This window comes from Paractinoplanes ferrugineus (genome assembly GCF_016862195.1).
Taxonomy (GTDB): Bacteria; Actinomycetota; Actinomycetes; order Mycobacteriales; family Micromonosporaceae; genus Actinoplanes; species Actinoplanes ferrugineus.
Genome location: NZ_BOMM01000050.1, coordinates 1 through 113,128, shown reverse-complemented (window position 1 = coordinate 113,128; position 113,128 = coordinate 1). Strand labels below are relative to the sequence as shown.

General features: G+C 72.1%; 99 protein-coding genes and 1 pseudogene (1 of these 100 cut by a window edge). 49 read left to right on the top strand and 51 right to left on the bottom strand.

Features of this window, described 5'->3' with window-relative positions; translation table 11 throughout:
• The 18 genes from Afe05nite_RS27730 to Afe05nite_RS27645 form a co-directional block, all read right to left on the bottom strand.
• Positions 1 to 219, bottom strand: partial view of an antibiotic biosynthesis monooxygenase family protein gene (locus tag Afe05nite_RS27730; protein ID WP_203820163.1) — the 5' portion only. It extends 90 nt beyond the left edge of the window; only the first 219 of its 309 coding nucleotides appear in the window; the start codon lies at positions 217 to 219; its stop codon lies off the left edge, out of view.
• Positions 216 to 554, bottom strand: a complete 339-nt coding sequence (locus tag Afe05nite_RS27725) for an antibiotic biosynthesis monooxygenase family protein (protein WP_203820162.1) — start codon at positions 552 to 554, stop codon at positions 216 to 218. The genes Afe05nite_RS27730 and Afe05nite_RS27725 overlap by 4 nt, the downstream gene beginning before the upstream one ends.
• 1 nt (position 555) lies before the next feature.
• Complete coding sequence (locus tag Afe05nite_RS27720; protein WP_203820161.1) at positions 556 to 1,287, bottom strand: SDR family NAD(P)-dependent oxidoreductase; 732 nt, start codon at positions 1,285 to 1,287, stop codon at positions 556 to 558.
• A 21-nt stretch (positions 1,288 to 1,308) separates the two neighbouring features.
• Positions 1,309 to 1,779 (bottom strand): anthrone oxygenase family protein, encoded by a 471-nt coding sequence (locus Afe05nite_RS27715; protein ID WP_203820160.1) that lies wholly within the window; start codon positions 1,777 to 1,779, stop codon positions 1,309 to 1,311.
• Positions 1,776 to 2,249, bottom strand: a complete 474-nt coding sequence (locus Afe05nite_RS27710) for an SRPBCC family protein (RefSeq protein ID WP_203820159.1) — start codon at positions 2,247 to 2,249, stop codon at positions 1,776 to 1,778. The genes Afe05nite_RS27715 and Afe05nite_RS27710 overlap by 4 nt, the downstream gene beginning before the upstream one ends.
• 9 nt (positions 2,250 to 2,258) lie before the next feature.
• Positions 2,259 to 2,516 carry an acyl carrier protein gene (locus Afe05nite_RS27705; protein ID WP_239118235.1) on the bottom strand — a complete coding sequence of 86 codons (258 nt, stop codon included), beginning with the start codon at positions 2,514 to 2,516 and terminating at the stop codon, positions 2,259 to 2,261.
• Between the two features lie 43 nt (positions 2,517 to 2,559).
• Positions 2,560 to 3,774 (bottom strand): ketosynthase chain-length factor, encoded by a 1,215-nt coding sequence (locus Afe05nite_RS27700; protein WP_203820158.1) that lies wholly within the window; start codon positions 3,772 to 3,774, stop codon positions 2,560 to 2,562.
• Positions 3,771 to 5,036: a beta-ketoacyl-[acyl-carrier-protein] synthase family protein gene (locus Afe05nite_RS27695; protein ID WP_203820157.1), complete on the bottom strand. Its 1,266-nt coding sequence runs from the start codon at positions 5,034 to 5,036 to the stop codon at positions 3,771 to 3,773. The genes Afe05nite_RS27700 and Afe05nite_RS27695 overlap by 4 nt, the downstream gene beginning before the upstream one ends.
• Positions 5,033 to 5,479, bottom strand: coding sequence for a cupin domain-containing protein (locus tag Afe05nite_RS27690; RefSeq protein WP_239118234.1), 447 nt, complete (start codon positions 5,477 to 5,479; stop codon positions 5,033 to 5,035). Before Afe05nite_RS27690 ends, Afe05nite_RS27695 begins: the two co-directional genes overlap by 4 nt.
• The gene (locus Afe05nite_RS27685; RefSeq protein ID WP_203820156.1) at positions 5,472 to 5,810 is read right to left on the bottom strand and encodes a TcmI family type II polyketide cyclase; all 339 of its coding nucleotides are present in this window, start codon (positions 5,808 to 5,810) and stop codon (positions 5,472 to 5,474) included. Before Afe05nite_RS27685 ends, Afe05nite_RS27690 begins: the two co-directional genes overlap by 8 nt.
• Positions 5,811 to 6,008: 198 nt before the next feature.
• Positions 6,009 to 7,538: a peptide MFS transporter gene (locus Afe05nite_RS27680; RefSeq protein ID WP_203820155.1), complete on the bottom strand. Its 1,530-nt coding sequence runs from the start codon at positions 7,536 to 7,538 to the stop codon at positions 6,009 to 6,011.
• Between the two features lie 32 nt (positions 7,539 to 7,570).
• Positions 7,571 to 9,406 (bottom strand): asparagine synthase (glutamine-hydrolyzing), encoded by a 1,836-nt coding sequence (gene asnB / locus Afe05nite_RS27675; protein WP_203820154.1) that lies wholly within the window; start codon positions 9,404 to 9,406, stop codon positions 7,571 to 7,573.
• 43 nt (positions 9,407 to 9,449) lie between these two features.
• Positions 9,450 to 9,935, bottom strand: a complete 486-nt coding sequence (locus Afe05nite_RS27670; protein WP_203820153.1) for a hypothetical protein — start codon at positions 9,933 to 9,935, stop codon at positions 9,450 to 9,452.
• A gap of 48 nt (positions 9,936 to 9,983) precedes the next feature.
• On the bottom strand, positions 9,984 to 10,220 hold the full coding sequence (locus tag Afe05nite_RS27665) for a ferredoxin (RefSeq protein WP_203820152.1): 237 nt from the start codon (positions 10,218 to 10,220) through the stop codon (positions 9,984 to 9,986).
• A gap of 7 nt (positions 10,221 to 10,227) precedes the next feature.
• Positions 10,228 to 11,430, bottom strand: coding sequence for a cytochrome P450 (locus Afe05nite_RS27660; RefSeq protein WP_203820151.1), 1,203 nt, complete (start codon positions 11,428 to 11,430; stop codon positions 10,228 to 10,230).
• Positions 11,420 to 12,469, bottom strand: coding sequence for an LLM class flavin-dependent oxidoreductase (locus Afe05nite_RS27655; RefSeq protein ID WP_203820150.1), 1,050 nt, complete (start codon positions 12,467 to 12,469; stop codon positions 11,420 to 11,422). Before Afe05nite_RS27655 ends, Afe05nite_RS27660 begins: the two co-directional genes overlap by 11 nt.
• A 36-nt stretch (positions 12,470 to 12,505) precedes the next feature.
• Positions 12,506 to 13,027 (bottom strand): anthrone oxygenase family protein, encoded by a 522-nt coding sequence (locus Afe05nite_RS27650; protein ID WP_239118233.1) that lies wholly within the window; start codon positions 13,025 to 13,027, stop codon positions 12,506 to 12,508.
• Between the two features lie 4 nt (positions 13,028 to 13,031).
• Entirely contained in the window at positions 13,032 to 14,063 is a 1,032-nt protein-coding gene (locus Afe05nite_RS27645; protein WP_203820149.1) for a methyltransferase, read from the bottom strand.
• Positions 14,064 to 14,282: 219 nt separating this feature from the next.
• Between Afe05nite_RS27645 and Afe05nite_RS27640 the strand changes: the two genes are divergently transcribed.
• Entirely contained in the window at positions 14,283 to 15,080 is a 798-nt protein-coding gene (locus tag Afe05nite_RS27640; protein ID WP_203820148.1) for an SDR family NAD(P)-dependent oxidoreductase, read from the top strand.
• A gap of 24 nt (positions 15,081 to 15,104) precedes the next feature.
• Here the strand turns inward: Afe05nite_RS27640 and Afe05nite_RS27635 are convergent, their stop codons facing one another.
• Entirely contained in the window at positions 15,105 to 15,785 is a 681-nt protein-coding gene (locus Afe05nite_RS27635) for an SDR family NAD(P)-dependent oxidoreductase (protein ID WP_239118232.1), read from the bottom strand.
• Between the two features lie 196 nt (positions 15,786 to 15,981).
• On the opposite strand from Afe05nite_RS27635, the gene Afe05nite_RS27630 reads away from it, so the two are divergent.
• Genes Afe05nite_RS27630 through Afe05nite_RS27620 form a run of 3 tightly spaced genes read left to right on the top strand, consistent with a single transcriptional unit; the run spans position 15,982 to position 19,291 of the window.
• A complete protein-coding gene (locus Afe05nite_RS27630; RefSeq protein WP_203820146.1) occupies positions 15,982 to 17,025 on the top strand; it encodes a methyltransferase in 1,044 nt (347 codons plus the stop codon).
• 16 nt (positions 17,026 to 17,041) lie between these two features.
• Positions 17,042 to 18,109 (top strand): methyltransferase, encoded by a 1,068-nt coding sequence (locus tag Afe05nite_RS27625; protein ID WP_203820145.1) that lies wholly within the window; start codon positions 17,042 to 17,044, stop codon positions 18,107 to 18,109.
• Between the two features lie 6 nt (positions 18,110 to 18,115).
• Positions 18,116 to 19,291 (top strand): nucleotide disphospho-sugar-binding domain-containing protein, encoded by a 1,176-nt coding sequence (locus tag Afe05nite_RS27620; protein ID WP_203820144.1) that lies wholly within the window; start codon positions 18,116 to 18,118, stop codon positions 19,289 to 19,291.
• 60 nt (positions 19,292 to 19,351) lie between these two features.
• Here Afe05nite_RS27620 and Afe05nite_RS27615 read toward each other — a convergent pair whose 3' ends face one another.
• Entirely contained in the window at positions 19,352 to 20,350 is a 999-nt protein-coding gene (locus Afe05nite_RS27615; RefSeq protein ID WP_203820143.1) for a carbohydrate kinase family protein, read from the bottom strand.
• Between the two features lie 294 nt (positions 20,351 to 20,644).
• On the opposite strand from Afe05nite_RS27615, the gene Afe05nite_RS27610 reads away from it, so the two are divergent.
• From Afe05nite_RS27610 to Afe05nite_RS27600, 3 genes are read left to right on the top strand one after another with little or no spacing between them, the layout of a single operon-like run.
• Positions 20,645 to 22,348, top strand: coding sequence for an acetyl-CoA carboxylase carboxyltransferase subunit alpha (locus Afe05nite_RS27610; protein WP_203820274.1), 1,704 nt, complete (start codon positions 20,645 to 20,647; stop codon positions 22,346 to 22,348).
• Positions 22,345 to 22,836 carry an acetyl-CoA carboxylase biotin carboxyl carrier protein gene (gene accB, locus Afe05nite_RS27605; protein ID WP_239118231.1) on the top strand — a complete coding sequence of 164 codons (492 nt, stop codon included), beginning with the start codon at positions 22,345 to 22,347 and terminating at the stop codon, positions 22,834 to 22,836. Before Afe05nite_RS27610 ends, accB begins: the two co-directional genes overlap by 4 nt.
• Positions 22,837 to 22,856: 20 nt before the next feature.
• Entirely contained in the window at positions 22,857 to 24,209 is a 1,353-nt protein-coding gene (locus Afe05nite_RS27600; protein WP_203820142.1) for an acetyl-CoA carboxylase biotin carboxylase subunit, read from the top strand.
• Here Afe05nite_RS27600 and Afe05nite_RS27595 read toward each other — a convergent pair.
• Positions 24,200 to 24,727 carry a MarR family winged helix-turn-helix transcriptional regulator gene (locus Afe05nite_RS27595; RefSeq protein ID WP_203820141.1) on the bottom strand — a complete coding sequence of 176 codons (528 nt, stop codon included), beginning with the start codon at positions 24,725 to 24,727 and terminating at the stop codon, positions 24,200 to 24,202. The genes Afe05nite_RS27600 and Afe05nite_RS27595 overlap by 10 nt on opposite strands.
• Positions 24,728 to 24,942: 215 nt before the next feature.
• On the opposite strand from Afe05nite_RS27595, the gene Afe05nite_RS27590 reads away from it, so the two are divergent.
• From Afe05nite_RS27590 to metH, 8 genes are all read left to right on the top strand, one after another.
• A complete protein-coding gene (locus Afe05nite_RS27590; RefSeq protein WP_203820140.1) occupies positions 24,943 to 26,649 on the top strand; it encodes an MFS transporter in 1,707 nt (568 codons plus the stop codon).
• A 50-nt stretch (positions 26,650 to 26,699) separates the two neighbouring features.
• Entirely contained in the window at positions 26,700 to 28,349 is a 1,650-nt protein-coding gene (locus Afe05nite_RS27585) for an FAD-dependent oxidoreductase (protein ID WP_203820139.1), read from the top strand.
• A gap of 16 nt (positions 28,350 to 28,365) precedes the next feature.
• Positions 28,366 to 28,986 carry a toast rack family protein gene (locus Afe05nite_RS27580; RefSeq protein WP_203820138.1) on the top strand — a complete coding sequence of 207 codons (621 nt, stop codon included), beginning with the start codon at positions 28,366 to 28,368 and terminating at the stop codon, positions 28,984 to 28,986.
• A gap of 100 nt (positions 28,987 to 29,086) precedes the next feature.
• Positions 29,087 to 31,156 carry a multicopper oxidase family protein gene (locus tag Afe05nite_RS27575; protein WP_203820137.1) on the top strand — a complete coding sequence of 690 codons (2,070 nt, stop codon included), beginning with the start codon at positions 29,087 to 29,089 and terminating at the stop codon, positions 31,154 to 31,156.
• A 145-nt stretch (positions 31,157 to 31,301) separates the two neighbouring features.
• A complete protein-coding gene (locus Afe05nite_RS27570; protein WP_203820136.1) occupies positions 31,302 to 31,487 on the top strand; it encodes a DUF6059 family protein in 186 nt (61 codons plus the stop codon).
• A 202-nt stretch (positions 31,488 to 31,689) separates the two neighbouring features.
• Positions 31,690 to 32,883, top strand: a complete 1,194-nt coding sequence (gene metK / locus Afe05nite_RS27565) for a methionine adenosyltransferase (RefSeq protein WP_203820135.1) — start codon at positions 31,690 to 31,692, stop codon at positions 32,881 to 32,883.
• A 30-nt stretch (positions 32,884 to 32,913) separates the two neighbouring features.
• Entirely contained in the window at positions 32,914 to 34,365 is a 1,452-nt protein-coding gene (ahcY, locus tag Afe05nite_RS27560) for an adenosylhomocysteinase (RefSeq protein WP_203820134.1), read from the top strand.
• A gap of 12 nt (positions 34,366 to 34,377) precedes the next feature.
• The gene (metH, locus tag Afe05nite_RS27555) at positions 34,378 to 37,995 is read left to right on the top strand and encodes a methionine synthase (protein WP_203820133.1); all 3,618 of its coding nucleotides are present in this window, start codon (positions 34,378 to 34,380) and stop codon (positions 37,993 to 37,995) included.
• A gap of 63 nt (positions 37,996 to 38,058) precedes the next feature.
• On the opposite strand, the gene Afe05nite_RS27550 is transcribed toward metH, so the two are convergent.
• Complete coding sequence (locus Afe05nite_RS27550; protein WP_203820132.1) at positions 38,059 to 40,962, bottom strand: M4 family metallopeptidase; 2,904 nt, start codon at positions 40,960 to 40,962, stop codon at positions 38,059 to 38,061.
• Positions 40,963 to 41,162: 200 nt separating this feature from the next.
• Here Afe05nite_RS27550 and Afe05nite_RS27545 point away from each other — a divergent pair, with 200 nt between their 5' ends.
• Complete coding sequence (locus tag Afe05nite_RS27545; RefSeq protein WP_203820131.1) at positions 41,163 to 42,221, top strand: helix-turn-helix domain-containing protein; 1,059 nt, start codon at positions 41,163 to 41,165, stop codon at positions 42,219 to 42,221.
• Here the strand turns inward: Afe05nite_RS27545 and Afe05nite_RS27540 are convergent.
• Positions 42,218 to 42,820 (bottom strand): TetR/AcrR family transcriptional regulator, encoded by a 603-nt coding sequence (locus Afe05nite_RS27540; RefSeq protein ID WP_203820130.1) that lies wholly within the window; start codon positions 42,818 to 42,820, stop codon positions 42,218 to 42,220. The two genes, Afe05nite_RS27545 and Afe05nite_RS27540, sit on opposite strands and share 4 nt — an antisense overlap.
• A 163-nt stretch (positions 42,821 to 42,983) precedes the next feature.
• Between Afe05nite_RS27540 and Afe05nite_RS27535 the strand changes: the two genes are divergently transcribed.
• From Afe05nite_RS27535 to atzF, 5 genes are read left to right on the top strand one after another with little or no spacing between them, the layout of a single operon-like run.
• Entirely contained in the window at positions 42,984 to 44,531 is a 1,548-nt protein-coding gene (locus Afe05nite_RS27535; RefSeq protein WP_203820129.1) for an amino acid permease, read from the top strand.
• Positions 44,528 to 45,331, top strand: a complete 804-nt coding sequence (locus tag Afe05nite_RS27530) for an urea amidolyase associated protein UAAP1 (RefSeq protein ID WP_239118230.1) — start codon at positions 44,528 to 44,530, stop codon at positions 45,329 to 45,331. Before Afe05nite_RS27535 ends, Afe05nite_RS27530 begins: the two co-directional genes overlap by 4 nt.
• Positions 45,328 to 45,927 (top strand): urea amidolyase associated protein UAAP2, encoded by a 600-nt coding sequence (locus tag Afe05nite_RS27525; protein ID WP_203820128.1) that lies wholly within the window; start codon positions 45,328 to 45,330, stop codon positions 45,925 to 45,927. Before Afe05nite_RS27530 ends, Afe05nite_RS27525 begins: the two co-directional genes overlap by 4 nt.
• A gap of 16 nt (positions 45,928 to 45,943) precedes the next feature.
• The gene (locus Afe05nite_RS27520; protein WP_203820127.1) at positions 45,944 to 49,435 is read left to right on the top strand and encodes a 5-oxoprolinase/urea amidolyase family protein; all 3,492 of its coding nucleotides are present in this window, start codon (positions 45,944 to 45,946) and stop codon (positions 49,433 to 49,435) included.
• The gene (gene atzF, locus Afe05nite_RS27515; protein ID WP_203820126.1) at positions 49,432 to 51,075 is read left to right on the top strand and encodes an allophanate hydrolase; all 1,644 of its coding nucleotides are present in this window, start codon (positions 49,432 to 49,434) and stop codon (positions 51,073 to 51,075) included. Before Afe05nite_RS27520 ends, atzF begins: the two co-directional genes overlap by 4 nt.
• Before the next feature lie 16 nt (positions 51,076 to 51,091).
• Here the strand turns inward: atzF and Afe05nite_RS27510 are convergent, their stop codons facing one another.
• A complete protein-coding gene (locus Afe05nite_RS27510; RefSeq protein WP_203820125.1) occupies positions 51,092 to 52,261 on the bottom strand; it encodes a TDT family transporter in 1,170 nt (389 codons plus the stop codon).
• A gap of 93 nt (positions 52,262 to 52,354) precedes the next feature.
• Between Afe05nite_RS27510 and Afe05nite_RS27505 the strand changes: the two genes are divergently transcribed.
• Both Afe05nite_RS27505 and Afe05nite_RS27500 read left to right on the top strand, forming a co-directional pair.
• Positions 52,355 to 53,299 carry a LysR family transcriptional regulator gene (locus Afe05nite_RS27505; protein WP_203820124.1) on the top strand — a complete coding sequence of 315 codons (945 nt, stop codon included), beginning with the start codon at positions 52,355 to 52,357 and terminating at the stop codon, positions 53,297 to 53,299.
• A 110-nt stretch (positions 53,300 to 53,409) separates the two neighbouring features.
• A complete protein-coding gene (locus tag Afe05nite_RS27500; protein WP_203820123.1) occupies positions 53,410 to 54,150 on the top strand; it encodes an SDR family oxidoreductase in 741 nt (246 codons plus the stop codon).
• A 57-nt stretch (positions 54,151 to 54,207) separates the two neighbouring features.
• Here the strand turns inward: Afe05nite_RS27500 and Afe05nite_RS27495 are convergent, their stop codons facing one another.
• The gene (locus tag Afe05nite_RS27495; protein WP_203820122.1) at positions 54,208 to 54,807 is read right to left on the bottom strand and encodes a hypothetical protein; all 600 of its coding nucleotides are present in this window, start codon (positions 54,805 to 54,807) and stop codon (positions 54,208 to 54,210) included.
• A 44-nt stretch (positions 54,808 to 54,851) separates the two neighbouring features.
• Positions 54,852 to 55,769, bottom strand: coding sequence for a discoidin domain-containing protein (locus tag Afe05nite_RS27490; RefSeq protein WP_203820121.1), 918 nt, complete (start codon positions 55,767 to 55,769; stop codon positions 54,852 to 54,854).
• A gap of 211 nt (positions 55,770 to 55,980) precedes the next feature.
• Here Afe05nite_RS27490 and Afe05nite_RS27485 point away from each other — a divergent pair, with 211 nt between their 5' ends.
• Positions 55,981 to 56,610, top strand: coding sequence for a TetR/AcrR family transcriptional regulator (locus Afe05nite_RS27485; protein ID WP_203820120.1), 630 nt, complete (start codon positions 55,981 to 55,983; stop codon positions 56,608 to 56,610).
• Positions 56,611 to 56,644: 34 nt separating this feature from the next.
• Here Afe05nite_RS27485 and Afe05nite_RS27480 read toward each other — a convergent pair whose 3' ends face one another.
• Positions 56,645 to 57,043, bottom strand: coding sequence for a hypothetical protein (locus Afe05nite_RS27480; RefSeq protein WP_203820119.1), 399 nt, complete (start codon positions 57,041 to 57,043; stop codon positions 56,645 to 56,647).
• Positions 56,929 to 57,558 (bottom strand): RNA polymerase sigma factor, encoded by a 630-nt coding sequence (locus Afe05nite_RS27475; RefSeq protein WP_203820118.1) that lies wholly within the window; start codon positions 57,556 to 57,558, stop codon positions 56,929 to 56,931. The genes Afe05nite_RS27480 and Afe05nite_RS27475 overlap by 115 nt, the downstream gene beginning before the upstream one ends.
• A 160-nt stretch (positions 57,559 to 57,718) precedes the next feature.
• Between Afe05nite_RS27475 and Afe05nite_RS27470 the strand changes: the two genes are divergently transcribed.
• Positions 57,719 to 58,204, top strand: a complete 486-nt coding sequence (locus Afe05nite_RS27470) for a nuclear transport factor 2 family protein (protein WP_203820117.1) — start codon at positions 57,719 to 57,721, stop codon at positions 58,202 to 58,204.
• 678 nt (positions 58,205 to 58,882) lie between these two features.
• Positions 58,883 to 59,758: an alpha/beta fold hydrolase gene (locus tag Afe05nite_RS27465; protein WP_203820116.1), complete on the top strand. Its 876-nt coding sequence runs from the start codon at positions 58,883 to 58,885 to the stop codon at positions 59,756 to 59,758.
• Between the two features lie 63 nt (positions 59,759 to 59,821).
• Here the strand turns inward: Afe05nite_RS27465 and Afe05nite_RS27460 are convergent, their stop codons facing one another.
• Positions 59,822 to 60,031: a hypothetical protein gene (locus Afe05nite_RS27460; protein ID WP_203820115.1), complete on the bottom strand. Its 210-nt coding sequence runs from the start codon at positions 60,029 to 60,031 to the stop codon at positions 59,822 to 59,824.
• A 74-nt stretch (positions 60,032 to 60,105) separates the two neighbouring features.
• Positions 60,106 to 60,474, bottom strand: a complete 369-nt coding sequence (locus Afe05nite_RS27455) for a DUF2255 family protein (protein ID WP_203820114.1) — start codon at positions 60,472 to 60,474, stop codon at positions 60,106 to 60,108.
• A gap of 154 nt (positions 60,475 to 60,628) precedes the next feature.
• On the opposite strand from Afe05nite_RS27455, the gene Afe05nite_RS27450 reads away from it, so the two are divergent.
• A complete protein-coding gene (locus Afe05nite_RS27450) occupies positions 60,629 to 61,105 on the top strand; it encodes a hypothetical protein (RefSeq protein WP_203820113.1) in 477 nt (158 codons plus the stop codon).
• Between the two features lie 59 nt (positions 61,106 to 61,164).
• On the opposite strand, the gene Afe05nite_RS27445 is transcribed toward Afe05nite_RS27450, so the two are convergent.
• From Afe05nite_RS27445 to Afe05nite_RS27435, 3 genes are read right to left on the bottom strand one after another with little or no spacing between them, the layout of a single operon-like run.
• Positions 61,165 to 62,421, bottom strand: a complete 1,257-nt coding sequence (locus Afe05nite_RS27445; protein WP_203820112.1) for a hypothetical protein — start codon at positions 62,419 to 62,421, stop codon at positions 61,165 to 61,167.
• 8 nt (positions 62,422 to 62,429) lie between these two features.
• Positions 62,430 to 65,336: a glycosyltransferase family 39 protein gene (locus Afe05nite_RS27440; RefSeq protein WP_203820111.1), complete on the bottom strand. Its 2,907-nt coding sequence runs from the start codon at positions 65,334 to 65,336 to the stop codon at positions 62,430 to 62,432.
• A complete protein-coding gene (locus Afe05nite_RS27435) occupies positions 65,333 to 66,814 on the bottom strand; it encodes an oligosaccharide flippase family protein (protein WP_203820110.1) in 1,482 nt (493 codons plus the stop codon). Before Afe05nite_RS27435 ends, Afe05nite_RS27440 begins: the two co-directional genes overlap by 4 nt.
• Positions 66,815 to 67,105: 291 nt before the next feature.
• Between Afe05nite_RS27435 and Afe05nite_RS27430 the strand changes: the two genes are divergently transcribed.
• The 5 genes from Afe05nite_RS27430 to Afe05nite_RS27410 all read left to right on the top strand — a co-directional run bounded on the left by Afe05nite_RS27430 (position 67,106) and on the right by Afe05nite_RS27410 (position 72,900).
• Entirely contained in the window at positions 67,106 to 68,248 is a 1,143-nt protein-coding gene (locus Afe05nite_RS27430) for a glycosyltransferase family 4 protein (RefSeq protein WP_203820109.1), read from the top strand.
• 512 nt (positions 68,249 to 68,760) lie between these two features.
• Entirely contained in the window at positions 68,761 to 70,674 is a 1,914-nt protein-coding gene (locus tag Afe05nite_RS27425; protein WP_203820108.1) for a glycosyltransferase, read from the top strand.
• Between the two features lie 8 nt (positions 70,675 to 70,682).
• Complete coding sequence (locus tag Afe05nite_RS27420) at positions 70,683 to 71,798, top strand: GHMP family kinase ATP-binding protein (protein WP_203820107.1); 1,116 nt, start codon at positions 70,683 to 70,685, stop codon at positions 71,796 to 71,798.
• Complete coding sequence (locus tag Afe05nite_RS27415) at positions 71,795 to 72,382, top strand: D-sedoheptulose-7-phosphate isomerase (protein WP_203820106.1); 588 nt, start codon at positions 71,795 to 71,797, stop codon at positions 72,380 to 72,382. Before Afe05nite_RS27420 ends, Afe05nite_RS27415 begins: the two co-directional genes overlap by 4 nt.
• A complete protein-coding gene (locus Afe05nite_RS27410) occupies positions 72,379 to 72,900 on the top strand; it encodes a D-glycero-alpha-D-manno-heptose-1,7-bisphosphate 7-phosphatase (protein WP_203820105.1) in 522 nt (173 codons plus the stop codon). Before Afe05nite_RS27415 ends, Afe05nite_RS27410 begins: the two co-directional genes overlap by 4 nt.
• A 14-nt stretch (positions 72,901 to 72,914) precedes the next feature.
• Here the strand turns inward: Afe05nite_RS27410 and manB are convergent, their stop codons facing one another.
• Entirely contained in the window at positions 72,915 to 73,937 is a 1,023-nt protein-coding gene (gene manB / locus Afe05nite_RS27405) for a mannose-1-phosphate guanylyltransferase (RefSeq protein ID WP_203820104.1), read from the bottom strand.
• 66 nt (positions 73,938 to 74,003) lie between these two features.
• Here manB and Afe05nite_RS27400 point away from each other — a divergent pair, with 66 nt between their 5' ends.
• The gene (locus tag Afe05nite_RS27400; RefSeq protein ID WP_203820103.1) at positions 74,004 to 74,798 is read left to right on the top strand and encodes a PIG-L deacetylase family protein; all 795 of its coding nucleotides are present in this window, start codon (positions 74,004 to 74,006) and stop codon (positions 74,796 to 74,798) included.
• On the opposite strand, the gene Afe05nite_RS27395 is transcribed toward Afe05nite_RS27400, so the two are convergent.
• Positions 74,768 to 75,862, bottom strand: coding sequence for a glycosyltransferase family 4 protein (locus Afe05nite_RS27395; protein WP_203820102.1), 1,095 nt, complete (start codon positions 75,860 to 75,862; stop codon positions 74,768 to 74,770). The genes Afe05nite_RS27400 and Afe05nite_RS27395 overlap by 31 nt on opposite strands.
• Positions 75,863 to 76,016: 154 nt before the next feature.
• Here Afe05nite_RS27395 and Afe05nite_RS27390 point away from each other — a divergent pair, with 154 nt between their 5' ends.
• Together Afe05nite_RS27390 and Afe05nite_RS27385 are read left to right on the top strand one after the other, a co-directional pair.
• A complete protein-coding gene (locus Afe05nite_RS27390) occupies positions 76,017 to 77,069 on the top strand; it encodes a cellulose binding domain-containing protein (RefSeq protein WP_203820101.1) in 1,053 nt (350 codons plus the stop codon).
• Positions 77,070 to 77,272: 203 nt separating this feature from the next.
• Positions 77,273 to 77,623: a hypothetical protein gene (locus tag Afe05nite_RS27385; RefSeq protein WP_203820271.1), complete on the top strand. Its 351-nt coding sequence runs from the start codon at positions 77,273 to 77,275 to the stop codon at positions 77,621 to 77,623.
• Between the two features lie 12 nt (positions 77,624 to 77,635).
• On the opposite strand, the gene Afe05nite_RS27380 is transcribed toward Afe05nite_RS27385, so the two are convergent.
• Positions 77,636 to 78,544 carry an ADP-ribosylglycohydrolase family protein gene (locus Afe05nite_RS27380; RefSeq protein ID WP_203820100.1) on the bottom strand — a complete coding sequence of 303 codons (909 nt, stop codon included), beginning with the start codon at positions 78,542 to 78,544 and terminating at the stop codon, positions 77,636 to 77,638.
• A 43-nt stretch (positions 78,545 to 78,587) separates the two neighbouring features.
• Here Afe05nite_RS27380 and Afe05nite_RS27375 point away from each other — a divergent pair, with 43 nt between their 5' ends.
• Positions 78,588 to 78,869, top strand: coding sequence for an SCO0607 family lipoprotein (locus tag Afe05nite_RS27375; protein WP_203820099.1), 282 nt, complete (start codon positions 78,588 to 78,590; stop codon positions 78,867 to 78,869).
• Between the two features lies 1 nt (position 78,870).
• Here Afe05nite_RS27375 and Afe05nite_RS27370 read toward each other — a convergent pair whose 3' ends face one another.
• The gene (locus tag Afe05nite_RS27370; RefSeq protein ID WP_203820098.1) at positions 78,871 to 79,398 is read right to left on the bottom strand and encodes a CGNR zinc finger domain-containing protein; all 528 of its coding nucleotides are present in this window, start codon (positions 79,396 to 79,398) and stop codon (positions 78,871 to 78,873) included.
• A gap of 86 nt (positions 79,399 to 79,484) precedes the next feature.
• Here Afe05nite_RS27370 and Afe05nite_RS27365 point away from each other — a divergent pair, with 86 nt between their 5' ends.
• Entirely contained in the window at positions 79,485 to 80,474 is a 990-nt protein-coding gene (locus Afe05nite_RS27365; protein WP_203820097.1) for a DMT family transporter, read from the top strand.
• Here Afe05nite_RS27365 and Afe05nite_RS27360 read toward each other — a convergent pair.
• The gene (locus tag Afe05nite_RS27360) at positions 80,396 to 81,238 is read right to left on the bottom strand and encodes a helix-turn-helix transcriptional regulator (RefSeq protein WP_203820096.1); all 843 of its coding nucleotides are present in this window, start codon (positions 81,236 to 81,238) and stop codon (positions 80,396 to 80,398) included. The two genes, Afe05nite_RS27365 and Afe05nite_RS27360, sit on opposite strands and share 79 nt — an antisense overlap.
• A 147-nt stretch (positions 81,239 to 81,385) precedes the next feature.
• Between Afe05nite_RS27360 and Afe05nite_RS27355 the strand changes: the two genes are divergently transcribed.
• A complete protein-coding gene (locus Afe05nite_RS27355) occupies positions 81,386 to 82,090 on the top strand; it encodes an SDR family oxidoreductase (protein ID WP_239118229.1) in 705 nt (234 codons plus the stop codon).
• A 26-nt stretch (positions 82,091 to 82,116) separates the two neighbouring features.
• On the opposite strand, the gene Afe05nite_RS27350 is transcribed toward Afe05nite_RS27355, so the two are convergent.
• Both Afe05nite_RS27350 and Afe05nite_RS27345 read right to left on the bottom strand, forming a co-directional pair.
• Positions 82,117 to 82,539 (bottom strand): VOC family protein, encoded by a 423-nt coding sequence (locus tag Afe05nite_RS27350; protein ID WP_203820094.1) that lies wholly within the window; start codon positions 82,537 to 82,539, stop codon positions 82,117 to 82,119.
• Positions 82,540 to 82,629: 90 nt separating this feature from the next.
• Positions 82,630 to 83,445, bottom strand: a complete 816-nt coding sequence (locus Afe05nite_RS27345) for an SAM-dependent methyltransferase (protein WP_203820093.1) — start codon at positions 83,443 to 83,445, stop codon at positions 82,630 to 82,632.
• 241 nt (positions 83,446 to 83,686) lie between these two features.
• Here Afe05nite_RS27345 and Afe05nite_RS27340 point away from each other — a divergent pair, with 241 nt between their 5' ends.
• Entirely contained in the window at positions 83,687 to 84,652 is a 966-nt protein-coding gene (locus tag Afe05nite_RS27340) for a zinc-binding dehydrogenase (protein WP_203820092.1), read from the top strand.
• A 261-nt stretch (positions 84,653 to 84,913) separates the two neighbouring features.
• Here Afe05nite_RS27340 and Afe05nite_RS27335 read toward each other — a convergent pair whose 3' ends face one another.
• The 8 genes from Afe05nite_RS27335 to Afe05nite_RS27300 all read right to left on the bottom strand — a co-directional run bounded on the left by Afe05nite_RS27335 (position 84,914) and on the right by Afe05nite_RS27300 (position 94,098).
• On the bottom strand, positions 84,914 to 86,521 hold the full coding sequence (locus Afe05nite_RS27335) for a dipeptide ABC transporter ATP-binding protein (RefSeq protein ID WP_203820091.1): 1,608 nt from the start codon (positions 86,519 to 86,521) through the stop codon (positions 84,914 to 84,916).
• The gene (locus Afe05nite_RS27330) at positions 86,518 to 87,408 is read right to left on the bottom strand and encodes an ABC transporter permease (protein ID WP_203820090.1); all 891 of its coding nucleotides are present in this window, start codon (positions 87,406 to 87,408) and stop codon (positions 86,518 to 86,520) included. The genes Afe05nite_RS27335 and Afe05nite_RS27330 overlap by 4 nt, the downstream gene beginning before the upstream one ends.
• A 28-nt stretch (positions 87,409 to 87,436) precedes the next feature.
• Positions 87,437 to 88,414 (bottom strand): ABC transporter permease, encoded by a 978-nt coding sequence (locus Afe05nite_RS27325; protein ID WP_203820089.1) that lies wholly within the window; start codon positions 88,412 to 88,414, stop codon positions 87,437 to 87,439.
• A 2-nt stretch (positions 88,415 to 88,416) separates the two neighbouring features.
• Positions 88,417 to 90,042 (bottom strand): ABC transporter substrate-binding protein, encoded by a 1,626-nt coding sequence (locus tag Afe05nite_RS27320; RefSeq protein ID WP_203820088.1) that lies wholly within the window; start codon positions 90,040 to 90,042, stop codon positions 88,417 to 88,419.
• Positions 90,043 to 91,191, bottom strand: a complete 1,149-nt coding sequence (locus Afe05nite_RS27315; RefSeq protein WP_203820087.1) for an acyl-CoA dehydrogenase family protein — start codon at positions 91,189 to 91,191, stop codon at positions 90,043 to 90,045.
• On the bottom strand, positions 91,188 to 92,387 hold the full coding sequence (locus Afe05nite_RS27310) for an LLM class flavin-dependent oxidoreductase (RefSeq protein ID WP_203820086.1): 1,200 nt from the start codon (positions 92,385 to 92,387) through the stop codon (positions 91,188 to 91,190). The genes Afe05nite_RS27315 and Afe05nite_RS27310 overlap by 4 nt, the downstream gene beginning before the upstream one ends.
• Positions 92,388 to 92,399: 12 nt before the next feature.
• The gene (locus Afe05nite_RS27305; RefSeq protein ID WP_203820085.1) at positions 92,400 to 93,137 is read right to left on the bottom strand and encodes an alpha/beta hydrolase; all 738 of its coding nucleotides are present in this window, start codon (positions 93,135 to 93,137) and stop codon (positions 92,400 to 92,402) included.
• Positions 93,138 to 93,258: 121 nt separating this feature from the next.
• Positions 93,259 to 94,098, bottom strand: coding sequence for a LysR family transcriptional regulator (locus Afe05nite_RS27300; RefSeq protein WP_203820084.1), 840 nt, complete (start codon positions 94,096 to 94,098; stop codon positions 93,259 to 93,261).
• A 122-nt stretch (positions 94,099 to 94,220) separates the two neighbouring features.
• Here Afe05nite_RS27300 and Afe05nite_RS44055 point away from each other — a divergent pair.
• From Afe05nite_RS44055 to Afe05nite_RS27285, 4 genes and pseudogenes are all read left to right on the top strand, one after another.
• Positions 94,221 to 95,192 (top strand): annotated as a pseudogene (locus Afe05nite_RS44055) (ketopantoate reductase family protein); the annotation flags it as partial.
• A 123-nt stretch (positions 95,193 to 95,315) separates the two neighbouring features.
• Entirely contained in the window at positions 95,316 to 96,146 is an 831-nt protein-coding gene (locus Afe05nite_RS44050; RefSeq protein WP_239118249.1) for a sulfurtransferase, read from the top strand.
• Positions 96,143 to 97,477, top strand: a complete 1,335-nt coding sequence (locus Afe05nite_RS27290) for an FAD-binding oxidoreductase (RefSeq protein WP_203820082.1) — start codon at positions 96,143 to 96,145, stop codon at positions 97,475 to 97,477. Before Afe05nite_RS44050 ends, Afe05nite_RS27290 begins: the two co-directional genes overlap by 4 nt.
• Positions 97,478 to 97,505: 28 nt before the next feature.
• Complete coding sequence (locus Afe05nite_RS27285) at positions 97,506 to 98,003, top strand: flavin reductase family protein (RefSeq protein WP_203820081.1); 498 nt, start codon at positions 97,506 to 97,508, stop codon at positions 98,001 to 98,003.
• A gap of 12 nt (positions 98,004 to 98,015) precedes the next feature.
• Here Afe05nite_RS27285 and Afe05nite_RS27280 read toward each other — a convergent pair whose 3' ends face one another.
• A complete protein-coding gene (locus Afe05nite_RS27280) occupies positions 98,016 to 99,308 on the bottom strand; it encodes an enoyl-CoA hydratase/isomerase family protein (protein WP_203820080.1) in 1,293 nt (430 codons plus the stop codon).
• A gap of 51 nt (positions 99,309 to 99,359) precedes the next feature.
• Here Afe05nite_RS27280 and Afe05nite_RS27275 point away from each other — a divergent pair, with 51 nt between their 5' ends.
• The 3 genes from Afe05nite_RS27275 (at position 99,360) to Afe05nite_RS27265 (ending at position 101,072) form a co-directional block, all read left to right on the top strand.
• The gene (locus tag Afe05nite_RS27275; RefSeq protein ID WP_203820079.1) at positions 99,360 to 99,686 is read left to right on the top strand and encodes an ArsR/SmtB family transcription factor; all 327 of its coding nucleotides are present in this window, start codon (positions 99,360 to 99,362) and stop codon (positions 99,684 to 99,686) included.
• A gap of 47 nt (positions 99,687 to 99,733) precedes the next feature.
• Positions 99,734 to 100,144 carry a hypothetical protein gene (locus tag Afe05nite_RS27270; protein WP_203820078.1) on the top strand — a complete coding sequence of 137 codons (411 nt, stop codon included), beginning with the start codon at positions 99,734 to 99,736 and terminating at the stop codon, positions 100,142 to 100,144.
• A 298-nt stretch (positions 100,145 to 100,442) separates the two neighbouring features.
• A complete protein-coding gene (locus Afe05nite_RS27265) occupies positions 100,443 to 101,072 on the top strand; it encodes a DedA family protein (RefSeq protein ID WP_203820077.1) in 630 nt (209 codons plus the stop codon).
• Positions 101,073 to 101,110: 38 nt separating this feature from the next.
• On the opposite strand, the gene Afe05nite_RS27260 is transcribed toward Afe05nite_RS27265, so the two are convergent.
• Together Afe05nite_RS27260 and Afe05nite_RS27255 are read right to left on the bottom strand one after the other, a co-directional pair.
• Complete coding sequence (locus Afe05nite_RS27260; protein ID WP_203820076.1) at positions 101,111 to 101,467, bottom strand: BlaI/MecI/CopY family transcriptional regulator; 357 nt, start codon at positions 101,465 to 101,467, stop codon at positions 101,111 to 101,113.
• An 83-nt stretch (positions 101,468 to 101,550) separates the two neighbouring features.
• On the bottom strand, positions 101,551 to 102,885 hold the full coding sequence (locus tag Afe05nite_RS27255) for a lysine N(6)-hydroxylase/L-ornithine N(5)-oxygenase family protein (protein ID WP_203820075.1): 1,335 nt from the start codon (positions 102,883 to 102,885) through the stop codon (positions 101,551 to 101,553).
• A 128-nt stretch (positions 102,886 to 103,013) separates the two neighbouring features.
• On the opposite strand from Afe05nite_RS27255, the gene Afe05nite_RS27250 reads away from it, so the two are divergent.
• The 3 genes from Afe05nite_RS27250 to Afe05nite_RS27240 form a co-directional block, all read left to right on the top strand.
• The gene (locus Afe05nite_RS27250; protein ID WP_203820074.1) at positions 103,014 to 103,958 is read left to right on the top strand and encodes a methionyl-tRNA formyltransferase; all 945 of its coding nucleotides are present in this window, start codon (positions 103,014 to 103,016) and stop codon (positions 103,956 to 103,958) included.
• Positions 103,959 to 104,045: 87 nt separating this feature from the next.
• A complete protein-coding gene (locus Afe05nite_RS27245) occupies positions 104,046 to 108,368 on the top strand; it encodes a non-ribosomal peptide synthetase (RefSeq protein WP_203820073.1) in 4,323 nt (1,440 codons plus the stop codon).
• Positions 108,365 to 113,128 (top strand): non-ribosomal peptide synthetase (locus Afe05nite_RS27240; RefSeq protein WP_203820072.1); only part of this gene is annotated, 4,764 nt, incomplete at its 3' end. The genes Afe05nite_RS27245 and Afe05nite_RS27240, both read left to right, overlap by 4 nt.

The window sequence follows — 113,128 nt, the reverse complement described above, 5'->3', positions numbered from 1 at the left end:
CGCGGAGCCCCGCTCCCAGACCTCGAAGGCCTCGACGCTCTCCCACTCGCTCATCACGATGAACCGCGCCTCGTCCGTGGTGGCCCGGAGCAGCTCGTTGCTGATCAGCCCCGGCGTGCCGCGCAGATCCCGGCTGATGCGGTGGTACGCCCGCACCACCGCATCGGGGTCGTCGCCGGGGGCGGCGGCGAAGATCAGTACTCGGAGGCGAGCGGTCATGACGAGACGACGGGTGCGCCGGCTCCGGTCATCTGGTGAACGACCGTCATGGTCGCCATCGTGCCGGCGGTCCGGTACGGGTGCAGTTTCGTCCGGTGCTCGACGTGTCCGGGGCTGTGCTCGAACTCCCGGAACCGCGGCTCGTCCACCCAGTCGCTGATGACGTAGTAGACCGACTGCTCGTCGGTGCTGCGGCACAGCCACTGGCCCAGGTTCGCCGGCTGGTCGGTGATCTCGTGGCCGACTTTGTACCAGGTCTCCTCGAACTCCCGCTCCAGACCCGGACGGATCTCCATCCGGAGCAGGACCCGGAAGACGACATCGGTGCCGCCCATGTCAGATGCCCCCGTCCACGTTGATGGTCTCGCCGCTGACGAACGTGGACAGATCGCTGACCAGGAACAACACCGCGTTCGCGACCTCCTCCGGCCGACCGAGCCGGCGCAGGGCGATGAGCTGCTGATAGCGCTGGCGCACCTGCGGGCTCACCTCCTCCTCGGTCTCGATCGGTCCCGGGGCCACCACGTTGACCCGGATGCCGCGGCCGCCCAGTTCCTTGGCCAGCGAACGGGTCAGGCCGATCAGCCCGGACTTGGCCGCGGTGTAGTGCGCCCGCAACGGGATGCCGATGGTCGCCACCCGCGATCCGATGGTGACCACCGAGGCGCCCTCGGGCAGCAACGGCAGGGCCCGCTGGGTCACCTCGAACGGAGCGGTGAGGTTGTTGTCCAGCACCCGGCGCCACTCGTCGAGCGACAGTTCGGCGAACGGGATGTGGCTGATCACGCCGGCGTTGTTGACCAGCGCGTCGAGCCGCCCGTACCGCTGCCGGGCCTCGTCGATCAGCCGGGCCAGGTCGGTCTGGTCGCTGACGTCCGCCCGGACCAGGTGGTGGTCGCCGGCGGTGCTCTTGAGCTCACGGGCCAGGCTGTCCACCGCCTCGCCCTCGCTGCGGTAGCACGTCATGACGTCGGCCCCCGCGCCGGCCAGGGCCAGCACGATGGCCCGGCCGATGCCCCGGCTGCCGCCGGTCACGAGCACCTTCTTGCCGTCGAGTACCACGCTCATGTCTTTCTCCTTCATGGTGGGTCAGGCCAGCGCCGCGGCCGCGGCCGCGTTCCCGGCCAGGGCCACGACTGCCAGCGTCGTGCGGAGCAGATTCCAGTTGCGCCAGCTCGGGCGCGGGTCGGTCCGGCTCCAGTCGGCCGGCTGCCGGTTCGGGTCGAGCGACATCACGTACCGGTTCATCGGCACGTTCTTGACCAGGGAGATCACCATGACCACGGTCAGCACCACCGCCGCGGCGCCGAACAGCAAGCGCGCCGCCGGCACGTCCACCACCACGAACAGCACGATGTCCAGCACCACGGTCACGGCATGGGTGATCGGCATGAACGGGTCGTACCGGGGCCACATGAACTGGATCGTGTTGACGTAGCGCTCGTACGGCAGAACCAGGACCAGCGGAACGATCCCGATGACGGTGGAGAGCATCACGCCGGCCGCGATCCCGTTGCCCGCCAGCGCAAGCGCCAGCAGGGTCGGAACGAGCCCGTTCATCGCACGGAGGAGCCGGCCGCGCTGGTGGCCGCCTGCTCGACGAGCTTCTTGATCCGCTGCATCTGGATGGCGGTGTTGCGATTCAGGTGCTCGGTCATCCCGTCGTCGTCGACCGGTGTCGACGGCTTCATGTGGAAGTCCTGCACCCAGCGCATCCGCACGCCGTCCGCCTCCTGGGTGTAGGACCAGGCGATGTTCATGTACTCGAAGGGGCCGGTCTCCACCCGGTGCGCGCGCACCGTACGGGTGGCCGGGTCGGCGGTGCGCTGTGACACCCAGGTCCAGATCCGGCCCTCCTCGTCCGGGTGCATGGTGAGCCGGAAGACGACCAGATCGCCGCGCTTCTCAAGAATCTCCGCGGCCGCGTACTCGCTGAACAGCCGGGGCCAGGACGCGACATCGTTGGTCATGTCCCAGACCAGGTCCAGCGGAGCGTCGATCACGACGGAGTTGTCGGTGTGCCCTGCCATCTCTGCTCCTCAGATTGTGGCGAACCGCTTGTTGACATAGGTGACGGCTTCGTTCGGGGTGGTCATCTCGGCGATCGACTCGTCCGACATGGGGATGCCGTACTCCCGCTGGATCCGGCTGGCGATCTCCAGCAGGGCCAGCGAGTCGTACCCCAGGTCTTCCAGCCCTCGGTCGCCGATCGGGCCGGACAGATCGACGTTCTCGTCCTCGCCCGCACACTCGCGCATGATGCGTCGCAGGTCGTCCAGGGTGAACTTGTCGGACACGGCGTTTCCTCCTCGTAGTCGCAGGTCGTGCTTCGGGTACGGCTCAGGAGCGGGTGGTGGTGACCACCGCCGCGGCGTTGAAGCCGCCGTACCCCCGGGCCAGGACCAGCGCCGCCGTGACCGGCGCCGGCCGAGCCCGGAGAACCAGATCCAGGTCGTAGCCCGGCGCCGGCTCGACGACGCCGACGGTGGGCGGCAGGACCTCGTCGCGGACGGCGAGCATCGCGGTGACCAGATCAAGGGCCGCGCCCCCGGCGTACAGGCGGCCGGTCATCGTCTTGGGGGCGGTGACCGGGACACCGCGGGCGCCGAACAGTGCGGTGATGGCCTCCGCCTCCTGGCGATCCAGTTCCGGCACCCCCACGGCATCGGCGAACACCACGCCGATGTCCGCCGGACCCAGACCGGCGTCCGCCAGGGCGAGTTCGGCGGCGCGCCGCAGCCCGGGTGGACGCCCGGAGCCGGGTGCGGGATCGAACGTCGAGGCGAACCCGCTGAGCCGCCCGTAGATCTGCGGGGCGCCCCGGGCGACCGCGGCCGACTCCTCCTCCATCACGAAGAGCGCACCGCCCTCGCCCGGCACGTAGCCGTCGGCTTGCCGGTCGAACGGGCGGTAGGCCACGGCCGGGTCGGTCTGGGTGCTGAGCCGGCCGGTCGTCAACTGCGCGGTCAGGCCGTACGGGCAGAGCGAGGCGTCGGTGCCCCCGGTGAGCACCATCCGGGCCCCGTTGGACAGCAGCCGCCGGCTGCGCGCGGCGGCGTCCAGGCCGCCGGCCTGCTCGGTGCAGACCACTCCGCAGGAGCCGCGCATGCCGTGCCGGATGGAGATCTGGCCGGTGGTGGCCGCGTAGAACCACGCGATGGACTGGTAGGCGCCCACGTGGTCCGGTCCTTTGGACCACAGCCGGTGGATCTCGCGCTGGCCGAACTCGGTGCCGCCGGACGAACTGGCCGTCACCACCGCCATCTCGTACTCGGGCTGGTCCGCCGGTTCGATGCCGGCGTCGGCCAGTGCCTGCGCCGCCGCGGTCAACCCGAGATGCGTCCAGCGGTCGGTCTGCACCGCGATCCGGCTGGGCACGTGCTCGGCGGTGTGGAAGTCACCGGCCTCACCGGCCAGCTTGACCGGGTACCGGCTGCTGTCGAACCGGGTGATCGGACCGATCGCCGATCGGCCCTCCAGCACCTGTTCCCAGTGTGCCGACAGGCTCAGCCCGGTGGCCGCGGCAACCCCGACACCGGTGACGACGGCGGTCATGCCCGGCCCGACCGGGTCAGCAGCATGGCCGACTGGAAGCCGCCGAACCCACTGCCCACCGACAGCACCGTGTCGACGTCGTGTTCCCGCGCCGTCAGCGGCACGTAGTCCAGGTCGCACTCCGGGTCCGGATGGTGCAGGTTCGCCGTGGGCGGCACCACCCGGTGCTCGATGGCCAGTGCACAGGCCGCTATCTCGATGGAGCCGATGGCGCCGAGCGAGTGACCGACCATCGACTTGATCGACGACACCGGCACCTGGTAGGCCCGCTCGCCCAGGCTGCGCTTGAAGGCCTCGGTCTCGTGCCGATCGTTCTGCCGGGTGCCGGAACCGTGGGCGTTGATGTAGTCCACCGCCTGCGGATCCAGCTTGGCCTGGCGCAGCGCCACCCGGATCGCCTCGGCCATCTCCCGGCCGTCGGGCTTGAGACCGGTCATGTGGAAGGCGTTGCTGCGGTTGGCGTAGCCGACGATCTCGGCGTAGATGTGCGCACCCCGGCGCATCGCCGCCGACTTCTCCTCGAGGATCAGCACGGCCGAACCCTCGCCCAGCACGAATCCGTCACGGTGCAGGTCGAACGGGCGCGAGGCGTGCTCCGGATCGGCGTTGTTCGGCGTGGTGGCCCGGATGGAGTCGAAACAGGCGACCGAGATCGGCGAGATCGGGGCATCGGTGGCGCCCGCCACCACCACGTCGGCCAGACCGTCGACGAGCATCTGCACGCCGGCGCCCACGGAGTCCAGTCCGGCCGTGCATCCCGTCGACGTCAGCGACACCGGCCCTTCCGCGCCGGACGCCCAGGCCACCTCCACCGCCAGGGTGCTCGGCACCATGTAGCCGTAGAGCTGCGGCACCCGGTACGTCGGGTCGACCTCCCAGAACCGGCCCGCGTCGCTGAGCACGACGTACTCGTCCTCCAGGCCCATCGTGCACCCGACCGCGCTGCCCAGGCTCACGCCGATGCGTTCCGGGCGCAGCCCGCCGCGGTCCAGGGCGCTGTCGGCCCAGGCCTCGCGGGCGGCCACGACGGCGAACTGCGCCGCCCGATCCATCCGGCGTTCCTCCTGCGGGGACAGCCCCTCCTGGCGGGGGTCGAAGTCGCATTCGGCGGCGACCCGCGAGCGGAAGTCGGCGGCGTCGAACAACGAGATCTCCCGGGTCGCCGTGCGGCCGGCGGTGAGCGTCTCCCAGAACGCCTTGGTGCCGGTGCCGCCGGGGGCCACCACGCCGATCCCGGTGATCACCGCGGTGCGCCCGGTCACCGCACACCCCCCACGTTGAGCTGCGGCTCGTCGGCGCTCGGCAACTCCTCGGTGTCGACATGGCCCAGCTCCGGGCGGGGGGCCAGCGGACTCAGGTGGAACACCAGCTCGGCGTCACCGTCGTGCGAGTTCTCCAGGCGGTGCCGCATGCCGATCGGCACCATCAGGCCCTGACCGGCGGTCAGCGACACCACGCTTCCGCCGGCCTCCGGACCGCCGTCCAGGCGCATCGTCAGCGATCCCTTGACGACGTGCAGGAATTCCTCGGAGTGGGGGTGGTAGTGCTCGGCGACGAACTCGCCGGGCCGCAGCGTGAGGACCCCCATGAAGCCGGAGGTGGATCCGACCGTCCGCGGGCTCAGCACCACTCGGATGTCGCCACCGCGGCGCCGGTTCGGCGCCACCTCGGTGACGGATACCGCTCGGGCGACGGGCTCAGGCACGGCTGCCTCCCCGCTGCGGCTCCCAGACGTAGAAGGGCACGGCCATCGCGTCCTTGGGCTCCTTCCAATTCGGGTCGTACGGGCGGATGTGCTCCGCCAGCCCCTTGTTGACGGTGTCGTAGAGCGGGTGCTTACGCGCCTCGTAGAGGTTCGGCGTGATGTCGTCGTCCGCCTCGACGAGGTGGAAGTACAGGTCGTGGAAGCGGAACAGCGTGCGGCGGGAGACGCCGATCATGTGCGGGAGGTCGGTGGCATCCGACTCGGCGAAGATCGATGCGACGGCGTCCGCCTCGGACGGTTGCATCCGAGCGACGATCAATGTGCGGTGCACCTGGCTCTCCTTGGGGTCGATCGGTCGATGGGCGGGTGTCAGCGCAACGTTCCGGCCCCGCATCGGAGCCAGCCCCATCGTCGGTAGCCGGCATCGCGGTCAGGTCGAAGGCCGCTGGAGCAGCGCTCGTCGGGTCGCGGACGAGCAGGTGGCCGGTCTCGTTGCGAGACCGGCCACCGTCGGGCGAGAGGCGAGACGTCACACCGGCCGTGGCGCCGCCACGTCCTGAGGCTCCGTCCGCGTCGGGTCGCCGGCCCGGTCGTTTGCCGGGTCGACGGCCAGGGCCCCGGCGATCCGCCGGCGGCGGACGAACAGCAGGCCCGCGTACCCGCACCCCAGGGCCCCGAGAGCGCCGTAGTAGACGCTGTCCGGCAGCACGTCGGCCAGCCGGACCACCTGGCTGCCGAGCCCGGCGCCCATGGCGCTGAACAGCCACCACACGCCGATCATCTGCCCGGCGTGGGTCCGCGGTGCCGCGTCTATCGCCGCGCTGATGCCCACCGAGGCGACCACCAGTTCGCCGCAGGCGTGCAGCAGATAGACCGACACCAGCCAGCCGGGGGAGACCGCCGCCACGGCGGCCCGGTCGGCGGCCACCGCCATGATGAGGAAACTGACCCCGGCGAACGACAGACCCACCGAGAACTTGACCGGTGCGCTGGACCGGGAGCCGCGGGTGGTCCACCAGCGGGCCAGCAGCGGGGCGAGGATCAGGATGAAGACCGGGGTCGCCGACTGGAGCCAACTGGCCGGGATGGCGAATCCGAACCAGGTCCGATCGGTCGACCGCTGGGCGAACAGATTCAGCAACGCGCCGTCCTGGCCGACGATCATCCAGAACAGCGCCGCGCCGAACAGCAGCCACAGGAACGAGCGCATCCGGGACCGGTCCCGCTCGGTCAGCTCCGGGCGGCGTACCAGCAGGAAGAAGCACAACGTCGGCAGGATCAGCGCGCTGAGGCCGACCACGATGATGGCGAGTTCCGCGCTGGCCGCCCCGGACAGCACCAGCACCACGACCGCCACCAGCACCGCACCGACGATCGCGGAGGTCCGGCGGACCACCACCGCGAGCGCCGCGGCCCCGATCGGCCGGGCCGGCGCCGCCCCCGTGTCACCGAACCGGCGGTAGCCGGCCAGGTAGTGCGCCGTCCCCAGCAGCATCGCCACCCCGGCCGCGGCGAAGCCGAGGTTCCAGTCGATGGTCTCGCCGAGGAAACCGGTGACCAGCGGGCCGAGCATCGCACTGAGCTGGATGCCCACGTAGAACAGTGAGATGCCGGCCTCCCGGCCGTGGCTGTCGCGCCCGTAGATGAGGCTGAGCATCGTGGTCAGGTTGGGCTTGAGCAGCGCCGTGCCCAGCGACACCAGCAGCAGTCCGAGCGGTGCTGTGCCGATCGTGGGCAGGGCCAGCACGAAGTAACCGGTCGCCACCGCGAGGGTGCCCCACAGCACGGCCCGGCGGGTGCCCAGGATCCGGTCGCCGATCCACCCGCCGGGCAGCGACAGCATGAAGGTCAGGCCGAGGTAGGCGCCGAACAGGGCGGCGGCGCTGGTGGGGGGCAGGCCCAGCCCACCCTCCGCCCGCGGATCGGCGGCGTACAGCACCAGGATGGCCTGCATCCCGTAGAAGCCGAACCGTTCCCAGAGGTCGGTCAGGAACAGCGCCCCGAAACCACGCGGACGTGCCTGCGGAGCCGGCGGAGCGGGTGGGGATTGGGTTGTCACGGCCGCGTCCTTTCTCGGCTGAGCGCCGTCGGTCAGAGGGCGAGCCTCAGCCCGTACGTCGTCAGCCACTCGTTGAGGTGCAGGGCGGTGTCCACCTCGATGCGGGTCAGCCGGCCCGCGGCCGCCGGATCCGACCGCAGGTCGCCGACGACCGCCGGGTTGAGCAGCGGCTCCACCGCGGCGTCCCCGGTGGCCAGCAGTTTGACCAGCTCGTCGCGGACGACCCGGTCGTAGGAGGGGTCGTTGGACACCGGGTAGCCGGTCTTGGGGCGGTTCAGCACGTCGGCCGGGAGCAGGTCACCGACCGCCCCGCGGAGCAGGCTCTTCCACTGCCCGTCGTAGGTCCGCATGCTCCACGGCGTGTTGAACACGTACTCCTGCAGGCGGTGGTCGCAGAACGGCACCCGGACCTCCAGGCCCAGGGCCATGCTCAGCCGGTCCTTGCGATCCAGCAGGGTGCGCATGAATCGGGTCAGGAAGAAGTACGTGGTGTCCCGGGCGACCTGGTCCCGGGGGCTCTCACCCGGCATCCGCGGCACCTCCGCGGCCGCCGCGCGGTACTGGTCGCGCTGGTATCCCGCCACGTCCAGCCGGGACCGCAGGGGTCCGAACAGCGCCGGGAACCCGAGGTTGTGCGCCAGGCTCCAGGGCAGCGTGCCGGGCTGGCCGTACTCCGGATGGTGGAACCACGGGTAGCCGCCGAACAACTCGTCCGCCGACTCGCCGGTGAGCGCCACCGTCGAGTGCTGGCGGATGGCCCGGAACAGCAGGTACAGCGAGATGTCCATGCTGCCCGGACCGGCGATCAGCACCGGCCAGTCCATCGCCTCGACGACCGCCTTGCGGATCTCCGGCAGCGTCATCTCCTCGTTGCCCAGCACCACGTGGCTGTGCTGGGCGCCGACGTGGTCGACCACCTCCTGCACGTACGGCGAGTCCACCGTGGGGTGGGTCAGATCCGGTTCGAAGTTGTCGGCGTAACCCACGAAGTCGACCGAGAAGGAGCGGACCCGCTCCCCGGTGCCGGCCATCGACCGGGACGCCAGGGCGGTGAGCGTGCTGGAGTCCAGGCCGCCGGAGAGCATCGTGCACAGTGGAACGTCGGCGACGACCTGCCGTTCGACGATGTCGGTCAGCAGCCCGCGGACCGTGTCGAGGGTCGTCGGCAGGTCGTCGGTGTGCTCGTGGGCGGTGAGCGACCAGTACCGGCGGATCCGGGTGCCGGACCGGCCGATCCGCAGCACGTGTCCCGGCGTGAGCTCCGGCATGCCCCTGAGCACGCCGCCACCGGGGGTCTTCACGCCGGCGAACAACTCCCGCAGGCCGTCGGCGTCGACGACCCGGTCCACGAGCGGGTGGGCCAGGATGGCCTTGGGCTCGGAGCCGAAGAGCAGGCCACCCGGCGTCGGGTAGTAGTAGAGCGGCTTGATGCCGACCCGGTCGCGCACCAGCAGCAGTTCCTCGCGACGCACGTCCCAGAGGGCGAACGCGAACATCCCGTTGAGTCGCTCGGCGAAGTACTCGCCCCACTGCAGGTAGGCCCGCAGCACCACCTCGGTGTCGCTGCGGGAGCGGAACCGGTGCCCGTAGGACTCCAGTTCACGGCGCAGCTCGGGGAAGTTGTAGACCTCGCCGGAGTAGCTGATCACGGCCAGCGGGCGGCCGTCCTCCTCGGCGATCATGGGCTGCCGGCCGCCCTCGATGTCGATGACCGCCAGCCGCCGGTGGCCCAGCCCGGCGTGCGGGGAGAGCCACACTCCCCCCGCGTCGGGTCCACGCAGCGCCATGGTGGCGGTCATGTCGGCCAGCACCACGCCCTCGGTGCGCAGATCCCGGTCGAAGTCCACCCATCCTGCGATGCCGCACATGGCTATTCCCTCCTCGCCGTCGGGCTGTCCGGTGCGGGCCGGCTCACGCGGGTCCGTACCAGGTCGCCTGGACGGTGGTCCGGGCGGTGAACAGCACGGAGCCGTCGGCGGCCACCGCTGTGCCGGTGCCGGTCGAGGTGAAGGTCTTGCCGGTGAGGGTGGCGGTCTGCAGGCCGCGCACGGTGAACTGGAACTCCTCGCCGTCGAAGGCCAGGTGCCGCCAGCCGTACTGGAAGCCGGTGCTGGTGGGCCGCCACCAGCCCAGACCGGTGGTCTGCGGGCCGGAGGTCTGCGCGAAGTTGCCGTCGTAGGCGAACGCGAACAGTGAGAGCTCGGAGACGCCGGGCTGGTCCGGGAAGGCGACGATGGCCTCCCAGTTGCCGACCGGCAGCGGTGCCTTGACGATCGAACCGGCCGCCGCCGCCGGCCCACCGGCGATCAGGGGCGCGGCTATCGCGCCGGCCGCGACGCCGGTGAGGCCGGTGACGCCGTTGCGCAGCAACCGGCGCCGGGGCATGGCAGTGGTCATGAGATCTCCTCAGGAGTGCGGTGCGAGGGATGGACGGTGCGGTGCCGATCACTCGGCCAGGTCGTGCGGCGCCACGACCCGGCTGGTGGCCGTGTCGAAGACGGTGATCGCCGCGAGGGGGCACGATTCGGTGGCGTCCAGGACGGCGTCGTCCGGATCCACCACGGGGTGCACGGGGGACGACCGCAACATGTCGTCCACCGCGAACCGGCCGGGGGCGACCGTGGCGCAGATGCCCGTACCGCGGCAGCGGCTGCGGTCTATCTCGATCCGCCAGGTGTTCATCGCCGGCTCACCAGTCGACCGGGAGGTTGGCCAGGGCCCGGGCGGTCAGCCCGGTCTTCCAGGTCAGCCACTGCTCGGGGACGGCCAGGTGCATCGTGGCCGGGACCCGCCGCACCAGGGTCTCGATGGCGATCTGCATCTCCATCCGGGCCAGCTGCGCCCCCAGGCAGTGGTGCACGCCGAAGCCGAAGGCCAGGTGGGGGTTGTCGAGTCGGCCGATGTCCAGGCGGTCGGCGTCGTCGAACACCGTCGCGTCGTGGTTGGCCGAGCCCAGCGCGCAGATCACCGCCTCGCCCCGCCGGATCGTGACTCCCGCGATCTCCAGATCCTCCAGCGCCACCCGCAGCTGGGTGCCGGTGAAGACGAACGGGTTGTACCGCAGCAGCTCCTCCACCGCCGGGCCGATGAGCTTCGGATCGGCGCGCAACCGGTCGAGCTGCTCGGGGTGGCGCAGCAGCAGGAAGAGTGCGGTGCCCAGCGAGTTCGCGGTGCTCTGGTGCCCCACCGTGAGCAGGATGAGGGCGAAGTTGAGCAGCTCCTCCTCGCTGAGCTTGTTGCCCTCGTCGCGGGCGTGCACCAGCAGTCCGAGCAGGTCGTCGCTGGGGGTGGCCCGGCGCTGGGCGATGAGGTCGGCCAGGTACGACTCGATCCGGCCCCGGGCCTCGCCCACCTCCTCCCGGCTCCGGTCGCCCAGCGCGAAGATGATCTCGCTCCAGGCGTGCAACCGGTCGCGGTCCTCGTACGGCACACCGAGCAGCTCGAAGATGACCTTGATGGGCAGGCTCAGCGCGTAGCAGCTCATCAGATCGACCGGCCGCGGTGCCACCAGCACCAGGTTGACCAGCTCGTCGGCCTTCTGCTGGATGTGCTTGCGCAGGCCGACCACCCGCCGCGCGGTGAACGCCTGCATCACCAGGCGGCGCAGCCGGGTGTGGTCGGGCGGGTCCATCCCGAGGATGGTCTTGCCGCCCGGGGTGGTGTTACCCATCCGGGGCGCGTCGGGCGCCTCGGCCGCCGCCCGGCTCAGCCGGGCGTCCGCCAGGGCCGCCCGCACGTCCGCGTAACGGGTCAGCAGCCAGGCGCGGTCGCCGGTGGGCAGCGTCACCGGCGCCACCGGCTCGTCGGTCCGGAGGGCGGCGAACTCCGGCGGCAGCTCCAGCGAGCCCGGAGCGACGAACGGAAATCGCAGGTGGACCTGATCAGTGGACATGGCGCTCCTTCGTGGTGAGCGGGGACAGCGCGGCCGACGCCGCGGCGGCGACCCGGAGGGCCTCGAGCCGCTGCTGCGGATCGGCGGCGAACGGCGACAGCGCGATCGTGGTGACGCCGGCGGCCGCGTACGCCGCGAGCCGGTCGGCGATGCGGTCCGGCGGACCGAGCAGCGCGGTGGCGTCGAGGAAGTCGAAGGGGACGGCGGCCGCCGCGCCGTCGAGGTCGCCGTCCCGAAAGCGCTGCCAGATCGTCGCCGCCGCGGCGCCGTGGCCGGACTTCTCCAGGAACGCGTAATAGAAGTTGTGGGCGCGGTCGCCGAGGCTGACGAAGCGGGCCACGTAGTTGCGGATCGCGTCGGCACAAACGGCCGGATCGGCACCGACGACGATCGGCACCGACGGGATCACCTCGAAGCCGGCCAGGCCGCGGCCGGAGCGGGCGGCGCCGGCCCGGATCCGGCCGAGCGCCTCGGTGATCCGGTCCGGCGAGCAGAAGACGCCGAACCACCCGTCGGCGATCTCGCCGGCGAGCTCCAGCGCCCGGGGTCCCACCGCGGCCAGGTAGATCGGGATGTCCGGGTTGATCAGCCGGCCCGGCAACCGGAACGGCTCACCCCGGCCGCCGGGCAGCGGGATCCGGAAGTGCTCGCCGAGGTGCACGACCGGCTTGCCGGCCAGCGCGGCCCGCAGGATGGCCACGTACTCCCGGGTCCGGCCCAGCGGCCGGTCGAACGGCGCGCCGTGCCATCCCTCCATGACATGCGCGTTGGCGCTGCCCAGGCCGATGCGGAAACGGCCGCCGGACAGCCCGTCCAGCATCGCGGTGGTCATCGCGGTCATCACCGGCGTGCGTCCGGGCATCTGGAAGACACCGGCGGCCAGGTGGATCCGGGTGGTACGGGCGGCGATGTAGCCCAGCAGGCTCGCCGCGTCCGAACGGTAGCCCTCGGGTACGAAGGCGATCTCGTAGCCGAGCCGTTCCGCCTCCTCCACCGCCTCGCCGGCGCCCTGCTGCGGCACGTTGACGGCCAGTCGCATGCGTTGCCTCCTGTCGGGTCGAGCCAGCACGGTGGATCAGGCGAGCACGGTGGCGGAGCCGAGCACCGCCAAGGCGGTGAACGCCAGGGCGGTGCGCAGCAGGTTCCAGTTGCGCCAGAGCCGGCGGGGGTCCTGCCAGTCGGCCGGGACGGCGCCCGGATCGAGCCCTTTGACCCGCCGGTTGATCGGCACGTTGCACAGGTGGGACACCCCGGAGACGCCGAGCAGTAGCACCGCCGCCACCGCGTACAGCACGCGCGTCGTCCGGTCCGGCGCCAGGAAGGCGAGCACCAGGGCCAGTGCCGTGCTGCCCAGCACGATGGCGGGCATGGTGGGGTCCCAGTGCCGGCCGATCAGCTTGTGGGTGTAGACGTAGCGGTCCGCCGGCATCGCCTGCAGCGCCGGCATGACGCTGAGCGCCACGGCGAACAGCACGCCCGCGGTCAGACCGCTTCCGAGCAGGACCAGCACACTCAGCGTCCGGGCCACGACTGCCTCCTCTCCCGGCCGGCCCGGACGCTCGGCGGCACTGTCGGCCGTCGCGTCCGGGCTCGGCACGCTCTCAGTCCTTGTAACCGGCCACGAGGATGTCGTTGGTCTCCAGCACCTTCGCCTCGGTCCGGGCGAAGCCGGCCGTCCGCATCCAGCCCTGGCAGTCCTCGACCGCGTACTCGCTGCCGCCGTGCGTGACGACGAGCATGGTGAGGCTGGTGAGAAGGTTGTTCAACGGGCTGAGCTCGTCGTCGAGCATGGGGTCGTAGACCAGCACCACCCCGCCCGGGCGCAGCGACTCGAACGCCTTGCTGATCAGCTGCTGGCGCCGCTCGGGCGACCAGTCCTCGAGCACGTGGCCGAAGACGATGACGTCCGCGGTGGGCAGCGTGTCGGCGAAGAAGTCACCCCCCTGGAAGGAGATCCGGTCGGCCAGTCCCAGCTCGTCGACGTGGTCGCGGAACGCCGCTTCCACCGGGGGCAGGTCGAAGACCGTGGCGGTCAGATGAGGGTGCGCCTTGACCAGCGCGGCGGCCAGGTTGCCGCGGGCACCACCGATGTCGACCACGGTCTTGCGGGCCGACCAGTCGAAGGACTCGGCGAGCACCGGCCCGACGGCGGAGTTGAGCGCGTCCATCATGGCGATGAAGTCGCGCATCTGCGCCTCGTCGCGGTACAGGTGCTTGAACATGTTGTCGTCGCCGTGCCCCTCGACCTGCGACTCGCCCGTGCGCAGCGACTCGGTGAACCCGCCCCAGGCCTGGTAGAGCACCCGGTTCGAGCGCTCCAGGAAGCGGCCGACGTAGGTCGGCTTCCCCTTGACCAGGTAGGTCTCCGCGGCCGCGGTGTTGCGGTACCGGCTGTCCTCGCGGTGCAGCAGGCCCAGCTTCACCAGGGCGTTGAGGAAGTCCCGGGTGCCGCGCGAGTGCAGGCCCAGCCGTTCCCGGATCTCCGGCTCGGTGCCTGGGCCGTCGGCGTCCAGGACGCTGAACAGGTCGATCTCGTTCGCGGTCAGCAGCACCTTGGCGCTGCCGAAGTCCATGCCCAGCTGAATGATGCCCGGCAGATCGAGCGTCGTGTTCTGAGGAGTGTTGCTCGCCATGAGCGAGGTCCTTTCCGTTGGCATTGACGCGTTGAAGCGCTTGGGAGCCACGCGGCGAAGCGATGCTCGGCGGGGCCGCGACCCATGCTGTGAGCACCCGCTGGACCGGTGCTGGAGGGGTGCTGGAGTCCAGCCGGGTTCGAGTGCGCGCCGCTACTGACGTAGCGAGGACGTACGGGCGGTCCTGCCGTGCGCCTGACGACACGAGGAGGAGTACCGATGGAATTGGGTCTCAAGGACCGGGTGGTCCTGATCACCGGCGGCAGCGGGGGGATCGGCCGGCCACTGGCTCAGCAGTTCGGTGCCGAAGGCGCGCACGTGGCTCTCACCTACCACCGGCGGGCGGAGACGGCCCGGGGGGTGGTGCGGGACATCGAGATGGCCGGCGGCTCGGCGATGGCGGTGCCGTACGACCTCACCGACCGGGCGTCGATGGATCAGGCGGTGGCGGCCGTGACCGACCGGTGGGGTGACATCGACGCCCTGGTGGTCAACGCCTCAGCGACCGGCGGCCCGAACCCGCGGCCGGAACCCTTCGACCAGATCTCGCCCAGCACCTGGGAGCCGCAGTTGCGGACCGAGGTGGAGGGCGCGTTCCACACCGTCCAGGCGGTGCTGCCGACGATGCGGCGCCGCAGCTGGGGCCGCATCGTGTTCATGTCGGCCAGCATCGTGTTCCGGGGCCGCGCGGGCGACGAGGCCTACACCGCGGGCAAGGCCGCGCTGCACGGCCTCAGCCGCAGCCTGGCCACGGAGCTGTTCGACGACGGGATCCTCAGCAACGTGGTCGCGCCGGGCCCGACGCTCACCGAGGGCCTGCTGGGCAAGCTGCCGCCGGCCCTGCGCGACAAGATCGCCGGACGGTCCCCCGAACAGGCCCGCAAGTTGCTGGATCAGGGCATGCCGCACCTGCGGTTCTCCACTGTGGAGGACGTGACGAATGTGGTCGTCTTCCTGGCCTCGGCGGCCAACGGCAACGTGACCGGCTCGGTGGTCAACGTCGCCGGCGGCCACTGAGCCGAGGCCCGGTTCGCCCGGGTCTCACCACGGCACGGTCCGGCCGGAGCGGAGCAGCACCCCGGTCGGACCGTCGTCCGGCAGCAGCACGGCCGCCAGCACGTCCTGGGCGGCGGCCTCGGGGCTGCGCTGCGCCTCGGGCCGCATGCGGGTTCGTACCAGCCCGGGGTTGACCGCGTTGACCAGCACACCGGTTTTCGAGGTGGCGCGGGCGAACAGGACGGTGGCGGCGTTGAGCGCCGCCTTGGACAGCGAATAGCCGGGGCTGCCGGGGAAGAGGCCGTTGGCGAACGTGCCGATGCCGCTGGACACCATCACCACCCGGCCCCATCCGCGTTCCGTCATCGCGGGCAGGAGCGCGGCCGTGACCCGCCAGGCGCCCAGCGTGTTGACCTCCAGCTGCCGGCGGACGGTGTCGATCGGCACCGTCAGCGGGTCCCGGCCCCAGTCGAGCTGGACACCGGCGTTGTTGATCAGAATGTCGATCGGGCCGGCCCGCTCGGCCAGCCCGGCGACGGCCGCGTCGTCGGTGACGTCCAGGCCCAGCCCGACGGCCTCGCCGGGCAGCTCCCGCGCGGTGGCCCCGGCCTCGCCGGGATCACGCGCGGTGACCACGACCCGGTGGCCCAGGGCGGCCAGCGCGTCCGCCACCGCCCGGCCCAGTCCGCGGTTGGCTCCGGTCACCAGTGCCGTACGCCTGTCCATCGACCGCTCCTTCTCGTCCGCGCCCGCCGTGGTCCACCCACGACACGGCATGGTGCGCCGCGGTCCTGGAGGCGTGATCGATCGCGGCGCGACGCCCGCCGGGAGCATCCACCGGCGCTCCAGCCGGGCGCGAGATCTGGTTGCGACGGTGAGGCCGGCCGCCGCCCGGCGGCCCCACGACTCGGGAGGACGATCGGTGTCGGAGACGGGTGACAGCGGCGGGTTCGCGCCCATCCAGGCGCTGGGGCGACTGGCCCCGTACCACTGGTCCGCGGGGCTGGTGATGCGCGGGCTGGCCGAGCTGCGCATCGCGGACCAGCTGGCCGGCGGGCCGCGGACCGCGGTGCAGGTGGCGGCGGCGATCGGCGCCCACGCGCCGAGCCTGCACCGCTTCCTGCGGGTGTGCGTGCTGCACGATCTGGTCACCGCCGAGGAGGGCGGCCGGTTCGCGTTGACCGACCGCGGAGCGCTGCTGCGTTCCGACGTCCCCTCGCTGCGTGGTTTCACCATCGCGGTGAACGCGCCGGGGATGACCCGGCCCTGGGAACAGATCGCCGACGTGGTGCGGACCGGCCGGCCGGCGTCCGAGCAGGTCCTCGGGACCAGCCACTGGGACCACTACGCGAAACATCCGGCCGAGGCGCGGGCGTACGTCGAGACCTCGGCGACCCTGTCGGCGGAGGCGGCGGACGCGCTCGTGCGAACCATCGACTGCACCGGGGTGCGGCGGGTCGTCGACGTCGGGGGCAGCCCGGGGACGGTGCTGGCCGCGGTGCTGGACGCCGCACCACAGGCCCATGGTGTCCTGCTCGACCTGGACTGGGCGGTGCCGTACGCCGAGGCGGAGCTGGCCCGGCGCGGGCTGGCCGGCCGGACCGAGACGGTCGGCGGCGACTTCCGGGTGGCCGTGCCGCCCGGCGGGGACCTGTACCTGCTCAAGAACATCCTGTGCGACCTCGACGACGACACGGCCGCCACGGTCCTTTCGGTCTGCGCGGCGGCCGCGCCGGCCGGTGGCCGGCTGGTGGTCGTCGACTGGGAGGACACCGGGGACACCTCGCACGTCCACGCCAACGACGTGGAGTTCATGGTGCTCACCGGAGGCCGGGTTCGCACCGGTGACGAGTACGAGGAGCTGCTGCGCGCCGCCGGATTCGAGCAGGTACGGCGGACCCGGCTGAGCGGCTTCGACCGAGCGCCGATCGTCGTCCTCGAGGGCCGGCGCGGCACGCATGACTGACCGGAGGGCAAACGCGATGACGGACCGCACGACAACTGTGGAGAAGGACGTGGCCCAGGCCTGCGAGGGAGCCCCGGTGATCGGGCCCCCGCCGGTGCAGGCGGTGGCCGAGCTGGGCTGGGGGATGTGGGCCAGTGCGGTGGTGCAGGCGGGCGCCCAGTTGCGGCTGGCCGACGCGATAGGGGAGGAGCCGGTGTCCATCGCCGAGCTCGCCGCCGCCGTCGACGCCGATCCGGACGCCCTGACCCGGCTGATGCGGGCGCTGGTGTCGTTCGGCATCTTCCAGCAGGTTCGTCCGGGCTGGTACGCGCACAGCACGCCCTCGCGGGCGCTGCGCAAGGATGCCCCGGTCCCGCTGACCGACATCATGCTGACCGGCTCGGACTGGGGCTGGGCGATGTGGGGCAAGCTCGCCGAGAGCGTGCGCAGCGGCAAGTGCGCCTTCGTGGAGCACTACGGCAAGGACCTGTTCACCTATTTCGCGGAGGACGACAACGCGGCGGGAGCGGCCGCCCTTCGCGGGTTCGCGGCTCAGTCCCGGGCGACGAACCCCCTGGTGCTCGACGCGCTGGACATGTCGGGCGTGGGCACCTTCGTGGACGTCGGCGGCGGGCACGGCAGTGTGGTGCTGTCCCTGCTCAACCGGTATCCGGACGTCCGCGGTGTGCTGTTCGACCGGGAGCACGCCATCCGGTCGGCGCTGCTCGAGCTGACCAGCCCGCCGCTGGCCGAGCGCTGCACGCTGGTGGCCGGGGACTGCTTCGAGTCCGTACCCGCCGGTGACCTCTTCCTGATCCGTCAGGTCCTGCACATGTGGGACGACGACGCCTGCATCACCGTGCTCCGCAACTGCGTGCGCGTGGCGCGGCCGGGCGCTCGCGTCGTGCTGCTGGAGCAACTCGTCGCCGACCCGCCGGAGACCCCGTGGGACGCGTTGATGGACCTGCACATGCTGCTGGTGATGGGGGGCCGGGAGCGGACCGCGGAACAGTGGGCGGACATCTTCACCCGGGCGGGGCTGACCTACTCCGGGGTCACGGCGACCGGCACCCCGCTGCGGCTGGTCGAAGCCCGGGTGGCCTGAGCCGCCATGCGCGTTCTGTTCGTCAACTGGGGTTGGCAATCACATCTCTTCCCGATGGTCCCGCTGGCCTGGGCGTGCCGGGCGGCCGGGCACGAGGTCCGGGTGGCGACACAGCCGGGGCTCGTCCCGGTCGCCGCCGCCACGGGTCTGCCGGTGGTGCCGGTCGGCGCGGACGTCGACGTTCCGGGACTGGTCCGCGGTTACGCGTCCGGGGCGCCGGTGCCGGCGCCCGTACCGTCCGCGGCCGGTCCGTCCGCGCCCGGTCCGACCGGGCCGCCGCGGACGCCGCGGGCCCTGGCCATGGTGGTGGCGTTGGCCGAGGCCATGACACCCGACCTGCTCCGTCTGGCCCGCGACTTCCGGCCGGACCTGCTGGTCTTCGAGACGACCACGTGGGCCGGGCCGCTGGTCGCCGGCGCGCTCGGGGTGCCGTCGGCCCGGTTCCTCTATGGCGTCGACATGCTCCACGCGTTCCGGGGGGCCGCGGCCGGGGCCCTGGCTCCGCTCACCGGACGGCTCGGGATCGACCGGGTCGACGTCGGCGGCGACCTGGTCGTCGACCCGGCGCCGGAGAGCCTGCGGCTGCCGGTGGACTACCGGCCCCAACCGATCCGGTACGTGCCGTACAACGGCACGGCCGCCGCCGCGCCGGTGCTGCCGCCGCGCGGTGACCGGCCGCGAGTCTGTGTCACCTGGGGTACGACCATGTCCAAGCTGGGCGGGCAGCGCTTCCTGGCGGGCGAGGTCGGTCGCCTGATCGGCGCGGATCATGAAGTGCTCTACGCGGTGACCGACGAGCAGGCCGGGCAGTTGGGTGAGGTGCCACCGGGTGCCATCGTGTGCCGCTCGGTGCCCCTGCATCTGGTGCTGGAGACCTGTGCCGCCGTGGTCCACCACGGTGGTGCGGGGACAATGCTGACCGCGCTGACCGCCGGCCTGCCCCAGGTGATCGTTCCGCAACTGCCGGACCACGCCACCCACGCCCGTCAGCTGACCGGTGCCGGGGCCGGGCTCACGCTCGACCGTGCCGGTTGCGACGCGCCGGGCCTGCGCGAGGCGTTGGCGGCGCTGCTCGGTGAACCGTCGTTCGGGGTCTCCGCGCGGGCGGCGCAACGACAGATGCACGACCATCCGACCCCGGTCGAGCTGGTGCCGGTGCTGGAAAAGCTCGCCGGCGTCTGACCACCATCCACGCGACGGCCCCGGGGAGTGATTCCCGGGGCCGTCGCTCGTGGTGACCGGTCACACCCGGCTCAGTGCCGGTTCGGTGGCGAGGCGGCTCAGGATCTGGTCGGCCACCTCCGGTCCGTACGCGGTGCTCAGTGTTTCCCGGGCGGACGCGTCGTCCCAGTCGTAGTCCTGCGGTCCCGGCACGACGAGCGAGCGGCCGGCCAGCAGACATCCGAGCTGGGCGGCGCGGACCAGATCCAGGCCACGTGTCGCGGCGGCCAGGAACCCGGCCCGGAACGCGTCGCCCGCGCCGGTGGGATCCACCGACTCGACGACGCCGGGCGGCCGGACCTCGACGGCGCTCTCGTTCGCCCGCTGCAACCGGACGCCGGCCGGTCCCAATGTGGTGACCCACGTTCCGGCCCGGTCCAGGACCTCCTCGGTGCTCCATCCGGTGCGGCTGGTGAGCAACTCGTGCTCGTACTCGTTGGTGAACAGGAAGGCCGCGCCGGTCACCAGCCGGCGGACCGACTCGCGGTCGAGCAACGCGAGCTGCTGGGAGATGTCCGAGGCGTACACGTAGCCGCGGGCCCGGCACTCGGCGACGTGCCGCAGCATCGCCTCGGGGTCGTTGGCGCCGATCAGGACCAGGTGCGGACCGCCCACCCGCTCGGCCAGTTCGCCCAGACCGATGTGCCGGGCCTCGGACATGGCCCCGGCGTAGAACGAGGCGATCTGGTTCTGGGCGGCGTCGGTGGTGCACACGAAGCGCGCGGTGTGGTGCCGCGGTGAGACCAGGACGCCGGAGGTGTCGACGCCGTGGTCCTGCAGCCAGGTGCGGTAGTCGGCGAAGTCCGGGCCGACGGCGCCGGCGAGCACCGGGCGCAGGCCCAGCAACCCCAGGCCGTACGCGATGTTGGCGGCGACTCCGCCGCGCCGCACCACCAGGTCGTCGACGAGGAAGGACAGCGAGACGGTGTGCAGCTGCTCGGGGATCAGCTGCTCGGTGAACCGTCCGCTGAAGGTCATCAGATGATCGGTCGCGATCGAACCGGTGACGAAGACCCGCATGACGCCCCCTCAGCCCGCGGTCGGCCGGCGGCCGGCGTCGATGGTCTCGTCGGGCTGATCCGGGTTCGGTGCCGCCCCGGTGGGGGTTCGTGTCGTCACTGTCGTCTCCGTTTCGGTGCGACCGGCTGTGGATGCGCACCGATGCTTGCCGCTGCCGGCCCAGGACAGCTCCACGAACGCTCGACGCGGCGTCGAGCCGCCCGTCGGCGGGCATCTCCAGCGCGCTTCGACCAGTCCTACAGCAGCCTCGGCCGAGAATGACCCGGTCGGAGGACAGGAGTGATCGATATGTCAATGCTCGACGTGAGCCGTACGACGGTCCAGGCGATCAACGAGGCACTCGACGGCGAGGACTGGCAGCGCTGTCCCCGGTGTGGTGACCTGGTCTACGGACGCAAGCTGGCCCGGCTGCGCCAGGTCTGCCCGGGGTGCGGCGTCCACCATCGCCTCACCGCTGCCGAACGGATCGACCAGATCCTGGACGAGGGCTGGGAGACTCTGCCCGCGTCCGCGCCGGTGCTGTCCGACCCCCTGGAGTTCAGCGACCAGCGGCCGTACCCCGACCGCCTGGCCGGTGCCCGGCGGGCCACCGGTTTGGACGACGCGGTGCTCTGCGCCCAGGGCACGGTCGCGGGCCAGCCCCTGATCATCGCCGCGATGGACTTCCGTTTCATGGGCGGCAGCCTGGGCGTGGCGGTGGGGGAGAGCATCACCGGTGCGGCCGAGGTCTGTCTGGCCGAGCGGGTGCCTTTCCTGATCGTCACCGCCTCGGGGGGCGCCCGCATGCAGGAGGGTGTGCTGGCGCTGATGCAGATGGCCAAGACCAGTCAGGCGCTGGCCGCCCTGGACGAGGCCGGCGTGCTGACCATGTCGCTGCTCACCGACCCGACCTACGGCGGGGTGGCCGCGTCGTACGCCACCCTCGCGGACGTCATCCTCGCCGAACCCGGTGCGCACATCGGGTTCGCCGGTCCCCGGGTGATCCAGCAGACCATCCGGCAGGAGCTGCCGCCGGGCTTCCAGACGGCGGAGTTCCTGGCCGCGCAGGGGCTGGTCGACCTGGTGACCCCCCGCTCGTCGATCCCGGTGACCATCGCCCGGATCCTGTCGGCGTTGCGCCCGGCCGAACCGGTGGCGTCCGCCCGCACGCTGTTCACCGACCCCGGCGAACTCGCGCAGCGCGACGCATGGGACACCGTTCAGTTGTCCCGGCACGCCGACCGGCCGACCACTTTGGACTACGCCGGTCACCTTCTCGAGGTGTTCCAGGAACTGCACGGCGATCGGGTGGAAGCCGACTGCTCGGCGATCGTCGCCGGGATCGGCCGGCTCGACGGGCGGCCGGTCGCCCTCATCGGTCCGCAGAAGGGGCACAGCACCCGCGACCGGATGGCCCGCAACTTCGGCATGCCCACGCCGGCCGGATACCGCAAGGCCGCCCGGGTGATGCGCCTGGCCGAGAAGCTCGGCATCCCGGTCGTCACCCTGGTCGACACTCCGGGCGCCTACCCGGGTCTGGAGGCCGAGCAGCGCGGGCAGGCCTGGGTGATCGCCGAGAACCTGCGATTGATGGCGCAGCTCGCGGTGCCGGTCGTGGCCGTCCTGACCGGTGAGGGCGGCAGCGGTGGAGCCCTGGCGCTGGGGGTGGCCGACCGCGTCCTGGCACTGAGCAACGCCACCTACTCGGTGATCAGCCCGGAGGGGTGTGCGGCGATCCTGTGGAAGAGCTCGGAGGCCGGCCCGGAGGCCGCGCGGGCGCTGCGCATCGGGGCCGCGGACCTGCTGCGGTACGGCATCGTCGACGGTGTCGTCCCCGAGCCCGGCGACGGGGCGCACACCGATCCGGCCGCGACGGCGGCGCTGGTGCGGTCGGCGGTCGCCGCGGAGTTGGCCGACCTGTCCTCGCGCAGCGGCGCCGACCTCATCAGTGAACGCCGGCGCCGGTTCCGGCGCTATGGCGTCGACAACCCAGCGGAAGGGGACACCCAGTGGCGGTGAACGGTACGGAGCGGGCCGAACAGCTCTTCAAGGTCATGGGGCAGCGGGTGATCCGCGACGTGGCCGAGTCCTGCGGCTCGGTGCGCCGCATCCGGGTGGCCGCCGGGGATCTCAGTCTCGAGGTCGAGTGGCCGGGGGGCGAGGTGGTCGCGGTGCCGGTCGCCCCGGTGCCCGACGGCGTCTCGTCGCGGCCGGCCGAGGCGCCGATGGTCCCGGAACCGGCCGCGCCGGTGCTCAGCGAGGCCGGGGTCGTCGTACGGGCGCCGCTGGTCGGCACCTTCTATCACGCTCCGGAACCGGGCGCCCGCCCGTTCGTCGCGGTCGGCGATGTGGTCACGGCCGACGACCAGGTCGGCATCGTCGAGGCGATGAAGCTGATGAACCCGGTGTCGGCCGAGACGGCCGGCCGGGTCACCGAGATCCTGGTGACGGACGGGCAGCCGGTGGAGTACGACCAACCGTTGATGGTGATCCTGCCGGTCGACTGACCGGTGGTGGAGGGAGACCGATGTTCAGCACAGTTCTCATCGCCAACCGGGGCGAGATCGCGCTCCGGATTGCGCGGACCTGCCGCGAGCTGGGGATCCGAACGGTCGCGGTGTACTCGACCGCCGACCAGGACGCACCGGTGGTCCGCTTCGCCGACGAGGCGGTGCACATCGGACCCGCTGCCCCCCGGCGCAGCTACCTCAACGCGGCGGCGATCGTCGAGGCGGCCCGCAAGACCGGGGCCGAGGCGATCCACCCCGGATACGGATTCCTCTCCGAGGACCCGGACTTCGCCGAGATCTGTGCGGCCGAGGGCCTGACCTTCATCGGGCCGCCGCCGGCGGTGCTGGCCCGGCTGGGCGACAAGGCGCGGGCGCGGGAGGTGATGGCCGACGCCGGTCTGCCGGTCCTGCCGGGTGGCAATCGGACGGTCGACACCGTCGCCGAGGCCGTCGAGCGGGCGTCGTCGGTGGGTTTTCCGTTGATCATCAAGGCGGCCGCGGGCGGCGGTGGCCGGGGCATGGCCGTGGTCCGCGAGCCGCACGACCTGCCCCGCATCTATGCCGAGGTACGGGCCACCGGGCAGGCCGTGTTCGGCGATTCGCGCGTCTACCTCGAGCGCTATCTGGACGGGGCCCGGCACGTCGAGGTCCAGGTCCTGGCGGACTCCCACGGCGGCGTGGTGCATCTGGGCGAGCGTGACTGCTCGGTGCAGCGCCGCCGGCAGAAGCTGGTCGAGGAGACGCCGGCGCCCGGCCTCGCGCCCAAGACCGCCGCGTCGTTGCACGAGGCCGCGGTACGCGGCGTGCGGGCCACCGGTTACGTCGGGGCGGGCACGTTCGAGTTCCTGGTCACCGGGGACGGCGAGTTCTACTTCATGGAGATCAACTGCCGGATCCAGGTCGAGCATCCGGTCACCGAGATGGTGACCGGTGTCGACCTCATCGGCGAGCAACTGCGCGTCGCCGCCGGCTATCCGCTCACCCTCACCCAGGCGGACGTGCAGCCCCGGGGCGCGTCCATCGAGTGCCGGGTGAACGCCGAGGATCCGCGGCGGGGCTTCCTGCCGACCGCGGGCACGGTGACGACGTTCCGGGCGCCGGGCGGGCCGTTCACCCGGGTCGACACCCACCTTGAGGCGGGGCAGCGGGTGACCGCCGATTACGACCCGATGCTGGCCAAGGTGGTGGTGTGGGCGCAGGACCGCCGACAGGCGATCGCGCGCATGCAGCGGGCGCTGAGCGAGCTGGCCGTCGAGGGTCCGGGGGTGCAGACCACGGTCCCGTTCCTGACCGAGGTCCTCGCCCATCCCCGCTTCCTCGACGGAAAGCACACCACCACTCTGGTGGACGAGATGACGGCTCAGGCCTGACCGGCGGGGCGCTCCTTCTGGAGGCGCCCCGCGCCGTCACCCCAGGCCCGGAGTTTGGTCATCTCCTCGTAGGTGATGGGCCCGGCCCGCTCCACGAAGTCGACGAGCACCTCGAGCTGCTCGTCGGTGTACCGCTCGAAGAGCTTCTCGGTGGCCGCGCCCAGTGAGGCGAAGAACCGGTAGATCTCCGCCGCCCCTTCGAGCGGCCGCACGATCACCCGCCGCCGGTCGTTGACGTCGCGTTCGCGCCGGGCGTATCCGGCGGACTCCAGCCGGTCCAGCGCGCCGGTGATGGCGCCGGTCGTCAGCCCGGTCTGCTCGGCCAGGGTCCCCGCGGTGGTCGGCCCGGTCATCTCCAGGATGCCGAGGCAGTTGAGGTCACTGACGTTGATGCCGAGTCGATCCGCGACCGCGTGGTGGAAGAGCACGGACCGTGACACCAGCGCGCGCATGCCCTCGTCGAATTCTGCTACCAGCGCCTGCCGATCACGGGGCGCGGGCGATTCCTGGCTTGACATGGGGCACCTCATCGTTAGGCTGGTAATAATCACAGTAGCTAAGATAATCAGTCCGAGCCTATACTCAGTAGGCTCGAATAATCAGCAGGTTAGTACAACGTTCAACTAAGAAAACTGTTCACTGAGATGGTTAGCGACTGATGCATCGAGAGCGTAGCCGCCCCGACGCCCGGTCGAACAGTGTTCACATCCGCCATCCACCGAGGGTGTACGCCATGACTGCCACGCGATCCGCCACTCCACCCGACTCCCGACGCAAATGGGCCCTCATCGTCGTCCTGCTGGCGGCGTTCATGGACCTGCTGGACTCGACGATCGTCAACGTAGCGATCCCGTCGATCCAGTCCGACATCGGTGCGTCGTTCGCCCAGGTGCAGTGGATCATCGCTGCCTACCTGCTGAGCTTTGCCGTCCTGCTGGTGACCGGCGGCCGGCTGGGTGACATCTTCGGACGTCGCCGACTGTTCCTCATCGGCGTGACGAGCTTCACCCTCGCGTCCGCCCTCTGCGGCCTGGCCTCCAACCCGGAGCTGCTCATCGCCGCCCGGGGACTGCAGGGCCTGGCCGCCGCCCTGATGGTGCCCCAGGTCCTGTCCATCGTGACCGCCACCTTCCCGCCGGCCGAGCGCGGAGCCGCGCTCGGTGCCTTCGGCGGCCTGGCCGGCCTGGCCACCGTCGGTGGTCCCATCCTCGGCGCGGTGCTGACCGACCTCGACCTGTTCGGCTGGCAGTGGCGCACGATCTTCCTGATCAACGTGCCGGTCGGCATCCTCACCCTCGTCGCCGCGTTCGTCGTCGTCCGGGAGTCGCGGTCGGAGCGGCCGTTGCGGCTGGATCTCGTCGGTGTGGTGCTGCTCGCCGCCGGCATGCTGCTGCTGCTGGTGCCCCTGGTCGAGGGGCGCGAGCGGGGCTGGCCGGCCTGGACCTTCATCTCGATGGCCCTGGCCGTGGTGGTCCTGCTGGTGCTGGTCCGTCAGCAGCGCGCCCGGTCCGCCCGCGACGGATCACCGCTGATCGCCATGAACCTGTTCCGGCTGCGGTCGTTCAGTGCGGGACTGTCGGCGAACCTCATCTTCTTCACCCTCGTCACCGGGTACTTCCTCATCTTCACGCTGTACCTGCAGGCGGGCCTCGGCTACTCGGTGCTGAAGGCGGGCCTGACCGGCATCCCCTGGTCCTTCGGCACCAGTTTCGCCGCCGCCATCTCGGCGACCGTGCTCACCAAGCGGCTGGGCCGCAAGGTCCTGGTCATCGGGGCGGTGCTGTTGGCGGCCGGGTTCGCCGGGATCGGGCTGACCACCGAGCTGGCCGGCACCGACGTCACGCCGTGGCAGCTGCTCCCCGCTTTGCTGGTCGGCGGCATCGGGATGGGCATGATCGTGGCACCGATCCTCGACTTCATCCTCGCCGAGGTGCCCACCGACGACGCCGGTTCCGGATCCGGCCTCGTCAACGCCGTGCAGCAGGTGGGCGGGGCGATCGGCATCGCGGTCATCGGCGTCATCTTCTTCAGCTCGCTCTCGCACGCGGCCGGTCCGCAGGTCACCGCGGTCGCGCCCGAACTGCGAGCCCAGCTGCAGCAGGAGGGCGTGCCGGCCGAGACGCAGGACCGCATCATCGCCGGCGTGCGGCAGTGCTTCGAGGACCGCATCGACAACTACGGCGGCCCGGAACCGCAGAGCTGCCGGCAGTCCGACGCCGCGAGTCCGGCCGCGGCCACCGCCATCGGTTCCGCCGCCAATGAGGCCCGGGGCGAGACCTTCACCGTCGCCCTGCGGTGGTCGCTGGGGGCGATCATCGCGCTGGTCCTCGTGACCCTGCTGCTGATCACTCGGCTGCCGCGAGAGGCGCACAACCACGAGGAGGCGCTCCTCGCCGAGGCCGACGACGACGCCGCCACCGGGGCGATCGCCACGCGCTGACACCCGCACCGCCCGTGCCCGATCCATATCGCGTCCGAGAGGTGAGAGACATGACTGACGAAAGCCGGCCGGTTCTGATCGTCGGCGGCGCCGTGGTGGGACTGTCCGCAGCCCTGTTCATGGCCCGCCGGGGAATCCCGGTCCTGCTCGTGGAGCGGCACCCCAGTGTGCTGCGGCACCCGCGAGCGCGAGTGATCAACCCCCGGACCGTCGAGGTCCTGCGGTCGGTCGGGCTCGGGGACCGAATCTTCGCTCTTCGCTCCCTGACGTCCGACCTGGCCGAGAAGACGATGGTCCGGGCCGCGCACCTGTCGGCTCCGGAGATCTTCGCCGTGCCGATGGCCGAGGAGGCCCCGGGTCTCGACGCGGAGGTCACCCCGGCCGACTGGTGTTCGATCGACCAGGACAAGCTGGAGGAGGTGCTGGCCGAGGAGGCCGTCGCGGCCGGCGCGGAGATCCGGTTCGAAACCGAACTGGTCTCCTTCGAGTCCGACTCGGACGGTGTGACCGCGGTGCTGCGGGACGTGCGCAGTGGTGCCGAGCGCACGGTTCGGGCCGATTATCTGGTGGCGGCGGACGGCCGGGCCAGTGCGGTGCGGGAGGCCCTGCAGATCGGCTCGAGCGGCCCGGGCACTCTGGTGCACCAGCTGAGCATCGTCTTCAAGGCCGACCTCAGCGCCCCGCTGCGGGGCCGGGACCTCGGACTGGGCTACTTCGACGAGCCCACGCCGGGCACCATGCTGATGCCGCTCGACGGGGATCGCTGGGTGTTCTACACGCCCTACGACCCGGACGCGGGCGACGGGCTCGACGCCTGGGACGAGCAGCGGTGTGTCGACGCGGTCCGCGCCGCGGTCGGCGTCCCGGACCTGACCGTCGAGGAGATCGACGTGCAGATCCCGGCCACCGGTACGAAGATCCTGGGCTTCGAGATCGCCGCCGCGGTCGCCGGGCGGCTCCGCTCCGGCCGCGTGTTCCTGGCCGGCGACGCGGCGCACGCCGTGCCGCCGACCGGGGCGCTGGGGGCCAGCACCGGCATCCAGGACGCGCACAACCTGGCCTGGAAGCTGGCGGCCGTGGTCAGCGGTGCGGCCGGACCGGAACTGCTCGACAGCTACGAGGCCGAACGCCTCCCGGTGGCGCGGCTGACGGCCGACTACGCGCTGCGGGAGATGCAGGAGCGCAGTGGTCCCGGGGACGAGGCCAACGACGCGATCAGCTACGCGGCGATGATCCTCGGCTACGTCTACCGGTCCGGAGCGGTGCTCGGCGCCGACCCGGACGGGCCGGGCGCGTTGTCCCCCGATCGGCTCGGCGCACCCGGCACGCGGGCGCCGCACCTGTGGATCCAGGGCACGACGGGCAAGCGGTCCCTGCTGGACTCCTTCGACGGCGGTTGGGTGGTCGTCACCGGGACGGCCGGCCGGCCCTGGGCCGAGGCGGCCGCGAGGGTGACCGATGCCGGTTTCCCGGTGCGCGCGGTCGTGATCGGCTCGGCCGAGGCGGTTGACCTGGATCAGCGCTGGCCGGCGGCGTACGGCGTCGAACCCGGTGGTGCCGTACTCGTCCGACCGGACGGTTTCGTCGCCTGGCGCTCGGCCGAACCGGTCGCCGATCCCGTCTCGGCCCTCACCGACGCCCTTTCCGCGCTGCTGCACGTCTCCCTGCCGGCCGCATCCACCGACTCCGTACCCGCCTGATGTCAGAAGGAGCACCATGACAGCCGACCAGATCATCGAGTCCGAGTTCGCCGAGGCCCTGGGTAGCACGGTGTCCGGCACGCTGCAGTTCCTCAACGGGGCGTCCGACCTGGAGATCAAAGGCGACTGGCTGACCAGCGACCTGTACCGCGCGCATTTCAGCGGTCACCTTCCGGACGTCACGACCAACGACGGCACGGTCTCCGTCACCTATCCGCGGCGCCCGTTCGTCCGGCGGCGCCACGGCGCGGTGAGCCTCAACGCCTCGGTGTCCTGGAGCATCGACATCAACCGGGGCGGGGCGGAGATCAACGCCGACCTCACCCGGATCCGCCTGCGCTCCTTCGTGATCCAGGGCGGCGCGAGCAACGTCACGCTGTTGCTCGGCGAGCCCAGCGGCGTCGTCCGGCTCAGCTTCGACGGCGGCGTCAGCGCGCTTACCGTCGTCCGGCCGCGCGCGGTGCCGGCGATCGCCCGGATCCGCCGCGGTGCCGCGGCGATCCATTTCGACGGCCAGGAGATGGACGCCGTCGGCGGCGCTCTGCAACTGACCACGCCGGAGGCCGACCAGAAGTCGGACCGGTACGAGATCGATGTGCTCGGCGGGGCCACCTCACTGCGGGTGACCACGGCCTGATCCGACCTCAACCCGCCCGCCGGCGGTAGGCGGCTCCCGTCCCCCCGTCGGGAGCCGCCTACCGCCCTATCCGCCCCCATCCGACACAGCGGAGCAGTTCATGTTTGCCACATACCAGCAGCTTGACTTCATCCTTCAGCTGGTCCTGTTCCCGGTCTGGCTGGTGGCCGCGACAGCCGCCGGCCGGCTCGCTCGCCGGCCGGACCAGCGCCGGCTTCGCCGTACCGCCCGTCTTTTGACCGGCTGGCTGGTGCTGGCCCTGGTACTGGTGCTGGGCCGGGTGTTCGCGGCCGCCATGATGGGCCGGTCCGGGTGGATCTTCATCGCCGACCGGATCGCGCTGTCGCTGCTCGCGATGGTCCCCGCCGCGCTGGCGGTGGTGGTGCTCACCCTGCCGCGGCTGGTCCGGCTGGCTCGATCGGCGGGCGGTGGTCGCGGCACGCCGGTGACGCGGGAGCAGCTACGCCTGGCGGTCTCGCCCGGCCTGACGGTACCCGTCCGGTTGGCCGCCTTCGCCTCGCTCCTCGGCTTCTTCGAGAAGTTCCTCCCGGTGGACAACAAGCCCGTCTTCGTCGTGACTATGCCGCTGCTGGCGCTGGTCGTGGTGGGGGCCGCGCTCCTGGCCTCGGCCCGGCAGCGGGTGCACCTGGTCCTGGCCGGCCGGCGTGCCCCGGCGGGGCGCCGATGGGCGAAACGCCTGGGCGCGGTGGCGGTGGTGCTGGCGCTGGTCGGCTTCTACATCACCACCGGACTGCGCGACAAGATGCCCGCGACGTTCAGCATGATGGAGGGCGAGTCCGACTTCGGCGGCGGCGCCGCCGTCCACGACCACGGCGGCCAAGGCGGTGCCGGTGGCGCCGGGTCGGTAAGCGTCACCGATCTCACCGGACCGGCTCTCGGTGCCCCGGACAAGCGCTTCGAGCTGGTCGCGGACGAGAAGAAGATCAAGCTGGCGTCGGGTGCGGAGGTCGACGCATGGGCTTTCAACGGTCAGATCCCCGGCCCGGAACTGCGGATGACCCAGGGTGACGTCGTCGAGATCACGGTGGTGAACAAACTCGACCACGATCCGGTCGCCGTGCACTGGCACGGCCTGGACGTGCCGAACGCCATGGACGGCGTCGCCGGAGTCACCCAGGACGCCGTGGCACCCGGTGGCAAGTTCGTCTACAAGTTCCGTGTCGACGAGGTGGGCACCCGCTGGTATCACTCCCACCAGGCGGCCTCCGAGCAGGTGGCCCGCGGCCTGTTCGGCCCGATGGTGATCGAGCCGCGGACGCCGGTCACCGCGGCGCAGGACGTCTCCGTGGTGCTGCAGGACTGGGCCACCGACCGCGGCAAGGTCACCGCCTTCGGCACCGCCGACCAGCTGGACCGGCGCGCGTTGCCGGCCGGCACCCAGGTGCGCCTACGCCTGGTCAACGCCGCCAACACCACGCACGACCTGGCCGTGCTCGGCGCGCCGTTCCGGATCGTCGCGCTGGACGGCACCGATCTGCACGGCCCGACGGAGCTGCGGGATCGCAAGCTCGTCGTGGGCTCCGCGAGCCGGGTCGACGTCGAGTTCACCATGCCGGCCGGCCCGGTCCGGCTGGCCGACCTCGGAGATCCCGGCAGCGGTCTGCTGTTCTCCCCGGACGGCCAGGGCGATCTGAAGATTCCGGACGGCCTGGACGCGGTGGACGTGTACAGCTACGGCACGCCGACGTCGACTCCCTTCGGTCCGGACAGTCACTTCGACCGTACCTACAAGATGGTCTTCGACGGCGGTCTCGGCTTCTACAACGGCGGGTTCGCGCTGCGGCAGGCCATCAACGGCGCGGTCTTCCCCGACGTCCCGATGCAGATGGTCACGGAGGGGGATCTCGTCCGCCTGAAGTTCATCAACCGCGGCGAGGAGGACCATCCCATGCACATCCATGGGCATCACTTCCTCGTGCTGTCCCACAACGGCAAGGACGTCTCCGGAAGCCCGTTGTGGCTCGACACGGTCGTGGTCCGTCCGGGCGACATCGTCGAGGTGGGCCTGCGGGCCGACAATCCCGGCGTATGGATGGACCACTGTCACAACTTCGACCACACGAAGCTCGGCATGGTGATGCACCTGGCCTACGCCGGGGTCAACAGCCCGTTCGTGGTGGGCGGCCAGGCCGGTAACCACCCGGACTGACCGGGCGCGGCAGATGCCGGGCGGTGGCCGATCCCGGTCACCGCCCGGCTTTGTCCGGACTCCGGCTCGACCGGGGCTCGTCCGAGCCTGGAGCACGCCAGGCGACCCTTCCGTACGAGGCGAAGCCGCCGGACGGGAGGAAGCCATGTTCTACGACCTGGCCAGATGGTGCGGGCGGTACGTCTTCGAGGGACTTCTGAGCTACGGCATGATCGTTTCCGGTTTCCCCGGGTACGACATCGCCGAGGACCATCCGGAGCAGCCCGCGGCCGACGTGCCGATGTCCGCCACCGAACGGGAGTTGTGGGCTCAGCTCACCGACCTCCGGTAGACCCGCCGCACCCGCGCCGGCCGTCCAGCAGACGGCCGGCGCGCTGCTGTCCGGGCGCGGCGTGGTTGGCATCGCGACCGCGGCTTCGCGGACCCGTCAAGCGGCACTCCAGCGGTTCTTCAGGCCGGCCCCGAACCATGAACGGCGTTCGTCGACCCATCCCTCGCCCGGCCGTGGCCGGCCGGGAGACCCTGGAGGAAATGTGTCCCTGCGCCGGTTCACCTCGGAGTCCGTCACCGAAGGCCACCCCGACAAGATCGCCGACCGGATCAGCGACGGCATCCTCGACGCGCTGCTGGCCCAGGACCCGCGCTCGCGCGTTGCCGTCGAGACGCTGATCACCACCGGGCAGGTGCACGTGGCCGGTGAGGTCAGCACCACCGGGTACGCCGACATCGCCGCCGTCGTCCGGGAGGTGGTTCTGGGCATCGGCTACGACTCCTCCGCCAAGGGGTTCGACGGTGCCTCCTGCGGCGTCTCCGTCTCCATCGGAGCGCAGTCTCCGGACATCGCCAAGGGTGTCGAGCTGGCCCACGAGCACCGGACCGGGGCCACCGCCGACGAGTTGGACCGGCAGGGCGCGGGCGACCAGGGCCTGATGTTCGGCTACGCCTGCGACGAGACGCCGGAACTCATGCCGCTGCCCATCATGCTGGCGCACCGGCTCGCCGCCCGGCTCACCCAGGTCCGCCGGGACGCCGTGATCCCGTACCTGCGCCCGGACGGCAAGACCCAGGTCACCATCCAGTACGACGGCGACCGCCCGGTGCGCCTGGACACGGTCGTGGTGTCCAGCCAGCACGCGCCCGACATCAGCCTGGAGAACCTGCTGACGCCGGACATCCGCCGGTACGTCGTCGAGCCGGAGCTCGAACAGCTCGACCTCGACACCGGTGACTACCGGTTGCTGGTCAACCCGACCGGCCGGTTCGAGGTCGGCGGCCCGATGGGCGACGCCGGCCTGACCGGTCGCAAGATCATCGTCGACACGTACGGCGGGTACGCCCGGCACGGCGGTGGCGCGTTCTCCGGCAAGGATCCCTCCAAGGTGGACCGGTCCGGGGCGTACGCGATGCGCTGGGTCGCCAAGAACGTGGTCGCCGCCGGACTGGCCCGCCGCTGCGAGGTGCAGGTCGCCTACGCCATCGGCAAGGCCGAGCCGGTGGGCCTGTTCGTCGAGACCTTCGGCACCGCGACCGTGCCGGAAGAGCGCATCCAGGACGCCGTCCTGGAGGTCTTCGATCTGCGCCCGGCGGCCGTCATCCGCGACCTCGACCTGCTCCGGCCCATCTACGGCGCCACGTCGGCCTACGGCCACTTCGGCCGGGAGCTTCCCGGCTTCACCTGGGAGCAGACCGACCGGGTGGACAAGCTCCGCGCGGCCGTCAGCGACTGACCACCCGAAACCCGACCGGAAGGACTGTTCATGACGATCACCGAGCGCGCCCTGCGCGACTTCAAGGTGGCCGACCTCTCGCTCGCCGCCTTCGGCCGCAAGGAGATTCAGCTCGCCGAGCACGAGATGCCCGGTCTGATGGCGCTGCGCGCGGAGTTCGGCGCGTCCCGCCCGCTGTCCGGAGCCCGGATCAGCGGATCGCTGCACATGACGGTGCAGACCGCGGTCCTGATCGAGACGCTGGTCGCGCTGGGCGCCGACGTGCGCTGGGCCAGCTGCAACATCTTCTCCACCCAGGACCACGCGGCGGCCGCGATCGCGGTCGGGCCGGACGGCACCGCCGACCGCCCGGCCGGGGTGCCGGTGTTCGCCTGGAAGGGCGAGACGCTCGAGGAATACTGGTGGTGCACCGAGCAGGCGCTCACCTGGCCGGGGGAGCCGGGCCCGACCCTGATTCTCGACGACGGCGGGGACGCCACCCTGCTGGTGCACAAGGGTCGGGAGTTCGAGGCCACCGGCGTCCCCGACCCGGCAACCGCCGGCTCGGAGGAGATGGAGATCGTCTTCCGGCTGCTCGCCGCCTCGATCGCCGAGAACCCGGGACGCTGGACCGCGGCGGCCGCCGCCATCGTGGGCGTCACCGAGGAGACCACGACCGGCGTACACCGGCTCTACGAGATGGAGCGGAACGGCACGCTGCTGTTCCCGGCGATCAACGTCAACGACTCCGTCACCAAGAGCAAATTCGACAACAAGTACGGCTGCCGCCACTCGCTCATCGACGGCATCAACCGGGCCACCGACGTGCTCATCGGCGGCAAGGTCGCCGTGGTGTGCGGCTACGGTGACGTCGGCAAGGGCTGCGCCGAGTCGCTGCGCGGGCAGGGTGCCCGGGTCATCATCACCGAGATCGACCCGATCTGCGCCCTGCAGGCCGCCATGGACGGTTACCAGGTCCTGCGGATGGAGGACGTGGTGGCCTACGCCGACATCTTCATCACCGCCACGGGCAACAAGGACATCATCACCGGTGAGCACATGGCCCGGATGAAACACCAGGCCATCGTCGGCAACATCGGCCACTTCGACAACGAGATCGACATGGGCGGGCTGGCCCGGCGCTCGGACGTCACGCGGGTGACCGTCAAGCCGCAGGTCGACGAGTGGACGTTCGCCGACGGTCACTCGGTGATCGTGCTCTCCGAGGGGCGCCTGCTCAATCTGGGCAACGCGACCGGCCACCCGTCGTTCGTGATGTCCAACTCCTTCACCAATCAGACGATCGCGCAGCTCGAGCTGCACACCCGGATCGACAGCTATCCCATCGGGGTGCACGTGCTGCCGAAGCACCTGGACGAGAAGGTCGCCCGGCTGCACCTCGACGCGCTGGGCGTCCGGCTGACCACGCTCACCGACGAACAGGCCGGCTATCTCGGCATCCCCGCCGAGGGTCCGTACAAGCCGGACCACTACCGCTACTGACCAGGGAGCGACATGGATCCGGCCGGGCAGGACAGATCGTTGGCAGACCTCCTCCGTCGGCGCATCGCGGTGCTCGACGGCGCCTGGGGGACGATGTTGCAGGGTGCCGAGCTCACCCCCGAGGACTATCGCGGCGAGGTGATCGCCGGTCACCCCCGGGACGTCACCGGTGATCCGGACCTGCTCAACCTGACCCGGCCGGACCTGATCCTCGACGTGCACCGGCGGTATCTCGCCGCCGGCGCGGACATCACCACCACCAACACCTTCACCGCCACCAGCATCGGGCAGGCCGACTACGGCCTGGAACACCTGGTGCGGGAGATGAACGTCGAGGGCGCGCGGCTGGCCCGGCAGGCCGCCGACGAGGCCGGCGGCCGGTACGTCGCCGGGTCCGTCGGCCCGCTCAACGTGACGCTGTCGCTGTCGCCGCGAGTCGAGGACCCGGCCTACCGGGCGGTCACGTTCGACCAGGTCCGAGCCGCGTACGCGGAGCAGATCTCGGCTCTCGCCGAGGGCGGTGTCGACCTGCTGCTGATCGAGACGATCTTCGACACCCTGAACGCCAAGGCGGCCGTCGCGGCCGCCCGGGCGGTCGCCCCGCACCTGCCGTTGTGGATCTCCGTCACCATCGTCGACCGCAGCGGGCGGACCCTGTCCGGGCAGACCGTCGAGGCGTTCTGGCGGTCCATCGAGCGGGCCGAGCCGCTGGTCGTCGGGGTGAACTGCTCGCTCGGCGCGGCCGAGATGCGCCCGCACGTCGCCGAGCTGGCCGAGCTGGCCGGCACCTATGTGGCCTGCCACCCGAACGCGGGCCTGCCGAACGCGTTCGGCGGTTACGACCAGACGCCGGACGAGACCGCCGCTCTGGTCGGCGAGTTCGCCGCGGCCGGCATGGTGAACATCGTCGGCGGCTGCTGCGGCACCTCACCGGCGCACATCGAGCGGATCGCCGCCGCGGTCGGTGCGGCGGCTCCCCGGGTGATCGCCGCCCCGGCCCCGGCCACGCGGTTCAGCGGCCTCGAGCCGTTCGCCATCGGGCCGGACACCGGCTTCGTGATGATCGGCGAGCGGACCAACGTCACCGGTTCGGCCCGGTTCCGCCGGCTGATCGAGTCCGACGACTACCAGGCCGCGGTGGCCGTGGCGGTGGAGCAGGTCCGCGGCGGGGCCAACCTGCTGGACGTCAACATGGACGCCGACCTGCTCGACAGCGAGCGGGCGATGACCACCTTCCTCAATCTGATCGCCACCGAGCCGGAGGTCGCCCGGATCCCGGTGATGGTCGACAGCTCCAAGTGGACCGTGCTCGAGGCCGGCCTCAAGTGCCTGCAGGGCAAGGGGGTGGTCAACTCGATAAGCCTCAAGGAGGGTGCGGAGCGGTTCCTCGCGCAGGCGCGCCGGATCCGCGACTACGGCGCCGGCGTGGTCGTGATGGCCTTCGACGAGCAGGGTCAGGCCGACACCGCCGAGCGCAAGGTGTCGATCTGCGCCCGGGCCTACGACCTGCTGGTCGACCAGGCCGGCTTCGCCCCCGACGACATCATCTTCGACCCCAACGTGCTCGCCGTGGCCACCGGCATCGCCGAGCACAACGGCTACGCCAAGGCCTTCATCGAGGCGCTGCCGCAGATCAAGGAGCGCTGTCCGGGGGCCCGGACCAGCGGCGGCATCTCCAACCTGTCGTTCTCCTTCCGCGGGAACGACGTGGTGCGCGAGGCGATGCACTCGGCCTTCCTCTTCCACGCGGTCCGGGCCGGGCTGGACATGGGCATCGTCAACGCGGGTCAGCTGGCCGTCTACGCCGACATCCCGGCCGACCTGCTCGAGCTGGTCGAGGATGTGATCTTCGATCGGCGTCCCGACGCGACCGACCGGCTGGTCACGTTCGCGTCGACGGTCACCGGCTCCGGCACCAGGCGCGAGCTCGACCTCGCCTGGCGGGACGCGCCGGTCGGGGAGCGGCTCTCGCACGCGCTGGTGCACGGCATCGTCGACTTCATCGAGGAGGACACCGAGGAGGCCCGGCAGCGCCTGGCCCGGCCGCTCGAGGTCATCGAAGGCCCGCTGATGGACGGCATGAAGATCGTCGGCGACCTGTTCGGCGCCGGCAAGATGTTCCTGCCCCAGGTGGTCAAGAGCGCCCGGGTGATGAAGCGCTCGGTGAAATACCTCGAGCCGTTCATGGATGCCGAGAAGGAGCAGGCCCGCCTGGAGGGCCGGGCCGACACCGGCCGCGGGCAGGGCAAGGTCGTGCTCGCCACGGTCAAGGGCGACGTGCACGACATCGGCAAGAACATCGTCGGCGTGGTCCTGGGCTGCAACAACTACGAGGTCATCGATCTGGGCGTGATGGTGCCGGCGGCGCGGATCCTGGACGCGGCCGTGGCCGAGGGCGCCGACGTGATCGGGCTCTCCGGGCTGATCACGCCGTCGCTTGACGAGATGGTCACGGTCGCGGCCGAGATGCAGCGCCGGGGGCTCAAGCTGCCGCTGCTGGTCGGCGGGGCGACGACCTCGCGGCAGCACACGGCGGTGCGGATCGCGCCCGCCTACGACCGGACGACCGTGCACGTGCTCGACGCGTCCCGGGTCGTCGGGGTGGTCGCCGACCTGCTCGACGGCAGCCGCGCGGAGACGCTCGACGCCGCCAACCGCATCGACCAGGACCGGCTGCGCGAGCAGCACGCCAACCGGCACGCCCAGCCGATGCTCAGCCTGTCCGCCGCGCGCGCCAACCGCGAGAAGGTCGACTTCAGCGACCTGCCGACGCCGGCGTTCACCGGCCTGCGCACGGTGGAGCCGGACCTGACCGCGCTCCGCGAGATGATCGACTGGCAGTTCCTGTTCCTGGCCTGGGAGCTCAAGGGCAAGTTCCCGGCCATCCTGGCCCAGCCGGTCGCCCGCGACCTCTACGACGACGCCAACACGATGCTCGACGAGATCATCGCCAACGGCTCGTTCCAGGCCCGCGGGGTGTACGCCTATTGGCCCGCGCACGCCGAGGGCGACGACATCGTCCTGGACAACGGGGTCCGCTTCCCGATGCTGCGCCAGCAGACGGCCAAGCCCGAGGGCCGCGACAACCGCTGCCTGGCCGACTACATCGCCCCGCGGGGCGACCACCTCGGCGGGTTCGCGGTGACCATCCTGGGCGCCGAGACCCTGGCCGCCCGGTACGAGGCCGAGCAGGACGACTATCGGGCCATCATGGTCAAGGCCCTGGCCGACCGGCTCGCGGAGGCCTTCGCCGAGTACATCCACCTGCAGGCCCGCCGCGACTGGTTCGAGCCGGACGCCCGGCCCGAACTGGCCGATCTGCACGCGGAACGCTTCCGCGGCATCCGGCCCGCGCTGGGCTACCCGGCCAGTCCGGACCACAGCGCGAAGAAGGAGCTGTTCGAGCTGCTGGAGGCCGGCAAACTGGGCCTGGGGCTGACCGAGTCCTTCGCGATGACCCCGGCGGCCAGCGTCAGCGGCCTGATCTTCGCCCACCCCGCGGCCCGGTACTTCACCGTGGGCCGGCTGGCCAAGGACCAGATCGAGGACTACGCGGTCCGCCGCGACATGCCTGTCGACCAGGTCGAGCGCTGGCTGCGCCCCAATCTCGGCTACGAGCCCGCGGAGTAGGGCCGGCCGGCCCCGGGCCGACGCGCTGGGACCCCCGGGGGAGGGGTCCCAGCGCGCCGCGTGTCACTTGCAGGTCCGGGCTCCCGTCGCGTACGCCAGGCCGAAGCCGGACGCCGACGAGTCCATGAAGATCACCTCGCGCCCCTTGCCCGCTGTCGCGTACATCTGCGCGCCCGGGCTGCACGACGCCGGACCGAGGTACCGGCCTTGGAAGGTGTACTGCTTGAGCTTCGGGTTGAGCGAGTTGTCCGGGTAACCGCCGTTCTCCATCCAGGCGGCCACCGGCGCCTGGACGGTGATGGTCAGGGTCGAGTCGGACAGCGCGACGGTGTCGGCCCGGACCGCCTGCGGCGAGTTCTCCTCGAACAGCAGGTGGCTGGTGCGGGTGGCGAAGTCGAAGAGCCGCACGGAGTCGTTGTACGTCCCCTGGCTCCACTCGCCGTCGACGATCGTGCCGTAGTCGCGGTCGGTCATCCAGGCGACGCCGGTGCTGGACAGGTCGGGGTAGCTCATCCGTTCGGCGCCGGCGTCGCCACCGGCGTACGTGGTCCGCCCGGTCCGGACGTCGTGCACCTCGACGCCCAGCGACCAGGTGTGCCCGGCGGCGTCGGGCTGCGCGTAGTTCTCGTAGCGGACGTAGGAGATCCGGCCACCCGTGACGGTGGGCGCCGTCGCGCTGCCGATCCAGCCGGGATGGGCCAGGGTGTGCACGGTCGGGGAAGTGCCGCGCAGGTAGCGCACGACGTCGAGGTATCCCTGCGTCGTGTCGTACTGGCTCCAGGCGACGACGTCGCCGTCGAAGCCCAGGCCGTCGATGCGTTCCGGGGAGCGGTAGAGCTCCCGGACCGGCCCGCCGCCGACGGCCGCCGACAGGATGCGGTTGGTCTCCCAGGTCGGCGAATCGGGGTCGGCCGCGACCGACAACCAGACGACCCGCTTGCCGTCGGTGTGCGGGAAGCTGTGCACGCTGCCGTCGTCCGGGGAGATCCGGTACGGCGTGCCGCTGCCGTCGGTGCGGCCCACCCAGATCGAGGTCGGCTGGGTGCGGTTGGCGTCCGAGCGCGGCACGGTGAACCAGCCGCCGGCCATGCTCGCCTTCATGTCGGCGTACATGCCGGTGTTGAGCCGGTCGACGAGCACCTCGGTGCCCTTGCCGTACAGGCCGGCCCGCCACTTCGCGGTGATCCCGCGCGAGTCGAACGCCGTGCGCACCACCGAGAGGTCGGTCCGGCTCAGCCGGAACGACCGGGCCGAGGCGAGCACCGCGTCGCGGGCGTCGACGAAGTCGGACATGGGCGTCAGGTAGTCGGTCAGGGCGCGGTAGACGACCTTGTCGGCGACCGTCTTGCCGAGCTTCTGCCGCAGGTCCCACAGGGCGCCGGAGACGATCGTCGAGTTGAGGTGCACCCCGCCGTCGTCCATCGTCGGCGTGTCGATGAGGTGCTGGAAGTCGGCCGTGGTGGCGCCGTCGTCGAGGTCGCGCAGGGCGCACCGGGCGGGGGTCAGCGTGCGGCACAGGTCGCCGCCGAGCAGGCTCGCCTGCGGGTCGGTCATCGACAGGCCCGACGCGTCGACGTCGAGGGCGTTGCCGAAGTAGTCGGCGATCGCCTCGTTGAGCGCGCCGGGCTGCCCGGCGTAGACGAGGTTCGCGGTGTGCTCGACCACGCCGTGGGTCATCTCGTGGCCCACCACGTCGGGGTCGGCGGCCAGCGGCAGATATTCGGCGTCGCCGCTGCCGTACACCATGCGGGTGCCGTCCCAGTACGCGTTGACCCAGGGCGAGCCGCCGTAGGTGATGCCGACGATCGAGTCGATCGGCATGCCGTCGTCGTCGAGGCTGTCGCGGCCGAACTCGGTCCGGTACCAGTCGACCACCTTCGCGGCGTCCCAGGCGGCGTCCACCGCGCCGGCCTCGGTCAGGTCGGCGCCCAACGTGGTCGACGCCGACGCGAACGGTGCCAGGCCCTCGGGCCACTGGCCGCCGGCCAGCTCGTAGTAGTCGCGGCCTCGGGCGTCCCAGGTGGTGATCGGGACCGGCCGGGACAGGTCCTTCATGAGGTAGGTGCCGGTGTCGGACCGCACCAGCGGCAGCGACACGGTGGCGCCGTGCAGCGTGGTGCCCTGGCCGGCGGCCGGCGTCGCCCCGGTGCCCGCCCCGCTCCCCTTCGCCGGGGCCGGCGGCGCGGCCGCGGTGCCGGCCCCGGCCAGAGCGGCCGACTGCCGGCCGGTGAGGAAGGTCTTGATCCGGCTGACGCTCAGCAGCGACACCCCGGTCGTGGCGCTCACGTAGACATCGCGCAGCACGGGCGCTCCCGAGACGACGTCCTTGCCGGCGACGAGCACCCGCCGGGCGAGCACACCGGTGCCGGTCGGCATGACGAGCAGACCCTGGTCGGTGCCGGTCAGATCGGTCGGCGCCGAACCGGGACGCGGCGCGGCCGCCACGACCGCGGCGGCCGGGTGCAGGCTGCGCCGGACCTCCTCGACCGCGCGGGAAACGGCAAGGGTGGCGGGAATCGGGGTGACGCTCGTGTCGACGGCGAGGCGGGTGAAGTAGCTGCCCGAGGTTCCGGTCACCGTGCGCTCGCCGGCCGCCTTCCGGGTGCGCACCACGTATTGGGCGCCGAATACGGGCAGGCCCTTGTAGGTCTGGTTCAGCCGGACGGTCTCCCGGTCGCCCCGCGTGTCGACGCCGGCCGTGGTGAGCGTGCCGGCCGGGTCGCTGATCTTGTAGCGGTCCCGGTGGCCGGCGAGGTGTGCCTTGGCGGCCCGGTCCGGTGCGAGGGTGGCGTCGATCGGGTCGGCGACGTCGTCGACGAGCGCGGGCGTGTCCGTGGCGGGCGCCGCGGTGGCCGGGAGGGACCCCTCCGCCGACGGGGGCGCCGCGTTCGCGGCCTGGGCGGTGCCGGCGAGGACGGCCGCCGTCGCCAGCACGGCGATTGCGGGAAGTGCCCTGGATCTAGGCAATGGATGCTCCTGCGAGATCGTGGAACAGGCTCCGGTGCGCCCAGCTCACCCCGGTGCCCGGGGGCGCCACAAGGACGAGCTTGGGCAAGTGCGCAAGTGCGCAGATCCACGTCCGGTGGTTTCTTACACATCCGTAATCACCGATTCATCAGAGCGAGAGGCCCCCCGCGCATGCTCGGGTCCGGGGGGCACACAGACGTATGGACGAACGCGATATCCCGTGGTCGGCGACCGGTCTCGATCCGCTGGCCGGGCGGGTGCTGGAGCACCTGGTGGCAGTGCGGTCGGCGGACCGGGACGAGGTGGCGTCCGCGGCCGGGGTGTCACCGGCCGAGGCGGATCGAGCGTTGCGGGACCTCGCGGACTCGGCGCTGGCATCGCCGACCGGTGGGGCGGTGCCGCGCTGGGCGGCCGCGCCGCCGCGCCCGTCGCTGAGCGCGCTGCTGGCCCGGCGGCGTGCCGAACTGGCCCGGGTCGAGGATCTCGTGGAGCGACTCTCCGAAGTGCACGAGGCGGTGTCGGGGCCGCGCGCCGCGGATCTGGCCGAGCTGCTCACGAGCGAGGTCGAGGTGCCGGCCCGCTATCGCCAGCTGCTTGCCGCGAGCTCGTTCGAGGTGCTGCATCTGGCGAAGCCGCCGTACGTGCTGGGGCCCTCGGTGTCGGCCGAGGCGGTGGCGGTGGCGCCCGGGGTGCGGATGCGGTCGGTGTACGAGACGGACGGGTTCACCGACGCGGTGTCGCTGCGGACCGCGCTGCGCGGCACGGGACAGGGCGGGAAGCTGCGGTTGACCTCGCAGATCCCGGTGAAGCTGGTGATTTTCGATCGCGCGGCCGCCCTGCTGCCGGTGCGGGGGGACCGCCCGTCGGCGGGCTCGCTGGTGGTGCACTCGCCGGGACTGGTGACGGCGCTCGTCGCGCTGTTCGAGAGCTTCTGGGAGCGGGCCGAGCCGGTGTCGCTGACCAGGCGACGAGACCCGCCGGACGCCGCCGGTGGACCGCCCGGCTCGGGGCGGGACCTGCGTACGCGGGAGATCCTGCGGATGATGGCGGCCGGGATGAAGGACGAGACGATCGCCCGGATCCTCGACGTCAGCCGGCGGACCGTTCAGCAGCACATCAGCGACGCCGGGGCGGTGCTCGGCGCCCGGACCCGCTTCCAGATCGCGGTGCTGGCGACGAAGCGGGGCTGGCTGAGCGAGCCGGCCGACAGCGGGCGGCAGCCCGAGTCATTGCAGCCCGAGTCATTGCGGGCCGGTTAAGCGGCGCCGAGCAACCGCAGGGCGGCGTCGGCCACCGCGTCCTGCAGGGCGTCCGCCGGCGGGAGCGTCGAGAGGTCCCGGCGCATGCCGATGACGTTCTCCGCCAGGCCGAAGATGAACTCGCCGGTGAGCGCCGAGCCGCCGGCGGCCGCGGTCAGCGATCGGTAGACGGCGCGCAGCGCCTCGCGTTCGCGGCGGAACTGGGCGAACGGCTCGGACGCGATCTCCGGTAGGGCGTAGAGGATGCCGATGTTCCACGGTGCCGCGAGCAGCACCCCCACGTCGTAGTGGACCAGGGTGTGCAGGGCGTCGGCGGGGGAGCGGGCCGACAGCGAGGCGGCGAAGGTCAGCGACGGTCGTACCGTCGACTCGAGCAGCTCGGCGAGGATCTGTTCCTTGTTGGCGAAGTGGTAGTAGAGCGACGCCTGCCGGATCCCGACGCGCTCGGCGATCAGCCGGGTCGAGGTGGCCGCGTACCCGCGGGAGGCGAACAGCTCGGCGGCGGCGTCCAGGATCTCTTCGCGGGCGGTGGCCGCGGGCAGGCGCCGGGCGCCGGAGCGGGGCCGGCCGACCGGGGCGGCGGAGGTCGGGGAGCTCACGCCTGAATGGTGCCACGCCCGCGGCGGTGTAACGCCGCCGATACATCCGGCAACTCAGGGTTTACGGCCGGGAAACCGCCGCCGTTCTCCTCCCCGGAAATCTGTCAACTGACAGAAATTGACCCCTGAGGAGGCGGTCGTGTCCCCAACCTCTGCTCCGCCCGTGCCCTCCAAGACCGACGCCGACGCCGCCGACCTGCGCGGTTTCGGTTACGAGCCACAACTGCACCGCCGGATCGGCAGCTACGCCTCGTTCGCCGCCGGCTTCTCCTTCGTCTCCATCCTCACCACGGTCTTTCAGCTGTTCGCCTTCGGCTTCTCGTTCGGCGGCCCGGCCTTCTTCTGGACCTGGCCGCTCGTCTTCCTCGGCCAGTTCATGGTCGCCCTCAACTTCGCCGAACTGGCCGCCCGCTACCCCATCTCCGGCTGCATCTACCAGTGGTCGCGGCGGCTCGCCAACGCCACCGTCGGCTGGTTCGCGGGCTGGGTCATGATCATCGCGCAGATCGCCACGGTGGCCGCGGCCGCGATCGCGCTGCAGGTGGTGCTCCCGTCGATCTGGGCCGGCTTCCAGCTGGTCGGCGGGGACCCGTCGCTCACCTCCACCACCGGCGCCACCAACGCGGTGATCCTGGGCTCCGCGCTGATCGCCGTCACCACCGTGATCAACGTGATCGGCGTCCGGCTGATGTCGATCGTCAACAGCGCCGGGGTGACCCTGGAGATCATCGGGGTGGCCGCCGTCGTGGTCCTGCTGCTCACCCACGCCGAGCGCGGGCCGGGCGTCGTCTTCGACACCGGCGGCACCGGCACCGGGCTGGGCTACGTCGGACCGTTCCTGGTGTCGGCACTGATGGCGGCGTACGTCGTGGTCGGCTTCGACTCGGCGGGCGAGCTCAGTGAGGAGACCCGCGACCCGCGGCACACCGCCCCGCGCACGATTCTGCGGGCGCTCGCCGCCGCCGGCATCGGCGGCGGCCTGATGCTGATCGCGGCCCTGATGGCCGCGCCCAGCCTGACCGACGGCCGGTTGGCCACCGAAGGCCTGCCGTACGTGCTGACCACCCGGCTGGGCGAGACCGGCGGGCGGATCCTGCTCATCGACGTGGCGATCGCCATCGCGGTCTGCACCCTGGCCATCCAGACCGCCGGCAGCCGGATGGTCTTCTCGATGGCCCGCGACGACGTGCTGCCGTTCTCGGCCGCGCTGCGCCGGGTGTCGCCGCGCACCGGTGCCCCGGTTCTGCCGTCGATCGTCGTCGGGGTCGGCGCCGCCGCGGTCCTGCTTGTCAACATCGGCCAGCCGGCCCTGTTCACCGCGATCACCAGCGTCTGCATCGTCCTGCTCTACATCGCGTACGCCCTGGTCACCGTGCCGCTGCTGATCCGCCGATGGCAGGGCTGGCCGGGCGGCGAGGAGGTGACCGGCACCGAGCGGGGCGGGAAGCTGTTCTCGCTCGGCCGGTTCGGGATCGTCGTCAACGCGCTCGCCGTGGTCTACGGCATCGGCATGATCGTCAATCTCGGGTGGCCGCGGCCCGAGGTCTACGACCCCGCCGGCGCCCACTGGTACCTGCACTACTTCGCACTGCTGTTCGTCGGGGGCGCCCTGCTCGCCGGTGGCCTGGCCTTCCTGCGCTACCGCACCCGCGCGATGGCACTGCACCTGCCTTTGCCGGCGGCGGTGCTCCCGGAAGGCGAGACGGCATGAGCGTGAGCACGGCTACCACCGCGGGGGCGCGGGACCACGCCCGCGCTCAGGCGGGCACCGTCGTCGAGTGCATGCCGACCGTGCCCGCCGGTGACGGCCTGATCTGGGCCGAGACCGTGCCCGGCGGCGGTTACGCGAGCAAGCGGCTGGCCCGCGGCAGCACCCTGCGACTGACCGACCGTGACGGCGACGCCTGTGTCTCGGTGCTGCTCTTCAACGCCGACGAACCGTGGGAACGGCTCAACGTCGCCGACACCGTGAAAGTGCTGTGGCAGGCGTACGTGGGGGCGGGCCATCTGCTGCTGTCCGATCAGGGCCGGGTGCTCGCCTCGGTGCTCGCCGGGGCGCCCGACCGCTCGGACACCTTCTGCGGCACGTCCACCCGGCTGCGCAACACCGAACGGTACGGCGACGGCAGCCCGCAGGGACCCACTCCGGCCGGGCGGGAACTGCTCACCCTGGCCGCCGCCAAGCACGGCCTGACCCGCCGGGACCTGCCGCCGAGCATCTCGTTCTTCCAGGGCGTACGGGTCGGCGAGGACGGCGGGTTCACCTGGCTCGGCTCGGCCGGACCCGGTGCGACAGTCGAACTGCGGGCCGAGATGCCGGTGACGGTGCTGCTCGCCAACGTGCCGCACCCGCTGGACCCGCGGGCGGCGTACACCTGCTCGCCCGTACACATCAAAGCCTGGACCGGAACGCCGGCCGCGCCCACCGACGACCTCTGGACGCGGTCGCCGGAAGGCGAACGCGCCTTTCTCAACACCGCCGACTACCTCACCGCCCGGGGGCTGCCGTGACTGTGCTCGACGAGATCGTGGCGGCGCGCGCACCCTGGTCCGCGATCATCCGCCGGGGTCAGGTGCTGACCATCGAGGACCTCAAGGGCAACCAGGCGGTCGACTGCCTGCTCTACAACGCCGACGACACCGCCGAGCGCTACTCGGCCCCGGACACCGTCGCCGCGCAGGGCAACATCTTCCTGACCACCGGCAGCGTGCTGCGCTCCAGCGAGGGCCGGCCCCTGATGACCGTGATCGCCGACGAGGTGGGCCGGCACGACACGGTCGGCGGCGCGTGCAGCCGCGAGTCCAACACCCTGCGCTACGGCCACCACACCAAGCACCAGCACGCCTGCGTCGAGAACTTCCTGCTCGAGGGCAGCCGCTGGGGGCTGGGCAAACGCGACCTGGTCAGCAACATCAACTGGTACATGAACGTGCCGGTCGACGCGGACGGCAGCCTCGGCATCGTCGACGGCATCTCGGCGCCCGGCCGGACCGTGTCGGTGCGCGCGGAGATGGACGTCCTCGTCCTGGTCTCGAACTGCCCCCAGATCAACAACCCGTGCAACGGTTTCGACCCCACGCCGGTCCGCATGGTCGTCACTGTCTAACCCGGAGGGCGCTCCCATGTTCGACACCCTGCTCGTCGCGAACCGCGGCGAGATCGCCTGCCGGATCATCCGCACCGCCGCCCGGATGGGCTTGACGACGGTGGCCGTCTTCTCCGACGCCGACCGGGCCGCCCCGCACGTCGCGATGGCCGACGTCGCGGTCCGGCTCGGCCCGGCCCCGGCCCGGGAGAGCTACCTGCTTGTCGATCGGGTGCTGGAGGCGGCGCTGTCCACCGGCGCCGGCGCCGTCCACCCCGGCTACGGCTTCCTGTCCGAGGACGCCGGGTTCGCCACCGCGGTCGAGCGGGCCGGGCTGGTCTTCGCCGGGCCCACCCCGGCCCAGCTCGCCTCGTTCGGCGCCAAGCACACCGCCCGGGACCTGGCCCGGGCGGCCGGCGTTCCGATGATCGAGGGGACCGGTCTGCTGTCCGGGCTGGACGAGGCCCTGGCCGCGGCCGACCGGATCGGCTATCCGGTGATGGTCAAGGCCACCGGCGGGGGCGGCGGCATCGGCCTGCAGGCCTGCCCCGACCCGGCCGCCCTGATGGCCGCGTTCGACCGGGTGGAGCGGATGGCCGTCGCCAGCTTCGGCACCGGGGGAGTGTTCCTGGAGCGCTACGTTCCGCGGGCTCGCCACGTCGAGGTGCAGGTCTTCGGCGACGGCGCCGGGGGAGTGGTCGTCCTCGGCGACCGGGACTGCAGCCTGCAGCGCCGCAATCAGAAAGTGATCGAGGAGGCGCCGGCGCCCGGCCTCCCGCCGCTCGTGCGTGAGCGGCTGCATTCGTCGGCCGCCGCGCTCTGCTCCTCGGTTTCCTACCGGTCGGCGGGAACGGTCGAGTTCGTCTACGACGCGGCCCGCGAGGAAGCCTCGTTCCTCGAGGTCAACGCCCGGTTGCAGGTCGAGCACCCGGTCACCGAGGCGATCTACGGAATCGACCTGGTGGAGTGGATGCTGCGCCTCGCCCAGGGCGACACCGGCATGCTTGCCGCGCCGCCTGCGGCGTCCGGCGCCGCGGTGGAGGCCCGCGTCTACGCGGAGGATCCCACCCAAGGTCACCGGCCCGGTGCCGGCTTGATCACCCAGGCGGTCTTTCCCCCGGATGTACGGGTGGACGGCTGGGTCGCGGCCGGGACCGAGGTGTCCACGGCGTACGACCCGATGCTCGCCAAGGTGATCGTGTCCGCGCCGACCCGCGCGGCGGCGTTCACGGCGCTGGGCGAGGCGTTGGCGCAGACCCGGATCGACGGCATCGAGACCAACCTGGGCCTGCTGCGGGCGGCCACGTCACATCCCGGTGTTCTGGACGCCACCCACTCGACGGCCACGCTCGCCGACGTGCACGACGAGGAGCCGCGCATCCTCGTCGAGCGGGCCGGCACGATGACCACGGTGCAGGACTGGCCCGGCCGGATCGGGCTGTGGGAGGTCGGCGTGCCGCCGTCCGGCCCGATGGACGACCTGTCGTTCCGGCTGGGCAACGAGGCGCTCGGCAACCCGGTCGGCGCACCCGGCCTGGAATGTACGGTGGACGGGCCGGCGCTGCGCTTCACCGCCCCCACCACGATCTGCGTGACCGGTGCCGCCGTCCCGGTCACCGTCGACGGGGTCCGGGTGCCGCGCTGGGAGCCGGTACCGGTGCCGGCCGGGGCTGTCCTCGACGTGGGTAAGGCGACCGCCGGCTTGCGCGCCTACATCTTGGTGGCCGGCGGTCTCGACGTGCCGCTCTACCTCGGCAGCGCGGCCACCTTCACCCTCGGGCAGTTCGGCGGCCACGGCGGTCGCGCCCTGCGGATCGGCGACGTCCTGCGCCCCGGCCCGGCCACGCGGACCCGTGGACCGGTGCCGGTCGGGCAGCGGCCGGCGATCCGCCGCGACTGGCAGATCCACGTCACCGAGGGCCCGCACGCCGCGCCCGAGTTCTTCCAGCGGGCCGACATCGACGAGTTCTACGCCGCGCGGTGGACCGTGCACTTCAACTCCGCGCGCACCGGCGTGCGGCTGATCGGCCCCAAGCCGCGCTGGGCGCGCACCGACGGCGGCGAGGCCGGCCTGCACCCCTCCAACATCCACGACACCCCGTACGCGGTCGGTGCCGTCGACTTCACCGGAGACGTGCCGATCCTGCTCGGACCGGACGGCCCCAGCCTCGGCGGCTTCGTCTGCCCGGCCACCGTCATCACCGCCGAACGCTGGAAACTCGGTCAGCTCAGCCCCGGCGACACCGTACGCTTCGTGCCCGTCTCCGACCTCGACTTCACCCCGCTGACCGCGACCGTCGACGACGGCGTGCTCGCCCGCGGCGAGGACGTGACCTATCGCCGCGCGGGCGACGACAACCTGCTCATCGAGTACGGCCCGATGACCCTCGACCTCGGTCTGCGCCTGCGCGGGCACGCCCTGATGGACCGGCTGCGCGCGGAGGGCCTCGACGGCGTGGTCGACCTGACCCCGGGCATCCGGTCGCTGCAGGTGCACGTGGACTCGGCGCGGCTTCCGGTGCGCAAGCTCCTCGGTCTGGTACGCGAGCTCGAAGGTCAGCTGCCCCGTGACCCGCGGGTCCCCAGCCGGGTCGTGCACCTGCCGTTGAGCTGGGACGACCCGGCGACCCGGGAAGCGATCGCCCGCTACATGGCCGGGGTCCGCGACGACGCGCCCTGGTGCCCCTGGAACATCGAGTTCATCCGCCGGGTCAACGGCCTCGACAGCGTCGACGACGTCCACCGGACCGTCTACGACGCCAGCTATCTGGTGCTCGGGCTCGGCGACGTCTATCTCGGCGCGCCGGTGGCCACCCCGCTCGACCCCCGGCACCGGCTGGTCACCACCAAGTACAACCCGGCCCGCACCTGGACCCCGGAGAACGCGGTCGGCATCGGCGGTGCCTACCTGTGCGTCTACGGCATGGAAGGCCCCGGCGGCTATCAGTTCGTCGGGCGCACCGTGCAGGTCTGGTCCCGCTGGCGCGAGGCCGGGGACCCGTGGTTGCTGCGCCACTTCGACCGGATCCAGTGGTACCCGGTCGGCGCCGAGGAACTGCTCGACCTGCGCGCCGACGTCGCCGCCGGACGGCACCGGCCGCACATCGAGGAGGGCGTCTTCTCCCTCGCCGACCACGAGGCCTTCCTCGCCGGCAACGCCGCCTCCATCGCGGACTTCCGGGCCCGGCAGACGGCGGCGTTCGGCCGGGAACGGCGGGCCTGGGCGGCGGCGGGCGAGTTCGACCCCCGCCCCGAACCACCGCCGCCACCGGCCACGGCCGACGTCGCCGTGCCCGAGGGCGGCGTCCTCGTCGAGGCGCCGTTCGTGGCCAGCGTCTGGCGCGTCGACGTGCGGCCCGGCGACCGGGTCGAGGCCGGCCAGCCCCTGCTCGCCCTGGAGGCCATGAAACTCGAGACCGTGGTCACCGCGCCCCGCGCCGGTCTGGTCACCGACATCCTGGTCAGCGCCGGCGCGCAGGTCGCCCCGGGCAACCCGCTGGTCGTACTCGCCGGAAGGAACTCCCGATGACCCCGCAGGACCGCGTCCGTTCCGCTTACGCCGAGCTCGCCCTCGGTGCACGCCCCGAAGCGTGGATCACCCTGCGCTGCCTGCCGGACGTGCTCGCCGACGCGGTGACGGTGGCGGATCGCCTCGGGGCCGGCGCCACCCTGCCCCTGGCCGGCAAGCTCGTGGCGGTCAAGGACAACATCGACGTGGCCGGCCTGCCCACCACGGCCGGCTGCCCCGGGTACGCCTACACCCCCGAGCACAGCGCCCCCGCCGTGCAGCGGCTCGTCGACGCGGGCGCGATCGTGCTCGGCAAGACCAACCTCGACCAGTTCGCCACCGGCCTGGTCGGCACCCGCAGCCCGTACGGCGCGGTCCGCGACGTCCGCGACCCGGCCCGGGTCTCCGGCGGCTCCAGCTCCGGCTCGGCGGTGGCCGTCGCCCTCGGCATCGTCGACCTCGCCCTGGGCACCGACACCGCCGGTTCCGGCCGGGTGCCGGCCGCCTTCCAGCGGATCGTCGGCATCAAACCGACGTACGGCGTGATCCCCGCCGGCGGTGTCGTGCCGGCCTCCCGCAGCCTCGACTGCGTCACCGTCTTCGCCCGTACCCTCGCCGAAGGCCGCCAGGCGGTAGCCGTCATGAGCGATCCGGTCTTCCCCGCGGACGCCCCGCTCGCCGCGCCGCCGCACCCGGTGATCGCGGTGCCCGACCGCGACGAGCTGCCGCACCTCTCCGCGGAATGGCTGGACCACTTCGAACGGGCGTCGAAAACCCTGGAGAGCGCCGGGGCCCGGCTGCGCCCGATCCGGCTCGGGCCGTTCCTGGCCGCGGCCCGCCTGCTGTACGAGGGCGGCTTCGTCGCCGAACGGTACGCGGCGGTCGGCGCGTTCATCGACGAGCACCCGGACCAGGTCGACCCCACCGTACGGGCGATCATCGGCAACGCCCGCGACGTCGCGGCCCACACCCTCGTCGCCGACACCGAACGCCTGCAACGACTGCGCGCCGAGGCGATGGCCGCGTGGGGCGACGCCGACGCGCTCCTGCTGCCCACCGCGCCCTTCCACCCGACGATCGCCGAGGTCACCGCCGACCCGGTCGGCGTCAACGCCCGCGTCGGCACCTACACGAACTTCTGCAACCTGTTCGGCCTGGCCGCGGTCGCCGTGCCGGCCGGGATCGGGGTCCAGATCATCACCCGGGGCTTCGCCGACGCGGTCGCCGCCGACATCGCCGCGATGCTCGTCGGCCCGCAACCGGCCGCTCCCTACTCGACCGGGCTGCCGTTGCTGGTGGTGGGCGCGCACCTGACCGGGCAGCCACTCAACCACCAGCTCACCGCGGCCGGCGCCCGGATGCTCGGCGAGGTCCGCACCGCCCCGGAATACCGGATGCACGCCCTGCCCACCGCACCGCCCAAACCCGGCCTGCTGCGGGTCGTCCGGGGCGGCGCCGCGATCGCCGGTGAACTGTGGGAGCTGCCGCCCGCGACCCTCGGGCCGTTCCTGGCCGCGCTGCCCGAGCCGATGGCCCTCGGCAAGGTGCGGCTCGCCGACGGATCGGCGGTGACCGGCTTCCTGTGCGAACCGGCCGCCCTCGCCGGTGCCCCCGACATCACCGACCACGGCGGCTGGCGCGCCTATCTGGAGTCACGATGAACGCCGCCTCCGGGAGTCAGCCGACCGGTTTGAACAGGGTGCCGCGCAGGCTGCCTCGGGCGGTGCGCAGCGCCACGGCGGCCCAGGCGGCGAGCAGGCCGGCATAGAAGACGACGGCGGCGGCGCGGAACACCGCCGAGCCGGTGTGCAGGGCCAGGCCCGAGGTGCCGGTGACGACCGTGCCGACCGGGAAGGTGAACGACCACCAGGTGAGCGAGAACGGCAGGTGGTCGCGGGCGGTGCGCAGGGTGATGGCGGCGGCCAGGGCGGCCCAGAGCAGGGCGAAACCCCAGACGGGTACGCCGTAGAGCACGCCGAAGGCTTGCATGGCATGTGCGTACGGGGCGGGCACGGCCGGCGCGGCGACCCCACCGAGCAGGTTCGCCGCGGTGATCGACTGGCCGAGCGGGCCCAGGACGATCCACAGGGTCGGCACCATCCGGGCCGGTCCGACCTTGTGCTGGGCGAGCCGGTGCCAGATCAGCGTGATGATGATGAGCGAGGCGAGCAGGCTGAGCCCGAACATGGCGTAACAGGCCAGCACCAGGGTCTCCCGGAGCTGCCCGGCCGGGGTGTGCGGGACGAGCAGGGCGCCGGTCGAGGCCGACACCATCGGCGGGACGACGGGCATCAGCCACCCGCCGAACGCGCTGCGCCCGTCGACCCCTTCGTGGCGGGTGAACTGCAGGTACGGCACCGAGGCGGCGGTGAACAGGCCGGCCAGGGTGCCGGCGGTCCAGAGCACCCAGTCGATGCCGAGCGCGGCGTGCAGGCCGATGACGTCACGGCCCAGCAGCAGGGTGCCGGCGCCCACGGTGAGCATCGCCATCGGCGGAGCGCCGTAGAAGTGGGCCATGATCGGGTCGGCGTGGTGTCCGCGCGCGGTGCGGGGGTGCCGCGTCCAGTGCGCGACGGTGGCGGCGGTCAGCGCGACAAGCATCAGCGCGGCGAGCGCCCACCCGGCGGTGGCGACGGCTCGCAGGCCGGGGAACTGCAGCGGCAGCGACGCCGCGGCGGTGGCCACGATGCCGGTGCCCATGATCGACGCGTACCAGTTCGGGGTGAGGTTGGCCAGCACGTCGCGGGGGTGTTCGAGGTCGCGCAGCAGCCCGTAGCGGGCGAGCCGGTGCGGTTCCGGTGCGGCGTGGTGGGTCACGACCGGCTGGGGCAACGTCGAAGTGGTCATACCTGAACGATCAGGCCGGGCCGACCTGGACGGTAGCCACCTCGACGTGGTGAAGCCACAAGCCCACCTTGTGGCCGGTTACCATCCCTGCTTGTGGCTTTGAGCGCGCGGATGCCCGAGCTGGCATCGCTGGAGATCCTGCTCGCGGTCGCCCGGACGGGCAGTCTGAGCGCGGCCGGGCGCGACGTCGGGCTCACCCAGCAGGCGGTGTCGGCCCGGATGGCGAGCCTGGAGGCGCAGACCGGGGTGCGGCTGGCGGTGCGTACGACCCGGGGCGCCGAGCTGACGCCGGCCGGGGTCGTCGTCGCGCAGTGGGCGGATCGACTGCTGGGCGTGGCGCAGGAGGTCGACGCCGGCCTGGCGTCGTTGCGCGAGGACACCCGCAGCCGGATCCGGGTCAGCGCCAGCCTGACGGTCGCCGAGCAGCTGCTGCCGAGCTGGCTGGTCAGCGTGCAGGCGGACGCCCGGCGGCGCGGGGTCACCCCGATCCAGGTGGTCCTCGAGGCCACCAACAGCGAGCACGTGATCGCGCAGGTTTCGGCCGGTCACGCCGATCTGGGGTTCATCGAGGGCCCGAAGTCGCCGCCGGGTCTGCGCAGCCGGGTCGTCGCCCACGACGAGCTGGTGCTGGTGGTGCCGCCGGAGCACCGCTGGGCCCGCCGCCCGGCCGGGGTCGACGCCGCCGAGCTGTGCGAGACACCGCTGGTCACCCGTGAGGTCGGCTCGGGCACCCGGGAGTTCCTGGATGCCGCGTTACGCCGGGTCCTCGGCGCGGCTGCGCGCCCGGCCCCGGCCGCGCTCGAGCTGTCCACCACCGCGGCGGTTCGCGCGGCCGTCCTGGCCGGTGCCGGACCCGCCGTGATCAGCCGGCTGGCCGTCACCGACGACCTGCGGGCCGGCCGACTGCGGCACGTCCCGGTGGCCGGCCTGGCCCTGCGCCGGGACCTGCGAGCCGTGTGGACCGGCGGCCGGGTGCCGCCGGCCGGTGGCGTGCGGGATCTGCTGGCGCACATCGGTACCCGCCCCGACCCCGGCTGACCTCGGCCGGGAAGTAGTCAAACAATCGCTTGACTTGTCGGCGGTCCCGACGTAATTTAAATCAAGCGTTTGATTTGTTGTGGAGACGCGACATCCGAGAGGGGAACGTCATGGGGCAGCTGGACGGCAAGACGGCGCTGGTGACCGGCGGCACGAGTGGGATCGGACTGGCCACCGCGCACCGGTTCGCCGCCGAGGGCGCGCACGTGTTCATCACCGGGCGCGATCAGCAACGCCTGGACAACGCGGTCAAGGCGGTGGGAAACGCCACCGGCGTCAAGAGCGACGTCAGCGACCTCGACGATCTGGACCGGCTCGCCGCCGCGATCCGGGACCACGGCAAGGGGCTCGACGCGGTCTTCGTCAACGCGGGTGTCGGCGAGTTCGCGACCCTCGACACGGTCGGGTGGCAGGACTACCAGAACACCTTCGACACCAACGTGGGCGGCGTGATCTTCACCGTGCAGAAGGTGCTGCCGATGCTCAACTCCGGCGCGGCGATCGTGCTGACCGGTTCCAGCTCGGCCGGCAACGGACAGCCCGCGTTCGGTCTCTACGCCGCCAGCAAGGCCGCGATCCGCTCGCTCGGCCGCACCTGGGCGGGCGAACTGGTCGGCCGCGGCGTCCGGGTCAACACGATCGTTCCCGGCCCCACCGAGACGCCCGGTCTCGGCGGCCTCCTGCCGGACAACCCGCAGGCGCTGTTCGACCAGCTCGCCGACCGCATCCCGATGAAGCGGATCGGCCGGCCCGAGGAGATCGCCAGCGTGGCGCTGTTCCTGGTCTCCGAGCAGTCCAGCTTCATGACCGGCTCCGAGGTCTTCGTGGACGGCGGGGCCGAGCAGATCTGAGGACGCACGCTGCGTCCCGGGAACCGGCGTGGCCGATCCCCGGGACCGCGTCCGTGCTCAGTAGCCGATCTGGGTGGCAGCCACGTCGCGCAGCGCGGCGGCCGTGGTGGCGGTCAGATATTGGTCGCTCAGGCCGCGCGGCGACTCGCGGAAGAGGATGCCGTAGAGCGTCACCGCGTCCAGGTAGATCGCGGTGTCGTCGGGGTGCTTGCCGTCCGCGACGATCAGGTAGGACGTCCCGTTGGTGGCGATCAGCTTCTCGAACTCGTCGCTGATCGGGGCGACCACGTTGGGCGTGTCGAGGGCCGCCGACAGGGCGGCGTAATTGGTGTCGATCGCGGCGACGGCGGCCGCCCGGGTGGCGAACGGGGCCGGGTCACGCAGGGCCCAGTTCTTGAACAGCACCACCTTGCCGCCCGGTTTGAGGGTCCGGGCGAAGGCCGGCGCGTACGTGCCGAGCAGTGCCGACGTGGCCGCGGCCGGGTTGGTGGCGACGAGCGTGCTGTACTCCTGGAGCACGATGTAGTCGTACCTGGTGGCCCCGCTCAGCGCCGCGGTCACCTCGCCGGCGTCGTAGGTCTGCTGCAGCGTGTTGCCGAAGTGGATGACCTCGGTGGTGCGCACCGTCCGCCCGGCCGCCGACGCCAGCGTCCGCACCAGGCTCGGGGTGTCCTGGCCGGTCGCGGTGGTGGCGGTGCCGATCAGACTGTTGCCGATGTAGAGGACGTCGAGCGCGGGCGGGGCAACCGCCGTGGCGGAGACGGTGAAGTGGATCGTCGCGGGCGCTCCGGCCTTCGAGCCGCCGCATCGGCCGCGGAGTACGCCTGAACGGTCAATGTGTAGGTGTCCGGGGTGGCCAGCAGCGGACAGTCCACATAGTCGTTGCAGAGAAAATAGGGCGCGGTGTTCTCCGTACGCGAAAGGGTGGTGCCTTTTGCTCCGGTGAGCTGGAACGTCACGCTGCCGGCGGCGACCCCGGCCGCGAGCGTGGCCCGCAGGCTGAGGTTGCGGCCGGCCAGCCTGGTGAGGTCGACCACCGAGCCGTCGACGAGCGGGCTCAAGCCCAGGATCGGCTGGTGGGTGAGGTCGTTGACGAGCGCCAGCGCGCCGATGCCGGCCTTCGCGGGAGTCGGGCCGGCGGCGCCGTAGACCCGCAGTTCCCAGAACGAATATCCGTACGCGGTCAGCGCTCGCGTGGTGAGCAGGACCTTCACGTAGCGGGCGGTGCCGGTGACAGTGACGTCCGGCCGGCCGCCGACGCCGGCGGTGGTCGAGTAGGCGGTGCTGTAACTGACGCCGTCGGTCGAGAGCTGAATGCTGAACGCCTTGGCGTAGGCCGCTTCCCAGTCGATGGCGACGTGGCCGACCGCGGCCGGGGCGCCGAGGTCGACCTGGAACCACTGGGATGCCGTGAAGGCACTGGACCAGCGGGTGCCGGTGTTGCCGTCGACGGCCGCGGCGGCCGGCACGGCGGAGCTTTCGGTGGACGAGGCGGTGACCGGTCGGCCGGCGGACAGCAGCGTCTCGGCGGCGTTCGCGTGGGGGGCGGCGAGCAGCACGAGGGCACTGATCAGCGTGCTGGCGGCGAGGGCGGACACCCCTCGGCGGGGGAATCTCATGGTGGCTCCGGCGGGGGAGAGGGGGACGAGGCGGAGAAAGCGCTCTCTGAGCTCAGGCTGCTTCGCTGCCTCTGGCCGTGTCAATACCAGCGGTTAGCCCGAGAAAGCGCTTCCCGTGCTCGCCTGGTCACCGGCGGTTTCGGAACGGTGAACAGAATGAACGAAACGCCGCTGGATTGACATAAAATCAAACAGTTGTTTTACTTCTTTGATGGCGGAACGAGCGGATCTGCGGCGGGAGGCGGGCCAGCGCACGCGTGGTGGGCTGCTCACCGCGACGCTGGAGTTGCTGGCTCGCAAGGGGCCGGAAGGGCTCTCGCTGCGCGAGGTCACGGAGAAGGCCGGGGCCAACGTGGCGGCCGTCAGCTACCACTTCGGCTCGCTGAAGGCGTTGCGCGACGCGGCCGTCGAAACCGCGCTGGAACGCTATCTCGACGCCCAGCTCGAGGCGCTCGCCCGACTGACTCCCGACTCGACGCTGACCGAGCTTGCCGTGGGGTTCGCCCGGCCGATGATGCAGGCTCTGGCCGCCGGCGGCACCGAGCTGGCCATCATCCGGACCGTCGCCCGGATCGGCATCGACCCACCGGCCGGGTGGGGCCGGCTGACCGGCAAATTCGAACAGACCCGCACGGACGCGCTCCGCGTGCTGACGGCCCGGCTGCCGGGCATCGACGAACAAGAGCTGATTTTTCGTACGCGGTGCATCGCCGGCCTGCTGAACTGGCTCGCCCTGGCCCCGATCGGCGCCGAGCTGGCCGCCGAGCCCGCCGAGCGGATCGAGCACCGGCTGGTCCCGATCCTGGCCGGCGCCCTGGCGGGACAAGCCGCCCCGGTCTGAGGCGGCGAGCCCGCCTCATCAGCGGTCGCCGCGGTCAGGCCGCCGGGTCCTGCTGGTAGGCCAGGCGCAAGCGCTGGGTGCGGCCTTCTCGCAGGGTGTGCAGCCAGACCAGCGCGGGCGGGCAGTGCTCGGGCTGGTCCGGCGGGTTGATGAAGTCGGTCTCCCAGACGATCAGGTCGCGGCCGACGGTGACCGCACGCAGTCGCAGCCGGACGCCGGCGCCGTAGGTGTAGTCGACCATCGTGTGCAGGAAGGTGGAGTCGCTGGTGAGGGAGCCGCTCAGGGTCAGCGACGTGTCGGGCCGGAAGCGTTCCCGGATCAGGCCGGCGAACCCGTCGTCGCGGCTGGCCCGGATGTGCTCCTCGGCCTCGGTCCGGGCGGCTTCGGTCCGGGCGCGGGAATCCTCGAAGGCCGCCGGGGAGGACTCGCGCAAGGCGCGCTCAAGAGCCGCCGCCCGTCGCGCAGGCGGCTGCGGACGGTGTCGGCGGGCACGGCGCACAGCTCGGCGATCTGGGCGTACGAGGAATGCGCGGTGAAGTAGCGCAGCACGGTGACCTCCCGTACCGGTTCGGGCAACGTGTCGACCGCGGTGCGGACCCAGTCCCGCGTGGCCGCCCGGTCGAGGGCCTCCTCGGGGCCGGGTGCGGTGTCCGCGGGCAGCATCGGCTCGAGATCGGCGATCGGTACGTCGCGGCGTGCCCGCAGCACCATCCGGCAGTTGTTGCGCACGATCGACCGCAGCCACGGCCCGGCCGCCGCCGGATCCTGGAGCTGTGAGATCTTACGCAGAGCGATGAGCACGGCGTCCTGGACAGCGTCCGCGGCCTCTTCGCCGTAGCCGAGGACGGCAATGGCCACGGCCCGCATGCCGGCCAGATTCTCGTTCACCAGTAATGCGAAGGCGTCTTGGTCGCCACCCCGCGCAGCGCGGGCGATCTCGGTGCGCACCCTCCGAACGTACGCGGCGTTTTTCGGGGGTGGCTACTGAATGTGACTTGTCCTTGCTCGCCCCCGGACAACCGCGTGGAGACCGGGGCCTTGCTCGGCGAAGGCGCCCGTCAACGTTTCGTCGGCGTTGTGTCGGCGCCGGGGCGGTCGAATCGGTCTCATGACCGACACGATCGACACCTCCTCGACCCTCGCCGACCGGGCCGCCATCGCGGACACCCTCCACCGCTACACCGCTGGTCTGGACCTCGACGACGCCGAACTGCTGGCCTCGTCGCTCACCGCGGACGCGGTCGTCGACCTCGGCCCGGCGATGCGGCGGATCGGCTACGACTTCCCGCCGCTGACCCCACGGGAGACCGTGGTCGAAGCCCTGATCGGCGCGGTGGGGCCGCTGGACACCAGCCACGCCATCAGCAACATCCGGTACGACATCGCCGGCGACACCGCCACCGTGCACGCCTACGCCCAGGCCAATCACTTCAAGCCGGGAACCGGCTCGGACCCGGCGGTCACCCGGCACGCCCTGATGATGAACCGCTACACCGCCACGATGGTCCGCGACGGCGAGCAGTGGCGCATCCGCCACCTGGACATCGCCAACGCCTGGTTCGAGGGTGACCCCCTCATGCTGCTCGGTCAGTGACTCACCGCCGTCGCCCGCCGGCCGTGGTGAACGACCATCGGCAGGTTCGCGTCGACCTCCGCGGTGCTGCCCCAGCTGAGCCGGTAGGCGCGATTGTTCGCCAGCTCGGGACGAGGCTCGCTGGGTCCGGCGGGCCTCGTCCGCGGTGAGCGGGGCGACCCGGCCGACCGACTGGCCCGGTTCGGAGCAGGCGTACTGCGCTTTGCCGGCGAAGACCGCGTTGGTCTCGTCCGGGGGACGGACGCGGTAGCCGCGCGCCGGCACGGGCGTACAAGCGTTGGGCGCGTAGCTGACGGTGATCAGCGCGTACGCCCGGCTCCCCGGCGTCAGCCGCACCGGGTGGATGGTGGCGGTGGCCCGGAGGTCGCGAGTGCGGCATTCCACCGGCCGGGCGGCCGAAGTGGACCCCGACGAGTTCGCCCCGGACCGGTTCGCGGGCGAGCCGGTGCCGGCGCACGCGGTCAGCGAGAGCAGAGTGCCGAGTGGACCGATGCTCCCGACGGGCTCCGTCCTGAGCGTCGGCATGGTGAACGAAGGGCCGACGGACGGCGATCCGCGAAGTTCATCGCCGAGGCCCAGGAGGCATATGACGCGGATCACCGGGTAGGTCACGCACTTCGCCGGGTCGTGGTGCATCTCGTCGCCGAACCAGCAGCGACGAGAACGGAGCACCCCATCATGGGAACCCTGCGACAAGGTGAGCAGTTCATCGAAGTCAACGGCATCAAACTGCATTGTCACGTACGGGGTGACGGCCCCGTTCTGCTTCTTCCCTCGCCGGGCTGGGGCCCCGCCGTCGACTACCTGATGCCGCAGCCCGCCTTGGAGAGGCACTGCACCGTGGTGTACTTCGACGCGCGGCACAGCGGTAAGTCGTCCGGTCCGGAGAACGCCGAGGGCTATACGCTCGAGCACTTCGTGGCTGACCTCGAGGCCCTGCGCGTCCACCTGGACGTGCCGAAGGTCTTCGTCGCCGGGCACTCGGGCGGCGGCCACCAGGCGCTGGCCTACGGCCTTGCACATGGCGACCACCTGCTCGGGATCATCGCCGTCGACGCGATCGCGGCGGCCGACGAGGTCCGCGACCGCGAGATGATGAAAATGATCGACAAGCGCCGCTCGGAGCCCTTCTACCGGGCGCACCCGACATACGTCGACGACGCCATGGCGGCGATGACCGGCGCGGCCGGTCCCCTGACCATCGAACAGATCCTGGCGAAGACCGGCGCCTTCTATTTCCACGACCCCGAGCTGGCGGCGGCCGGCCTGGCGAACCTGGAGTTCGACGACGCGGTCCTCGAGTACAGCCGGATGGCCGGCTTCCAGAGCAGGAACCTCCTCGCGGAGTTGCCCCGCATCACCGCGCCGACACTGATCATCGTCGGGGACGACGACTTCCAGTGCGACCCGGTGTCGCAGGCGGCGCGGATGCACGCCGCGATGCCGTCCTCCACCCTGGAGGTCATCGCGGACGCCGGCCACTTCCCGTGGGTCGAGCAGCCCGAGGCGTTCGACGCCGTCTGCGACAAGTGGTTCGGGACGCTGGACGCCTAGGAGAACTTCACCCCGGTCCTCTTCCCGCGACGCCCGACCGCGCGGAAGAGGACCGGGCGTTCATCAGTCCAGCAGGCGCGGCGGCCCGGCGGGCACGGTGCTGGGCACCGGATCCCACGAGATCGTCCCGTCCGCCGCGGGGCGCACCCGGCCGAAGGGCTGATCGCCGAAGCACAGCAGCCGTTCGGCGCCGGCGAACTGCCGGTTCCTCGGGGCCGCTGTCCGCTCCGCCAGGGAGAGCGCACGGTGGCTGAACGACCCGGCCCAGCCCACGTGGTCGGGGTGCGGAGGGGTGAGCGCGAGCCATGGCGCCGCCGCCTTCCCCAGCCGGTTCGGGCGCCCGCCGGCTAGGCCGGGCTCAGCCGCAGGGTGGTGCCGGCGGCCGCGTCGGTGACCATCGAGGCGGCGCCGGCGTGGCCGTACTTGGCCTGGTAGGCGGCGTCGACGTCGGCGCGCTCGGGGCCGGCGCCGAGGTCCTCGACGGTGACCGCGGCGTCGAGGCCGGGGACTTCGATGTGGGCTCGGCCGGCCGCGACGGCGCGCCCGAACCAGCCGGTGCCGCGCCGGTACCAGGTACGGACGTACACCTGGTCGGCGACGCGGACCACCCAGATCGGCACCGGGTCGGGCCGGGATCCGTCGGTGCGCTCGACCGCGATGCGCAGCTCGTGGGCCGCGTCGATCCGGTCCAGGGCGTCCGCCGGCCAGGTCAGCACGGCACCGCGATCGGCTGTTCGCTCATCTGCCGATCATGTGCCGGCCCGGACCCGTGGACCAACACCGCCCGGGTGTCCGGCGATACTTTTCCGGTCCCGATCGGGCGCTACCGTGGGCGGCGGCCCCCGCCGTACAGGAAAGGTTGTTTTGATCATGGGTTGGAACACCTCGGTGCTCTTCCGTCAGGGCGTCACGGCCGACGAGGCGGTGGACGACCTCGCCATCACCGAGTTCAGCGGCGAACTCGTCGAAGCCGGCCAGGCCACCGGCGCTCTCAAGCCCGAGGCCCTCTACGCTGCCGATCCGGGTGGCTGGGCGCAGGTCTGGAACCCGATGATGGACCTGGTCATGGGCTGGGAACCGACCGATCCCGGCACCGCCCTGGTGGTCTTCTTCAGCAGCGCCTCCAGCACGTACGGTTTCACGCTGTTCACCGACGGTGAACGCATCCGGCACTACGTCTACGCCGACGGGGTGGCGGTGGAGGACGAGGGGACGCCGCTGCCGGCCGAGGCCGAGGTGCCGGTGCCGTCCTGGGGTCCGGACGAGGACTTCCTCTGGTCGATCATCACGGCGGTCACCGGTCTTCGGTACGACGCGCAGCTGCGGTACCGGGTTTACCCGGTGTGATCGCTGCTACCCAGGTTCCTAGGACGCTTTACGGGGTGTGGTGTTCGCTGTCGCGGGACCTATCGGGTCCCGGCAGCGGCGCGGATGTGTTCGGCGTACGTGTCGAGGCTCAACGGACCCCGCCACAGCTGCTCGTCGTGAGCGAGGTTGAACACGTCGAACCGGCAGTCGACAGCCTGGCGTAGCGCGACGGCCAGCATGCCGCGGTCGGACGGGTCGGCATAGTGGGCGCCCTTCGCCACCCCGTCGCCGTAGCCGGGGTTCTCGCCGCCTTTGGCGAAGCCGTACTCGTCGGCCAGGCGGCTCTGCCAGCGGGCCGCGGACCAGCCATCGGCCCGGTGGTCGGTCACCGGGACGTCGCGGTCGGCGGGCCGGCACCCGTCGTCACCACCCGAACCGTCGGCGAGCGACGACACGTACGACATGAGGCGCGGCGTGCCCGCCAGCGACGCGTAGTAGCGATGCCACGCCCCGCCGATCCCGAGCAGCCCGTCCGGAAGGAACTGCGCCACGGCCTCGGCGTAGGCGTCCGGCCGGACTCCGGAGCCGGGGGTGATGGCCTGATAGGTGCCGGTGAACCGCATCGCCTCGAACCGGGCGATCTGCCATCGGGTGACGTCGGCGAGGGCGTTGACGTACCAGTCCGCCCACGCCCCGACCCGGGCGGTGGTGACGTCCCGGTCGCCGGGCCGCCAGCCCGGCACGGGGTTGGGAGGGAGGCCGGCCGCCATCGTCGGGCCGTTCTGCGCGGCGGTGCTGAAGGCGGCGTACGACCCGGCCGTGTTGTAGAGCATCTCGGCGTTGCCGCCGGAGGTGAGGCGGATGTGGGCGAAGTCGCGGATGCCGAGATCCGCGTCGATCCGGCGGAAATAGCCGGCGGCCGCGTCCCGTACCGGCTGGCTGAAGACCATGTCGATGCCGGCCAGCCGGTTGCCGTGCTGGTCGACGGCGACGGCGTCGGGCAGGTCGCGGACCCAGGCGGGGTGGTGGTGCAGGCCCAGCGCCAGGGTGAGCTGTTGCCCGGCCGCCCGGAACGTGCGCATACGCTGCTTGATCATTGACACGTACGACGCCGAGAAGGCGCCGGGGGACGGTTCGTAGGCACCCCAGTCCAGTTCGAGCGTGGCACCCCGGACGCCCGCCGCGTTCTCGGCGGCCGCCGCCGAGGCGTGCGAACCGAGCGTGCCGAAGACCAGGCCGGGCGGCGCGGTCCCGGACCGCCCGCCGCACGCGCCGGCGGTCAGCAGCACCAAGGTCAGCAGCACCAAGGTCAGCAGCTGTCCGGTCAGCGCGGCGGCGGTACGGGCGGGGGACATCGGCAAGCTCACCGATTGGCAACGCGCAACGCCGCGTACGGGTTGTCCCCGCCGGTGTTTCCGTCAAGCGCGGCGGCCAGGTGGTGCAGAGACGCCCGCTGGGTCGCGGTCAGTCCGGGGGTCGAGGCCAGCACATCGTCGACGTCCTCGTGGTCGAGAATCCGTACGGCGGCGGCGAGCAGTCCGACCGGGCCGTCGCCGGTGCGGTCGTGCAGCAGTACGAGGTTCGGCGAGGCCGGCCCGGCCGCACGTGTCCGTTGCAAGAGCGAGGCGACCGCCGACATCTGCCCGGCGGACAGCGCCGCGCCGTCGCCGGACCGCAGGGCGAGGAATCCGATGCCGACGCTCTCGGCCGCCGCCTGCTCCTCGTCATCGGACATGGTGGAGTCGTCCCGGCCGTTGACGGCGATGATGGCCCGGACGCCGTAGTCGTCGTGCAACCGGACGAGGTCCGCTTCCGCGGGCTGACCGGTGCGCACCACATCCGGGGCCACCGCCGCGGCGTACGGCAACGCCGGCCGGGTGGACGGCTCCTCGTGCAGGACGCCGCTGGCCCGCACGCCGACCGCGGTGGCGAGCAGCAGGACGAGCGCACCTACCCGGGTCCGGGCGGCGCGCCGGGACACCGGGCGCAATTCGCCCAGCGCCGGGGAGCCGCCGGGGCTCGGTGGTGCGGCCGAGCTCGGTGGTTCGGCCGAGCTCGGTGGTTCGGGCGGCGGGGGTGGGCCGGTGGACGTGCGGCGGCGGGTGTAGAGCAGCGCGCCGACCAGGAAGACGCCGACCGCACCGAGGAGGGTCCAGAGGAACGGTTCCACGGTCGTCGGTTGGGCCGGTTCGGTCTCGACCGGCAGTGCGGGCGGGACCACCGCCCGCCTGGCCTCCGCCGGTGGCATGACCAGACCGGCGTCGAGCAGCGCGCGGCCGATCGGCGCCAGCCGCACCGGGCCGCCGCCGGCGTCCTGTTCGAGCACCCCGCCGGCGAACGCCTGCCGGGTCCGCCCGTCCGGCATCACGGTGGCCGGGCCGAGCGGCCGGCCCAGCAGGGTGCCGGCCCCGCCGCGGTACGCCTCGGCGATCGCCCCGGTCAGCCCGGCTTCCGGCCGGCCGGCGCCGGTGAGCGGAGGCAGCCCGGCCCGCCGGTAGCCGGCCGGGTCGTGCCGGGCCAGCGCGGCGACCAGTGGTTCGGCGGTCACCGCGGGTTTTCCGGTGGAGTCCGGGCCGCTGCTGAGCACGACTCCGGCGAACACCTGACGGCCGGGGCCGGATCGCCAGCTGCCGGTCAGCGGCGCGCCGGCGACCGACCGGCCGCCGAGATCCTGCCAGGCGGTGGCGAAGGCGCCGTCAGGCCCGTCGACGACCGGGTGTCCGGCGCACCGCGAGCCCTCGGTGACGACGAAGTCGCCGCCGGGCAGCCGCTCCACCCCGCCGCTGTCGTACGGGCCGAGGCCCACCTGCCACAGTTCCAGCCCACGGTAGGTGGCGCTCGGGTACGCCGCCAGCCGCGTCCCGTGTCCACGGATCCACGACGCGAGCTGCGGGCTGGAGTTGCCGAACCGCATGCCGGCGTCCTTGTCGCTCACCAGGAACAGCGTGACGCCGTGACTGAGCGCGCCCGGCCCGGTGGCGTACCCGGTGATCGGTCGTCCGGGCAGCAGCTGCTCGAAGCGTTCGGTGTCCCCGGTCGCGTTGAGCGCGGCGCACGCCGGCAGGTTCGCCTCGACGTAGGCGACCAGCCGGGCGAGGCCGTCGTTGCGGGTGGTGTAGAAGCGGGCCCAGCTGGTGGTGCCGAGAACGAGCACCACGCCGAGCAGCAGCCAGGCGACCCCGGCCGGCCACCGGGCGGCGACGAGGAACCGGCCGGTCAGCAGCACGGTGGCGACCAGCGCGGCGGGCAGGACGTAGACGAAGAACTGCTCGTTGAGCGTGCCGAGCAGCACCGTGTAGGCACCGAAGGCGTAGCTGGTGAGCAGCCAGGCGAGCAGCCACCGGGCGGACGGGCCGAGGCGGCGCAACAGCAGCCACGCCGTGGCCACCGCGCCGAGCGCCAGCACCACATAGGACGCCGCGTACTGGTTCACCTGCTCGGCGAGGCCGCTGACGAACGACACCCCGGGGCGGTTCCAGCCAGTGATCTGCACGACGCCGAGCAGCCGCAACAGGGTGACCGATTTGATCTCGACGAAGCTGGTGAACACCCCCAGTTCCACCGCCCAGAGCACGAAGACGCACCACAGGGCCAGCGCGGCGGCCAGGGCGGCGAGGCACTGGCGTACGAACCGGCGGTCGCGGCCGAGCAGGGCGTACACCAGCGGGGTGAGCAGCATGAAGACGCCCACCTCGTTGGTCAGCAGCGCCAGCCCGCCGGCCAGCCCGACCACCGGCACGAACCAGCGGGAGCGCCGCGCGTGCAGTGCCATCGCCAGGTGCAGGGTGACCAGGCAGGTGAACAGCGCGAACGGCTCGATCATGGCCATCCGCCCGAAGCGCAGGAGCACCGGGTCGGCCGCCGCGAGCACCGCGGTCACCGCGGTCAGCAGGACCCGGGTGCCGGGCCGGACCCGATCCGCCAGCCGATAGGCGAGCATCGCGATGAGGACGACGTTGACCACACTCACCAGCGCCGCCAGCAGCCGGGTGCCGGTGATGACGTCGATCAGCGGGTCGGCCTGGCTGCCGAGGACGCGCAGCCAGCCCGCCTGGACGAGGAAGGACAGCGGCGTGTGCACCAGCAGCGGGCGGTTGGTCCAGGTCAGCGACCAGTTCTGGGCCACGGCCTGGTCGGCCCGGCTGTAGACGACCTCGTCGTACTGGGTGTCGGGACTGCGGTCGAGGTTCCACAGCAGGAAGACGGCCGCGACGCATCCGCACCCGAGGAGGAGCAGGGCGATCCGGCGGGTCACCGGCAGACGGCTCATGACGGGAGCACCCGCCGGCGCGGCCGCAGCCGCCGGAGCGCGGTCAGAGCGCGTTCGATGTCCTGGTCGCGCAGCAGTCGCAGCCGGATCGCGCCGACCGCGTACACGGCGAGGCCGGCGGCGATGGCGAGGAGCGCGACGGGTTCCGGGGCCCGCTCGGCGACGACCAGCAGAGCCGTCAACGGAAGCAGCGCCAGCACGTACCGGGCCGCGGTTCGCATGTCCACCCATCGTGGACGGTAGCGACGGGCGTAGAGCCGGGCGAGGGCGGCGGCGCCGGTCCACGTCCCGGCGCAGAAGGCGACGGCCGCGCCGATGATGCCCCATCGGGGCACCAGCAGGGTCAACGCGACGACCTCGACGAGCAGGGCGGCGGGGACCCACCGGGCCACCGCCCGTACCTCCCGGGCGTTGAGGGTCTTGAGGAGCATGTCCATGGCGATCAGGCCGAGCGCGCCGACGGTCAGCACCCGCATCACGGTGGCGGCCTGGGCGTAGTGGGCGGGAAACAGCAGCCGCAGCGCCGGGCCGGGCGCGACGATCAGGACGAGTTGCAGCGGCACCAGCGCCAGCGGCACCCAGCGGAACGCGGCCCGGAACCACCCGTCGACCTCGTGGTCGGAGCGGGCCCCGGCGACGAACGGGAAGATCGCGTTGCTCAGCGCGTCGCCGACGAAGTACGGGGCTCGGGCGAGCACCGAGGCCGCCTGATAAAGGGCCACGGCCGAAGCGGTGACGCCGTGGCCCTGCCCGAGCACGCTCAGCGCGATGACGTCGACCGCCAGCATGACGCCGAACGCCGAACTGGCCGTTCCCATCGAGACGGCGCGACGGCTGGTCGCGCGCCAGGCGACCGGGCCGCGACCGGGCCGCCGGTCTCGTAGGGCGCGCACCCCGATCGCCGCCGACAGGACCGCGCCGATCAGGAAACTCGCCGCCACCCCGCCGACGCCCTGGTGCAGAAGGCCGACCAGGACCACGGCGACGACGACCTTGATGGCGATCTCCGAGATCTGCATGACGCCGTAGCCGTCGAAACGCCGTTCACCCTGCAGGCCGCCGCCGAGTGCGCTGGTCACCGACAGCACCAGGATCATGACGGTGACACACCCGACAGTCAGCGCGGACGCCGCCGGGATCACCGCCCGGCCGGCCTGCGCGGCCACGAAGGCCGTTGCCAGGACCAGACCGATCGCCGCGTTGCCCAGGAACGCCGCCCGGTAGGTCGCCGCGACGACCGCTGGGTCGTCGTCCCTCGCGATGATCGCGGCCAGCGCCCAGGGAAAGCCCGCGGCCATGATCATCGCGGCCAGGAACTGCACGTTCTGCAGCACACTGACGGCACCGAAGTCCGCCGGGGTGAGCAGCCAGGCGAGGGCGACGCCGAATCCGTAGTTGAGCACCGCGCCGAGTCCGAAGCGCAGGATGAGGACCACGCCGCCGCCGGCGGCGCTGCGCCGCCCGGTGAGATTCATCATGGTCGGTGGACCGGCTGCCGGGCGCGCCGGCGGTTCGTAGTCATTGGTTCCGCGACCTCCGTGTTCCGGTGACGCCGACGCCGAGGCCTGGTGCGGGAGGCCGGGAACGCGACCCGCGGAGCCGACGGTGTGCCCCTGCCGGGCGTCGGGCGTGCGATGACTGGGTAGAACGCTTGTTCACCGGAGACAGTCGCGCGACCGAGAATCCCGCCGGGTCACTCTGGTAGGAAGGCGGGACGATCCATTCCGCGGTCGCGGGACCCAGGTTACCGCTCGAGGAGCTGACCGGACATGCCGACATCCCCCATCGACACCTCGACCCGGCGGCGACGGGAACACCTCGCCGTCGACGGGCGGGTCCTGTCCGACGAATACCACGGCATCGGGCGCATGGCCGAGATGCTGCTGCGGGGCCTCGCCGGCACCACCGAGTTCGACGTCACCGTGTTCGTGCGCCAGGATCAGAGCTCCCGGCGCTTCGCCCTCGACGACCTCATCGAGGGGCAGGGACACCGGCGCGCGGTCTTCGATCTGCCGCTCACCTCGTCGTGGCAATGGGTCCGCTGGCCGGGCGCCCTGCGCCGGGCCGGTGCCACGGTCACCCTCTCGCCCTACAGCCTGGGCGGCCCGGTGGTGGGTGGCGGTCGCAAGTGCACTTTCGTGCACGACTGCATCATGGAGACCGACGCGCGTTTCGCCCCGGACCGGCGAACCAGGTCGCTCTACATGCTGCAGACCGCGCTGATGGCCCGCACCAACCGGGTGTTCACCCGCAGCGCCGCTTCGGCCCGGGACATCGAGCGCTTCTACCGGGTGCCGGTCGAGCCGTGGCAGGTGGTTCCGGGCGGGGTGGACGAGGACTTCGCGGCGGGCGCCGAGCCGGTGCCGCGGATCGGTGCGCAGGTCCTGCCCGCGACGTACGTCCTGCAGGTGGGCGCCCGGCGACCGCACAAGAACGTGGCCGCGCTGGTCCGGATGCTCGCGCACCTGCCGGCGGAATACCACCTAGTGCTGGTCGGCACCATCGACGGGCGGTTCCCGGATCCGGTGCCGCGGTTGGCCGAGGAACTCGGCGTGACCGGCCGGATCGTGCACCTGCCGCGGGTCAGTGAGGCGGAACTGCACAGCCTGTACGCCGGTGCCTCGGTGTTCGCCTATCCGTCCCTGATCGAGGGTCTCGGCCTGCCGCTGCTCGAGGCGATGGCGGCCGGCCTGCCGGTGGTGGCCAGCGACATCCCGGTGTTCCGGGAGATCGCGGCGGACGCCGCCGTGCTGATCCCGCACGAGGAGCCGCGGGAGTGGGCCGAGGCGGTCCTGAGCCTGCGGTCCTCACCGCTGCGGGCCGAACTGATCGCCGCGGGCCGGGCGCAAGTGAAGAAGAACACATGGGACGTCACGGTGGCCCGGTTGCTGACGGCGCTGCGGCAAATGTGAAAGCGACTCGTTGTCGGTGCACTCAGCGACGGTGAAGCGACACCTACCCGAAACAATTCTGGTCTCGATTTGTCACCGGCGCGTTCATATTGGCCAATTCTTGGTTCGCGCCTGACATATACGGCGCCGCTGTGCGGTTCAAACCCACCGAACGGTTATTGGCGACTCTCTATCTGCGGAAGCGTCCATTTAGGACAAGACGCCAGCTCGCAAAACGGATCAACCTCGCGTAACGGGCGTCATAATTGGTTCAAAAACGACATAGCAGACTTCAGGTCTTCGTCGGACGATCTGGCTGGACCGCCCTTCCCCGGAACGTGCCGAGTCCCTAACATCGGTCCCGGCGACATTCGCGCAATTCCCGTTCGACGCGACCGGTGGTCCGATCCACCGCCGGGCGTACCCGGTGTTCCCGTCTTGGTAGGGCGGGCCACCCTGTCCCGAATAACAACTTTCAAGGCCCAATAAAAGTCACGTACGTCAATGCGTCAGCTTCTCTACCGTTTGTCGACATGGGGACCATCGTGTATCAGAATGCGCAGCGATCCGCGCCCGGCGTGCGTCCCGACCACCATCCCGGCGAGAGCCCGGCCCTCGTCCCGTCAGAGTCCACCCCGATCGCGGTGATCGTGCCGACCCGGCACGAGGCGGACAGCGTGCGGCCGCTGTACGACAACCTGAGTGCCGCCCTGAGGGGGTACGACTGGCAGTTGGTGTTCGTCGACGACTCCGACGACGACACCGTCGACCGGCTGGCCGAACTCGCCGACCACGACCCCCGCGTGAGCGTTCTCCACCGGCCGCCGGGCCGGCGCGAGGGCGGCCTCGGCGGCGCCGTGCTCGCGGGCTTCGCGGCCACCCCGGCCGAGGTGCTGGTGGTGATGGACGCCGACGGCCAGCACCCGGCGGAGGTGGTACCGGGCCTGGCGCGGATGGTGCGGTCCGGGGCCGCCGACCTCGCGGTCGCCACCCGTTACCGGGGGCGCGGATCGGCGGCCGGGCTGCACGGCCGGTTCCGGCAGCAGGCCTCCCAGGCGTGCCGCCGGCTCGTGCACGCGCTGCTGCCGCGCACCCGCCGGTCCACCGATCCGCTCAGTGGCTTCTTCGCCGTCCGGCGGGCGGTGGTGGACGGGGTCGCGCTGCGCCCGATCGGTTACAAGATCCTTCTCGAGATCCTCGTGCACGGCCGGTGGTCGAGCCTCGGCGAGGCCGAGTACACGTTCCGCCCGCGTCTGCAGGGCGACTCCAAGTCGGGGCTGGCGGAGGGCCGGCGGTTCCTTCGTCACGTCCGAGCCCTGCGCCACGGACGTCCCGCCCCGGCGCCGATCGCCGGTCCACTCCGGATATTGATCTTCACCTCGGAGGTGGCCCCGGTGGTGAGCGGGATCGCCACGTCGATGGGCAACCTCAGCCGCAGCCTCACCGCGGCCGGCCACCACGTCGACGTGGTGAGCCGGGCCGACTTCCCGCACTTCATCCGGCGTGAGTTCCGGTTCTCCGGCTTCGCCCTGTCGTGGCCGGGGTTCCGCAAGCGGCTGGACAACTACGACGTGGTGAACGTGCACGGGCCGGTGCCCACCATGAGCGACGCCTTCCTGCTGCTCGCCGCGAGCCGGCGGCGGCGCCCGGCAGTGGTCTACACGCACCACAGCGATCTGGCCATTCCCGGCCTGCACGGCGCCTGCGTGGTCTACAACCGGGTGCACCGGCACATCGCTCGGCTCGCCGACGCCGTCCTGGTCAGCTCCCTGGAATATCAGGCCCGGATGCGGACCCGGTCCGGGCCGCCCGTCGAGATCATTCCCTGGGGCGTGGACACCCGGCGGGTCCGGGCCCGCCCGCCCCGCCCGGCGGGCGCGCTCAGGGTGCTCTTCGTCGGCCAGTTGCGTCCCTACAAGGGCGCGCACGTGCTGCTCGACGCCGTCGACGACCTCTCCGGGGTGTCGGTGACGCTGATCGGCGACGGGCCGGAACGGCCCCGCCTCGAGGCCCGCGCCGCCGGCATCCCCGGCGCGCGCGTCCTCGGCCGGGTCGGCGACGAGGACCTGTGGCACGCCTACAGCACCCATGACGTGATCGTGCTGCCCAGCCTCACCACCGCCGAGGCGTACGGCCTGGTGCTCGGGGAGGGGATGGCGGCCGGCTGCGTGCCGGTGGCCAGCGACCTGCCCGGCGTCCGCGAGGTCGTCGGTGACAGCGGGCTGCTGGTCGCGCCGGGCGACGTGGAGGGCCTGCGCGACGCGCTCAAACGGCTCGCCACCGACGACGCCCTGCTGGGCCGGCTCGCCGCCGCCGGCCTCCCGCGTGGCCGGGAGATGTCGGTGGAGGCGGCGACCCGGCGACACGACGAAGTTTTCCGCACCGTGCTCGAGCGCGTCGGCACCCGGCGCGCCCCGGCCCTCGTCAACCGCACCACCCACTCTTAGGGAGTAACGTGCCGAGCCTTCTCATCACCGACCCGGGCGCCGGGGCCATCGGCCGGGCCGCCTCCGGCCATGCCCCGATCGAAGGCGACCCCCGCTCGCTGCGGCTGCGGGCCAAGGCTCCGCTGCGGGTGAGCTTCGCCGGCGGCGGCACCGACGTCGCGCCGTTCCCCGAGACCGAGGGCGGTGCCGTGCTCTCGGCGACCATCGCCCGCTACGCCTACGGCAGCCTGACGCCCCGGCCGGACGGCGAGATCACCGTCTCCTCCGAGGACCTCGGCGTGTCCCTGCAGTTCGGCGTCGACGATCACCTGACCCTCGACGGCGAGCTCGACCTGGCCAAGGCCGCCGCCTGCCATCTCGGTGAGCTGGCCGGCGGCGAACGCCACGGCTACGACCTGCGGATCCACAGCTCGGCGCCGCCCGGCTCCGGGCTCGGCTCCTCCTCCGCGGTGATGGTGGCCCTGGTCGGCCTGCTGCGCGACCGGTACGGACTGCAGATGGACGCCTACCAGGTGGCTCGCACCGCGCACCGGCTGGAGCGTTACGACCTCGGCATCCGCGGCGGTCAGCAGGACCACTACGCGGCGGCCTTCGGCGGCTTCAACTACATCGAGTTCCTCGGCGGCGACCACGTGGTCGTCAACCCGCTGCGGATCCGCGAGGACACCCTCGCCGAACTCGAGCACAATCTGCTGCTCTGCTTCACCGGCCGGACCCGGGCGTCCGACCACATCATCGCCGACCAGTCGGCCCGGCTGGCGAACGCGGAGGAGGAAACCGTCGGCGGGCTGCGGGCGCAGAAGGAGCTCGCCACCGCGATGAAGCACGCCCTGCTGCAGAACCGGCTGCACGACTTCGGCGGCCTGCTCGACGAGGCGTGGAACCAGAAGAAGCGGATCAGCCCGCGGATCACCACGCCGTACATCGACGAGGCCTACGCCGCCGCCCGTGCGGCCGGGGCCGTCGGCGGCAAGATCACCGGAGCGGGTGGCGGCGGATTCATGCTCGTCTACTGCGAATTCGACGCCAAGCGGCGGGTGGCCGCCGCACTTACCGAACTGGACATGACGGTGGAGGAGATCACCTTCGCTCCCACCGGCCTGAGCACCTGGAGCCCTCGATGAGCTACACCGCAGTCCTGCGCACCGCGATCGACGAGAGTGCCGAGACCAAGACCCGGGTGACCCGCGACGACGAGCTGATGCGGGTGCTCGACGACATCACCGCCGCGGTGGTGGACTGCACGGCGAACGGCCGGACGGTCTTCTTCTGCGGCAACGGCGGCTCCTCCACCGATGCCGAACACCTTTCGGCCGAGCTGCTCGGCCGATTCAAGTACGACCGGCCGTCGATGTCGTCGTACTGCCTGGCCAGCAACACCGCGGCGATGACCGCGATCGGGAACGACTACCACTACGACCTCACCTTCGCCCGCCAGCTGGCCGGGCTGGGCCGCAAGGGCGATCTGCTGGTCGGCCTGTCCACCAGCGGCAACTCCGCGAACGTCGTCCAGGCGGTGCTGCAGGCCGCCGAGATGGACATCACCACCGTCGCGTTCACCGGTGCCGACGGCGGAAAGCTCGCCGGGATCGCCGACTTCACCTTCCGGGCACCGTCCACCGAGACCGCCCGGGTCCAGGAGTGCCACATGGCGGTCGGGCACACCATCTGCGAAATCGTCGAGTCCACCATCCATCCGCGGTCGTGACGACGTGGTCCGCGGTCCTTCTGGACCGTGACGGCACCGTCAACGTCAAGGCCCCCGAGGGCGAGTACGTGGCCCACCCCGATCAGCTGACCCTGCTGCCCGGGGCGGGCCCGGCCGTCCGCCGGCTGCGGGCCGCCGGCATCCCGGTGTTCGTGGTGACCAACCAGCGCGGCGTGGCGCGGGGCGTGATGACCGCACGAGATCTCGAGGCGGTGCACGAGCGGTTCCGGCTCCTGCTGCGGGCGGCCGGCGCCGAGGTGGACGGAATCTACGCGTGCGTGCACGAGCGCGGCGCGTGCGAGTGCCGCAAACCGCTGCCGGGGCTGCTGCATCGGGTCGCCCGCGACCACCCGCACGTCGACCTGCGGCAGAGCGCGATGGTGGGTGATGCCGCCGGCGACGTCGCGGCGGGGGCGGCGGCCGGCTGCGTCACCGTCCGGCTCGCCGAGACGCCTGACCCGGCGGCCACCGTCACCGCCAGGTCACTGCCCGAGGCAGTGACCTGGCTGCTGCGGTGAGGCGACGACCGGGATCAGCCGGCCGTCGCGGTGGCGGCGAGCAGCCGGGCGCCGGGCCGCACCTCGGTCAGGTCGCCCAGCATCACCCCGTTGAGGACGGCGCCCGCACCGACCCGGGCGCCGCCCCCGACGACCGTGTCGGTCAGGCGGGCCCCGCGGCCGATCCGCGCGTTGTCGAAGATCACGCTCCGGTGCAACTGCGCACCGGCGGCGATCTCGGCGTTACGCCCCACCACCGTTCCGCCGCTGAGCTCGGCACCGTCGCCGATCTCGGCGCCGGCCAGCACCAGCCGCTCGCCCGGTGGGGCGTGCCCGGCCGCCGCCGGAGCGAGACCGGTCACCAGGTCGCAGTTGCCGCGGATGTAGGTGGCCGGGGTGCCGATGTCCAGCCAGTAGGCGTCGTCGTCGAGCAGGCTGAGAATCCGGCTGCCCGCGGCGATCAGCCGCGGGAACGTCTCGCGCTCCACACTGACCACCCGGCCCGGCGGGATCGAGAGGAGCGCGGGGCGGGAGAACACGTACGTCCCCGCGTTGATCTGGTCGGTGCTGGGGTGCCGGGTCTTCTCCTCGAACGCGAGCACCCGGCCGTCGGGGTCGGTGGTGACCACGCCGTACGCCGCCGGGTCGGGCACCCGCCGCAGGTGCAGGGTGACCTCGGCGCCGCCGTGCCGGTGCCGGTCCACCAACGCGGCCAGGTCCAGGCCGCCCAGCACATCGCCGTTGAGAATGATCACCGGCCCGTCCCCGCGCAGGTGCCCGGCGGCGTTGCGCAGGGCGCCGCCGGTGCCCAGCGGCTCGTCCTCCACCGCGTAGCTGAGCGCCAGGCCTAGCCCGGCGCCGTCGGCGAAGTGGTCGCGGAACATCGCCGCCCGGTAGGAGGTGGCCAGCACCACGTGCTCGACCCCGGCTTGCCGGGCACGCAGCAACTGATGGGTGATGAACGGTATTCCGGCGAGCGGAAGCATCGGTTTCGGAGTGGTGAGAGTCAGTGGTCGCAACCGTGTTCCCTGACCGCCGACGAGCAGAATAGCCTCCATTTATCGATAGTTGCACCTGGATGTTTCGGGAACAAATACAAAGGACAGTGAACGATGAACGGGACAATGCCCGAAACAGTACGGGAAGCGCTGACAGCCGGCGATCCGATCGTGTTCGTCTCGCCCCATCTGGACGACGCGGTGCTGTCCTGCGGCGCGTTGCTGAAGGTCCTCGCGGACGCCTGCCCCGTCGTCGTCGCCACGGTGTTCACCGCCGCCGACGAACCCCCGCACACCTATGCGGCCCGCGGCTTCCTCCGCGAATGCGCCGCCGGCGACGCCTCGGCGCTGTTCGACGCGCGCCGGCAGGAGGACCTCGAGGTGCTTGCCGAAATCGGCGTAGGTGCCCTTCACCTGGGGTTTCCCGACGCGTTGTTCCGCCGCCGCCGGATGTCCGGCGCGGTGGGCGCCGTCGCCGGCCGGATGCTGCCGGAGTTGGCCCACCGCTATCCGACCTACCGCTACGACATCGCGCGGGGCCGGGTGGCGCGCGGCGACCGTCCGATGATCGCCGCCGTCGGGGCCGCGGTGGCGGCGGCGGTCGCGGACACCGGCGCGCGGCTGGTGTTCTGCCCCCTCGGCACCGGCCGGCACGTCGACCATCTCATCGCCCGCGGCACCGGTGCCCAGTTCGGCCGCCGAACCGTCTATTTCTCCGATTTTCCCTACGACCAGTCGGCCGCCGCCGATTCGATCTTTCTGTCCCGGCACGGGCTCGAGCCGTGGCGGTGGAATCAATCGATCGCCGACAAAGAACGACTTATCCACGGCTATCGCACTCAGGTGGCCGGTCTTTTCCCGGATCTTGTCGTGCCGCGCTCACCGGAGACCTACTGGGTGGCCGGCCGGCGCCGGCCGTGACGAAGTGCCGTCTCGATGACGGCGCCGTACCGGTCGCCGACGACCTCCCAGTCGTGCTCCAGGCTTCGTGCGTGTCCGCGCCGTCCCAGCGTCCGGCGCAGTGTCGCGTCGTTGGCCACCCGGTGCATCCCGCGGGCGAGCGCGGCGACGTCGAACGCCGGCACCGGGATCGCGCAGTCGTCACCGATCCAGCGCAACTGCGGCAGGTCGAAATACACCACCGGCTTGCCGTACGCCATCGCCTCCAGCGCGGAGAGGCTGAACGTCTCGTAACGGGACGGCACGACCATCGCCGCGCAGGAGCTGATCAGCCGCTCCTTCTCGGCCCCGCTCACCCGCCCGGCCAGCACCACCTCCGCGCCCAGGCCCCGGGTCAGCCGGCGCAACTTGTCCTCCTCGGCGGCCACTCCCGACCCGGCGACGACCAGCGGCATGCCGGGTGGCAGCTGGCGGACCGCCGCCAGCAACAGGTCCAGGCCCTTCTGGCGTACGTCGATCCGGCCGAGATAGAGCAGGTGCCCGCCCCCGCCGAAGTCGTCGTCGGTGAGCGCCGGGCGGTGCACGCCGTTGGGAATCACCTCGCACGTCGCCGGGCGCGCGTAGCGCGAGATCAGTATTCGGTCCGCGTCGTTGAGCAGGATGAAGTGCCGGTAGAGTCGCAGGGCCCGGCGCTCGACGAGATGGAACGGCACCCGGTAGCGGCGCGCCATGTCGGCGCCGCTGAGCATCTGCGCGAGAGCGACGACGGGTCGCCGGGACAACGCGGGCAGCAGGCTCGCCGACACCGGCGGGGTCAACGTCTCCACCCACACCGCATGCCGTCCGACCGCCGCCACCAGGGGCAGCAGGAGCTGGAAGAGGATCTGCCCGCCGCGCGGCCCCGCCCACCCCACCGGCAGGTGCACGTACCGGACGCCGTCCCGTGAGCCAGACCGGCTGCCCCGGTACGAGGCCGTGTAGACGACCACGTCGCGGTCGCGGGCGAGCCTCTTGGCGACCTCGTGGACGACGATCGGGCCGCCACCGTTGTAATGCGGATTGCCCACACTGTCGAAGATGGACATCGCCACGGTGTACCGGCGGATCTGCGAACCAGGGGCGGGACGGCCCGGAGTAGTCGTCGAACCGGTCATGGGAAGCATCATCCATGCACATGGTGACGGTTACGCTACGGGACACGGGTTGACATTCGTCTATGTGATGTCGGACGGTCGTAGGATGCACACACACCGCTTCCGTGCATTTCTGGCCGTCCTGCTCGCCACCGGCGCACTGTTCCTGCTCGCCGGTCGGGCCACGGCGGCAGCGCTGCCCTCCGCGCCCGCCAATCTGCACGTCACAGCCATCACCCCGACCTCGGTGACCCTCGCGTGGACCGCTTCCACCGGCGATCCCGTCGACTACTCGGTCAGCTACTTCCCCGCCTTCGGCGACATCGGCTACGGCCAGCGCGTCGGCAACGTCACCACCGCCACCGTCACCGGCGGCATCGGCCCCACCAGTCAGATCCAGTTCAACGTCTATGCCATCGACGCCAACGGCTACTCCTCGCCCTCGAGCAACACTCTCGTCGTGGTCACCCCGGCGAACACCACCGGCGACATGACCGCGCCGACCGCCCCCGGCAACCTCACCCTGACCGGGGTCAGCTCGGCCGGCGCGCAGCTGACCTGGACCGCGTCCACCGACGACGTGGGGCTGACCGGCTACAACGTCTACCTGTTCGACGGCTGGTTCGTGTCCCGCTATCTCGGCACCGCGACCGGCACCTCGTTCACCGCGCCGATCCTGAACACCCAGACCGGCATGATCCGCTACTACGTGCGGGCCCGGGACGCGGCCGGCAACCTGTCGATCGCCTCCAACCAGGTGTCCACCACCGCCACCCCGCCGACCACCCCGCCGCCCACCACCCCGCCGCCCACCACCCCGCCCCCGACGCCGCCGGCCACCCAGTGCAAGGTCGCCTACAAGACGACGAGCGACTGGCCGGGTGGTTTCGTGGCCGAGGTGAAGCTGACCAACACCGCGGCCACGGCGGTCGACGGCTGGTCCCTCGCCGTGACCCTGGGCGGCGACCAGCGGGTGACGTCGTCGTGGGGGGCCAAGTGGGCCCAGGCCGGCCCGACGGCAACGTTGACCGCCGAGACCTGGAACGCGAAGATCCAGCCCGGGGCCAGCGTCTCGCTCGGCCTGATCGGCACGTACGCGAACAGCAACGCGCCGGCCACCACCGCCGCGCTGAACGGGGCGGCCTGCACCCTCGCCTGATCCGCCGGGGCGTCCCTCGATCGGGGGACGCCCCGGCGTTCTGACGTCTTGGCTTCGAAGCCTGCTCAAGGCGGTGCGGGCACTTCTGCCGATACCGACGAGACCGAACCGCCGCATGTCATGGAGGCGCCGGGGGCGGCGGCCGCGTCGCGTACGGTGGCTGGGTGCCGAGCGAGCGAATCAGCCCCGACGCGGGATGCATGGTGACGGTGTGCCGGGACTGCTGCTGCGGCAATGTGGCCAAGCAACCCGGCGTGGATCACGACGGGCAGCTGCGGCGGTTGCGGGCGGCGCTGCCCGCGCCGCACCGGGTCCGCACCAGTCTGTGCCTGGACGTGTGCGAGCAGGCCAACGTCGTCGTGGTGCAGCCCAGCCCGGCCGCGCGCCGGGCGGGGGCCCGGCCGGCCTGGTTCGGTCTGGTCGGTGACCCGGCCGTCGTCGACGACCTCACCGGCTGGGTCGGCGCGGGTGGTCCCGGAGTGGCGGAACTGCCGGCCATCCTGGAGCTGTCGCTGATCCCCGCACCCGGCGACCCCGACCGGGTGGCGGGCTGAGCCTCGCGTCGCTCAGTTCCCGGTGGCCGGGCCGGCCCAGGCCGGGAGCGGCTCGCGGGCGCTGAGCCAGGACGCGGGAATGCCGCCGGTGCCGGTGCCGGTGAAGGTCGCGACGATGCCACCCACGATGGCGGCGGTGGTATCGACGTCACCCCCGGCCTCGATGCAGGCCCGGATCGCCGCCGGGTAGTCGTGCAGGAAGGTGGCTGCCACCCACAGCGTGAAGGGAACGGTGTCCGGCGCCAGCGCCCGGGCACCGTTGCCCAGCTCGTAGGCTGCTTCGGCGACACCGGCCCCGAGCAGGCCGACAGCGCTGCGGAGACCGGCGCTGACCCGGCTGTCGACGAGCTGCTCGAGCACCGCCCACAGCAGTGCCTCCGGGTCGGGCCGCTGGTCGAGTCGGCGGGCGTGCCCGGCTTCGGCCGCGGCCACCGCCACGGCCACCGCTGCGAGCACGGCCTCGGGGTGGGCGTGGGTCACTTCGGCCGACCGCATCGCGGCCAGGGCGGCGGCGGGGGAGTCGCCGGCGTGGAAGGCGCCCAGGGGTGCCACCCGCATGGCGGCGCCGTTGCCCATCGAACCCTGGCCGTCGAAGGCCGAGCGGGCCACCTGCCGCCAGTCGGCTCCGTCCCGGATCTGCCGCAGGATGACGATCGCGCCCGCGCCGTAGCCGCGGTACGGCTCGTAGCGCTGCGCGAAGGCTGCCGCCAGGCGGTCGGAGTCGATGTCGCCCCGGGATCGCAGCTCGCTGACGATGGAACAGGCCATCTCGGTGTCATCGGTCCAGGGCCACGGTGCCTGCGGCGGGCGGCCGGCGACCAACTCGGGGTAGGAGGTGCCCGGGACGAAGAACTGGGCGCCGAGCGCGTCACCCACCGACAGCCCGTCCAGGCTGTCGCGGCAAAGTTCCGATGGAGTCATGAGGTCACCACTATGTCAGCGCGCGTCCACGACAATCGGCGGCATGAGCAAACGTAGCCGTACGTCAATTCTGGTGATGGTTGTCGCTCTTGTCGGTGGGTTCGGGTCCGGATGCTCGATCCGGGAGGCGATCTGCGGTTCGGGGCAGTACCCGGTGGCGGCGGTCGCCAGCTACACCGGGCGGGCCTGCGTGTCCGACGGTGAGCCGCCGCCGAGCGGGTTCGTGCGGTTCCCGCAGGGCAAGGAGCCGAAGCAGGTGGGCGACAAGTGGGACAGATATTGGGCGGAGCACCGGCTTGACGGGCAGGGGCGGGAGTTGGCGTGAGCTAGCCCGGTCGACCTGAGTCCGCGCGCCGGCGGTCGCGGAAAGCGGCGACCTTCGCCCGGTTGCCGCAGTCGGCCATGGCGCACCAGCGGCGGGAGGCGTTGCGGGAACCGTCGATGAACACCCAGCGGCAGTCGTCGCCGCGGCACGCCTTGACCCGGGGCCAGTCGGGGCGGGCGGTGGCGCGCAGCAGGGCGGTGACGGTCGCGGCGGCGATGTCCCGCGCGAGGTCGCCGGGGATCTCGGCGCGGAGTGACGGCGTGTCCCGCAGGTCGAAGCGCAGAGGCAGCGTGTCCAGTGCCGACAGGTCGCTGAGGTCGGGCTCGATTCCGTTGTTGCGCAGGGCCAGGCCGCGGATCAGGGCGCGCAGTGTGCGGAGCGCCGGCACGCCGTCCGGGCCGCCGGTGCCGGACCCGCCCAGGCTGCGCCACCAGGTGCGGACGGCGTCGGGGTCGGCGAGTTCGTCGTCCGCACCGTGGGCGGTGTTGGCCACGGCCAGCAGCAGTTCCTCGTCCCGGAGAGTCGTCATGTAACCACCGTACTGGGTTAATCGGTTGCCTCGCGCTGTAACCGGTGTAACCGTAACGGTGGTTACTGGTGGCGAGGGAGACGGACATGAGGCATGGTGGTGAATCGGCGCTGCTGCTGTCGGCCGCGGTGTTCGGCGTGAGCGCGACCCTCTCGGTGTACGCGCTGCGGACCGTGCGCCCGGCCGACCTGCTCGCCGTCGAGATCTCCGGCGCGGCCGCGATCCTGCTTGTCACCGCCGTGGCGCGGCGGCGACTGCACGGCCGGGGCGCCTGGCGGCAGATGCTTGTCGGCATCCTGGTGCCGGGCCTCGCGTTCCTGTTCGGCGATCTGGGACTGGCCCGCACCAGCGCCTCGAGCGGCAGCCTTCTGCTGGCCGCCGAACCGCTGCTGTCGGTGCTGCTGGCGATGGTCGTGCTGGGCGAACGGCTGTCCCGTCGCGCGGTGGGGGCGCTCGCCCTCGGTCTGGCCGGCGGGGCCCTTGTCGCCCTCGAACCCGGCGCCCCGACCGGCGGCGGCACCACCCTCGGCAACGTCCTCGTCCTGCTGGCCGTGGTGGCCTCCGCGCTGTTCCTGATCGCCACCCGCCGCTTCAACGACGCCGGCGACGCCCTGAACGAGAGCGCCTGGCAGACCGTCGGTGGCGCGCTGAGCGTGACGCCGTTCGTGGCCGCCGCCTGGTCCACCGGCGGCACCCGCCTCGACACCGCCGGAACCGCCGGCTGGATCGCCTGCGTCGCGGTCGTCCTCTGCGGCGCGGTGGGCGGCGTCCTGTTCAACCGCGGCATCGCCCGGGTGCCGGCCGTCCGCGCCGGCCTGCTGGGAAACCTGACCCCGGTGGTCGGCACACTGACCGCAGTCGCGTTCCTCGGCGACCGCCCCTCGTTCCGCCAGATCGCCGGCGGCGCCGCCATCCTCGCCGGTCTCGCCCTGCTGCTGCACCGGCCGACGCCGGCGGAGGCGTCCGGCCCCACCGAGCCGGGGCCGGAGCGCCCGGTTCAGGAGCGGGAGACGTCGGCCCGGGACGTGCGCAGCCGAAGGCTCGCCTCCGACGGCGAACCGGGCTCGGCGGTGTAGGTGACAAGCGTCTGATCCGGGTCGTCGGGCGCCCGCAACGCCTCCTGGGCCAGCAGCATGGCGCCGGCCAGCGGGTGGTTCACCTCGTAACTCGCGTGGTGTTTGTCGGCGACCGGGTGTTCGGGCCACAGCTGCCGGAAAAGCTCGCTGTGCCGGGTCAGCTCGGCGACGAGTTCGGCGAGATGCGGGTCGTGCGGGTGGCGCCCGGCGTCGAGGTGCAGGAACGCGATGATGTCGCGAGCCTTGCGCCGCCGGTCGCGGAACAGCGCCCCGGTGTGTTCGTCGAGCAGGATCAGGCGGGCGAAGTTGCGCTCCCGCGGCGGCAGCACCCCGAAGTCGGCGATCAGGGCGGCGCCCAGCGGGTTCCAGGCGAGCACGTCGGTGCGCCGGCCGACGACGAACGCGGGAACGTCGGTCATGGCGTACAGCAGCTGGCGCAGCTGCGGCCGGACCCGCTGCGGCGGAACCGGTCGGCGGGCGGTGCGACGTGGGCGGGCCAGGTCGCGCAGATGCGCGCGTTCGTCGTCGGCCAGGCGAAGCGCGGTGGCGACAGCGTCGAGTACGGCATCGGAGACGTGCGGGCCGCGGCCCTGCTCCAGGCGTACGTAGTAATCGACACTCACGCCGGCCAGCTGCGCGAGCTCCTCGCGACGCAGCCCCGGCACCCGGCGCCGGGTGGGCAGCGGCCGCAGCCCGACCTCCTCGGGTTGCAGCCGGGCTCGACGGGAGCGCAGGAACTCGCCCAATGCGGCGTGCCGATCCATGGGGCAAGTATGGCCGCGCCGCGCCGGTTGAGCATGGTTCTGGCAGACCCACGGTCGACCCGTGCCCTGGCTGTCCATTCCGGACCGGCCGATGCTGAACCCCGAGAACAATTTCCGACCCGTACGGGAGCAATGATGGGTTTGCATGTGCAAGAAGCCACCGCGCTGGTGACCGGGGCCAACCGGGGGATCGGGCGGGCAATCGTCGGGGCACTGCTCGAGCGGGGCATCAAGAAGGTGTACGCCACGGCCCGTGACGCCGCAGGCGTGGCCGCCGACCCCCGTGTGCTCGTGCTGCGGCTCGACATCACCGACGCCGAGCAGGTCGCGGCGGCCGCGTCGATCGCCGGCGACGTTACGCTGCTGGTGAACAACGGTGGCTCGCTCGAATTCGCGGATCTGCTCGCCGGGGACCTCGCGGCGATCGAGACGGACCTGCGGACCAACTATCTCGGTACGCTCGCCGTCACCCGCGCGTTCGTCCCGGTGCTGCGAGCAAACGGCGGTGGGGCGATCGTCAACATGCTGAGCCTGGTGGCGCTGGGCGCGGTCCGGGGCATGGGCGGCTACAGCGTGTCGAAGGCGGCCGCGGCGTCGATGACCCAGGCCGTCCGGGCCCAGGTCGCCGGCCTCGGCATCACCGTGCACGGGGTCTTCCCCGGCGCGGTCGACACCGACATGATCCGGGCGTTCGACATGCCGAAGGCCGACCCGGCCGACGTGGCGCGCACGATCCTCGACGGCGTCGAGGCCGGCGCCGAGGACATCTTCCCCGACCCGATGGCCCGGGACGGCCACCGGACGTGGCGCACCGACCCGAAGATTCTCGAACGGCAGATGGCCGCGATCTGACCCCTCAGCGTCCGGCCCGTTCGCGGTCACGCCCCGACGCGATGACAGACCGCCTCGAGATTGATGCCGTGCAGGTCCCGCACGAAGGCGCCGTAGTAGTCCGCGTGATATTCGGGATGAACCGCGGGCGCCAGCAACGAGGTCGCGCCGGCCTCGAGCGCGGCGCGATGGAAGGCCGCCACGTCGTCGCGGGTGTCGACGGTGAAGGCCAGGTGCATGTTCGTGCCGACGGTGCCCCCGTCGATGAGCCAGAAGTACGGCTTGACGTCCGCCAGCCCGAAGCCGGTCATGGCGGTCGGCTGGTTCGGCGTCGCGTTCGGCGGGATCTCCAGCATCTTCGTGATCCCGATCGTGGCCAGCACAGGTCCGTAGAAGGCGACGGCGGCGGTAAGGTCGGGCACGGCGACGTTGAGGTGGTCGATTCTGGATCCCGAACGGTCAAGAGTCATGTGCTCAGACTCCCCGGGATAGCGGTCAGTAGCTGACCGCTGTCCCGGACTCGCCGCTCGTGCCGCGCTTTCCCTTCGGCCGGAGGTGGTTCAGGGTTTGCGGGCCACGGCGCCCCAGACGCCGACGTTGCTGGGGTCCGGCACGGCGGTGCCGGGGTCCGGCCGCCAGTCCGAGACGGGGACGATCCCGGGCTCGACGAGCTCGAGGCCGTCGAACAGCGCGCTGAACTCCTCGCGGCCGCGCAGCCAGTAGTCGGAGCGGCCGGCGCTTGTCATCTTCTCGTGCGCGGCGATCTGCTCCGGTGGCATGAAGTCTCCGGTGACGTGCGTGACGGCAAGGTAACTGCCGGACGGCAGTTCGCGCATCAACCGGTCGACGACGGGTTGGGCGGCACCTTCGCCGGGGACGAAATGGAACACCGCGATGATCATGAGGGCGACCGGGCGGCTCAGGTCGAGGGTGTCGGTGAGCTCGGCTCGGCTCAGGATGGCCTCGGGCTCGCGCAGGTCGGCCTGCAGGTAGGCGGTCTGCCCCTCGGGTGTGCCGCGCAACAGCGCTCGTGCGTGCACCAGGACCAGCGGGTCGTTGTCGACGTAGACGATCCGGCTCTCCGGGGCTATCCGTTGCGCGACCTCGTGGGTGTTGTCGGCGGTGGGCAGCCCGGTGCCGATGTCGAGGAATTGACGCACCCCGGCCTCTTCGGTCAGGTACCGCACCACCCGTTGCAGGAAGGCCCGGTTCGCTCGCACCCCGACCGGGATCCACGGGAAATGGCGCAGGAACTCGTCGCCGGACTCGCGGTCGGCGGCGAAGTTGTCCTTACCCCCGAGCCAGTAGTTGTAGCGCCGAGCCGGGTGCGCCACGCTGGTGTCGATCGGGTCCGGGCTTACCTGCGGGTCGACCATGCGCACACTCTAAACCCGACACTGAACGGTGCCGGCGGGCGGCGCGCCCATCCCCGCGGCGAAGTGGCCGGTGATCCGAGGGGTCGCGGCGCCGGCCGGAATGCCGCCGGGCGCGCAGGCGACACCAGCTACGGAGGTCGATCCGGTAGGTAGGCCACGCCGGGCAAGTGTCGTCTTGACCTGCACCAAGGTTCAACTTGAAGACTGCCCAGGACGTTGTCTCACGTGAAGGGTGTGGTCCATGCGCGCGATCCAAGTGGCTACCTATGGCGGTCCGGAAGTCCTGTCGCCGGCGGATCTGCCCGACCCGGTGCCCGCACCCGATCAGGTCGTCGTCGGCATGGCCGCAGCCGACGTGATCTTCCTCGACACGCTCCTGCGGGGCGGCTGGGGACAACAGTTCTTCCCCCGAACTTTGCCCTACGTGCCCGGTGGCGGGGGCTCGGGCGTGGTGCTCGAGACCGGCCCGGAGGTTGATCCGGCATGGCTCGGCCAACGCGTGGTCGTGCAGACCGGCGCCAGCTATGCCGAGCGCGTCGTCGCCGACGTCGACGAGATCATGCGCGTTCCCGCCGGCCTGCCCATCGACATGGCCGCGGCACTGGTCCACGACGGCGCGACCGCGGTTCGTCTCAACCGGCTCGGCACTCCGAGGAAGGGCGAGTGGGTACTGGTCGCCGCGGCGGCCGGCGGCGCCGGATCCCTGCTGGTTCAGCTGGCGGTCGGCGCCGGAGCGCGGGTGGTGGCCGCCGCCTCCAGCGACGCGAAACTGGCATTGGGTCGCCGGCTCGGCGCGGAAGTCACCATCGACTACACGCAACCGGACTGGACGGCCCAGGTGCGAAAGGTGACAGGCGGCGGCAGTCCCCTGGTCTACGACGGCGCCGGTGGTCCGCTCGGCACGCTCGCCTTGGACGCGGTCGCCGATGGTGGCCGGTTCGTCACCTACGGTACTGCCGACGGCTTCGCCGCTCCGGATCGCGAGACGGCCGCCCGCCGAGGCATCCGGCTGATCGCACCGCTGCTCGACGGCCCACCCGACCGGCGGACCCGGCGCGAACTGCTGGGCGTAGCCCTGGAACTGGCCGCGGCGGGCCGCCTGCGCCCCACCGTCGGCGACACCTACCCGCTGGACCGGGCCGCGGACGCCCACCGCGCACTGGCCGCGCGCACGACGATCGGGAAGTCTCTGCTGCTGTTCCGGTGAAGAACAGGCCGATGTCACCCCCCAACGAGAGCGTGCCCCGGTGGACCTCGTCGACGATCCGCAACAGCGCGCTGATCCACCAGACGCCCGGCGGCACCGGCCGGCCGGCGAACGCGGGACCCCGAGATGGTCGGTGGACCAGCCGATGGCCGACGCACCGGCCACCATGTGGCGCCGTTGAGCAGACCGGTGACGGTCTCGACGAGCGCCGGCCCCGGATGCGCCCGGGCCCCGGCGAGCTGGGCGGCCAGGGGGGAGCCTCTACGCGGCATCGACCACGCGCCGGCCGGGAATGGCGTCGATCAGCTCGCGGGTGTAGGGGCTTGTCGGGTGGGTGAAGACCGCCGCCACCGGGCCGTGCTCGACGACCTTGCCCCGGCTCATCACCGAGACCGTGTGCGCGACCTCGGCCACCACCGCCAGATCGTGCGAGACGAACAGGTAGGACAGCCCGAGCGCGGCCTGCAGATCGGTGAGCAGCTGCAGGATCTGCTCCTGCACCAGCACGTCGAGGGCGGAGACCGGCTCGTCCAGCATGATCAGGTCGGGGCACAGGGCCAGCGCGCGGGCGATCGCCACACGCTGCCGCTGGCCGCCGGACAACTCGCTGGGCAGCCGATCGAGGTAGGACGCCGGCAGGGCCACCTGGTCGAGCAGTTCGCGGGCGCGTTCGGCGCGGCTCCGGCGGTCGCCGATCCGGAACGACACCAGCGGTTCGGTGATCGACTGGCCGACGGTGAATTTGGGGTCGAGCGTCGCGAAGGGGTCCTGGTGCACGAGTTGGGCCTTGCGGCGCAGCGGGCGCAGCTGGTTCCACGACCGGCCGACGATCTCGTCGCCGTCGAGCACCACCGAGCCGCTGGTGGCGGTCTCCAGGCCGAGGGCGATGCGCAGGGTGGTGGTCTTGCCGCAGCCGGACTCGCCGACCAGCGCGTGGGTCCGCCCGCGCGGCACGGTGACATCGACCTTGTCGAGGGCGTTGAAGCCGCGGTCACCGCGCCGCAGGTCGCCCGGGGCGAAGGTCTTGCTCACCTCGGTGAGGGTCAGGATCGGATCGGGTACGGCCTTTTCGCGCACGTCGAAGCGAGGGGCCAGTCGTGGTGTCGCCGTGGTGAGCCGCCGGGTGTAGCTCTCCCGAGGCGCGCTGAGCAGGGTGACCGGTTCGCCCTGCTCGACCAGGCGCCCGTGCCGCATCACGACGATCCGGTCGGCCCGGTCGGCGGCGACGGCCAGGTCGTGCGTGATGATCAACAGCGAGATGCCCTGGTCGCGGACGAGCCCGCCAAGGTGGTCGAGGATCCGCTTCTGGACGGTGACGTCGAGCGCGCTGGTCGGCTCGTCGGCGATGATCAGCTTGGGTCTGCCGGCCAGCGCGATCGCGATGAGCGCGCGCTGGCGCAGACCGCCGGAGAGCTCGTGCGGATATTGCCGGGCCCGCGACCCGGGGTCTGGCACACCGGCCTGCTCGAGGTGTTCGAGCACCTCGGCCCGCGCCGCCGCCCCGGTCAGGCCGCGCAGCTTGACCGCCTCGGCGATCTGGTGGCCGACGCGCTGGGTCGGGTTGAGCCCGACCATCGGGTCCTGCGGGATCAGGCCGACCACCGAGCCGCGCAGCCGGCGCAGGGTGCGCTCGCTCGCCCCGGCGGTCTGGACGCCGTCGACCACGGCCGACCCGGCGGTGATCCGCCCGTTCGCCGGCAGCAGGCCGATCAACGCGTTGGCGGTGGTGGTCTTGCCCGAGCCGGACTCGCCGACGATGGCGACGACCTCGCCCGGCTCGACGGTCAGATCGAGGCCGACGACGGCGGGCTGCACCTGGCGATGCCGGACGTAGCCGACGTCGAGGCCCTTGATGTCGACGAGGGTCATCGGGTCAGCTCCTGCAGGGTCTTGGAGATGTGGTTGAGGCCGAGCACCAGCAGGGCCACGAACAGGCCGGGCAGCAGGCTCAGCCACCACGAGGTGACCAGGTAGTTGCGGCCGTCGGCGATCAGCGTTCCCCACTCGGCGGCGGGCGGGGCGGCGCCGAAACCGAGGAAGCTCAGCGAGGCGATCGCGATGATCGCCACGCCGGCGTCGAGCACGGCCAGCACGGCCACCGGACCCCACGAGTTGGGCAGGATGTGCCGCAGCAACACCCGGGTCCAGGACGCGCCGCCGGCCCGTGCCGCCTCCACGTACGGCAAGGTCTTCACCCGTAAGACCTCGGCCCGTGTCGTCCGCGCGAAGCCGGGGACGATGGCCACCCCGACGGCCACCGCGACCGGCACGGTGCCGTAACCGAGGGCGGTCACGATCGACAGGGCGAGCAGCAGTCCGGGGATGGCCAGCAGCACGTCGATGCCGCGCATCAGCACCGCGTCGAGCACGCCGCCGAAGAAGCCCGCGACGATGCCCAGCCCGAGCCCCGCCACCAGGGCGATGGCCAAGGCGATCAGGGTGGCCTTGATGGTCAGCGGGGAGCCGTGGAGCACCCGGGACCACAGATCCCGGCCGTAGATGTCGGTGCCGAACAGGTGGGCCGCGCCGGGCGCCTGGGCCACTGTCGCCGGATTCGTCTCGTAGGGATCCTGGGCCGAGAAGAGCTGCGGCCAGAACGCCGAGACGACGACGAACAGCACGTAGAGGGCGGACAGCAGGAACACCGGCTTGCGAGCCAGCTGCCCGAGGTTGGCGATCAGGTTGGCCCGGCGGCCGCCGGCCTCGTCGGCCGCCCGCGGCACCTCGGTCACGACGTCAGCGACGGCGGCGGTCATGCTGAGCCCTCCTTGGGTATGCGGGCGGTCATACCGGCACCACCTCCGGGGCGGGGCGGACCCGGCCCCGGGTGTGCGAGATCCGCGGGTCGAGCAGTGGGTAGAGCAGGTCGACGATCAGGTTGACCAGCACGAACATGGCCGCCGCCACGGTCACCACGGCGAGCACGACCGGCACGTCCTGGGACAGCACCGATTCCTGGGCGAGCTTGCCGACGCCCTCGCGGGTGAACACCGTCTCGACCACGATCGAGCTGGTCACCGTGAGGCCGACGAGGACGCCGAGGATGGTCATGGCGGGCAGGGCCGCGTTGCGGAAGGCGTGCTTGAGGTGCACCGCCGACCGCGACAGGCCTTTGGCCCGCGCGGTGGCGATGTAGGGCTGCCGCAGGGTCTGGTCGAAGCTCTTGATCAGAACCTGAGCGAGTACGGACGAGGTGAGCACGCTGATCGTGACGATCGGCATGACCAGCGACCGCACGCCCTGGTTGCCGGTGGCCGGCAACCAGCCGAGCTGGAACGAGAAGAACTGGATGAGGAACAGCGCCACGAAGAACTGCGGGAACGACGCGCCCAAGGCGGGCAGCCGGGTCAGGAACACCCGCAGCGGGTTCCAGCGGGCGAACGTGGCCAGGTAGGCCAGCGTCGCGCCGGTGATCAGCGACAGGACGGCGGCGCTCGCGCTGAGCGTCAGGGTGCCGCCGATCCGCTGGGTGATGAGGTCGCTGACCGGTACCTGCTGACTGAGCGAGGTGCCGAAATCGCCGTGCAGCACGCCGGTCAGGTGGTGCCAGTACTGCGCCCAGATCGACTGGTCGAGGCCGAACCGGTGCTTCATCCCGGCCAGCTGGTCCGGTGTGAGGCTGTCCTGCTGGACCCCGGCGGCGGCGAGCTGAAGCTCCATCGGGTCGCTGGGCAGCAGGTAGAGGATGGCGAAGGTGAGCGTGAACGCCGCCCACAGGACGGCGCCCGCCTGGACCACCCGCCCGATGACGTACCGGGTCATGGTCAGTCCTTCCAGACGTCGTTGAGCCTGAGGAAGCTCTCCGACGTGAACGCGAACCCGTGCACCTTGCCGGAGACGCCGGCCTTCTGCACCCGCTCGGCGAGCGGGAAGGTGATGGCGTTGTCGACGAGGTAGTCCTGCAACTCGCCGTAGGCCTTGCCGGCCGACGCCGGGTCGGTGGTCTCGAGCGCCTTCTTGAACAGCGCCTGGATCTGTGCGGTCTCCGCCGGGGCGGCCGCCTGCCGGGCGAGCGCCTTGGAGTTGGCGACCTCGGGATTGATGATGAACTGCAGCGCGCCGGGGTCGGCCCGGGTGAAGTAGGTGGAGGTCAGGTCGTAGCTGCCCTCCTTGAGATAGGTTGCCGACTGGGCGGTGGTGAGCTGGCGCAGCTTCAGGTCGATGCCGACCTTCTTGAGCTGGGCCTGCAACAGCTCGGCGCCCGGGTTGAAGGTGGTCAGTGGGTAGTCGATGGTCAGCTTCGCGCCGTTCTTCGCGCGGATGCCGTCGGCGCCGACCAGCCAGCCGACCGCGTCCAGCGCCTTGCCCGCGCCGTCCGGGTCGTAGGCGAGCTTGGCCGCCTGGGACTTGAAGTACGGCGTGGCCCGGTCGAACGGCCCCTCGACGATCGGGTAGGTGGCGCCGTAGAGCGTGGTCGCGTACGTCTTGACGTCGATCGCCTTGAAGAGCGCCTGCCGCAGCGCCGGGTCGCTGAGCGGGTGACCGGCACTGACGTTGCCGAACAGGGTCAGCGAGACGCCGGGCAGTGACCGGGCCTCGACCTTGTCGCCGGACTTGCTGATCAGCTGCTCGTCCTGCGGGCTGAACGGGTTGCGCGGCCACGCGATGTCGGTGGCGCCGCTGATCAGGTTGCCGGTGCGGACGCTGTCCTCGGCCACGTAGTTGAAGACGACCTTGGCGAGTTTGGCCTCACCGGTGTTGGTGGACAGCGCCGAGCCCCACGCGTAGCCGGGCCGCTTGGTCAGGACGGTCTCGACCTTGGCGGTGTAGTGGTCGAGCTGGAACAGGCCGGAGCCGACCACGCCCTTGCCGGTGCACCGCTCGGCCGGGGTGAGCCGGAACTCGGCCGGGTCGGTGATGGCCAGGTTGGTGGTGGAGGTGGCCTGCAGGAACGACGAATTCGGCTTGCTCAGCCGGAACACCACGGTGTGCGGGTCGGTCACCGTCGCGCCGGTCAGGCCCTGGATGTACGACGAGCCGTAGGCGGCGCCGTTGGTGTCCTTGACGGTCTGGATCCAGCCGGTGGCGTTGTCGGCGACGGCCTGCGCGTCCAGCTTCCTGCCGTTGGCGAAGGTGACGTCGTCGCGCAGGTGGAAGGTGTAGGTCAGGGCGTCCGGGCTGATCTCCCAGGTCTTGGCGAGCCAGGGCACGATCTTGCCGGTCTGTGGGTCCTGGTCGGTGAGCGAGTCGGCGTAGTTGCGGATGATCGTTCGGCTCTCGATCCAGTAGACCTGGAACGGGTCGATGCAGGAGAACGTCGGGTTGTCCGGCCAGAACGACACCCTGAGGGTGCCGCCGCCCTTCGGCTCGCCGGAGTCTCCCGCCGAGTTCCCGCCGCAGGCGGCCAGGGCGAGGACCGCGGTTGCCGCGATCATGGGTCGGAGGCGCATCTATCTTCCTTCGGTGAGAATGCGGCGGCCGCTCGCGAGCAGGACGGTGTCCTCCTGCGGCGGGTGAACACGGATGCAGAGCGCGTCGCGCAGATGGCGTTCGAGCGAGTGGTGCCGGGACAGGCCGGGATTACCGAGGGCGGCCACCGCGGTCTGGGTGGCGGCGATCACCGACCGGGCGATCGCGACCTTGAGGTTCGACAGCTCGGCCGCGATCGGGTCGCCGGCTTCCAGGCGCAGCAGCGCGCCGTGCAGCAGGGTCTCGGCCTCGGTTATCCGCAGGTCGATCTCGCCGGCCACCGCCTGGATGCGCTCGGTCCGGGCGATCGGCTTGCCCAGCGCGGCCGGCACCCGGTTGCGGGCGAACTCGGCGAACGCCGACCGGGCCGCACGGGCGACCCCGATGTAGAGGGCCGGGTGGCCGAAGCTCTGCGGGCCGGCCGTGGCGGCCGGGTCGCGATAGACGCCGTCGGGGCCGCGCGGGATCTCGACGAACGCCGCGGCGGGCACCCGGACGTCGTCGTACACCACGTCGTGGGTGTTGGAGGCGCGGAGGCCCAGGTGGTCCCAGGTGTCGACCCAGCTGATCCCGGGCCGGTCGCCGGGGACGATCAGGTGCCCGACGCGACCGTCGTCGGCGAGCACCCACACCACGTGGTAGGCCAGGCCGGCGCCGCCGGTGGCGTACGCCTTGCGGCCGTTGAGCACCCAGTCGTCGCCGTCGCGGGTGGCGGTGGTTTTCGGCAGGCCGCCGCGGGCCGGAGCGCCCAGCTCCGGCTCCGCGCGGATCGCGTTCACCAGCGCCGGCCCCGTCTCGGAACGCGCGAGCAGGTCGGCGTAGAACGCTTCCGGCCAGTGCGGGCGGGCGGCCTGCCCGGCGTGCGACATGAGCACGTTGGCGGCGAGCAGGCCGACCGAGGCGTCCCCCTCGCCGATCGCGGTGAGGATCCGGGCGGTGTCGCGCGGTCCCAGCCCGGGGCCGCCGAACTGGGTGCCGACGGTCGCGGTGAGCAGCCCGGCCCGGTGTGCGGCCTCGATGCCCTTCCACGGCAGTTCGCCGGTGCGGTCGTAGTCGGCGGCGGTCGCCGCGATCTCCTCGGTGACTCCGGCCAGCGCGTCCGGGGCGAGATCGGGGGCGGGGAAGCTCACGACCGGCTCGCGGTGGCGAACTCGCCGTACTCGGCGCCGTAGTTGCCGAGGTGCTCGGCCTGGAAATCGCTGCGCCGGCCGGTGGCCTTGCGGTGGGCGAGTTCCTGGCGGACGAGCGGCAGGATGTGGCGGCCGTAGTCGACGGCGTCGGCGAGGGTGTCGTAGCCGCGGATCGACACCAGCGACGCGCCCTGGTCGACGTAGTCGAGGATCGCGGCGGCCACCGTCTCGGGCGAACCGACGAGCGCGGTGGACGCGCCGGCCGCGTTGGTCACCGCCGCCGTTTTGGTCCACAGTGCCCGGTCGTAGAGCTCGGAACGGTCGGCGAAGGCGAGCGCGCGCTGCGAGCCGACGTTCTGCGGGTCGGTGCCGGCCGCCGGCGGGCGCACCTTGGCGAAGTTGGCCGCGATCCGGCTGACGTAGTCGTGCGCCTTTTCCCAGGCCAGTTCGTCGGTGCGGGCGATGATCGGGCGGAAGGTCACCCAGATGCGCGGCAACGTGGTACGGCCGGCCGCGCGGGCGATGCCGTGCACCCGGTCGATCTCGCCGCGCAGGTCGTCGAGGGGCTCGCCCCAGAAGCTGAAGATGTCGGCCTTGGCCCCGCCGACCGCGAACGCCTCGTCGGACTGGCCGCCGATCGAGATCGGGATCGTGCTCTTGTGGGGTGCGAAACCGGGGCCGAAGTCGTCGAACCTGTAGAACTCGCCGTGGTGGGAGAACGCGGCCGGCGCGGTCCACGATCGGCGCAGGATGTCGATGTACTCCGAGGTGCGGGCGTACCGCTTGGCCTTGGGCAGGTAGTCGCCCTGCCGGGCCTGTTCGGCGTCGCTGCCGCCGGAGATCAGGTGGACCACCGCGCGGCCCTCGGTGAGCTGGTCGAGGGTGGCCAGCTTCTGCGCGCCGACGGTCGGGAAGGTGGTGTTCGGGCGCAGCGCGACGATCGGCCGGACGTGCTCGGAGAGCTGTCCGACCGCGCTGGCGGTGACGAACGAGTCGGCGCTGGACGCCCCGTACGGCAGCAGCGTGTAGTCGTAGCCGCCCTCCTCCAGCGAGCGCACGTAGCGGCGGAAGTAGTCGAGGTCGATCCCGCGGCCGGGCATCGGGTTCAGCTCGGTCGATGGGTTGAGGTGGGTGAGGCTGATGAACTCGACCTCGGGCGACGCGGTGGCCGGGATGTTCTCGTCGAAGGAAGGCATTGCGGATCCTCTCTAAAGGGTTTCGGCGATCGCGATCGGCGCGAGGTCGCCCCCGGCCCGGAGTCGCTCGAGGAAGAGCACGATGGAGGCCGCGACGGTGCGGTGGGTCTGGTCGTTGAGGGCGTCGTGCGGGGCGCCGGCGATGCCGATGAGCTCGGCCCGCGGGACGCGGGCGTACCAGGCGAGGGCCTCGTCGACCGGGCTGATCGGGTCGGCGCGACCGTGGATGCCGAGCACCGGTACGGAGATCCGCTCTGGTGTCGTCGCGTCGAACCACTCGGCCGGCAGGTCGGCGAAGAGTTCGGCCGGGCGCACGCCGGCCCGGCTGATCCGGGCGCGGTGGGTCGGGCAGGACGAGCGCGCGTCCAACTCGTCGTCCCAGCTCCGGGCCGGGGCGGCGCTCACGGTGACCGGCAGACCGGCGAGCACCAGGGCGGTGAACGGGGCCGGGGTGGTCGCGGCCAGGTGGGCCGCGTAGGCGGCGCCGGCGTCGGCGCCGACGAGCACGACCGGGCGCTCCGGGTCGGCGGTCGCGAGCAGCCCGTCGACCTGGTCACGGGTGATCGCGGCGGCGTCGGTGGGAGCCTCGACGACGTGCACGCGGTAGGCGTCGGTGGCCAACCGGCGGCCGAACCGCTCGTAGACCTGGGGGGACTCGCCCCGGCCGGGGAGCACGATGAGCGTCCCGCGCAGCGGCACCGGGTCGGGCTCGGTCCAGGTGAGGATGGCGTCGGACTGGGCGAGCGTCATGGTGGGCCTTCCGATGTCGGAGCGGGAATCCCTATAAGACCTACCAACTCAATAGGTTTTTGAAAAGGGTTCGTCCGACGACGATTCGCGATCGGTCCGATCGCGAACCCTTATCGGTTGCTCAGCGCGGTCCCGCGAAGGCCCGGCGCAGGACGTCGGTCACCGCCGCGGCCAGGGTGGGATCGGTCCCGACCCGGGTGCGCAGGCTGAGCGGCGCCGGCGGGGCCGGCGGCAGATCGGTGCGCTCGGCGAGGCCCGGCGGCACGGTGGCGGCGGTCGCCATCAGCGCCACGCCGAGCCCGGAGCGGACGGCGTCGAAAACGCCCGCCACGTAACCGCTGTCACAGACGACGTACGGATCGAGACCACGCGCCGACAGCGTGGCCAGTGCGCGGCGGCGCAGCACGCAGGGCTCCGCGATGGCGACGACCGGCCAGCCCCGGTCGGTGGGCGGATGCCAGCTCTCGGCGCAGTACCAGCTCAGCGGCAGCGAGCCGATCAGGATGCCGTCGGCCGAGGACGCCTCGGCGAGATAGACCGCGAGATCGAGAGCGCCCTGGTCGATGGCGGCGTCGAGGCGGCGGGTGCGGTCGAGGCGGAACCGCACCTCGTGACGCGGCAGCGCGGCGGTGATGGCGGGCAGGATCAGGTCGGCCGCGTGCTCGGTGGCGCCGACGGTGATGGTCGGCCACTCGGGCCCGACCAGGCGCCGCAATCCCTCGTCATGCGCGGCCAGGATGCGCCGGGCCTCGGCGAGGAGCGCCTGGCCGTCCGGGGTGAAGACGGACGTACGCCCATGTCGCTCGACGATCGCCCGGCCGAGCACCTTCTCCAGCCGCCGGATGTGCTGGCTCACCGCCGACTGGCTGACCCGCAGCGTGGCGGCGGCCCGGTGGAAGCCGCCGTAGTCGGCCACCGCCGCGAGGCTGCGCAGCGCCACGATGTCCAGCACGGGTCCCATGCCCCGGACGCTAACAGTCGATCGATAAGAAGTTGTGTGCTGTTGCGATCAAGGATCGGCATTGGACAGGCGGCCCGCCGCGGGGTGATGCTGGCGGTACCGCGCCCGCTCGGAGGAGTCAGATGACCAGCGCCACAAATCCTACTCAAGCTATCGATAATGCAGGCAATTCGATCCGGTACGTGGTGATCGGCGCTGGAGCCGTGGGCGCTACCATCGCCGCCGAGCTGCACCGCGCCGGCGTCGACACCCTGCTGGTGGCCCGCGGCGCCCAGCTGGCCGCGCTGCGCGAGAACGGCCTGGCCTACGTCCGTCCCGACGGCACCCACCAGCTCCGCGTCCCGGCCGCCGCGGGCCCCGCCGAGGTCGACCTCACCGACGCGGACGTCCTCGTCCTGGCCACCAAGACGCAGGACACCGAGGCCGCGGTCGGCGAGTGGGCCTGGCGTCCGGTCAAGCGTGCCGACGGCACCACCGGCCTGGCCGCCACCGACACACCGGTGGTCACCCTGCAGAACGGACTCGACAGCGAGCGCATCGCGCTGCGCGGTTTCACCCACGTCATCGGTGGCGTCGTCTGGATTCCGGCCCAGTTCGTCGTCCCCGGCGAGGTCGTCAACCACGCTTGGCCGGTCCCGGCCGTCCTCTGGCTCGGCCGCTTCCCCGCCGCCGCCCCGCCGGGCGCCGAGCCGGGCCCGCCGTCGGCCGCCGAGCGGGTCGCGATCGACCTGCGGCGCGGCGGATTCACCGTGCACACAGTCGACGACATAGTCGGCCACAAGGCCGACAAGCTGATCGGCAACCTGGTCAACGGCCTCGACGCGCTCTACCGGCCCAGCGAGCTGCGGGACGTCGCGCTCGCCCGGCTGCGGGCGGAGGCCGATGCCGTCTACCGGGCCGCCGGCATCACGCCGGTCAGCCGTCCGCGGCAGGACTTCCGCGTCGCCGACATCCCCGGCCACCCCCGCGTCGGCAACTCGACCTGGCAGAGCCTGGCCCGCGCCGGCCGCACCGAGATCGATTTCCTGAGTGGCGAGATCGTCCTGCTCGGCCGCCTGCACGGCGTGCCCACCCCGGCCAACGCCGCCGTCCAGGCCCGCGTGCACCGGGCCGGGACCAACGGCATCACCCCCGGCTCCCTCGACGACGCCGACCTGGCCGCCACGTTCCCCGGCCTGACCACCGCGGCGGGCGACCACGACCCGGCCCGCAAGCCCGTGCTGATCAGCGTCGACGAGCTGCACCGGCGAGCGGCCGAGGCGGACCCGCCGGTTCTGCTCGACGTGCGGTGGGCGCTCGGCGACCCGCACGGCGAGCAGCACTACCGCGACGGGCATCTGCCCGGGGCCGTCTTCGTCGATCTGGAGACGGAGCTCGCCGCACCGGGCTCACCCGAGGGCGGGCGGCACCCGCTGCCCTCGGTCGAGCTGCTGCAGGCCGCCGCCCGGCGGTGGGGGATCACCGGCCGGGTCGTGGTCTACGACAACACCGGCGGACTCGCAGCGGCCCGGGCCTGGTGGCTGTTGCGGTGGGCGGGCGTCCGGGAGGTTCTCCTGCTCGACGGCGGACTGGCCGCCTGGCAGGCGGCGGGATATGCGGTCGTCACCGGGGTGGCGCGGCCGCGCCCGGCGAGTGAGATCGTGCTCCGCGGCGGGCAGCTGCCGACCCTGACCGCCGACGAGGCGGCCGCGCTGCCGGGCACCGGCACCCTGGTCGACGCGCGCGCCGCCGAACGCTACCGCGGCGAGGTCGAACCGGTCGATCCGCGGGCGGGGCACATCCCGGGGGCGGTCAACCTGCCGACCACCGGCAACCTGCGCGACGGGACCTCGCTGTTCAGGACGGCCGCCGAACTGCGGGAGCGGTTCGCCGCGTTGACCGGGCCGGTCGGTGTCTACTGCGGGTCGGGGGTGACCGCCGCCCACGAGATCGTCGCCTTGGCTGTCGCCGGCATCGACGCGGCGCTCTATCCGGGCTCGTGGTCGGCGTGGTCGTCGGACCCGGAACGGCCGGTAGCCACCGGCGAACAACCGGCGCGGCCCGCGTGACCGCGCCCGCGTGGCTGGCGGCCACCGGCGTCGAATGGACCGACGAGCCGTCGGTGATCGCCGGCCGCCGGGTCGACCGCTCCGGGGTCGAACCGGACGGAATGCCGCTGGCCGTCGCGTTTCCGCGCAGTGTCGAGCAGGTGCGGAACGTGGTGCGAGCGGCGCACTCCACCCGTACGTCAATCGTGGCTCGCGGAGCCGGAACGGCCCTGACCGGCGCCAGCAGCGCCGGAGCTGGCGTTCTGGTTCTTGATCTCTCCCGGATGGATCGGATCCTGGGAATCCGGCCGGACGACGGGGTAGCCGTCGTCGAACCCGGGGTGATCACCGCCGCGCTCGACCGCGCCGCGGCCGCGCACGGGCTGCGGTATGCCCCCGACCCGGCGAGTCTGGAAATCTCCACGATCGGCGGCAACATCGCCACCAACGCCGGGGGGCTGCGGTGCGCGAAGTACGGCGTCACCCGGGACGCCGTACTGGGCCTCGATGTCGTGCTCGCCGACGGGCGGCTGATCAGCACCGGGCGCGCCACTCTCAAGGGGGTGGCCGGCTACGACCTGACCGGGCTGTTCGTCGGCTCGGAAGGAACCCTCGGCGTGGTGGTCGGGGCCACGCTGCGGCTGCGTCCGCTGCCGGAACCGACGACGACCGTGGCCGCCTCCTACGCCGACGTGGCCGGGGCCGCGGCGGCCTCCGTCGCCCTCGCCGCCGCCCGCATCCAGCCGGTGCTCGCCGAACTGCTCGACGAGGCGACACTCGACGCCATCGACGCCGCGCAGGGCACGCATCTGCGAAAGACCGGATCGGCGTTGCTCATCGTGCAGATCGACGGGGGAGCGAGGGAGGCGGCGCGGGCGGTGGAGGTGCTCGGGCGCGACGCCACCGAGCTGCGCAGCACGAGCGACCCCGAAGAGACCGCCGCGCTGCTGGCCGCGCGCCGGGGTGCGCTGCCGGCCATCGAGCGGCTCGGGCGGCCGCTCATCGAGGACATCGCCGTACCCCGGTCGCGGCTCGCCGAGGCCGTTCGGGAGATCGGCGTGATCGCCCGGCGGCACGACGTGCCGATCTGCACGATCGCCCACGCCGGCGACGGCAACCTGCATCCCATCATCGTGGCGGGCGAGTCGGTGGACGCCGCCGAGGCGGCCGCCGACGAGATCTTCGCGCTGGCGTTGCGGCTCGGCGGCACCGTCACCGGCGAGCACGGGGTCGGCGTGCTGAAACTCCCCTGGCTGCGGCGCGAGCTCGGTCCCGCCAACCACGACCTGCAGCGGCAGCTCAAAGCGCTGTTCGACCCGCACGGCATCCTGAATCCCGGTAAGGCGCTGTGATGTCGTAGGTGCCCAGGACGGAGCGATCATGACTATGCAATCGGCGCTGGAACCGCTGCGCCTTCGGCGTGTTCTCAGTTCCTTCCCGACCGGCGTCACCGTGCTGGCCGGTGTTGTCGACGGTGTGCCGGCCGGGCTCGCGGCCAACTCGTTCGTCTCGGTGTCACTGGATCCACCGATGGTGTCGGTCTGCGTGGCGCACACTTCGAGCACCTGGCCGGTCCTGCGCCGGGCCGGGCGGCTCGGGGTCAGCGTGCTGGGCGCGCACCAGGAACACATCGGCCGGCAGTTGAGTGCCCGGGGTGTCGACCGGTTCGCCGCGCTGCGCTGGCGGACCAGCCCGGACGGTGCGGTTCTGCTCGACGGGTCGAGTGCCTGGCTGGACTGCGCGATCGAGCGGGAGATCCCGGCCGGCGACCACGACATCGTGCTGCTGCGCGTGCACGATGTGGACGCCGACCCGGAGGTGGCGCCGCTGGTCTTCCACGGCAGCCGGTATCGGCGGTTGCACCACGGCGACGGGTGACCGGCCCGCCGCTCAGTGGGCCGCCCCGCTGAGGTGGTGCAGCACGCCGCCGGTCCAGGGCGGGAAACCGGCGGCCAGGACCGAGGCCACGTCGGCGCCGACCGGATCGACGGTCAGGCCCGCGTCGAGGGCCCGGCGAGCGGCGGCGGTCATGGCTCGCGGGTCGGGGCCGGCGTCCAGCAGGGTCTGGACGAACGAGATGTCGCTGCCGCGGATCACCACCGGGATGGCGCCCTCGGCCCGGACCGCGCGCGCGGCGTCGTCCACGTCGGCGCCGCTGATCTCCACCAGCGGGGCGTCGGCCGGGAAGAACACGGCGGCCAGCGGGTTCGCGACGATCTGCGGGAACTGCCGGAGCACGGTCCCGGCGCTCGCCGCGCCGGTCGCCGGTGAGGGCGAGAGGGGCCCGGCGACGGTGCGCAGAGCGAAGAACAGGTGGCCCAGGGCGGGGACCTCGGGGGCGCTCAGCAGCGTACGGAAAGCCGCCGTTTCTATGTCGAAAGCCTTCTCCGGCGGCGCCGAAGCGCTGCGGACGGCCACCTCGAGTACGGCGTGCAGGGCCCGGACCGGTGAGCCGGCCGACCGGTGGCGCACCTCGTCGGCGAGCCCGGGCGGTTCCCCGATGCCACCGGGCAGAACGTAGCCGGGTCGTTCCCAGCGCTGGACGAACCGGCCCGCCGGCTGCCTCAGCACCCACGCCCGCGCGGCCGCCACCACGTCGTCGGCGAGCTCGTCAACCAGCCCGGCGGCCAGCGCCCGCGCCGGATGGAACACGGTGCCGGGGCCGACGATGTCGAGCACGGTCGCCGCGATCCCGGCCATCCGGGTCACCCGCACCACGCCGCCACCGCCGGGAATGATGCCCATCGCGGACTCGGCCAACGACCAGATCACCGCCGGGTCGGCCGATCCGACGCGGTAGTGGCAGGCCAGCGCGAGTTCGAAGCCGCCGCCGAGCGCCGATCCGTTGAGCGCCGCGGCCACCGGCCGGCCCAGCGTCTCCAGCCGGCGGGCCTGGTCGCGGATCGGCACCAGCAGGTCGTAGGTGCCGGCCGCCTCGTCCGGGGTGATCTCGCCGGGCTCGAATTCCGGGCCGGCGACGAACGATCGCTTCGCCGAGGTGACGACCACCCCGCGGAGTCGGTCGAGGCCGGCGGTCAGATCGTCGAGGCAGGCGTCGAGCCCGTCATGGTGCCGTCGATTGATCATGTTGGCGGTGCGCCCGGGATCGTCGAGGGTCACCGTGACCATGCCCTCGTCGTCCCACACCCACCGGACGGCGCCTGACTGTTGGATGATCGTCATACCGTCAGCGTAGCGATTGTTGGATGAACATCCAACGGTAGTCTGGAGCCCATGGCGAGCGACGACGCGGCACCGGACCCGATCGACCTGACGCTGGTCGACGTGCTGCGGGCGATGGCCGACCCGATCCGCCTGCGCATCGTGCAGACCCTGGCCGCCGGCGGACCACACGGCAAATGCGGCGAACACTGGAACTTCGGCGTCCACAAGTCGACGATGACCCACCATTTCCGCATCCTGCGCGAGGCCGGCCTGACCCGTACGACGGTGACCGGCCGCACCCACACGATCGAACTCCGCCGCGCCGAGCTGGACGCCCGCTTCCCCGGCCTGATCGACGCCCTGACCGTCGCTGACCAGCGCTCCAGCGTCGGCTGACCGGTTGCGGCGACGAAATTGTCGTACCCCGCCGTCATGCTCACCCCATGGCGCGTTCCACCCCCGCAATAGGAACCCCCCGTAACGAACTCGCGATCAACGAAGCCCGCATCCGGCTGGTGCAGCTGGTCCGGCTGGCTCAACTGACTCGGCAGATCACGGTGCTCATCGACCGCGGCCGGCCCGCGGCGGCGATCGTCCCGGTCGACCTGCTCGACGCCCGGGACGACGCCCCGGACACCACGGCGGCCAGCGCCGCCGGCTGGGTGCGACGCCTGGAGAAGGTGCGACAGGACCTGCGCCGGCAGCACGCCGTGCACACCGCGGAACTGCGTCAGGCGCTCGACGAGGCGTGGCGCGTCATCGACGACCTTCGCCCGCCGGGCACCGACCGCCGGATCGACGAGCAGCGAGCCGCGTGCGCCCCACTGCGCCGCCCGGCCGAACCGCCCACATGAGCGGAAACCGGCTCTTCATCTCGAGGGCGAGGGCTTGCCCGTACGCCGCCGGCGAAGCGAGGATCGCCGACCCGGCCGTACCGGAATTTCGCAGGACCGGGGCCGCGGCTTCGCTTTCGGGGTCACGATGGTGATGACCCGGGCCGGGGTCGAGGCACGGGGAGCGGGCGGCTTTCACCGATCTCTCAGGATCGCCGGACCAGCCGCACGGCGGCGACACAGGTCCTACTTGTTGTAGGTTTCGTTGCCGCCGAGGCGGGCAAACCTCGGGTTCCCTCGATCTGAGAGGCATGCGTTCATGCCGTCGTTCCTCGACCCGCAGCATCTGATCTCCACGTTCGGGCTGGTCGGCATCCTCGCGATCGTCTTCGCCGAGTCCGGGCTGCTGGTCGGCTTCTTCCTGCCCGGCGACTCGCTGCTGTTCACCACCGGGCTGCTGGTCGCCGACGGGACCTACCTGCACCAGCCGCTCTGGCTGATCTGCCTGCTGGTGTCGCTCGCCGCGGTGCTGGGCGACCAGTTCGGCTATCTGTTCGGGCGGCGGTTCGGCCCGGCCCTGTTCCGGCGGCCCGACTCCAAGCTGTTCAAGCAGGAGAACCTCGCCCGCGCCCGGCGGTTCTTCGACCGCTACGGCGCCCGGTCGATCGTCCTCGCCAGGTTCGTACCGATCGTGCGGACCTTCACCCCGATCGTGGCCGGCGCGAGTCACATGCGCTACCGGACCTTCCTGAGCTACAACGTGCTCGGCGGGACGCTGTGGGCCTGCGGCGTCACCACGCTGGGGTACTTCCTGGGCCAGGTGGCCTTCGTCCGCTCGAACATCGAACTCATCCTGATCGGCATCGTCGTCGTCTCGGTCATCCCGGTCGCTGTGGAACTGCTGCGGGCCCGCCGCCGCTCGCGCAGCACCCAGGCCGACCCCCACTGACGTTCCGGCGCGCGCCGCCACCGGATCGACCGCGAGGCTCACGGTGGCAGCAGCCTGCGCAGGGTGGCCGCGTCGTCGTCGTTCAGCGAAGCGGCGAACTGCTGCAGCACGGCCTGCCGGTCCACCGGATCGGCGAGGGCGGCGCGCATCCGCTTCGCGGCGGCGGTCGCGGCGTCCTCGACCGGCCAGTAGACGTGCCAGCGGCCGGCCTTGCGACGGTGCAGCAGACCTTTCTCGTGCAGCCGGATCAGGATGGTCTGCACCGTGTTGTAGGCCAGATCCGCACCGATCTCGCGCTGCACATCGGTCGCTGTCAACGGTTCGCCGCCGGCCCAGAGCACACCCATGACCTCGGCTTCCAGCGAGCCCCGCGCCCGCCGCCCCGTCGATGCCATGCCGCCAACCTACAGCCTGTAGGGGCCGGTCACGCCGATGGTTGTTCGACGGGGAGACAGCAGTAGAGGTACGCCGCCGGGGGTCAGCCGGCGTTCGCCGCGACCGCGAGTGGGCGGCCGGCGCGCAGCCGGGCGGCGATGGACCGGACGATGTCGCCGGAGCGGACGGCGGCGTTCGAGAGCAGGGACGCGGTGATTCCGTGCGAATGCTCGGTGCCGCCCTGCAGGTAGACGCCGGCGGTGACGGACGGGTCGGCGGCGATCCGGTAGTCGCGTTCGACCACGGCCCGGCCGAACTCGTCCCGGCGATAGTGCCGGGCAGCCTCGCCGAGCAGCGGGAACGGGTCGACGGGCTGGTAGCCGGTGGCGCAGATCAGCACGTCGGCGGTGATCGTCGACAGCTCGCCGGTGGTGAGGGTCTCGATGGTCACCTCGACCCGGCCGTCCTCGGTTTCCTTGGCGGCGGCCAGCCGCGACACGTTGAGCAGTCGCAGCCGTTGCACCCCGGCCACCTTCTCCCGGTACGCCCGGCGGTACAGCTCGTCGATCAGGTCGTGGTCGACGACCGCGTAGTTGGTGTTGCTGTGGTAGTTCATCAGCATCTTCTTGATCTCCGGCGGGGCGCCGTAGTAGTCGTCGACGGCGGCCGGGTCGAAGATGCGGTTGGCGAACGAGCTGTCGTCGGCCGGGGAGTAGCCGTAGCGGGAGAACACCCCGCACACCTCGGCCCGGGGAAACCGGTCGTGCAGGAACGCGGTGACCTCGGCGGCGCTCTGCCCGGCGCCGACCACCACGAACCGGGCCGGGTCGGCACCGTCCAGCCGGCCGATGTTGGTGAGCAGATCGCGGCTGTGCCAGATGCGGTCGCAAGCGTCCACCCCGGCCGGGATCCGGGGGCGCAGGCCGGTGGCGACGACCAGGTTGCGCGCGCGGTAGGTGCTGACCCCACCGGCGTGCCGGACCCGCACGTCGAACGCCGCCACCACCCCGTCGCGGAGTACCGGGACGACCTGGTCGACCTCGTGGGCGTAGCGGACCATGTCGGGCACCTTGGCCGCGGCCCATTCGAGGTAGTCGTGGAACTCCACCCGGAGCGGGAAGAAGCTCTTGTGGTTGACGAAGTCGATGAGCCGGTCGCGGTCCCTGAGGTAACACAGGTAGCTGTATTCGCTCGTCGGGTTGCGCAGGGTCACCAGGTCCTTGAGGAACGACACCTGCATGGTCGCGTCGGCCAGCAGCATGCCGCGGTGCCAGCCGAACGACGGCTGACGTTCCAGGAACAGCGCGGTCACGGGAGCGTCGCCAGTCTGTCCATTGTGCTCGGTGACGGCTATCGCGAGGGCCAGATTGGACGGGCCGAAACCGACTCCTACCAGGTCGTAGACCGGAATCTCGGTGCACGGAGTGGCCTGTGACATCGGCGGTCCCATTCGTCAGGTCGAGCGGTGTCGACGCTTGGCACGTGCTGAAGCCGCCCCCTTTCGGCGGCGCAAAGCTAGGTTAGACTAACCTAACTTTCTCAGTCGTGGATGGGCCAGGAGGCACCGTGCGGGTAGTCATGTTCGGGTACCAGACGTGGGGACATCGCACCCTGCAAGCGTTGCTGGACTCGGAGCACGAGGTCACCCTCGTGGTCACTCATCCGAAGAGCGATCACGCGTACGAGCGGATCTGGAGCGACTCGGTCGCCGACCTCGCCGCCGAGCACGGCGTGCCGGTCGAGGTGCGCGAGCGGCCCGAGGACGACCTGCTCGGCCCGCTCAAGGAGGCCGACCCCGACGTCATCGTGGCGACCAACTGGCGCACCTGGATCCCGCCGCAGATCTTCGCGCTGCCCCGGCTCGGCACGCTCAACGTGCACGACTCGCTGCTGCCGAAATACGCCGGCTTCTCCCCGCTGATCTGGGCTCTGCTCAACGGCGAGAAGGAGGTCGGGGTGACCGCGCACATGATGGACGGCACGCTCGACGCCGGCGACATCGTGCTGCAGCGCTCGGTGCCGGTCGGGGACCGCGACACCACCACCGACCTGTTCCACAAGACCCTCGACCTGTTCGGCCCGATCACCGTCGACGGGCTCGCGCTGATCGCCTCCGGCCGCACCGAGTGGACACCGCAGGACCGTTCGCGGGCCAGCTTCTTCCACAAGCGTTCCGACGAGGACAACCGGATCGACTGGACGTGGCCGGCCGAGGAGCTCGACCGGCTGGTGCGCGCGCAGTCCGACCCGTACCCCAATGCCTACGCCTTTCATCGGGGCGAGCGGCTCCGGATCGTCGCCGCGCACGTCTCCGACGGCATCTACGGCGGCACGCCGGGCCGCATCTTCTACCGCGAGGGCGACGCCGTGGTCGTGGTGGCCGGTGCCGAGGCCCGCCGCGGCACCAGTCCCGGACTGGCGATCGAGCGGGTCCGCCTCGACGACGGCACCGAACTGGGCGCCGCCGAGTACTTCCGCTCGATGGGCGGATATCTGACCTCGCACCCGTAGGTCCACCCCGTCCCGTTGACCGGGCCCCGCCGACCAGGGCGGGGCCCCGATGCCACGCGCCCGCACCCGGACATCAGGAGCCACCGCATGCAGAGCACCGACTGCACGATCGAGGAGCGGGAGCGGTCCAGTGGTGGCCCGCTCACGGTGGCGCCGGCCACGCTTCCCGAGGTCTTCGCGGCGAGCCTGGGGCGGGACCCGGACGCGGTGGCCGTCGTCTTCGAGGACCGCGAGATCAGCTATGCCGAACTGGACGCGCGGGCGAACCGGTTGGCGCACCTGCTGATCGCGCGCGGCGCCGGGCCGGACCGGGTGGTCGGGCTCGCCGTGCCGCGATCGATCGAGATGATCGTGGCGGAGTTGGCGGTGCTCAAGGCCGGCGCCGCCTATCTGCCGCTGGATCCGGCCGACCCGGCCGAGCGGCTCGGCTACCTGATCGCCGACACCCGGCCGATCGGCCTGGTCACCACGGCCGCGGTGGCCGACCGGCTGCCCGCGCCGGCCGGCCTGCCGCGGGTGCTGCTCGACGATCCGGCGGTGGCCGCCGAACTGGCCGGGGCGCCGGCCACCGACCCGATCCGGGCCGGGCTGCGGGTCGGGCACGCCGCCTACGTCATCTACACCTCCGGCTCCACCGGCCGGCCCAAGGGCGTGCTGCTCACCCACGCCGGCGTCGCGAAGCTGATGTCCACCCAGTTCGAGCGGTTCGGCCTCACCCCGGACGTCCGGGTGCTGCACTTCGCGTCGCCCAGCTTCGACGTCGCGTTCTGGGATCTGGTGCTGGCGCTCGGTTCGGGCGGCCGGATCGTGGTGGTGCCGGCCGACCGCCGGGTGGCCGGGCCGGCGCTCACCGAGTACGCGATGCGGCACCGCGCCAACTTCATGATCCTGCCGCCCGCGTTGCTCGCCGCGCTGCCGCCGGAATGCGAGCTGCCGCCGGGCATCCTGCTGGCCGGGACCGAGCGGGTGTCGCCGGAACTGGTCGCCCGCTGGGCGTCCGGCCGGCGGATGTTCAACGCGTACGGGCCGACCGAGGCCACGGTGAACTCGACGCTCGGTGAGTGCGTCCCCGGCGTCGCCGACGGTGGTTCGGTGCCGATCGGCCGCCCCGACCCGGCCACCGACGCGTACGTGCTGGACGCCGCGCTGCGCCCGGTCGCCGCCGGCGAGACCGGTGAGCTCTACCTGGCCGGACCGGGCCTGGCCCGCTGTTACGTGAACCGGCCGGACCTGACCGCGGAGCGGTTCGTGGCGAACCCGTTCGACGAGGCCGGCGGCCGGATGTACCGCACCGGCGACGTGGCGCGCTGGCGCATCGACGGCCGGCTGGACTTCCTCGGCCGGGTCGACGACCAGGTCAAGGTCCGCGGTTACCGGATCGAGCTGGGCGAGGTGGAGTCGGTGCTGGCCCGCCACCCCGGCGTCGGTCAGGTCGCGGTGATCGCCCGGGAGGACCGGCCCGGCGACGTCCGGCTGGCCGCCTATGTGGTGCCGTCCGGCACCGCCGAGGCGCCCGGGGAACGCGCGGACGCCCAGGTGGCCGAGTGGAAGGAGCTGCACGAGCTGCTCTACCAGGCGGGCCGGGTGGAACGGTTCGACGAGAACTTCACCGGCTGGAACTCCAGCTTCGACGGCGCGCCGATCCCGCTCGACGAGATGCGCGAGTGGCGGGACGCGACCGTCGAGCGGATCGAAGCCCTGGCCCCGCAACGGATTCTCGAACTCGGCGTGGGCAGCGGGCTGCTGCTGTCCCGGCTCGCGCCCGCGGTGCGGAGCTACTGGGGGCTCGACCTGTCCGAGCAGGCGGTCGCGACCCTGCGCGGGGCCACCGCCGACCGGCCGGGTGTGGTGCTGCGCGCGCAGCCCGCCCATGACCTGACCGGCGTGCCCGAAGGCCACTTCGACACCGTCGTGCTCAATTCGGTGGCGCAGTATTTTCCGAGCGCCGACTACCTGACCGAGGTGCTGCGGGCGGCGGTCACCCGGCTCGCGCCCGGCGGCCGGATCTTCGTGGGCGACGTCCGCAACCTGCGGCTGCACCGGATGCTGCACGAGGCGATCGCGGCCGGCCGGCCGGGCTACGACGTCGAGACGGCCCTGCGGGCCGAACGCGAGCTGCTCGTCGATCCGGACTATTTCGCGACGCTCGCTCTGCCGGGGGTCCGGTCGGTGGACGTACGCGTGAAGCAGTCCCGCCACGACAACGAGCTGAGCCGCTACCGGTACGACGTCGTGCTCCGCACCGAGGACCCGGCGCCCCGGCCCCCCACGGTGGAGCACGCGTGGACCGGGCCGGACGCCGTACGCGATCTGCTCGCCGGCCGCCCGGAGCGGGTGCGGGTCACCGGCGTGCCCAACGCGCTGCTGGCCGCCGGTGGGGTCACCGCCGACGAGGTGGCCGGTCTGGCCCGCGCCGCCGGCTACCGGGTCGCGGTCACCTGGAACGGCGATTCGCACACCGGCGCGCTCGACGCCGTCCTCCAGCGCGAGGGCGAGCCCGCCGGGGACTACCGGCCGGGGCCGGCCGTGCCGCTCACCAACACGCCGGCCGCATCCACCGATCCGGCCGCGCTGGTCAAGGCGCTCCGCCTGCACGCCGAGTCCTGGCTGCCGGCCTACATGGTCCCGACCGGATATGTGCTGCTCGCCACGCTGCCGGTGCTGACCAGCGGCAAGCTCGACCGGGCCGCGCTGCCCGCCCCGGACTACGCCGTGCTGGCCACCGGCACCGCCCCGCGCGGCCCGCGCGAGAAGGCGCTGTGCGCGCTCTACGCGGACGTGCTCGGCGTGCCCGGGGTCGGCATCGACGACGACTTCTTCCGGCTGGGCGGCGACAGCATCATGTCGATCCAGCTGGTGCTGAGGGCCCGCGCCGCCGGCCTGATCTGCACCTCCCGCCAGGTGTTCGAGGCCCGGACGGTCGCGGCGCTGGCCGAGGTGGTCACCGAGGCGGCGACGATCCACCCGGAGGCACCGGACGACGGCCTCGGCGAGATCCCGTTCACCCCGATCCTGCGCTGGCTGGACGAGACCGGCGGCGACCTCACCGCGTTCAGCCAGTCGATCGTCGTGACCACCCCGGCCGGTGCGCGGGCCGGCGAGCTGGCCGCCCTGCTGGCCCGGCTCACCGACCGGCAGGACCTGCTGCGCGCCACGATGGACCGCGACGCGGGGGTGCTGCGGGTGGCGCCGCGCGGCTCGGGGCGGGACTGGCTGCGGGTGGCCGCCGACGGTGCGACGATCGCGGCCGAGGAACAGGCGGCGGCACGGCGGCTCGACCCCACCCGTGGTGTGCTGGCGCAGGCGGTGTTCTTCCCGGCGGCCCGGCAGCTGCTGCTGGTCGTCCACCACAGCGTGGTCGACGGCGTCTCGCTGCGGATTCTGCCGGACGACCTGGCCGCGCTCTGGGACTCCCGGGCCGACTCGGCCGCCGGCACCTCGCACCCCGGCCCCACGCCCACCGGCACCTCGTTCCGACGCTGGGCGCTGGGCCTGCGGGAGGCGGCCGCCCGGCGCGCCGGGGAGCTGCCGCTGTGGACGCGGATCCTGGACGGGCCGGACCCGGCTCTCGGGCACCGTCCGCTGCGCCCGGTCGACGACCTCGCCTCGGTCACCCGGCACACCGTCCGGCTGCCCGCCGCGAGCACCGAGCCGGTCATCACCGGTGTCGCGTCGGTGTTCCACGCGGGCGTCAACGACGTGCTGCTCACCGGGCTCGCGCTCGCCGTCGCGCGGTGGCGTGGCGGCGCCGAGCGATCGGTGCTGATCGCGCTGGAGGGCCACGGCCGCGAGGAGCAGGTCGTCCCCGGCGCCGACCTGGCCGGCACGCTCGGCTGGTTCACCAGCGTGTTCCCGGTGCGGCTCGACCCGGGCGACGCCGACCTGACCGAGGCGTTCGCCGGCGGACCGGCCGCGGGTGTCGCGCTCAAGCGGGTCAAGGAGCAGTTGCGCGAGATCCCCGACCACGGCATCGGCTACGGGCTGCTGCGCCATCTCCACCCGGACACCGGCCCGGTGCTGGCCGCGCGGGCGGAGCCGCAGATCAGCTTCAACTACCTGGGCCGGTTCGCCGCCGGGTCGGGCGCGGACTGGGCGCCGGTCGCCGGGCACGGGATCCTGGCCGGCGGGTTCGACCTGGGCATGCCGGTCGCGCCGTACACGCTCGAGATCAACGCCTACGTGCAGGACACAGTGGACGGCCCGGAGCTGGGCGTGACCTGGGCCTACCCGCGCGAGCTGCTCTCCGGGGCGGCCGTCGCCGAGCTGGCCGACGGCTGGTTCGCCGCGCTCGAGGCGCTGGCCCGGCACGCCCGGGGCCCGGCCGCCGGCGGGCTCACCCCGTCCGACCTGACGCTCGCGCTCAGCCAGGACGAGATCGACGAGTTCGAAGCCGAATGGGAGCTTCCGTGACCGCGCCCACCGCCGGCATCAGCGACATCCTGCCGCTCACCCCGCTGCAGGAGGGCCTGCTGTTCCACACCCAGCTGGCCGCGGACGGCCCGGACGTCTACACCGGCCAGCTCACCCTCACGCTCACCGGCCCGGTCGACGCCGAACGGCTGCGGGCGGCCGGTCAGCAGCTGCTCGACCGCCGCCCCAACCTGCGGGTCGCGTTCCGCCGCCGGAAGAACGGCCAGGCGGTGGCGATCGTGCCCACCCGGGTCGCGCTGCCCTGGGCCACGATGTCACCGGCCGCCGAGGAGCTTGCCGAGTTCCTCGACGACGATCTGGCCACCCGCTTCGACCCGGCCACCGCGCCGCTGCTGCGGATGACCCTGGTCTCGCTCGGCCCGGACGATCACCGGCTCGTCCTCACCCATCACCATCTGCTGCTCGACGGCTGGTCGGTGCCGCTGCTGGTGGACGAGCTGATCGCGCTGTACCGCGGGGACGCCCTGCCGCCGCCGGCCGACTTCCGCGGCTATCTCGCGTGGACGGCCGCACAGGACCGGACCGCCGCCACCGAGGCCTGGCGGTCCGCGCTCGCCGGACTGGACGGACCGACACTGCTCGCCGGCCGGCCGCCGGCCCACGCGGTGGTGCCCGACCGGGTGCTGCGCGACCTGCCGGCCGAATCGACCGCCGGGCTCACCGCGCTCGGCCGCGCCGAGGGCCTCACCCTGAACACGCTCGTGCAGGGCGCCTGGGCCATCGTGGTCGGCGCGCTCACCGGCCGCGAGGACGTGGTGGTCGGCTCGACGGTGGCCGGCCGCCCGCCGGACCTGCCCGGCTCGGACACGATGATCGGCCTGTTCCTCAACACCGTCCCGGTCCGGGTGCGACTCGACCCGGCCACGCCGGTCGTCGGCGCGCTGCGCGATCTGCAGGACGGCCAGGCCCGGTTGATGGACCACCAGCACCTCGGGCTGGCCGACATCCAGCAGCTGGCCGGGCACGGCGAGCTGTTCGACACGCTCACCGTCTTCGAGAACTATCCGCTCGGCTCGTCGCTGCCGGCGGCCGGCGGGGGAGTGCGGGTCACCGGCGCGTCGATCCGGGACTGCGCGCACTATCCGGTGACGCTGACCGCCCGGCCGGGCGAGCGTCTGCACCTCGACCTGGAGTACCGCGGCGACCTGTTCACCCCGGCCGCGGCGGCGCTGCTGCTGGACCGGCTGACCGCGGTGCTGACCCAGTTGTGCGCCGCCCCGGCCGCGCCGCTCGCGAGCATCGACGTGCTCGGCCCGCGGGAACGCGCCCGGGTGCTCGAGGTGGTCACCGCGCCGGTGCCCGACGGCACCGTCGGAGACCTGCTGGCCGCCCAGACCGAGCGCACCCCGGACGCGGTGGCACTGGTCGCCGGGGGCCGGGAGTGGACGTTCACCGAGTTCTCCGGCTGGACCGCCGGACTGGCCGCGCGGTTGCGCGAACACGGCGTCGGCCCGGGCGACCGGGTGGCGCTCGCGCTGCCCCGGGCGCTCACCCCGCAGGCGATGTTCGGCGTGCTGGGCTCGGGCGCCGCCTATCTGCCGCTCGACCTCGACCAGCCCCGTGAGCGGCTGGCCGCGATGCTGGCCGATGCGGCTCCCGCGCTCGTCGTCACCGAGGAGGGCGTCGCGCTGCCCTGGCCGGGACCACGGCTGCACGTCACCCCGGCCGGCTTCGCCGCGACCCCCGCACCGGCCGCCGGCTTCTCCGGCGAGCAGCCGGCCTATGTCATCTACACCTCGGGGTCGACCGGGCGGCCCAAGGGCGTGGTGGTGCCGCACCGCGGGATCGTCAACCTGTTCGCGACGCACCGCGCCCGGCTGATGAGCGGGCCCCGGCGCCGGGTGGCGCACGCCGCCTCGTTCACCTTCGACGGCTCCTGGGACCCGCTGATCTGGCTGCTCGACGGCCACACCGTGCACGTGCTCGACGCCGAGGTCTACCGCGACGCCGTGGCGACGGTGGACTATCTGCGCGAGCACCGGGTGGACGTCCTCGACCTCACGCCCACCTATCTGCGCGAGCTGATCCCGGCCGGGGTGCTGAACGCCGGGCTGAGCCTGCTGTCGGTGGGTGGCGAGGCCATCGATCCCCGGCTGTGGCGGCAGATCTGCGCGGTCGGCGGGCTGGACTGCTACGACCTCTACGGCCCGACCGAGGCCTCGGTGGACGCGTACGGGTGGCACGGTCCCGAGCGGCGCGCCTACCGGTTGGCCAACGTGCGCACCTACGTGCTCGACGCGGCGCTGCGCCCGGTGCCGCCGGGCGTGCTCGGCGAGCTCTACGTGGCCGGGCCGGGCCTCGCCCACGGCTACCTCAACCTGCCCGCGATGACCGCCGGGCGCTTCGTCGCCGACCCGTTCACCGCGGCCGGTGGCCGGATGTACCGCACCGGCGACCTGGCCCGTTGGACCGGCGAGGGCGTGCTGGAGTTCGCCGGGCGCGCCGACGGCCAGGTGAAGGTCCGCGGCTTCCGGATCGAGCGGGGCGAGATCGAGGCGGCGATCGGCGGCCGGTGCGCGGTCGTGGTCCGGGCCGGGCGACTGATCGCGTACGTCGTGGACGGCCCGCCCGACCTCGAGGCGCTGCGGGCCCGGCTCCCCGCGTACATGATTCCGTCGGCCTTCGTCGAGGTGCCGGCGCTGCCCCGGACGGTGGCCGGCAAGCTCGACGTGGCCGCGCTGCCCGACCCGGAGGTGGCCGCGCCGGCCGGTGGCCGGACCGCCCGGGGCACCCGCGAGCAGCAGCTCTGCGACCTGTTCGCCGAGGTGCTCGGCATCCCCGCGGTCGGCATCGACGACGACTTCTTCGCGCTCGGCGGCCACTCGCTGTCGGTGATGCGGCTGGCCGGCCGGGTGCGCGCGGTGCTCGGCGTCGAGGTGCCGGTGCGCGCCGTGTTCGAGGCCCCGACCGTCGCCGCCCTGCTGCCCCGGCTGACCGGCAGCACCCGGGCGCCGCTGGTCGCCGGGCCCCGGCCGGACCGCCTGCCGTTGTCGTTCGCGCAGCGGCGGCTGTGGTTCCTCTACCGGCTCGAGGGGCCGAACCCCACCTACAACATCCCGATCGCGTGGCGGTTGCGCGGGCGGCTCGACACCGGCGCGCTGATCGCCGCGGTGGCCGACGTGGCCGGCCGGCACGAGACGCTGCGCACCGTGTTCGGCGAGGTCGACGGCGAACCGTTCCAGCGGGTGGAACCGGCCGGGCCGCTGACTGTCCCGCTCACCGACATCGCGCCGGACGACCTCGCCGACCGGCTGGCCGAGCTGGCTGGGTACGGCTTCCGGCTCGACGCCGAGCCGCCGCTGCGGGCCCGGCTGTTCCGCCTCGCGCCGGACGAGCACGTGCTGGTCCTGCTGCTGCATCACATCGCCGGCGACGAGTGGTCGGACGTGCCGCTGCGCCGGGACCTGGTGGCCGCGTACACGGCCCGCTGTGCCGGTCTGGCCCCGGCCTTCCCGCCGCTTCCGGTGCAGTACGCCGATTTCGCCCTCTGGCAGCGCGCGCAGAGTCTGGACGACCAGGTCGCCGGTTGGCGGGCGGCGCTGGCCGGGCTGCCCGCCGAGATCGACCTCCCGGCCGACCGGCCCCGACCGGCCGCGGCGAGCCACCGTGGCGACGTCGTGCGTTTCGACCTGCCGGACGGGGTGACCACGCGGCTGCGGGCGCTCGCCCGGGCCACCGGCACGTCGATGTTCATGGTCGCGCAGGCGGCGGTGGCGGTGCTGTTGACCCGGTTGGGTGCGGGCACCGACATTCCGCTCGGCTCGCCGGTGGCGGGGCGCCCGGACGCGGCGCTGGACGATCTCGTGGGTTTTTTCGTGAACACGTTGGTGTTGCGCACGGACACCGGTGGTGACCCGTCGTTCCGGGAGTTGCTGGCGCGCGTGCGGGAGACCGATCTGGCGGCTTTCGATGGTCAGGAGGTGCCGTTCGAGCATCTGGTGGAGGTGTTGAATCCGGTGCGGTCGCTGGGCCGGCATCCGCTGTTCCAGACGATGGTCTCCTACCTCGGCGAGGCCGACGGCACCTGGCATCTCGGCTCCCTGCGGGTCCAGACCGAAGATGTCCGTCAGCAGGTCGCGATGTTCGACCTGTCGTTCGACTTCTTCGAGACCCGGGACGGGGTACGGGGTGAGCTCGAGTTCGCCACCGACCGCTTCGACCGCTCGTCGGCCGAGCTGCTCGTCGAGCGCCTGAACCGGGTGCTGGCCGCGGTCGCGACCGACCCGGCCACGGTGCTCAGCCGGATCGACGTGCTGACCCCGGACGAGCGGGCCCGGCTGCTGCCCCCGGTGGGCACCGAGCCGCCGGCCGGTTCGGTGGTGGACCTGTTCGAGGCGCGGGTGGCCGCCACCCCGGACGCCCCGGCGCTGGTCGCCGGCGGTCGCACCTGGACCTTCGCCGAATTGGACGCCTGGTCGGCCGGGCTGGCCGGCGCGCTCGCCGGGCACGGGGTCGGCCGTGGTGACCTGGTCGGGCTGGCCACCGCCCGCCCGTTCACCGTGCCCGCGCTGCTCGGCGTGCTCCGGGCCGGGGCCGCCTACCTGCCGCTGGACACTTATCAGCCGGCCGACCGGGTGGCCGCGATGCTGGCCGACGCCGCACCCGCGATCCTGGTCGCCACCGCGAGCGTCGAGGTGCCGTGGGACGGCCCACGCCTGGATGTCGGCGAGGCGGCGCTGCCCGTTCGCGGGGTCCGTCCCGAGGTGCGCGCGGACGACCCGGCGTACGTCATCTTCACC

What these genes read in the sequence shown, in the direction of transcription:
- Afe05nite_RS27275 (WP_203820079.1), top strand. Translation starts at nt 99,360, where the DNA reads ATGGCGAGCGACGACGCGGCACCGGACCCGATCGACCTGACGCTGGTC.
- Afe05nite_RS27660 (WP_203820151.1), bottom strand. Translation starts at nt 11,430, where the DNA reads ATGTCCACTGATCAGGTCCACCTGCGATTTCCGTTCGTCGCTCCGGGC.
- atzF (WP_203820126.1), top strand. Translation starts at nt 49,432, where the DNA reads ATGACCCCGCAGGACCGCGTCCGTTCCGCTTACGCCGAGCTCGCCCTC.
- Afe05nite_RS27335 (WP_203820091.1), bottom strand. Translation starts at nt 86,521, where the DNA reads ATGACCCTCGTCGACATCAAGGGCCTCGACGTCGGCTACGTCCGGCAT.
- Afe05nite_RS27320 (WP_203820088.1), bottom strand. Translation starts at nt 90,042, where the DNA reads ATGCGCCTCCGACCCATGATCGCGGCAACCGCGGTCCTCGCCCTGGCC.
- Afe05nite_RS27435 (WP_203820110.1), bottom strand. Translation starts at nt 66,814, where the DNA reads ATGATGAATCTCACCGGGCGGCGCAGCGCCGCCGGCGGCGGCGTGGTC.
- Afe05nite_RS27310 (WP_203820086.1), bottom strand. Translation starts at nt 92,387, where the DNA reads ATGCCTTCCTTCGACGAGAACATCCCGGCCACCGCGTCGCCCGAGGTC.
- Afe05nite_RS27245 (WP_203820073.1), top strand. Translation starts at nt 104,046, where the DNA reads ATGCAGAGCACCGACTGCACGATCGAGGAGCGGGAGCGGTCCAGTGGT.
- Afe05nite_RS27300 (WP_203820084.1), bottom strand. Translation starts at nt 94,098, where the DNA reads ATGGGACCCGTGCTGGACATCGTGGCGCTGCGCAGCCTCGCGGCGGTG.
- Afe05nite_RS27265 (WP_203820077.1), top strand. Translation starts at nt 100,443, where the DNA reads ATGCCGTCGTTCCTCGACCCGCAGCATCTGATCTCCACGTTCGGGCTG.
- Afe05nite_RS27415 (WP_203820106.1), top strand. Translation starts at nt 71,795, where the DNA reads ATGAGCTACACCGCAGTCCTGCGCACCGCGATCGACGAGAGTGCCGAG.
- Afe05nite_RS27450 (WP_203820113.1), top strand. Translation starts at nt 60,629, where the DNA reads ATGGGTTGGAACACCTCGGTGCTCTTCCGTCAGGGCGTCACGGCCGAC.
- Afe05nite_RS27665 (WP_203820152.1), bottom strand. Translation starts at nt 10,220, where the DNA reads ATGAACACCTGGCGGATCGAGATAGACCGCAGCCGCTGCCGCGGTACG.
- metH (WP_203820133.1), top strand. Translation starts at nt 34,378, where the DNA reads ATGGATCCGGCCGGGCAGGACAGATCGTTGGCAGACCTCCTCCGTCGG.
- Afe05nite_RS27620 (WP_203820144.1), top strand. Translation starts at nt 18,116, where the DNA reads ATGCGCGTTCTGTTCGTCAACTGGGGTTGGCAATCACATCTCTTCCCG.
- Afe05nite_RS27500 (WP_203820123.1), top strand. Translation starts at nt 53,410, where the DNA reads ATGGGGCAGCTGGACGGCAAGACGGCGCTGGTGACCGGCGGCACGAGT.
- Afe05nite_RS27470 (WP_203820117.1), top strand. Translation starts at nt 57,719, where the DNA reads ATGACCGACACGATCGACACCTCCTCGACCCTCGCCGACCGGGCCGCC.
- Afe05nite_RS27610 (WP_203820274.1), top strand. Translation starts at nt 20,645, where the DNA reads ATGCTCGACGTGAGCCGTACGACGGTCCAGGCGATCAACGAGGCACTC.
- Afe05nite_RS27530 (WP_239118230.1), top strand. Translation starts at nt 44,528, where the DNA reads ATGAGCGTGAGCACGGCTACCACCGCGGGGGCGCGGGACCACGCCCGC.
- Afe05nite_RS27490 (WP_203820121.1), bottom strand. Translation starts at nt 55,769, where the DNA reads ATGAGATTCCCCCGCCGAGGGGTGTCCGCCCTCGCCGCCAGCACGCTG.
- Afe05nite_RS27640 (WP_203820148.1), top strand. Translation starts at nt 14,283, where the DNA reads ATGGAATTGGGTCTCAAGGACCGGGTGGTCCTGATCACCGGCGGCAGC.
- Afe05nite_RS27325 (WP_203820089.1), bottom strand. Translation starts at nt 88,414, where the DNA reads ATGACCCGGTACGTCATCGGGCGGGTGGTCCAGGCGGGCGCCGTCCTG.
- Afe05nite_RS27635 (WP_239118232.1), bottom strand. Translation starts at nt 15,785, where the DNA reads ATGGACAGGCGTACGGCACTGGTGACCGGAGCCAACCGCGGACTGGGC.
- Afe05nite_RS27725 (WP_203820162.1), bottom strand. Translation starts at nt 554, where the DNA reads ATGGGCGGCACCGATGTCGTCTTCCGGGTCCTGCTCCGGATGGAGATC.
- Afe05nite_RS27395 (WP_203820102.1), bottom strand. Translation starts at nt 75,862, where the DNA reads ATGTCCATCTTCGACAGTGTGGGCAATCCGCATTACAACGGTGGCGGC.
- Afe05nite_RS27645 (WP_203820149.1), bottom strand. Translation starts at nt 14,063, where the DNA reads ATGGCGAGCAACACTCCTCAGAACACGACGCTCGATCTGCCGGGCATC.
- Afe05nite_RS27270 (WP_203820078.1), top strand. Translation starts at nt 99,734, where the DNA reads ATGGCGCGTTCCACCCCCGCAATAGGAACCCCCCGTAACGAACTCGCG.
- Afe05nite_RS27305 (WP_203820085.1), bottom strand. Translation starts at nt 93,137, where the DNA reads ATGACGCTCGCCCAGTCCGACGCCATCCTCACCTGGACCGAGCCCGAC.
- Afe05nite_RS27625 (WP_203820145.1), top strand. Translation starts at nt 17,042, where the DNA reads ATGACGGACCGCACGACAACTGTGGAGAAGGACGTGGCCCAGGCCTGC.
- Afe05nite_RS27520 (WP_203820127.1), top strand. Translation starts at nt 45,944, where the DNA reads ATGTTCGACACCCTGCTCGTCGCGAACCGCGGCGAGATCGCCTGCCGG.
- Afe05nite_RS27485 (WP_203820120.1), top strand. Translation starts at nt 55,981, where the DNA reads ATGGCGGAACGAGCGGATCTGCGGCGGGAGGCGGGCCAGCGCACGCGT.
- Afe05nite_RS27600 (WP_203820142.1), top strand. Translation starts at nt 22,857, where the DNA reads ATGTTCAGCACAGTTCTCATCGCCAACCGGGGCGAGATCGCGCTCCGG.
- Afe05nite_RS27445 (WP_203820112.1), bottom strand. Translation starts at nt 62,421, where the DNA reads ATGTCCCCCGCCCGTACCGCCGCCGCGCTGACCGGACAGCTGCTGACC.
- Afe05nite_RS27465 (WP_203820116.1), top strand. Translation starts at nt 58,883, where the DNA reads ATGGGAACCCTGCGACAAGGTGAGCAGTTCATCGAAGTCAACGGCATC.
- manB (WP_203820104.1), bottom strand. Translation starts at nt 73,937, where the DNA reads ATGGAGGCTATTCTGCTCGTCGGCGGTCAGGGAACACGGTTGCGACCA.
- Afe05nite_RS27715 (WP_203820160.1), bottom strand. Translation starts at nt 1,779, where the DNA reads ATGAACGGGCTCGTTCCGACCCTGCTGGCGCTTGCGCTGGCGGGCAAC.
- Afe05nite_RS27700 (WP_203820158.1), bottom strand. Translation starts at nt 3,774, where the DNA reads ATGACCGCCGTCGTCACCGGTGTCGGGGTTGCCGCGGCCACCGGGCTG.
- Afe05nite_RS27370 (WP_203820098.1), bottom strand. Translation starts at nt 79,398, where the DNA reads ATGACGACTCTCCGGGACGAGGAACTGCTGCTGGCCGTGGCCAACACC.
- ahcY (WP_203820134.1), top strand. Translation starts at nt 32,914, where the DNA reads ATGACGATCACCGAGCGCGCCCTGCGCGACTTCAAGGTGGCCGACCTC.
- Afe05nite_RS27255 (WP_203820075.1), bottom strand. Translation starts at nt 102,885, where the DNA reads ATGTCACAGGCCACTCCGTGCACCGAGATTCCGGTCTACGACCTGGTA.
- Afe05nite_RS27440 (WP_203820111.1), bottom strand. Translation starts at nt 65,336, where the DNA reads ATGAGCCGTCTGCCGGTGACCCGCCGGATCGCCCTGCTCCTCCTCGGG.
- Afe05nite_RS27615 (WP_203820143.1), bottom strand. Translation starts at nt 20,350, where the DNA reads ATGCGGGTCTTCGTCACCGGTTCGATCGCGACCGATCATCTGATGACC.
- asnB (WP_203820154.1), bottom strand. Translation starts at nt 9,406, where the DNA reads ATGTGCGGCATCGCAGGATGGGTGGACTTCGACCGGGATCTGCGCACC.
- Afe05nite_RS27285 (WP_203820081.1), top strand. Translation starts at nt 97,506, where the DNA reads ATGACTATGCAATCGGCGCTGGAACCGCTGCGCCTTCGGCGTGTTCTC.
- Afe05nite_RS27260 (WP_203820076.1), bottom strand. Translation starts at nt 101,467, where the DNA reads ATGGCATCGACGGGGCGGCGGGCGCGGGGCTCGCTGGAAGCCGAGGTC.
- Afe05nite_RS27710 (WP_203820159.1), bottom strand. Translation starts at nt 2,249, where the DNA reads ATGGCAGGGCACACCGACAACTCCGTCGTGATCGACGCTCCGCTGGAC.
- Afe05nite_RS27580 (WP_203820138.1), top strand. Translation starts at nt 28,366, where the DNA reads ATGACAGCCGACCAGATCATCGAGTCCGAGTTCGCCGAGGCCCTGGGT.
- Afe05nite_RS27430 (WP_203820109.1), top strand. Translation starts at nt 67,106, where the DNA reads ATGCCGACATCCCCCATCGACACCTCGACCCGGCGGCGACGGGAACAC.
- Afe05nite_RS27375 (WP_203820099.1), top strand. Translation starts at nt 78,588, where the DNA reads ATGAGCAAACGTAGCCGTACGTCAATTCTGGTGATGGTTGTCGCTCTT.
- Afe05nite_RS27585 (WP_203820139.1), top strand. Translation starts at nt 26,700, where the DNA reads ATGACTGACGAAAGCCGGCCGGTTCTGATCGTCGGCGGCGCCGTGGTG.
- Afe05nite_RS27670 (WP_203820153.1), bottom strand. Translation starts at nt 9,935, where the DNA reads ATGACCACTGCCATGCCCCGGCGCCGGTTGCTGCGCAACGGCGTCACC.
- Afe05nite_RS27280 (WP_203820080.1), bottom strand. Translation starts at nt 99,308, where the DNA reads ATGACGATCATCCAACAGTCAGGCGCCGTCCGGTGGGTGTGGGACGAC.
- Afe05nite_RS27330 (WP_203820090.1), bottom strand. Translation starts at nt 87,408, where the DNA reads ATGACCGCCGCCGTCGCTGACGTCGTGACCGAGGTGCCGCGGGCGGCC.
- Afe05nite_RS27345 (WP_203820093.1), bottom strand. Translation starts at nt 83,445, where the DNA reads ATGGTCGACCCGCAGGTAAGCCCGGACCCGATCGACACCAGCGTGGCG.
- Afe05nite_RS27360 (WP_203820096.1), bottom strand. Translation starts at nt 81,238, where the DNA reads ATGGATCGGCACGCCGCATTGGGCGAGTTCCTGCGCTCCCGTCGAGCC.
- Afe05nite_RS27655 (WP_203820150.1), bottom strand. Translation starts at nt 12,469, where the DNA reads ATGCGACTGGCCGTCAACGTGCCGCAGCAGGGCGCCGGCGAGGCGGTG.
- Afe05nite_RS27590 (WP_203820140.1), top strand. Translation starts at nt 24,943, where the DNA reads ATGACTGCCACGCGATCCGCCACTCCACCCGACTCCCGACGCAAATGG.
- Afe05nite_RS27570 (WP_203820136.1), top strand. Translation starts at nt 31,302, where the DNA reads ATGTTCTACGACCTGGCCAGATGGTGCGGGCGGTACGTCTTCGAGGGA.
- Afe05nite_RS27545 (WP_203820131.1), top strand. Translation starts at nt 41,163, where the DNA reads ATGGACGAACGCGATATCCCGTGGTCGGCGACCGGTCTCGATCCGCTG.
- Afe05nite_RS27400 (WP_203820103.1), top strand. Translation starts at nt 74,004, where the DNA reads ATGCCCGAAACAGTACGGGAAGCGCTGACAGCCGGCGATCCGATCGTG.
- Afe05nite_RS27510 (WP_203820125.1), bottom strand. Translation starts at nt 52,261, where the DNA reads ATGACCACTTCGACGTTGCCCCAGCCGGTCGTGACCCACCACGCCGCA.
- Afe05nite_RS27380 (WP_203820100.1), bottom strand. Translation starts at nt 78,544, where the DNA reads ATGACTCCATCGGAACTTTGCCGCGACAGCCTGGACGGGCTGTCGGTG.
- Afe05nite_RS27720 (WP_203820161.1), bottom strand. Translation starts at nt 1,287, where the DNA reads ATGAGCGTGGTACTCGACGGCAAGAAGGTGCTCGTGACCGGCGGCAGC.
- Afe05nite_RS27340 (WP_203820092.1), top strand. Translation starts at nt 83,687, where the DNA reads ATGCGCGCGATCCAAGTGGCTACCTATGGCGGTCCGGAAGTCCTGTCG.
- Afe05nite_RS27365 (WP_203820097.1), top strand. Translation starts at nt 79,485, where the DNA reads ATGAGGCATGGTGGTGAATCGGCGCTGCTGCTGTCGGCCGCGGTGTTC.
- Afe05nite_RS27575 (WP_203820137.1), top strand. Translation starts at nt 29,087, where the DNA reads ATGTTTGCCACATACCAGCAGCTTGACTTCATCCTTCAGCTGGTCCTG.
- Afe05nite_RS27595 (WP_203820141.1), bottom strand. Translation starts at nt 24,727, where the DNA reads ATGTCAAGCCAGGAATCGCCCGCGCCCCGTGATCGGCAGGCGCTGGTA.
- Afe05nite_RS27425 (WP_203820108.1), top strand. Translation starts at nt 68,761, where the DNA reads ATGGGGACCATCGTGTATCAGAATGCGCAGCGATCCGCGCCCGGCGTG.
- Afe05nite_RS27350 (WP_203820094.1), bottom strand. Translation starts at nt 82,539, where the DNA reads ATGACTCTTGACCGTTCGGGATCCAGAATCGACCACCTCAACGTCGCC.
- Afe05nite_RS27390 (WP_203820101.1), top strand. Translation starts at nt 76,017, where the DNA reads ATGCACACACACCGCTTCCGTGCATTTCTGGCCGTCCTGCTCGCCACC.